The following is a 99,516-nucleotide window of genomic DNA, read 5'->3' as shown; positions in this document are numbered from 1 at the left end:
CTGATGGTCGTTTCCTTTCAGGTGGCCATCAGTATCGGTGCGGTTTTCGGCGGCTATATCGTGGATTCCTACGGTGCAACTGCTCCGCTGGCTCTGACCGCGATCCTGGCTGCATCCACGGTCGCTCTGGCCTTGCTGCAGCGTCCTGATTGATTGTTGCCTTTTCCTCCTCGCACCCTTTGGAGGCAAGGCACCTGATTACGCGCAATTGTGCTGGCGTTGCCTGACGCCAGCACGCATGTTTTTAACGCTCCCGGTCCCCCGCTCTCGGTATCGCACTGTCGTTCCTGCGCATCTGCATGCCGCCACACCGGAAATGTTTCTTGGCCGGCGACGCTGGTTTGCTGTCGCAAGCGGCAAAACGATGAAGAATGCGTCGCGGAAAGGCTGATCTAGCCACAGGCTTGATGGGCACATTCCCTGCTACGATCTGATACATAAATGCGGGTTTCATGAAACATGCCGGATACCTCCGGCGCAGATCATTGCCTGATCTTTTTCGGATCAGGCAGGATGTTTCATGAAGAGCCAGATTTTCTTTGCCGTCGTTCTCTCGGTTGCGGGAGCAGGTTTTGGGGCCGCTTATTCGAGCTTTGCGGACACGCCGCCGGAAAACGCCTCTCCCATCTATGGCGTCACTCTTCCCGAAGGATATCGTGACTGGAAGTTCATCGCGCCCGCGCAGGAAGCGCCGCCGCTGGACGAGCTTCGCGCTGTTCTGGCAAACGATATCGCCGTCAACGCCTACAAGAGCGGAACCCTGCCCTTTCCCGATGGCTCGATACTGGTGAAGCTTGCCTATAAGCGGCAGCAATCCACCGAGTTTCCTCCGGCCACGGTGCCGGGAGCGGCAACCACCGTGCAGGTGATGGTGAAAGATTCCAAGAAATATGCCGGCAGCCACGGCTGGGGCTTCGGGCGGTTTGTCAACGGCAAGCCGGTGGATGCCGCACAGCATGAGACCTGTCTCTCCTGCCACGAAGGCAACGTCAAGGACCATGATTTCGTCTTCACGCGCTATGCGCAGTGACGAATGACAGGCTTCGCTTTCGCGGCCGTGCGCCGCTGGCGGCTTTTACACTCGAATACAAATTCACCGAAGCCCCGACACATCAGGGATACGTGAGACCGGGAAATTGGCGCCATCACCGGGTCGCCTTCGCCGCCCGGAGCCGCAAATTCCTGCCTGAAAGGACAAGATGATGACGTTTCTGGTCATTGCCTATCTCGGAGGGGCGCTGACAATTCTCAGCCCCTGTATCCTGCCCATCCTTCCCTTCGTTTTTGCGCGGGCCGGGCAACCGTTCCTGCGCAGCACGCTGCCCCTGCTTACGGGAATGGCGGCAACCTTTTGCGCCGTCGCGACGCTGGCCGCGGTGGGCGGCAGCTGGGCAATCAGCGCCAATGAATATGGCCGGCTCGCGGCTCTTGCGCTGCTTGCGGTCTTCGGCGTCGGGCTGGTCTCGCCCCGTGCGGCCAGCATCATCACCCGCCCGGTCGTCGAACTCGGTAACCGGCTCGCCAATGCCGCCGGCAAGCCCGGGTCAGTACCGACGATTGCGGGCTCGCTGATACTCGGCATCGCCACCGGCCTTTTATGGGCGCCCTGCGCCGGACCGATCCTCGGGCTCGTGCTGACGGGGGCGGCCCTGAAGGGGGCCAATCTGGAAACGAGCCTGCTGCTTGCCGCCTATGCCGCCGGGGCAGCGACATCCCTTGCCGTCGCCATCCTCATCGGCGGCCGGGTATTTGCGGTTATGAAGCGGTCTCTGGGTTTCAGCGAGCGGATTCGGCAGGCGCTTGGCGCGGCGGTGCTTGCCGGCGTCACGGTCATCGCACTCGGGCTGGATACGGGTGTCCTGTCGCAGATTTCCTATGCGAGCACGGCATCCTTCGAACAGCGGGTGCTCGATCGGCTCCAAACCGCCAAAGCGCCTGAAGTGACGACGGCGGCAGGCGGCAGCGCAGCCGCGGCCCGGTCGGAGCTGCCGGTTGAGGGCAAGGCCCCATCCCTCGATGGCGCCGTCCAGTGGCTCAACTCCCCGCCGCTCACGCGGGAGCAATTGCGTGGCAAGGTGGTGCTCATCGACTTCTGGACCTATTCCTGCATCAACTGCATCCGCACCATTCCCTATGTGCGTGCCTGGGCGGACAAATACCGGGATCAGGGCCTCGTCGTCATCGGCGTTCACGCCCCCGAATTCGCCTTTGAAAAGAAGATCGACAATGTCAGACAGGCCGTCGCCGGCTTCAAGATCGATTACCCGGTGGCAATCGACAATGACTACAGGATCTGGCGCGCCTTTGATAACAGCTATTGGCCGGCGCATTACCTGATCGATGCCAGGGGCCAGATCCGTTACCACCATTTCGGCGAGGGCAATTACCGGCAGACCGAAGAGGCGATCCAGGACCTGCTGCGCGAGGCCGGCAGCAGCGCCTCCGCCAGCGCGCCGGTGAGCCCGGAGGCGAAAGGAGCCGAAGCCGGTGCGGATATCGGGCACATGCGCTCGGGCGAAACCTATATAGGCTACCGGCAGGCTCGCAGCTTCGCATCCAACGAGGCGATGCGTGCAGACACGCCGCGCGACTACTCCGTCAAGACGCCTTCCCTCAACGAATGGGGACTTTCCGGTACCTGGACGGTTGGCGCGGAAGCGGCCACACTTGATGCGGCTGATGGCGGCATAACCTACCGCTTCAGCGCCCGTGACCTGCATCTGGTCCTTGGGCCGGCAAACGCCGGAAAACCGGTTCGTTTCCAGGTCACCGTCGACGGGCATCCGCCGGGTGCGGATCATGGCGCCGACACGGATGCCGAGGGCAATGGCGTCGTCACCTCAACCCGTCTTTACCAGCTCGTCCGCCAGACCGGCGCCGTCGAAGCGAGAACCTTTGCCATCCGCTTCCTCGACCCCGGCGCGCAGGCCTATGCCTTCACTTTCGGCTGACCCGGATTTTCCTCCCGTTCCCATCAAAACCAAAGGAGAAATATGATGCACCATCGTCTCATGCCAAAATTCGCGCTTGCCGTCGCAACCGCGCTGATCGCCTTTGCCGCACAAGCGGCAGAGGTGAAGAATATCGTCATCGTCCATGGCGCGCTGGCCGATGGTTCGGCCTGGCGCAGGGCGACAGACATCCTTGAGAGCCGTGGTTTCAACGTCACGATCGTGCAGGAGCCCATCACCTCTCTTGCCGATGACGTGGCGGCCACCAACCGTGTTCTCGATCTCCAGCAGGGGCCGAGCCTGCTTGTCGGGCACAGCTACAGCGGGATGGTGATCTCGGAAGCCGGCAACCGGCCGGATGTGGCCGGGCTGGTCTATGTCGCCGCCTTCCAGCCGGAGAAAGGAGAGAGCCTTCTCGACCTCGCCGGCTCCAAACCGCCGGCCGGCAACGGCATCAAGCCGACGAAGGATGGCACGTTCCTTTATCTCGATCCCGCCGTCTTTGGACAAGATTTCGCCGGCGATCTGCCGCGTGAGGACGCGGCCTTCATGGCAAGAAGTCAGGTCTTCGCCGCCAAGGCCGCCTTTGCCGCCAAGGCCGGCGAACCCGCCTGGAAAACCAAAAAAAGCTGGTCGATTGTCGCAACGCAGGACCGGTCAATCAACCCCGATCTCGAACGTGACATGGCCAAGCGCGCCGGCAGTGCGGTGACCGAGATTGCTGCAAGCCATGCGGTTTTTGCCTCCCAGCCCGATAAGGTTGCAGACGTCATCGAACAGGCCGCCCGGCAATCTGCGAAATAAACCGCGCCCGCCTCGAAGTCCAACACAGCCGCCCCAGACACCGGGGCGGCTGATTGCGTCCAGAGGGCTGACCGAATGTATCAGTCTGTATCCGGAATGCCCCCTGCTACAAAACCATTCACATTCGTCCCCCTTGGGACACATCGAGGATACACGCACCGCGTTACCTGCCCGCATCCAACATGGACAGGAGAGACAGCAATGAATTCCGAGATCAATTTCCAGCGCCGCCGCTTCTTCGGCATTGCCGCAATGACGGTTGCCGCCGTCGAATTCGGGGCCGCAGGCCTTGCTCATGCCAAGGGCGAAGCGCCTTCGCCTCAGCCGTCAACCGGACACGAGGGAGCCACCTCCTTTGGCGCCCTGAAGCAGGTTGAAGCGGGTGTACTCAGCGTCGGTTATGCAGAAGCCGGCCCCGCAGACGGCCCAGTCGTGCTGCTGCTGCACGGATGGCCTTATGACATCTACAGCTATGTCGATGTCGCACCCATCCTTGCATCGGCTGGATATCGGGTACTCATCCCCTATCTGCGCGGATATGGCACGACCCGTTTTCTCTCGGACGACACGGCACGCAACGGACAGCAGGCGGCGCTTGCGGTCGACATGATCGCCTTTCTCGACGCACTCGGCGTCAAACAGGCCGTCGTGGCCGGTTATGACTGGGGCGCTCGCACCGCCGACATCATGGCCGCACTCTGGCCCGAGCGTTGCACCGGGCTCGTGTCGGTCAGCGGCTATCTCATCGGCAGTCAGGAAATCAATAGAAAGCCACTTCCGCCCAAGGCGGAACTTTCGTGGTGGTATCAGTTCTATTTCGCGACGGAACGCGGCCGTGCGGGTTACGCAGCGAACACCCGCGACTTCGTGCGCCTGATCTGGCAGACGGCATCTCCGACCTGGAAATTCAGTGACGAGACCTTCAATCGTTCGGCCCCCGCATTCGACAATCCCGACCATGTGGCCATCACCATCCATAACTACCGCTGGCGGTTGGCACTGGCAGACGGGGAAGCCAAGTACGATAATTACGAGCGTAAGCTTGCGAAACTTCCCGTCATCACCGTGCCGACGATAACGCTGGAAGGCGACGCGAACGGCGCTCCGCATCCGGACCCTTCCGCCTATGCATCGAAGTTTTCCGGCAAATACCAGCACCGCAACATCATCGGCGGCATAGGCCACAACCTTCCGCAGGAAGCGCCAGAAGCTTTTGCCAGGGCTGTTCTGGACGTCGCAAAGCTTTAAACTTGCCGAAGCCCGCGAACCGTTGTCTTACTGCATGTGACAGCGGGGCGCGCGGTAGCGGGCCACTCGAACCGTCCGGACGACGAAGGCATCCAATGGACCATATCGACCATATTCTCGTCGTGGACGACGACAGGGAAATCCGGGAGCTGGTCTCCAGCTACCTGAAGAAGAACGGCCTGCGCACGCGCGTGGCGGCCGATGGACGGCAGATGAGAAGTTTTCTCGACGGCAATACCGTCGATCTCATCGTGCTCGACGTGATGATGCCTGGCGATGACGGGCTAGTTTTATGCCGAGAGCTGCGGGCGGGGAAACACAAAGCCACGCCGGTGCTGATGCTGACGGCCCGCGATGACGAGATGGATCGCATTATCGGGCTCGAAATGGGCGCCGACGACTATCTGTCGAAGCCCTTCGCTGCCCGTGAGCTTCTTGCGCGGATCAAAGCCATACTGCGCCGGACGCGGATGCTGCCTCCCAATCTGCAGATCAGCGAGGCCGGGCAGCTCCTGACCTTTGGTGAGTGGCGCCTCGACACGGTGGGCCGTCACCTGCTCGACAGGGAGGGCACGACCGTGGCCTTGAGCGGCGCCGAATACCGGCTCCTCAGGGTCTTCATCGATCATCCCCAGCGCGTCCTCAACCGGGACCAGCTGTTAAATCTCACGCAGGGCCGCGATGCCGAACTTTTTGACCGGTCGATCGATCTTCTCGTGAGCCGCGTTCGCCAAAGGCTGGGGGATGACGCGCGCGAACCCGTCTACATCAAGACCGTGCGGGCGGAGGGCTATGTCTTTGCGGTGCCCGTGGAGATTTCGGAGCCGAGGATATGAACGGCCCACGCCTGCTCGCCGGCTGGTGGCCGCGCTCGTTGCGGTCCAGACTTTTCATCATCCTGCTTGCGGGCCTCGCCATTGCCTACGGTCTGTCGTTCAGCATCCTCTTTGCCGAACGATATATGTCGGCAAAGGCGATCATGCTCGGCACTCTTGAGCAGGATCTGGCTGTATCGATCGCCATAATCGACCGCCTGCCTGCGGAAGAGCGGGCGCAATGGGTCCATCGCCTGAGCCGCAGCAATTATCAACTCGTCCTCGGCCCGGGTGTTCCAGGTGTTTCCGACATGTCCGGCCGCGGCGCTGAAATTGCGCAGAGGATCGAGGAGGCCGCAGGACACCGTTTCCCCGTCAAGGTCGAGTCCATTCCCGGCGACGGCAAGCGGCTTCAGGCGCATCTGACGCTATCGGACGGCTCGCCCCTGACAATTGACGTGACACCGCGCGGCGTGATGCCGCTGGCGGAATGGCTGCCTTATGTCTTCGCCGCGCAGATGGCGCTTCTTCTTCTGTGCACCTGGTTTGCAGTGCGACAGACGACCAGACCGCTCAGCGCGCTGGCTGCGGCAGCCGAAGCGTTGGATCCGGGCGAAAAGGGGTTGCCGATGAGTGAGAGCGGCCCAAGCGAAGTTGTCCACGCCGCCCGCGCCTTCAACGCGATGCGCGATCGCGTCGCCCAATACCTCGAGGAGCGGGTCCAGATTCTCGCGGCGATTTCGCACGACCTGCAGACGCCCATCACCCGGATGCGGTTGCGGGCCGACATGGCAGACGATACGCCGGAAAAGGAAAAGCTGGTCAGTGACCTGCGTGAAATCGAACGTCTAGTACAGGATGGTATCGCTTATGCACGCAGCGCTCATGGCAATGGCGAGAAATCCTCACGTATCGATCTGGCCTCTTTCATCGACAGCCTAGCCTACGACTATCAGGATACCGGAAAAGCAGTCACGGTTGACGGTATGGTGCGCGGCACAGTATCGACAAAGCCACATGCCCTGCGAAGAATCCTGACGAACTTGATAGATAACGCACTCAAATTCGGGGGCAGTGCGGAAATCAAGGTCGACCGGCGCACTGAAGGCACCGTCGTCATCACGGTGCTCGATCGTGGGCCGGGCATCCCCGACGAGATGCTGCAAAATGCCATGCAGCCCTTTTTCCGGATTGAAACCTCGAGAAACCGCGACACCGGCGGAACAGGACTCGGACTTGCGATCGCGCAGCAGCTCGCCGGAACAATCGGCGGCTCGGTGCGCCTCTATAACAGGCAAGGCGGCGGGCTTGCAGCCGAGGTGGCTTTTGCCTGAGAGGGACGCAGGTCAACGATAACCAGTAACAACGATACTTTTCGATACAGTTTTGCAGTTTCCGGAAACATGCCGGATACGCCGATCCGTCACAAAGCTCCTATCACGAAACGCCGCAACAGCGGCAAAATGAAAGGAACCTCCCGTGACCAAGATCGAGACTGTTCTTTATACCGGCAAGACCCACACGACCGGTGGGCGTGACGGATCGGCGCAAAGTGACGATGGCGCGCTTGGCATCAAGCTTTCCCCTCCGGGCAGCGGAAAGCCGGGCACGAATCCCGAGCAGCTCTTTGCGGCAGGTTGGTCGGCATGTTTCATCGGCGCCATGACAAAGGCGGCGGCAAAACACCAGCTCCGGCTTCCAGCCGACACCACTGTCGATGCGGAGGTCGACCTCGGCACAACGGGTGGCGAATTCTTTCTGCAGGCTCGCCTGACTGTCAGCCTGCCCGGTATCGATCGTCCCATCGCGCAGACGATAATAGAGGATGCCCACCAGATCTGCCCCTATTCGAAGGCAACCAGGGGGAACATCGATGTTACGCTCAAGCTCGCTTAAGCCGATTGTTTCCGCCCGTGCGTTTGTCGTCGCCATCGTGTTTGCGGCGATATTCGCAGCACCGTGCGTATATGATGCTACATCCGACGAGCCCTCGCCGCTTGCAGGACTTCTGGGCGCAGTTTCATCGATGTGACCACAAGGGAACGGCTCGGCGCCCGCCGCAGCCGTTTTCGCGTTTCAACTTCTTCCTGCCATCCCTCTGATCAACTCAAGGAAGCCTGCCTGCTCCCCATGCGGCGCGCCTCCAGCGCGTTCCGCGGCGGCCAGACGAGCCGGATTTCCAACCATCTTAAACGAGGCCAGATCAATGCGATCAATTGAACACATCTATGTCGACGGTAAATTTGTGGTGCCAGACGGCAATGAACGGCTGGACCTTTTCAATCCGGCAACGGAAGAAAAAATCGGCGATGTCCGGCTTGGCAACGCCGATGATGCAAGGGCCGCAGTGGAAGCCGCGAAACGCGCTTTTCCCGCCATGGCAACATCCACCAAGGCGCAGCGTATCGATATGCTGCGCAGCCTGCGCGATACGATCGCAGAGCGACCGGATGAGCTCACGCAGGTCATGACCGAAGAATACGGCGCGCCCGCTTATTTCACGGCTTTCTCCGTTCAAAACGCAGCGTCGATTTTTGATGTTATGGCTGAGACCGTGGCGAACTACGACTTTGACCGGGTCGTGGGCAAAAGCACGGTCACGATGCTGCCGCGCGGCGTTCTCACCGCCATCACGCCCTGGAACAGCAATTTCGGTTTTATCGCCACCAAGCTTGCGCATGCAATCGGTTCAGGCTCGTCCCTCGTCATCAAACCGGCCGAACAGAGTGCGTTTCAGACGGATATTCTGGTGAGAAGGCTGCATCGGGCCGGCCTGCCGGCAGGGGTTTTCAACATTGTCAACGGCACGGGTCCGGTGGTCGGTGCGGCGCTGACGCAGGATCCCGACGTTGCGACCATCAGTTTCACCGGTTCCACCCAGGCTGCAAAGATCATTCAACGCGCGGCTATCGACGGCATGAAAAGAGTGGTTCTGGAGCTGGGAGGAAAAGCACCCACCATTATCCTGCCGGATGCCGACCTCGACAAGGCCATACCTGTCGCCCTGATGTCGGGCTTTGCAAACAGCGGCCAGGCCTGCGTCGCGGGTACCCGCATCCTGGCTCCGCGGTCCCGTCTCCCCGAGATTGCCGAGCGGTTGAGGATGGCGGCTGAAAAATTCAAAGTTGGCGATCCCCGTGATCCGGAGGTTCGGGTAGGCCCTCTCGCCAGCCTTGCCCAGTGGGAGAGGATTCAGACTTACATCCGGCTTGGTGTCGAAGAAGGAGCAACCCTGCTGACAGGCGGAACCGGACGACCGGCCGGGATTGAAAAAGGATGGTTCGCCCGCCCGACAATTTTCGCAGATGTCACGAACGAAATGCGCATCGCCCGCGAAGAAATCTTTGGTCCCGTCCTGTGTCTTCTCGCCTATGAGGACGAAGATGAGGCCGTCGAGATCGCCAATGATAGCGATTACGGATTGCAGGCCTATGTGCTTGGATCCGACCTCAGACGTGCCGAACACATAGCCGCAAGGCTGATGGCCGGCCGCGTCGTCATCAACGGCGCACCGCACGATCCTCGCGCCCCCTTCGGCGGTTTCAGGCAATCCGGTATCGGCAGGGAGATCGGCGCCTTCGGTCTCGACGGCATGCTCGAACCGCGAGCCGTTCTCACCCCGTAACGCGAGAAGTCTGCAGCGCCGGTCACGGCGCACTCTCCGTTCTGCTTCAGGCCGACTTTGTATCCAGAAGTGTCAGCCGTGCGAAAACCGACGTTTGGTGACGCAACAGCAGGTCGAAAGAAACAGCCGGGATACGATCAACATCTACCTGTTTCGGACGCGAAATGGTCGCGGAACACACCGATATGGAGAGAAATATGACCGACGTCCTTCACCCGGAAAAAGGCGGGCACGGCACCGCGATTGTCCTTGGGTCTGCAATGGCCGTGTTGATGGCCTTCACCCCTGCCTTGGCAGTTGAGACTGTCAAACCACCCCAATCCGAAACCGCCTCTGCCGACGACAGCATCCGGCCGTTCCAGGTTCATGTCGATCAGTCACAGATTGACGACCTCAAGGCCAGGATCAGGAATGCGCGCTGGCCGGATAAGGAAACCGTTGGCGATATCTCCCAGGGCATCCAGCTGGCGCGGGTTCAGGATCTCGTTCGATACTGGGGCAGCGACTATGACTGGCGAAATGCAGAGAAAGAACTCAACGCCTTGCCGCAGTTCATCACCACGATCGACGGCGTCGACATCCACTTCATTCATGTCCGCTCACGCCATCCCAACGCCTTGCCTGTCATCCTCACCCACGGCTGGCCGGGTTCAATCTTCGAGTTCACAAAAGTTATCGGCCCGTTGACGGACCCGACCGCTTATGGCGGCAAAGCCGAAGACGCGTTCGACGTGATCATTCCCTCCATCCCCGGCTATGGTTTTTCAGGCCATCCGACCGATCTGGGCTGGGGACCGGACCGTGTTGCGCGCGCCTGGGACACCCTTGTGAAGCGCCTCGGCTACACGCGCTATGTTTCCCAGGGCGGCGATCATGGTTCGGTCATTTCCGATGCGCTTGCCCGGCAGGCGCCAAAGGGTCTGCTCGGCATCCATCTCAATATGCCGGCCACCGTTCCCGCTACGCTCATGAAAGCCATCAACAGCGGTGATCCGGCCCCTGCGGACCTGTCTGCGCAGGAACGAAATGCCTATGACTCGCTCAAAGAGTTTTTCGGCAGGAACGCTGCCTATGGCGCAATGATGGTCACAAGACCGCAGACGATCGGCTATTCCCTGTCGGATTCACCTGTCGGTCTTGCATCCTTCATCTACGAGAAATTCGCGCAATGGAGCGACAGCAATGGCGAGCCCGAAAGCGTGCTTTCCAGGGATGAAATGCTCAACGATATCACGCTCTACTGGTTGACCAACAGCGGCGCGTCCGGCGCGCGTTTCTATTGGGAAAACAACAACAACAACTTCAGCGCGGACGCCCAGAAGACAAGGGACATCAAGATCCCCGTCGGCATCACCGTTTTCCCGAAGGAAATCTATCAGGCGCCGGAGAGCTGGAGCAGGCAGGCCTATCCATCGCTGACCTATTATCATCAGGTCGATCATGGCGGACATTTCGCCGCCTGGGAGCAGCCCGGGATCTTCTCAAGAGAGCTTCGTGACGCTTTCAGAAAGCTGCGCTGAGAGACGTCATTCTGGAAGCGCGGTTCCCGGACCGCGCTTCACCACATCCTCGTGTTGCTGTCCGATTTAACGCTTGGGCGTTTCTGCACCAAAAAAGCCGTCGCTCGACACCAGTCGAGGAACGGCTTTTTCCGTATCTGAGGCCAGGAGATTTCAGGCCGCAACCGCGACACGTTCCGCCATCCACTGATCCAGCGCAGATCGCAGCATTGATCCGGACACGGCGTCCGTGGAGGCGATCCTGATCAGGTATTTTGCGGCGTCAACGGCTATCGAGCAGCCGATCGGCAGGCGGTTCTCTGCGCAGAACTCATTCAAAACCCTGCGGATCGACAGAAGCGACACTGCGTTGGTCATCTCGGATCTCCATCATGAATAACGATATTGCGTCACTTGATGGAGAAGCGTTGTGTCGAGAGTTTTCCACCGAAACCGAAAACGGTACCTCGATGTAGTCAGACTGGTTGCTGATACAATAAGCTACCGTCGAGGACGGCGATCGCATCGATCAGTCCTGAAATTTCGTTTCGTCGCTCGACGGCTCCGGGTTCGCGTCGATCCGGTTTTCCGCCTCGGCCTGCGGGGACAGAGGAAGCTCCAGCTGAATATCCTCCATCTCGGGCAGGCTTGCGATGCCGTCACGAAGGGCAAGGTCTTCATAAGATGGTTTGAACGGCATCGGAATCTCCTTCCGCGCGAGAAATTGGCCGCCATCCGCTTTTTCCGGCGGCGGCCGTTTCCGGTGATCAGCTCTTCACAAAGGCCAGCAGATCCGGATTGATGACATCGGCATGGGTGGTCAGCATGCCGTGCGGATACCCCTTATACACCTTCAGCGTACCATTCTTCAGCAGTTTGACCGACAATTCGGCAGAATCTGCGATCGGCACGACCTGGTCGTCATCGCCGTGGAGAACGAGCGTCGGCACCGTGATCGCCTTCAGGTCTTCCGTCTGATCGGTTTCCGAGAAGGCTTTTACACCGTCATTATGGGCCTTGGCGCTACCCATCATGCCCTGACGCCACCAGTTCTGGATGACACCGGGATAGACTTTGGCATCCGGACGGTTGAAGCCATAGAACGGACCGGTCGGCACGTCGAGGAAGAACTGGGCGCGGTTTTCGGCTACGCCCTTGCGGAAACTGTCGAAGACCTCGATCGGCAGGCCGCCGGGATTGGAAGGCGTCTTCAACATCAGCGGCGGAACGGCGGAGACGAGCACGGCCTTGGCAACGCGGCCCTGCGGCTCGCCGAATTTGGCGACGTAACGCGCAACCTCTCCGCCGCCGGTCGAGTGGCCAATGTGAACCGCATTCCTGAGATCGAGATGTTCGGCAACGGCGGATGCATCGGCGGCATAATGATCCATGTCGTGGCCGTCGCTCACCTGCTGGGAACGGCCGTGGCCGCGACGATCATGGGCCACGACGCGGTAACCGTTCTGGGCGAAGAACAGCATCTGCGCGTCCCAGTCGTCGGAGGACAAAGGCCAGCCGTGATGGAAGACGATCGGCTGGGCATCCTTCGGACCCCAGTCCTTGAAATAGATATCGACGCCGTCCTTGGTCTTTACGAATGATCCGGTCATTGGAAATGCTCCTTCGTTGCGGGATGGGATGGATTTTGAAAAGGCTGTTGATGGCATGGCCATCGCGGTGGAAAGAGCGGCGCCGGCCAGCAGAACATACCGTCTGGAAATTGCGAGCTCGATAGGATTGTCGGTCATTTCGGTTTCCTGCCTGGTTTCAGCGGGCGCGGCGGGTGGTTTCAAACAGGAACCAGGTGCGGCGCTCGGTCTCGTCGATCCAGTTTTCGATCAGGCTGGTGGTGGCGTGGTCGTTGAGGTCGGAGGTGAGGCTGTGCGTTTGCCGCAGGATGGCGGTAAGCTGCTTGTTGTCCTCACGCAGTTCGGCAAGCATATCCTCCGGCGTGACGAAGTCGGCGTCATTATCAAGGAGACGCTGGAGGCGGCCGATATGGCCGATGGAGCGGATGGTCGTGCCGCCGATCTTGCGCGCCCTTTCGGCAATGTCGTCGGTCATCGCAAAGATCTGGGCGCCCTGTTCGTCCAGCAGCGTGTGATAATCACGGAAATGCGGACCGGAAACATGCCAGTGGAAATTCTTGGTCTTGATGTAGAGCGTGAAGACATCCGCCAGCAGCGCGGTCAGCGCAGCGGAGATGTCGCGGCTCGCTTCAGCGCCAAGGTCGGTCGGCGTTGCGAGTGGAAGCTTGCGGTTTTTGGCGGCTGTGGTCGTGTCCATGATCGTTCTCCTTTTGCAATCGACCGCCCGTTGTTGAGCGCCCCTGTTGCGGCTGTCTGATCGGCACCGAGGATAGAAAGAAGGATGGCTCGGGAGAAATCGGCTGCTGGTACAGTCCACCCGATACCTAAGTGTAGTTTCGGCAATTTCGAACCCGGGATAGTTTTCGCCTGTCGCCCCGCCCCAGGGCGATTGGCTCGCAGAAGCCATCGTCTCCGGTGTCCCCCTCCCCCGGAGCTGCGGATCTCCTCCCGATCCGCCAAGGCCGCCCCCGCCGCAGGAGGCGGCCTTTTTTTCGTTTCGGCCTCGGACCTGCAGGCAACCTATGCCTGAGTATTATGTTTACTCTTTCGCCGTTGCGTTAGCCTCAGCGGGCACGACAATCGTCAATCTGCAAAATCGAAGGAATTCCAACATGGCGGAAGAACGGCCCGAAGGTATTGAAAAATACGATCACCCAGCCGGCGGCTGGGATGCATTGAAAGCCGTTGCGAAAACGCTCGCGCACCAGCAGATCGTCGCGCAGGGCACGATGACGCTGCTCAAGGCCAATCAGCCCGAAGGTTTCGACTGTCCCGGCTGCGCCTGGCCCGACCCCAAACACACCTCATCCTTTGAGTTCTGCGAAAACGGCGCCAAGGCCATCACCTGGGAATCGACGGCGAAACGATCCGGACCCGAATTTTTCGCCCAGCATACGGTTTCCGAACTGTGGCAATGGACGGATCACAAGCTGGAGGATGCCGGCCGGCTGACCCTTCCCCTGCATTACAATGCCGAAAGCGATCGCTATGAGCCAATCGCGTGGGACGACGCCTTCAATCTGATCGCGCAGGAACTCAACAAGCTCGACGACCCCGACAAGGCGGAATTCTATACATCCGGCCGGGCGTCCAACGAGGCCGCCTTTCTCTATCAGCTTTTCGTGCGCGCCTATGGGACGAACAATTTCCCTGATTGTTCCAACATGTGCCACGAGGCCACCAGCGTCGGCCTTCCGAAATCCATCGGCGTCGGCAAAGGCACGGTGACGCTAGAGGATTTCGATCATGCCGATGCGATCTTCAGCTTCGGCCACAATCCCGGCACCAACCATCCGCGCATGATGACGACGCTGCATAATGCCGCAAAACGCGGCGTGCCGATCGTGGTCTTCAATCCGCTGAAGGAACGGGCGCTGGAACGCTTCGCCGCGCCACAGGACCCGATCGAAATGGCGACACTCTCTTCGACGCCCATCGCCTCCGCCTACCATCAACTGCGCACCGGCGGCGATCTCGCAGCCCTCAAGGGCATCATGAAAGCGGTGTTCGAACTGGATGCAGAAAACCAGAAGGCGGGTGGTGCCGGTGTGCTCGACCGAACCTTCATCGAAGAACACACCGACGGTCTCGACGCACTGTGCGCCGACATCGACGCTACCTCCTGGGACACCATCTGCTCCGTCAGTGGGCTGACGAAGGAGGCGCTTGAAAGCGCTGCCCGGATTTATGTGAACGCCTCCAATGTCATCATCTGTTACGGCATGGGCATCACGCAGCACGCCAAAGGCACGGGCAACGTGCAGCAGATCGCAAATCTCCTGCTGCTGCGCGGCAATATGGGCCGCCCGGGTGCGGGAATAGCGCCCATTCGCGGCCATTCCAACGTACAGGGCGACCGCACCGTCGGCATCACCGAAATCCCGAACAAGGCGCTGCTGGACGGCATGGAGCGCGCTTTCGGTTTTCGTCCCCCTGCGGAAAAAGGCCACAATGCCATAGAGGCCGTCGAGGCGATCATTGCCGGCGAGTCCCGGGTGCTAATCTGTCTTGGTGGAAACCTCGCCGTCGCCATGTCGGATACCGGCGCGACCTTCAAGGGCATGCGCAACCTCGATCTCGCCGTTCACATCGCAACAAAACTCAACCGCTCGCACCTTCTGACAGCGAAGATATCGCTGATCCTGCCCTGCCTTGGACGCACCGATCTGGATACCCAGTCCTTGGGCCCGCAGGCCGTGACAGTCGAGGACTCGATGTCGATGGTGCATGCCTCTCGCGGTTTCCTGAACCCGCCCGGGGAGCTGGTCAGGTCGGAGCCGGCCATCATCGCGGGCATCGCCAAAGCGACAATCGGCAGCCGCCATGGAATAGACTGGGATTGGCTGATTGCCGATTACGACCGGATCCGTGACAAGATCGAAGAGGTCTTTCCCGATTTCAGGGATTTCAACAGCCGGGTTCGGATAAAAGGCGGCTTTCGCCTTGATGTCGCGGCCTCCTTCCGCCGCTGGAACACGCAGAGCGGCAAGGCCAATTTCCTTGTCGCCACAGGACTTGAGGAAGACCCGCTCATCTCCAATCCGGAAGCCCTCGTGCTGACCACGATCCGCAGTCACGATCAGTACAATACGACGATCTATGGCATGGATGACCGTTATCGCGGCGTCTTCGGCCGAAGGGACATCATCTTCATGAACCGGCACGACCTTGCGGAGCGCGGCCTGAAGGATGGTGATCGCATCGATATTCACGGCATCGGCCCAGAAAATAAAGACCGACACCTCGTTCAGGGTTTCACCGCCGTCGAATACAATATCCCGAAGGGGTCGGCCGCAGGCTATTATCCGGAAATGAATGCGGTGGTGGCGCTCGGCCATTATGACCGCCTTTCCGGAACGCCTTCCTACAAGGGTGTCCCGATCACGGTGAGCCCGGCAGCCGCCTGACGACCGAAGGCCCGGCGCGCAACGCAGCGGTCGTTGCGCGCTCTTCTCCCCACCGTTTGGGTTGGACCTCACCTCGGGCCATCAGGCATGGCCTGTGGATGACCGGCCATATATGCGGATTTTTCGATATAGCGCCGTGCCGTTTTACCGCTATCCTGATGTTTCGACGACGGTGGCAACCAAGACCTATGTATAGGTCAGGTTGTGCTGAAAAAACCGTATTGTCGGCAAAAATCGCATCGGGGGAACAATGTCGATTGCGTCAAGGATGTTTCGCGCGCGCGAGCCGGAAGGCCGAGCCCACCATCTGGCCTTTGGCCTTGGGGCGCTGGCGCTGGCGGCCGCGGTATTTTACGTCGATACCTATACCGACATAGAAGGCGCGATCGCGGTGCTTTATGTCATCACGGTCCTTTTGGCTGCGCAGACTGTAAGCTGGTCGGGACTGATCGCGATCTCCTGCGCCTGCGCCATTCTTTCCCTCCTGTCCTATGCAGCGACCCACGCGCAGGATGCGGATTTCCAGTCGGCGCTTCGGTTGGTCGTCGCCCTTGCGGCACTTGCCGTCACAACCATGCTGCTTTTGAAAACGGAGACCGCCCGGCTGGCAATGCTATCCGTCAATGCGGCGCTGAAGGAAAGCGAGGAGCGTTATCGTTCCATTTTCGACCGTACGCGCGTCGCACTCTGGGAACGCGACTATTCGAAGCTTCACGCCCTGCTGATGGGCCTCAAGCAACGGGGCATCACCGACATGCGGGCCCATGCGCGCGCCAATCCGGGTTTTACGCAGCAATGCATCGATCTCATCACGGTCGTTGCATCGAATGAAGCCGGAAAGGAAATGCTGGGTTACGATTCCTCTATCCGCGGCACCCTCCAGCAATCGGTCGTTTCTTCGTCCGGCAAGTTCGTCGATGTCCTGCAGGCGATCATCGACAACCGGCGTGTTTTCGAAGACAAGGTGGTGGTGCGCACCGACGTCGGCGAAGACAAGCTGGTGCTTCTTTCAATCAGTTTCCCCGCGGAGGCGGCCTCCTTCAACCGTGTGGTGGTCAGCATGGTGGATATCACCCAGCGCGAAATGGCGCTGAAGGCGCTGGCCGAGGCACAGGCGGAGCTGACAAAGGCCTCGAAGGCGGCAGCCGTCGGCGCCATGTCCGCATCGCTCTCCCACGAACTGAACCAGCCGCTTGGCGCCATCATCGTCAATGCGCAGACATTGCTGCGCTGGCTCGATCGCGATCCGCCGGATATTGCCGCCGCCCGCCGCTCGGCCGAACGCATGATCCGCGACGGGCAGCGCGCCAGTGAAATCATCCAGAACACGCGCAGCCTGCTCGCCCATACGAGCGGCAAGCTGGAAACCTTCGACCTCGATGAGTTCATCGACGAAACGCTAAGCCTTCTCGAACATGAGCTGGAACGCAGTGGAACCACGGTGCATGTGGAAAAAGCGGCCACGCCGCCGATAACGGCCGTCAGGATCGAATTGCAGCAGGTCCTCATCAACCTTCTCACCAATGCCATTCAGGCCATGGACGAGGCGGGCACCGGCAATCGCACCATCACGGTGCGGAAGGAGCGCGAAGACAGGGACAATATTCATATTGCGGTTCACGACAATGGACCGGGTTTCCCGGTGCAGATGAAGGAAAAGCTGTTTTCGCCGTTTTTCACGACCAAGGAGACGGGAATGGGCATGGGGCTGTCCATCTGCCGCACGACACTGGAAGCACGGGGCGGCAGGCTTACCGGTGACAATCATCCTCTCGGCGGGGCGGTCTTTACCATTTCCATGCCGATCAGCCAGGAGATGGAACATGCCTGAGCCACGCAAGACGACAAAGGAGCCGCCGTCACCCATCGTGTTCATCGTCGACGACGATGTGTCGATGCGCGAGGCGCTCACCGATCTTTTCCGCTCCATGAAGTTCGATGCCGAAGCTTTCGACAGCGCCGCCGCCTTTCTTGAAAAAGCCAATCTGAACCGGCCCGGCTGCCTGCTGCTTGATGTGCGGCTTCCGGGCATAAGCGGTCTTGATTTCCAGATGCAGCTGGAACGCGTCGGCAACCGGATGCCGATCATTTTCATGACCGGCTTCGGCGATATCCCGATGAGCGTGCGGGCGATGAAGGCCGGCGCTGTCGATTTTCTGACCAAGCCCTTCAAGGAACAGGACATTCTGGACGCCGTCGCGGCCGCGATGGAGCGGGATGCGTCGCGCCGCCGCGAAAGCGCCCAGAACGAGGCAGTCACCTCCCTTGCCGAACAGCTGACGCCAAGGGAACGCGAGGTCATGGGCGCCGTTGTCCGCGGCCTGATGAACAAGCAGATCGCCTATGAGCTCGGCATCAGCGAAGTCACCGTGAAACTGCACCGAGGCAATGTCATGCGCAAAATGGAAGCGAGATCGGTTGCCGACCTCGTGCGGAAAGCGGAGCTGATCGGCGAGAAGTTCAGGCCACCTGTATCTTAGTATGGTATCTTTGAGAGCGGCATGGGCGCATAGAGAAAGAAAGAAAAACAGAAAAGGTCGCTTTCATTGCCCCCCGTTCCCGTCATTGCCGTCGTCGACGACGATCCCGCCATTCGCGAAGCCATGGATGATCTCATCATGTCCTTCGGTTACGAATGCCGCCTGTTTGTTTCTGCCGAACAATTCCTGGAATCGAAGCAGCAGGCGGACATCGACTGCATCGTCGTGGATGTCAAAATGCCCGGTCTTTCCGGCATCGAGTTGCAGAGCGAGCTGAACAGGCGCGGCAACCACCCGCCGATGATCTTCGTCACCTCCTATCAGGATGAGCGCACCCGGAATGCGGCCTTGAACGGCGGCGCTTTGGCCTTTCTCGGCAAGCCGGTCAATATCGTCAGTCTGATCGGATGCCTGGAATCCGTTCTCGCCCGGCCGTCCTGACGGTTGACGCTTCGCCACCGAGCGGGCGAGCCAGCCTATATCCGCTCGCAGACAAGCCTTCCATCGCTCTGCTTGCATCTCTTCCAAGTGAAATCCGTCGCTATTTCATGCTCCGACGCCTGGCGTCCGGGCAGGCATTGCCATTGAGCGGATGCCTCTGGGCGCTTATCCCGCCGCCAACACCTTCCGCTATACGAACTAGACCTCTGTATAGATGCCGGCTCCGCTTCTCCGCCGTAGCCTTTGCTCCAGTCAAGCGCTTCCCCTCCGAACGTTCCTGACGACACCATCACCCTTTTTAGGAGCAGGGCATGACCTCCATCAGCAAGAATGCGGACGAGCAGAGACCCCGTCGTCTCAAAGTCGCAGCGGTGTTGGCACTGGGTACGGTTGCCGTGCTCGGTGGCAATGCTTTCCTGATCAGGAATGGCGAACCGGCGCTTGCGGCCTCCGAAGACGTCGCATCAGCCAGCGCCTTCCGCACCCTCACACCACAGGCGATCGACAGGCTGGGCGGACTTTCCGCTCCCGCGCCGACGCTCAGTGAAACGTCCAAAGGCGCACAGGCTGTTCCGGCACTGGACAAGACATCCTGCGTCGCCACCCGCGCCGCCCAGAAAACGGACCGGCACGACGCGCTCGATCCCAAGGCCTTCTGCCAGCTGCAGCACCGCCTCTTCAATGCCGAGCTGATCGACCGCATCGCCGTGCTCCAGCTCGCATCACAGACCCGCTCTATCGACACCTCGTCCCAACTCGCCATGAACAAGGAGTTCTGAAATGGAAACATTGACCAGACGCGCAGTCCTCGCAATCGGCGCCGTCGGCGGCACCGCCCTTGCCGCCAGCACGGCCGGGGCAGCCTCTTTCGGCAATCCCGACCAGCCCGCCGAGGGAGCAATCAACGCCAATGCCGCGGGTCTCAGCGATCCCGGCCCGAAGAACCCTGCGATCAACGATCAGTTTCCATCCTTCCAGAGCCCGCCGGCGACCGATGTGGGCGACATGCAGCTCTTCTGGGGCTCGTTCAACAACGCCGCCAAGCGTATCCAGAACGGCGGATGGGCACGTCAGGTGACCAAATCGGACTTCGCGATTTCGGATGCCGTGTCCGGCGTCAACATGCGGCTCGGACCGGGCGGCGTTCGTGAGATGCACTGGCACCGTGCCGCAGAATGGGCGATCATGACCAATGGCCGTTGCCGCATCACGGTGCTCGATACGCAGGGCCGCGCCTATGTGCAGGATGTCGAGGCCGGTGATCTCTGGTATTTTCCGGCCGGCTACCCCCATTCGCTGCAGGGACTTGGCCCTGAAGGGTGCGAATTCGTCATCGTGTTCGACGAAGGCGACCAGTCCGAATATGGCACCCTGCTTCTGACGGACTGGCTGGCGCATACCTCACCCGAACTGCTGGCCAAGAATTTCGGCGTCGCGCAGGACGTGTTCCGGAACATTCCGCTGCAGAACCTCTGGATTTTCCAGGGCAAGGAGCCGGGACCGCTCTCCAGGGATCAGGAAGCCGTTGCCGGCGCGGGACTTCCCCCATTCCCTTTCACCTACAAACTCGCTGCATCAAAACCACTGAAGGAAAATGCTGCCGGGGTCATTCGCCTTGCGGATAGCAGCGCCTTTACCGTGTCCAAAACCATCGCCGCCGCCATCGAAACGATCAAGCCCGGCGGTGTGCGCGAAATGCACTGGCATCCCAATGCGGACGAATGGCAATACTGGATCAAGGGTGAAGGCCGGATGACCGTGTTCGACGCGGGCCCGCGCAGCCAGACCGCCGATTTCCGCGCCGGCGATATCGGTTACGTGAAAAGAAGTCAGGGACACATCATCGAAAATACCGGGAAGACCGACCTGCAATTCGTCGCGGTCTTCAAGACCGCCGAATACCAGGAGGTCAGCCTGTCCTTCTGGCTGACGCATACCCCACCGGCGCTGGTGGCCCAGCACCTCAACGTCAGCGTCGAAGACGTGGCGAAATTTCCCGCAAACCAGCCGGCGATCATGCCGGGCTGAACATCCTGTCCGCCCATTGACCGGCGTTTCGGCATGTCCGATCCGCCGGTCTTTTCTCACCGAGACAAGGCGCGACGCCGCAAAACCAATATCGAAAGACAGGAACGGCCATGAAACCATTGACAATCCGCATCGCCGGCGGCTCGCTTGCCGGTCTTTTCACGGCGATATTGCTGCAGCAGGACGGGCACGATGTGAAAGTCTACGAACGCTCGTCGTCCGGCCTCGGCGGGCGTGGTGCAGGACTGGTGCCGCAGCAGGACCTGTTCGAGGTTCTGGACCAGATCGGCTGCGAAGACGTCACCCATGTCGGTGTGGTTGCGAAGGAGCGCATCTACCTCGATGCTGGCGGCCGCGTGGCCCAGCGCCAGAAGACGCCGCAGATGCAGATTTCATGGGACTACCTCTTTGAGCGCGTGTCCTCCCGCCTCCTCGCCGATACCTATCTCCTGGGACACCATGTCGACGCGGTTCGGGAAGGCCCTGATGGAGTGATGCTGTCCTTCGCCGACGGCAGGCAAGAGCGCGCTGATCTCGTAATAGGCGCGGATGGCTTGGGTTCGGCCATCCGCAAGGCGGTCAATCGCCATTCGGAAAACGCCTTTGCGGGTTATGTCGCCTGGCGCGGGCTGATACCCGAAACCAGATTACCGGCCGATGCGTCCCTGCTGCTCGACCGCTTCGCTTTTTACATCACACCCGGAATTCATGTTCTGGGTTACCTCGTGCCGGGGCCACTTGGTGAGACACAACATGGACAGCGCCGTTACAACTGGGTGTGGTATCGTCCTACACCGGCCGATGAGCTTGGCCGAACCTTCACCGGCCGCGACGGCAGGCATTTCGAATATTCGCTGCCCCGTGGCGAACTGACTGAGCAGCGCCGCGAGCAACTGCGCAGGGACGCGTCCTCCCTTCTGCCGCCGCAATTGGCGCTTGCGGTGGAAGCGGAGGAAAACCCATCGATCCAAGGCATTTTTGACTATGAGGCTGAACAGATGGTGTCGCCGCGCATGGCGCTGGTCGGAGATGCCGCCTTTGTGGTTCGCCCTCACACCGCGATGGGCGTTTCCAAGGCCGCGGGAGACGCAATGGCGCTGCGCGACGCCCTGCGGCAAACGGACGACCTGCCCACCGCCCTTTCACGATATCAGAGAAGCCGCCTGCCGGTGGGCAAGGCAATTGCAGCCTTTGGGCGGCGACTTGCCGAAACCGCCATCTGAACACGGGTCAAAAATCAGGGACGGTCCTGTCTTGCTTCACCCCATCTTTGCGCTACGCTTGCGATCAGGGATTTCTCAATGGAGGGACTGAGGAATGTGCAACCACTGCGTGATCGAGAACGTGAAAAAGAACATGCTGTCACGACGCCTGCTGTTCAAGGGCGCCGTGGCCGGTGTAACGGCGGTGGCGGCAGGCAGCCTCGCGGCTCCGGTGCTTGCGCAAACACCCGGACGGGTCATCGATCTCACCCACACCTATGATTCCGCATTTCCCACCTTCGACGGCAAACCGGGCATCGAATACGAATGGGCAGCTGATATCACCAAGGATGGTTATCAGCTCCACAAGCTCACCATCTACGAACATACCGGCACACATATCGATGCACCGTTCCACTTCAGCGCCGACGGCGCGAGCGTCGATCAGCTGGAGCCGCAGAAACTTGTCGCGCCGCTGGTCATCATCGACATCACCGACCGCGCAAAAGAGGATGCCAATTCCACCATCGAGGCTGAAGACATCGAGCGCTGGATATCTGCAAATGGCGATATCCCGGCAGGTGCGATCGTCGCCCTGCGCTCCGGCTGGGCAACCAGAGTGAAGAGCCCCTCATTCCGCACCGACGACGCCGGAAAATTCGCCTTTCCCGGTTTCGGCAAGTCGGCAACCGACCTTCTGCTCAAGCGCGACACGGTCGCGATCGGCGTCGACACGCTTTCGCTGGATCCGGGCAACTCTGCCGATTTCGCCGTTCACAATTCCTGGCTTCCGGCCGGGCGCTACGGTATCGAAGGCCTCAACAACCTCGAGGCTTTGCCGGTCAAGGGCGCAACCGTCGTCGTCGGCGCGCCGGCACATCGTGGCGGAACAGGCGGTCCGGCCCGGATTCTGGCCCTGGTCTGAAAGCAGCATTGCGGGCGGCCCGGATGCACCAGCGGCTCACCTGCTGCATCAGATAAAGCCGCTCCGAATCCGCCGCGGTTGTTCGGGAAAAGGCGGGGCGAAACATCGCCCCGCGCCTGACAGGAAGAACGCCGGGCGGCGGCATCGCTGAGAACATATCCCCTTGCCGCAAAAACCTCCGCACGGGAGAATTTCAAGAGATAATCAACGCCCGGATTGCCGGTTAGAGAGTGCTCAGCCGCACCACCGTCATTTTCCCAGTTCGACCAGTGGTCGTCACGTCAAGGCCCTTCCCCATCCCAGCCAGTTCAAGGCTAAGCAGAAATGTTTTCCGGCTCTCCGTGGCGCGACGCAGGCACCCCGCATGTATGGCGGCCTGCCCCGGTCGGGCCGACACGATCTGCATTGGCTGGCCTTTGCATCAGGTGCCGTGCTGCATGGTCGTTACCGGCGAATGAAGATCGAAACAAAGTATGATCCACTATATGGACCTTGCAGATGCGCAAATAAACTGCACAAATCCGTCTATTTACTGTTGATTTCACAAATATTCCTGTGTATCCCGGATACATGGTTTTGTAGTGGTCCATATTGTGGAGGCAATATACCGATACATTCAGACTTTTGGAGGGGTCTGGCCAGTCTGGCAACAACAGCTATCCTGATGTCGCGGTCGTGGCATGGACATCCTGTTTTGCTGACATCTTATTGCGAAGGTTGTTCTGTGGGAGAGGAGGCCCCGATGACCATGACCGCAGACGCGAATGACGACGTATTTGTACTCGATGGCGAACTGTTGCACACCGGACCGGTAACGGGCTCGTGGTTCATGCGCCCCATCGAGGCCGTGGCGGCCGTGCTGCTGGCGGTGATGATCGGCCTGCTTCTGCTGGGCGTGACGTCACGTTATGCCCTGCATCTACCGATTGTCTGGATCGATGAAACGGCGTCCTTGTGCTTCCTGTGGTTTGCCATGCTGGGTGCGGCGATTGCCATCGATCGCAGTGAACATCTGCGCCTGACGCTGTTTCTCAACATGTTCCCGCAACGTGTTCTGGGCTATATCAATTCGCTGGCGCTGGTGCTGGTGGCGACATTTCTTGCAGCAATCATCAAGCCCGCCATGGAATACGCCATCGAGGAATGGGTGGTCACGTCAGCAGCGCTGAATATTCCGATGTCGTTTCGCGCTGCGGCGCTGCCGGTCGGCGCCTGTCTCATGCTGCTTCTGGTGCTCAACAATCTTTTCCGGCGGGAAAAGCTGCGCGATATCATCACGGCCCTTGTAACCGTCGCCGTTGCCTCCGGCCTGCTCTATCTGGCATCGCCGATGCTGGAATCCCTCGGCAATTTTAATCTGGCGATCTTCCTCGGCCTGTTCGTTGCGGTATTTCTGGTGCTGGGCGTGCCGATTGCCTTCTGCTTCGGCCTTGGAACCCTCGCCTATCTGACCTTCACCACCTGGGTTCCGACCATTGTGATGATCGGGCGCATGGACGAGGGCATGTCCGGCATCATTCTGCTGTCAGTGCCGGTCTTCGTGCTGCTGGGCTGCGTGCTCGATGCCACCGGCATGGGCAGGGCGATTGTCGAGCTTCTGTCCTCGATGTTCGGCCATATCAGGGCGGGCATGTCCTATGTGCTGCTCGGTTCGCTGTTTCTCGTCTCCGGCATTTCCGGCTCCAAGGTTTCCGATATGGCAACCGTCGCACCGGCGCTTTTTCCGGAAATGAAGCGCCGTGGCCACAAGCCCAAGGAAATGATCGCGCTTCTGGCCACCGGTGCCGCCATGGCCGATACGGTTCCGCCCTCCATCGTGCTGATCGTCCTGGGGTCGGCGGCCGGTGTGTCGATTGCCGGCCTCTTCACCTCCGGTTTCATGATTGCCATGGTGCTGCTTCTGGTGCTGGCCGTTCTGGCCCGCTGGAAGGCGCGGCATGAAAACATGGAAGGTGCAAAGCGCACCCCCTGGCCGCTGGTGGGCAAGGCAGCCCTGATTGCCGCCCCGGCGCTCGTTTTGCCCTTCCTCATCCGCAGCCTGGTGGGCGGCGGTGTCGCCACGGCAACCGAAGTGTCCACTATCGCCGTGCTCTACGCGATGATCATCGGCGCGGTGCTTTATGGCGGCATCAGCCTCAAAAAGCTCTATTCCATGCTGGTCGAGACGGCAGCCCTTTCCGGGGCGATCCTGCTGATCCTCGGCTGCGCATCGGCCATGGCCTGGGGGCTGACGCAGAGCGGCTTTGCCTTCCAGCTGACCGCGATGATCACCGATCTGCCGGGCGGCTGGATGACCTATATGGTCGTGTCGATCCTGATCTTCATGATCCTCGGCTGCGTTCTGGAGGGTCTGCCGGCGATCGTTCTGCTCGCGCCGATCATGTTCCCGATCGCCCGTACACTTGGCATCAACGACATCCATTATTCGATGGTCGTGGTGGTTGCCATGAATATCGGCCTGATGGCGCCGCCCATCGGCATCGGCTTCTACATCGCCTGCAAGATCGGCAACGTCTCGCCGGATGAAGCCATGGGCGCCATCTGGCCCTATCTCGCGGCCATGGTCATCGGCCTGCTGCTGATCGCCGCAATCCCCGGCTTTTCGACCATTCTGCTCTAAGACCGTGGCGGGTCCACCCGCCACGCCGATGAATGATGCATGCTTTATTTTGGGAGGAGAAAGCAATGAATATCAACAGACGTACCATGCTCGCCGGCGCCGGTTCCGCCGTTCTGGCCACAGCCTTCGTGTCGCGCGCCCGCGCTGCCCAGTACAATTATAAATATGCCAACAATCTGCCTGCCGCGCACCCGATGAACATTCGCGCCAAGGAGGCCGCTGACCGGATTGCCAAGGAAACCGACGGTCAGGTGATGATCAATATCTTCCCCAGCAGCCAGTTGGGCGCGGATACGGACGTGCTGAGCCAGGTGCGCTCGGGAGGCGTTGAATTCTTCACGCTTTCGCCGCTGATCCTGTCGACGCTGGTGCCGAACGCCTCCATCAGCGGCATCGGTTTCGCCTTCCCGAACTATGATTCCGTATGGGCGGCCATGGATGGCGATCTCGGAAAATATGTGCGCGGCGAAATTGCCAAGCAGAACCTCGTTGCCATGGACACGATCTGGGATAACGGCTTCCGCCAGATCACCAGCGCGTCCAAGCCCATCGCCACGCCGGCCGATCTCGAAAGCTTCAAGATCCGCGTGCCGGTGAGCCCGCTCTGGACCTCTATGTTCAAGGCTTTCAAGTCGGCCCCTGCCTCGATCAATTTCGCCGAGGTCTATACCGCGCTGCAGACCGGTGTGGTCGATGGCCAGGAGAATCCGCTGGCGATCATTTCCACCGCAAAGCTGTTCGAAGTGCAGAAATTCTGCTCGGTTACCAACCACATGTGGGACGGTTTCTGGTTCCTGGCCAATAAGCGCGCCTGGGAGCGTCTGCCGGATGACCTGCGCGCTATCGTCGCCAAAAATCTCAACCAGTCCGGCAAGGATGAACGCGCCGATGTGGCGAAGCTCAATGCCTCGGTCAAGGAAGATCTGATTTCCAAGGGCATGACCTTCAACGACACGGATGCGACGCTCTTCCGCGCCGCGTTGAAAGACGCAGGTTTCTATTCCGAGTGGAAAGGCAAATACGGCGATGAAGCCTGGGCCATTCTTGAAAAGGCCGTTGGCGCAAGCCTGACCTGATCGGTCCATTGTATAACTGGCCCCGCCCGTAGCGGGGCCAACCCGACTATGTCTGACGATTGGAATGGAGACTGCTTTGACAGGTCGCCTGACGGGAAAACGCGCGCTTGTGTTTGGCGCAGGATCATCGGGTCCGGGCTTTGGCAATGGCAAGGCTGCGGCCGTGCAATTTGCCCGCGAAGGCGCGCGCGTAGCCTGTGTCGATCTCTCCGCTGACGCGGCTGAAGAAACGGCTGAGATCATTCGCGGCGAAGGTTTGGAGGCGATTGCGGTTGCTGCCGATGTCACTGATCTACAGTCCGTATCGGTCACCGTTGACCGCGCCTGCGAGGCCTTTGGCGGCATCGATATTCTGCACAATAATGTCGGCGTGACCCATATGGGCGGGCCGGTCGAGCTGGATGAGGAACGTTTCCGCGCCTCGGTCGATCTCAATATCGGCTCCGTTTATCGCACCGCCAAGGCCGTGTTGCCGGTAATGCTGGCGCAGGGCGGCGGGGCCATCGTCAACATCTCGTCGCTCGCCTCCATTCGCTGGACCGGCTATCCCTATTTTGCCTATTACGCCATGAAGGCCGCCGTAAACCAGGCGACCGTGGCGCTGGCCATGCAATATGCTCGGGAGGGTATTCGCGCCAATTGCATTCTGCCGGGCATGATCGACACGCCGCTGATCTACAAGCAGATCAGCAGTCAGTATGCCTCTGTCGAGGACATGGTGGCGGCGCGCAATGCCGCCGTCCCGGTGGGCCGCATGGGCGATGCCTTCGATATCGCCCGCGCCGCCGTTTTTCTCGCATCTGATGAGGCCAAGTTCATCACCGGCGTCTGTTTGCCGGTCGATGGTGGGCAAAGCTGTGCGGTGGGGGCGTTTTCCTGATATGGCCACGACAACGATCCCGGTAGAAAACGATCTGACAGGCGCGCGCGCGGTGGACCGGGCTCTGGCGCTACTCTCCATGGTCGGGAGGCACGCGGAACGCGGCGTGGCGCTTTCGGTCATCGTGACAGAAAGCGGACTGAACAAACCCACGGCCCGCCGCCTGCTGCTTGCTCTGATCCGCGCCGGGCTTGTGGAGCAGGATGAGGAAACGCGGCGTTATTACCTCGGCGAAGAAACCTATGTGCTGGGCAGCCTGTCATCGCGCCGGTTTGGCCTTCTTCAAATGGCGCAGGACGGCCTGACGCGCATTTCCCGCCGCTCGGAGGATTCGAGCTTCCTTTCCGTACGCCGTGATACATTTGCCCTGTGCCTTTACCGCGAAGAAGGCACCTGGCCGGTGCGCACCCATGCGCTTCAGGCCGGTTTCGAACACCCCTTGGGTATTGGTGCGGGTTCGCTCGCCATGCTGGCGGCGCTGCCGGACGCCGAGGTGGAAAGTATCATTGCGGCCAATAGCGGGCTGATTGCCGCTAATTATCCCGGCATCACGCTTGAGGGCTTGCGCCGTGATGTCGAGTTGACGAGAGCCAATGGCTATTCGCTAAATCCCGGCCTGATCCTTTCTAATTCCTGGGGTATTGGCGTTGCCATCCGCGCGCCTGATGGCGCGGTAGCGGGAGCGTTGAGCATTGCCGCTGTGGACAGCCGCATGCGACCGGAGCGCCAGCCGGAACTCGCAGCGCTGCTGCGCGATGAAGTAACCCGCATCGAGACACGCATCGCAGAAATGATGGCCAGCCGCGCCCGCACGCGCGGTGAAGGCGAGATGAAACGGCAAACGAGGAGAACGAGCAAATGAGCAAAGCGCAGATCGTCGGCTGGGCGCATTCGCCTTTCGGCAAGTCGGCCCTTGAAAATACCGAGCAACTGATGGCTTCGGTCGTGGCGCCGGCCATAGACCATGCGGGCGTCGATGTCAGCGATATCGACGGCATTTTCGTCGGCGTGATGAACAATGGCTTCTCGAAACAGGATTTTCAGGGCGCCCTGGTAGCGATGGGCGATGAGCGCCTCGCCTATACGCCGGCAGTGCGTTTCGAAAATGCCTGCTCAACAGGATCGGCCGCCCTCTATAGCGCCATGGACTTCATCGAAGCCGGGCGCGGCCGCATCGCACTCGTTGTCGGCGCCGAAAAAATGACGGCGCTGCCGACCGCAGAGGTGGGCGAAATCCTGCTCTCCGCCTGTTACCGTGCGGAGGAGGCCAATATTCCCGGCGGGTTTGCCGGCCAGTTCGGCCGCATCGCACAGGCATATTTTCAACGTTATGGCGACCGCTCGGAAGAGCTGGCGATGATTGCCGCAAAGAACCACGCCAATGGCGCGGTCAATCCCTATGCCCATATGCGCAAGGATTTCGGCTTCGATTTCTGCAATACGGTTTCGGACAAGAACCCCTACGTCGCAGGCCCGCTGCGCCGCACCGACTGCTCGCTGATTTCGGATGGCGCTGCCGCGATCATTTTGGCCGACGAGGAAACGGCAGCCACACTCAACCGCGCCATCGGCTTCCGGGGCCGCAAGCATGTCAACGACATCATGGCATTGAGCCGTCGCGATCCGTTGGCCTTCGAAGGCGCGCGCCGCGCCTGGGCCGGCTCGCTGGAACTTGCCGGCGCAACGCTCGAAGACCTCTCTTTCGTTGAAACGCACGACTGCTTCACCATTGCCGAACTTATCGAATATGAGGCCATGGGGCTTGCGAAGCCCGGTGAAGGATATCGCGTTGTCCAGGATGGAACGGCGCTCAAGACCGGACGCCTGCCAATCAACCCATCGGGTGGATTGAAATCGAAAGGTCATCCCGTCGGGGCGACCGGCGTTTCCATGCATGTCATGGCGGCGATGCAATTGATGGGCGAGGCAGGCGACATGCAAATTCCCAATGCCTCGCTGGCTGGCGTGTTCAACATGGGGGGCACGGCGGTTGCCAATTACGTCTCGATCATGGAGCGTGTGAAATGACGATGCAAAGTGCCGTGCAGCATCCCGCGGGCGGGGTTGCGCCCTCCACCACGCGGGTGATGAACCTCTCGCATTTCCTGACGCAGGCGGCACGCCGCAACCCGGATCATATCGGTTTCGTCTGGGGTGAAAAGACTTGGAGCTGGGCTCAAATGGAAGCCCGCGTCGACGCAATGGCCCATGCGCTGGAGTCTGAATTCGGCGCCAGAAAGGGGGACCGCATTCTGGTGCAGTCCTCCAACAACAACCAGATGTTCGAATCCATGTTCGCATGCTTTCGCGTGGGTGCGGTGTGGGTGCCGACCAATTACCGTCAATCGCCCGATGAAGTTGCCTATCTGGCGAAGGCCAGCGGTGCACGCGGCATGATTTGCGCCAGTGCTTTTCCCGATCATGCAAAAGCCAGCCATGAGGCGGGCACGATCGATTTCAGCATCGCCATCGGTACGGCTGAGTTCGGTGAGGATTACGATGCCATCGTGGCCCGTCATATGGGGCACAAAGTCAAAAGCCAGGCAGTGGATCGGGATGACCCGTGTTGGTTCTTCTTCACCTCGGGCACCACCGGCCGGCCCAAGGCTGCAGTGCTTACCCATGGCCAGATGGCGTTCGTCATCACCAACCATCTCTGCGATCTGATGCCCGGCACCGGACCGGACGACGCCTCCATCGTCGTTGCCCCGCTTTCACACGGTGCGGGCATTCACCAGCTGGTGCAGGTGGCGCATGGCGCGAAAACCGTGCTTCCGTCGGCGGAAAAGCTCGATGTGCCCGCCGTCTGGGCGCTGATCGAAAAATGGCGTATCACCAACGCCTTCACTGTACCGACGATCCTTAAAATGCTCGTCGAAGACCCCTCTGTGGATCGTTTCGATCACTCCTCGCTGCGCTATGTCATCTATGCCGGCGCGCCGATGTATCGCGCGGACCAGAAACGGGCGCTTGCAAAGCTCGGCCCGGTGCTGGTGCAATATTTCGGCCTGGGTGAAGTCACCGGTAACATCACCGTGCTGCCGCCTTCGTTTCATAACGCCGAGGACGGTCCGGAAACGCGGATCGGCACCTGCGGCTTCGACCGCACCGGCATGGAAGTGCAGATCCAGAACGATGCGGGCGAGGAAGTTGACGCCGGTGAAACCGGCGAAATTTGTGTGATCGGTCCCGCCGTTTTCGCCGGCTACTACGATAATCCCGAGGCCAATGCCAAAGCCTTCCGCAGTGGCTGGTTCCGCACGGGCGACCTTGGTCATCGCGATGAGAACGGCTTCCTCTACATCACCGGGCGCGCCTCCGACATGTATATTTCCGGCGGCTCGAACATCTATCCGCGTGAAATCGAAGAAAAAATCCTCATGCATCCTGACATCAGCGAGACTGCGGTTCTGGGTGTGCCGGACGCGGTGTGGGGCGAGGTCGGTGTGGCCGTGTGCGTGGCACGCGAGGGCGCGGATATCGCCGCCATCGATCTGAAGGCCTATCTGGAAGGCAAGATGGCCCGCTACAAGCTGCCGAAATCAGTGGTGTTCTGGGATGCAATGCCGAAATCCGCCTACGGCAAGATCACCAAGAAAATGATCCGCGAGGAACTGGAGAAACGCGGTCAGATGCCGGCTTCCGAAGAAAAGCGGACAGGCTGACAGGCGTGACATTCAATCGGGAGGAGACGGCATGACACAAGAGAAGACAGGGACAAAAGGGGTTGTCGCGATCACCGGCGGTGCATCCGGCATCGGTTTCTCCACTGCGCAGCTCCTGATGGCGCGCGGCTGGCAACCATGGTTGCTGGATCTCAAGCGCGAGGCGCTGGATATAGCCTGCGAAAAGCTCGGTATCGACCTCTCGCGCGGCATCGTCTGCAATGTTGCGGACGAGGCATCGATAGAGACGGCATTCGCCGCCCTGACGGCTAACGGTGCCGATCATGCGGTTGATCTGGTCGCCGTCGTCAACAGCGCCGGCATCGGTATCGACAAGCTGTCCGTCGACACAAGCGTCGAAGAATTTCGCCGCATCGTTGATGTCAATCTCGTCGGCAGCTTCGCGGTAGCGCGCACTGCCGCACGTTACTGGCTGGAGCGCGATATTGCTGGCTCGATCGTGAATATCAGCTCTGTTTCCGGCATGTGTGGAAATCGTGGCCGCAGCGCCTATGGCGCTTCGAAAGGCGGCGTCAATCTTCTGACGATGGTAATGGCAAACGAGCTGGGGCAATCGGGCATTCGTGTCAACGCAATTGCTCCCGGTCCGGTAGATACCCCCCTCACCCAGGCAGTTCATACGGAAAATGTTCGCGACCAATGGCATAGCCGCGTTCCGATGCATCGCTATGGCAGGACGGACGAGATCGCCTCTGCCGTGGCTTTCCTCGTGTCGGATGACGCAAGCTACATCAACGGACAGGTACTCGCCGTGGATGGGGGCTTCATTACCGCGGGGCTTGCGGTATGACGGAGACAGGCACGCAAGAGCTTCCCCGCCACATCGTCCATCCCGGACCGATAACGCCTGAACGCTTTCGTGCCGTCGGCTGCCATGCCTATCCTGTTACTCTGACGGTCCGGCCCGGCGTAAGCGCCAACCAAGCGATTGCCGATGCCTTTGCGGAGTTGGGGTTCGAAGGCGGTTACGTAAGACTTAAGAACGTACCGATGAAACGGCTGCATTATGTCATGCCGGCGGCCGCACCGGATGACGCACATGCCGCATGGTATAGCGAAACCTTTTCCGTGCCGGGTGGCACAATCATCGATGCCGGCCTGCATATGGGCCGGCGTGATAGCGCGCCGTTTCTGCATTGCCATGGGTCATGGAAGAGTGCCGACGGCGTTGTCTCCATGGGGCATCTGCTGCCTTTCGAGACCGAATTTGCTGTAGAAACACCGCTAGAAGCTCTGGCACTGGATGGAGCGATCCTCGATGTGCAAAAGGATGAGGAAACCAACTTCCCCCTTTTTACACCCATCGCGCAACAGCGCCACCAAAAGCGTTCGGGTCTTCGGGCACTTTTATGCACAGTGCGCCCCAATACCGATATATGCACGGCACTCGAAGAGGTCTCTACCCAGTTTGGCCTGCGAGAAGCCGAAGTCAATGGAATTGGCAGCCTGGTCGGTGCGGATTATGAAGACGGAACAAGCCTCACTGCCTACGCGAGCGAAATCCTCATAAACAAGGGCCGTATCGGCCAAGCCGTTCCCGGAGGCCGCAAAGCAATGCTGGATATTGCGATGGTGGACCTCACCACACATATCAGCGGCGGGCGGCTGGTGCGCGGCAAAAACCCGGTCTGCGTTACTTTCGAACTACTTCTGACCGAAAGACAGAGGCACGCAGTATGAGTTGCGCTCAGCAACTCACCGGCCCGCCTTACTACAACTCACGCCGCCTGCGGCTTTTCCGCAGGCAACCACTCTTCCAGCGTCACTTCAAAAGTCATGCAAACCGGGTTAGCTCCGGCGATGAAGGGACCGCCATAAACCGAACCTTCGGTATCGGCGACGACACCGGTCAGCGAGGCGCGCAGCGAGCCGTCCGGCTGGGCACGCACTTCGCCGGCAATGGAGACGATTTCCACGGCGGGACCGCGTATTTGCAAGAACGCGCCGCTGCGGGTGCCGAGACAGGCATCGACCAGACTGCCCAGCGCGCCGCGCACAAAGGCATTTCTGAAACCTTCGGCAAGGCACAGTTTTTCGACACCGAGAACGAGGTCTTCATTGGGTGCGATGCGGGCATAGGCCACACGCCCCATGGATCCGGTTTCGACAGTGTTATGCGTGTTCATCGGCGCGCTCCGTACGGTTCCTGGGTTGAAGAAGGGGAATGTTGGTTTCAGGGTCGAAGGACTGCTGCAGCACGAAACTGTCGAGTGACGTCACCAGGGCGGAAACGCCGCCCTCGCCAACAATACAGGATTCAGTCAGCAGATGGCCGCCCTTGACCACACCCGCCGCGGTGCGCATGGCGGCATGGCAATGAACAATCGGCTCGCCCTTCATGCTGCGCCCGAGCGTAGCATTGCCGAAGACAAGCCAGGCAGCACCCGCGTCGATGGGCTTCGTATAGGCAATGACCGCTCTGCCGGAAGGGTCGGGCGGGGCCACGCAATAGGACAATATGTCAAAATAACCGCCGAGAATGGTGAGCGAGGCATTCTCAATGCCGTTTTCGAAAAGCGGCCGCACGATGCCATCGTAAAGGCTACGCCCCGGCGCGACGAACAGCCGCACATGGCGCGCAGATGGCGAGCGAAGGCTGTTGATGCGCACTGGCGCGGAAATGCCGGGATGGATGAGCGTTCTCGGCCTTGGAAAATGTTGCTGCTCTATCGATGCCACGCCTGCTCCTCCCTGCTGCCTGTACCTTGCAGTACGGTACTCAAAGATCAGCCGAAGGTGCTTTCGAATGACACCACCAAACGGCGCGTCGGAAAACACTTCTTTCGCAGGCTGCCGCAGCGACGGCAGATTTTTTTGCAACGTATTTTGGGGAGGCCGGCATGACGAAGCCGCTAGACAGAATTGACCGCAAAATATTGCGCACCCTCCTGGAGAACGGCAGGTTGAGCAATTCGGAGCTTTCGGAAAAGGTGGGGCTCTCGCCCAGCCCCTGCTGGCAGCGCGTCAAGCGGCTGGAAGACGAAGGGGTCATTCGCGGCTACACCGCCATTCTCGATCAAGCCAAGCTCGGACTGACCGAAACCGTTATCATCGAGGTGATGCTGGAGCGCCACGACGACGAGGTTCTGGAGCGTTTCGGGGAAGCGATGGCCGCTCTTCCAGAGGTGTTGGAAGCCTATCTGACAACAGGTGAATATGATTATCTCATCAAGGTGGCAGTGGCGGGAACCGCAGGCTACGAGCAGTTTCTGAGGCGGAAACTCTATAAGATAGAGGGTGTGCGCCACTCCCGATCCTGTTTCGCGCTCAAATGTCTCAAACACACATTATCAGTCGTGCCCGATCCCGAACCTCCAATAACCGAAGCGGCAGGCATTGCCCGCGTGCCGGCAAGATAGCGGAATGCATTCCCATTCTTTTGCATGGTCTGTCCCTTGAGTTCGCAAAGGCTTCCATCTCGGCCATGGCTGACGCCAATGGATGTTACCCCGCCCCTGCCACGCAAATCCATCCCGGCCAATGCCGACGCCATAGCGCATGGCGGCGCATCGGGCTCGACAGTTTATCCACCTCCTGGCATCCGGCCTGCGGCTCTTACGATCGTTGTGGTGCTTGGCGTCTCCCTCGGCAAGCGCTGCAAGAACTCGTCCGATGATCATCACCTGGCAGCGTGATATTATCCCTATTTACCAATATCCTCGGGGTATGTTTTAATCTCGCCATGTTGGAGAAACCAAGGTGTTTCGGGGTATCCACCCTTAAGGCGTTATGCCTTTTGCTGAGTGTTTCTGTATGTCTTTTCCTGGCCTCGTGTGCGCGGCCAGGCCAGGCGAGTTTGCAGGTCGTGCAGCCGGCAAGGGGCGCGACACAGCAGACAATTCTGGTCGTGACAACGCGCGAACCGGATAAATTGGGCAATAACGGCTTCTCCAGCGAAAGAGCCCAATATCCGACCTATCTCCGCATGGTCGTTTCGGTTCCACCGGGACACAGACCGGGGACGATCGAATGGCCACGCGGAACACCAAATGCCGCGTCTTCCTTTGCGGTCATCGAAAGCAAAGTTATCTCTCACGAGAAATTCGTCGATATGGCTGCAGCCGGGCGCTCGGCTTTGGTCTTCGTGCACGGTTACAACAACAATTTCCAGGAAAGCCTGTTCCGGCTCGTCCAGATATCGGCCGACGCTGACGCCAGAAGCACACCGATATTGTTTGCGTGGCCGTCTCGGGGAAATTTCTCGAGCTATCTCGCCGACAGGGATTCCAGCAATTTCTCCCGTGACGAACTCGTGCAAACCCTTGATGATCTCGGCACCAGAAAAGTCGAGACGAAAATTCTGGCACATAGCATGGGCAGTTGGCTGACCGTCGAGACATTGCGGCAATTGCGCCTTCAGTCGAAAAGTCTTTCCCTTGGCCAGATCGACCAGGTGATACTTGCCGCGCCTGATATCGACATCGATATCTTCCGGAAGCAACTGAAAGTCGTCGGCAACCTGAAAAAACCGATCATCGTACTGTCCACAAAGGACGATCTCGCTCTCGCGACATCACGATGGCTCTCAGGTGCATCAGCCAAAGCCGGGGCGCTCGATATCGATGATCCCCGCACCATCGCATTGGCCGAAGAACGCAATCTCCAGATCATCGATATTAGCGATGTGAGGGCGCCGACGAGGATCAGACACGACAGATTCGTCACGCTGGCGACCATGCTGCCCCGGATTCCCTTGAGGGCCCTGACGGCGGGAACGGTGGGAACGGGCACGCTTTCCGTCTCGCCGGCCAACTCCGAGGATGAACGTATTCTCAGGGAGGCCGCCGAATTGCTGGACGAAGACAACCATCCGGCATTGCCACGTCGATCCGCCGGTTCAATGTAATAACGCGAGAGGTGAGTGAAATGGAAAGACATCGCAGATTGTTTCTTCAGCTCATTGGAGCCTTGATACTGGTACCAGGGGCAGCATCCTCGGAAACGGTGGGGCCCCGTGCTCCCGTGGGCAGACGCCCGCCGCCGCCGCCGAAACGGAAAGAACACACTCCTCCTCCACGAAAGGGCTATCGATGGATTGAGGGACGATGGGTATGGAATATCCGGCGAAGCCGATATGTCTGGGTGGCCGGGCGGTTTCAACGCCATCGGTCATAGGACGAGATCAGGCTATAGCCGCGAAGGATCAGGTCGTCCTGCGCTTTCACAACGACATTCTGCTCCGCCAAAAATGGTGCCCCCGGAGCAGATTGCATCATCTATGGCCGATGGACATTGCTACGCTTTATCTTGGCTTCAGCGTCGCGACGAGCCACCGCACCGAAGAGGGGAAGGAGTTGCCAGAGAGCGGAAACCCCGATCAACGCATAGATGATACGCGCAAGGATGGCGCCCGGGCCTCCCAACAAAAGCCCTATGGGATCGAACTGGAACAGGCCGATGAGAAGCCAGTCAAGCCCGCCGATGACGATAAGAAGCAATGTAATCGTGTTGAGTATACGCATCTCGCCGCTCCTACCCATCTGAATTTGCAGTTTCGCTGTCTGAAAGGACGGTGGCGAGCCACGTCGTGGAGGCGACCATCGAACAGAAGACGATGAATGTGATCAATATCGGAACCCCTATGAAGGCTCCGGCCAGCCCCCACATGAAACTCCAGAAGAACACCGAAAAGATGACCGCAAAAGGCGATATGGCCAGCGATGCACCCGCCAGCCTCGGTTCGAGGTAACTGCCGATAACGAACTGTATGAGGTTGAGGCTCACAAAGATAAGCAGTGCTGGCTGCCAGGTATCAAACTGGGCAATGGCGAAGAGGGTCGGCAGGGTCGTCGCCACCAATGGCCCCAGAAACGGAATGTAGTTGAAGGCAAATGCGATGACGCCCCAGGCCGCAGCCAGTTCCAATCCCGCCCCGATGGACAGGAGCCATACGAGCAATCCCGTGAGAATGCTGGCGAAGGTACGCACAAGCATGAAACGGCGAAATTTCATTGCAATGATGCGGCTCGCTGCAAGGATGATCTGGCCGTGAGGCTGCGTAGCCGGCAGCCCCAAGCGAACGGCGAAATCCTCGACCTCCAGAAGCCCCAGCATGACGAAGATCAGCACCAGCAGCGTAAACCCGCCGAAGCTGTTCAGGCGCCCCGCCGTGCTCTGCAGAACCGACAGCAGTCTGGTGACATCGAACCAGTCCCCGATCGGCCCGGCTATCGCTATGCCATGCTGTTCCAGCCAATCCACGACAGCCGAATAAGTGGCTTGCAGGCGGTCGGCATTCATGAACAGCCACTGGCCCAGCCTGCCCAATCCCCAGGCGAGCGAGGAACCGATCGCGACGATGAAGCCGATCGTGATGATCAACGTGATCAGCAGCGCCAGAAGACGCGGAAGCCTTGTCTGCAAGGCAAGCTGGCAAGGCCACACGATGGCGATGATGAAGAGAGCGAAAAATAGGGGCGCAAAAACCGCTTGCGCTGCGAACAGGAGAGCTAAAACGAGAATGCCGGAAACGAGCATGCCTGTCATCGGTTTGCGAGGTGCTTCCGGCATTTTCCGCTCCTGACAGCTACCAAATCGGGTATGCTCGCTTGTCTCGTGGCCCAAAGCGCTAAAGCTGGCCTTCGGCGGCCGCCATAGAACCCGGATGGATTGATTTCAAAGAATGTTTTTATGGATGCGGCCATCCTTCATGATGACGGAAAGGTATTTCTGAGGATTTTCCATGAGGCTGATGTCATCGAGCGGATTCCCGTCAACGACGATAAGATCTGCCAGTGCATCGATTTCGATCACACCGAGCTTGCCGGGATAGGGATTGCGGAAACTGGAAAGTGCCAGCAATTCCGCATTGCCTGATGTCGCCATCTGCAGGATTTCTGCACTTGTGTACCAGTGACGCAGATGCGTGAGCATGAAATTCTGACGCGGACCGAGTTGTGGCGAAAACAGAACATCCGACCCCCAGGCCGTCTTGATCCCGTATTTCCGGGCAAACTCATAGATTCTGGGCGTGCCGGCGAATAGTTGCTGGATACGCTCCAGACCCGGTCCACTCTGCGATGCCGCGTCCTCCATCGTCAGGAAGGGCTGCATGCTGAGCCATGCTCCCTTGTCGGCGATCATTCCCGCCGTTTCCTCATCGATCAGATGGGCGTGCTCGATACAGGCGACACCCGCTGCCAGCGCCCGTTGCACCGCGCGAGGCGTATAGGCGTGGGTCGTAACATAGGTGTTCCAGTCCCGCGCCACCTCGACGGCTGCCCTCAGCTCTTCCTCGCTGAATGTCGTCATGTCGAGCGGACTTCGCGGAGACGACACACCCCCGCTTCCGACGATCTTGATCTGCGATGCTCCCTGGAGCAATTGCTCCCGAACACGCAATCTCATCTCGCCTATGTCGTCGACAATTGCCGATGCCCCCATCAGCTCGCTTGAGCTTAGCCGCCCTCCATCCCTTGGGATTTCCGTCGACAAACGTAAATCGCCGTGACCACCTGACGTCGTTATCATCGCCCCGCACGGGAATATGCGTGGCCCGGGTATCATCCCTGCGTCCACGGCCTGCTTGAATGAAAATACAGGTCCTCCAAGATCGCGCACCGTTGTGAAGCCGCGCATGAGCGTCCGCTCGGCTTCGGCAGTCGAGGCCGCAAAAATGATACCGGGGTCTCCAGCCAAGAGGATATTAAGGGGAACCGCCGCAAAAATCGTATGCCAGTGAGCATCGATCAAACCCGGCAGCAGAACACCATTGCGGCAATTTATGACAGTCGCGTCTGCAGGTACCGGATTGTTGGCCGGGTCAACAGCGATGATTTTCCCGTTTTCTACAAGAACCTGCACACCCGTTTGCACCGTGCCTGATTTACCGTCGAAAAGACGCACCTCGCGGAATACGGTTTTTGACTGGGCTTCCTGGGCAGTGGAGGACTTCGGCATCCCGGTCGAAAGCGCGGCAGCTGCGAGACCCGCCAGGAATCCCCGTCTCGACAGGGATTCCAGCCGACGCGAGACGGTCTGCAGCGAAGGATTGAAGCAGCCGCAGCCAGCACTGTGGACCAGATGGCTATATTTCCGTCCGAAACTTTGCATGAGGCGTCGTCTCCTCAACAGGGGCTGCCTGGATGACGGCATCCCATTACGGCAAGACAGGAAGCGCGCGTGTCAGGTGCGCGCTCCCAGCGGTTTCGTGAAATGCTTCAATAGTCAACGGCATCGCGGACAATCGGGCACGTCATGCAATGGCCGCCGCCGCGACCGCGCCCAAGCTCGGCGCCCGTGATCGTAATGACCTCGATGCCCTCCTTGCGAAGCAGGGTATTGGTGTAGGTGTTTCGGTCATAGGCATAGACGACGCCAGGTGAAGCACATACGAGGTTCGCGCCGCTGTCCCATTGGGTTCGCTCGCGCATATAGTCGTTGCCGCCGGTCTCCACGACGCGCATCTTTTTCAGGCCGAGGGAATCCCTGACAGTCTCAACAAAGCTGCCCTTGTCCTTGTGCAGCTCGACCCCTCCATTGCCGTCCGGGCGGAAAGAAAAGGCCTCGATACCGTTGACGATATCCGGATAGAGCAGGACGCAGTCGCGGTCGGCGAAGGTGAAGACCGTATCGAGATGCATGGCTGCGCGCAGCTTGGGCATGGCGGCGACAATCACACGTTCCGCCGCTCCCTTCTCGAACAAGGCGGCCGCGACCTGGCTGATGGCCTGGCGGGACGTTCGTTCGCTCATGCCGATCAGGACATTGCCTTTGCCGATCGGCATCACGTCACCGCCTTCCAGCGTGGCAAGGCCCCAGTCCTTGGTCGGATCGCCCCACCAGACATTGACCTTGCCCGCAAAGTCCGGATGAAACTTGTAGATAGCCGTGGTGAGGATCGTCTCCTCATGACGCGCCGGCCAATAAAGCGAGTTGAGGGTAACGCCGCCATAGATCCAGCATGTCGTGTCCCGTGTGTAGAGGGTATTCGGCAGAGGTGGCAGGAGATATTCGTTGACCCCCGCAGCATCGCGTATCAGAGCGAGCTGCTCTCCCCCGACACTGTCCGGAAACTCAAAGGTCGACAATCCGCCGATCAGCGTTTCGGCGAGTTCCCGATCTCCCAGTCCTTCGAGATAGGACCTGACCTCATTGAGAAGACCCAGCCCGATCTGGTTGGGCACGACCTGTTGATCGAGAATCCAGGTTCTGGCTTCCGGTATGGCCACGGTTTGCGCCAGGAGATTGTGCATCTCCAAGACCTCGATTCCGCGATCCCGCATTTTCGTCATGAAGTCGAAATGATCACGCTTGGCGTTTTCCACCCACAGGACATCGTCAAAGAGAAGCGCGTCACAATTGGTTGGTGTCAGCCGCTGGTGCGCTCGCCCGGGTGCGCAGACCATGACCTTGCGCAGTTGCCCAACTTCGGAATGAACGCCAAAAGGTGTCGTTTGTGTCATGACCTTCGCCTCTCAGTTTAGGGTGTGATGATACCTGTAAGCAATCCGTAGGCCCCAACCAGGCCTCCGATAATCGTCACTGCGAACACGATGAGTTCGGCCGGTGTGAACAATGTGAGTTTCTGTTCGCGTCGCGCCCAGAAGTAGAGAATGGTGCCCGGCACGAACAGCACTGCGACAAGCAGGACATATTTCAAACCGGCGGCGGCAAACATGAAGAGCGTGTAGACGACCGCAACCCAGGCGAAGAATTGATCGCGCCCCCGTTGTTCCGGTGTGGTCTCATAACCCTCACCCCGACGAGCCACCAGCACGCCGTAACCAGCAACGAGAAGATAGGGCAAGAGCGCCGTCACGCTTGTCATGTCCAGCATGAAGTTGAATGCATCTCGCGACCAGTAGGTCGAAATGACGAAAAGCGAGACAACGATATTGGTCAGCCAAAGCGCATTTGCGGGCACCCTGTTGCCATTCTGCTCTGCAAACATTTTCGGCATGTCCTGCGACTTGGCTGCGGCAAAAAGCACTTCCGCGCAAATGAGAGACCACGCCAGATATGCGCCGAGAACAGAAATCAGGACGCCGATGGATATGAACACAGCACCCCAATGCCCAACGACCGCTTCGAGAACGCTGGCTATGGATGGCTGTTGAACCGCTGCAATGGCCGATTGGGGCAAGACCGCATAGGGCAGCAACGTTACGGCGACCATGAGGCCTGTCACACCGACGAAGCCGAGGATCGTGGCAGAGCCGACGTCAGATCGCTTCTGGGCGAAGCGGGAGTAAACGCTTGCCCCTTCGATGCCGAGGAACACGAAAACGGTAATGAGCATCGTATCCCGCACTTGTGAGACAAGCGACTTCACGGGCATGTCGGCGCCACCGAAAAAGTTCTCGGAAAACTGTGTGTAGTTAAAGAATATGATCAACGCCACAATGAAGACCAGGATCGGAACGATCTTGGCAATGGTGACGATCGTATTGACAAAAGCCGCCTGCTCCACGCCGCGCAAAATCATGAAATGAAACGCCCATATGCCGACAAGCGATACGATGATTGCCGTCGCGCTGCTTCCATCTCCGAAGATTGACGGAAAAAAGCGACCGAGAGTCGAGCCGATCAAAACCCAGTAAAAAACGTTGCCAAGGCAACTGCCGAGCCAATAACCGAAGGCGGAAAGGAAACCCATGTAGTTTCCAAAACCTTCCTTGGCGTAGGCGAAAACACCTGAATCTATGTCCGGCTTCTTCTCCGCGAGCGCCTGAAAGACGCGCGCGAGCATATACATGCCCGTCCCCGCGATAACCCAGGCGATGATCGCGCCAAAGGGTCCCGTGGCAGATCCGAAGCGGCCCGGAAGGTTGAAAATACCCGCCCCCACCATGGAGCCGACAACCATTGCCGTCAGTGAGAATAACGTGAGTTTCTGTTGCGACGTTGCCATAAACATACCTCTCCCATTAAAGTATAAATTCAGCACCAAGCTCGCAAAAGCGAGCAAACACCTCTTCGACAATCGCAAAAACTAAATAACCAGATAACCGTTCATAATACTGAAAATGACCATACAAAATCCGGCGCCCAGAATTGTAAAGACAATCCACTCCAGACGGTTAAATATATTCATACTTTGCTCAGTTCTAGCCATGAAGAAAAGCAAAGTACCTGGAGCATATATCAAGGTTGTAAGAAGGAGATACTTCACTCCGGCCGCATAGATAAGTCCGGCGGTGTAGATCAGCGCGAGGAACGACTGTATCGTTTCAGTCCGATTGAGCTCGCCTTTGATCAGCGCGCCATTGCGCTGCAAGTTCGTTTTCACGCCGAATGCCGCGACAAGCAGATACGGCACAAGGATCATGGAGCTTGTCATCGCGACGGCGAGCATGAACGCATAGTTCGAAAACATCGATACGATCAAAAACAACTGGACTATGATGTTCGTCAGCCAGAGCGCATTGGCCGGAACGCCAGACCTGTTTTCCCTGGCCAGAAACTTTGGCATGGTCTTGTTTGTCGCGGCGGAATAGAGGATTTCCGCCGCCAGAAGCACCCAGGCGATATAAGCGCCGGCGACAGATATGACCAGGCCGATACTGACGAAGACCGCTCCCCACGGTCCCGTAGCCGCTGCCAGCACCCCTGCCATTGACGGGTTGCGCAACTGTGCAAGCTCTTCCTTGGGCATGATCCCATAGGAGAGCAGTGTGACGGCCAGCATCAGAGCAAGAACAAACAGAAAGCCGGCAACCGTGGCGGTTCCAACATCGGCGCGCTTTCGAGCGTATCTCGAATAAACGCTCGCACCCTCTATCCCGACAAATACGAAAACGGTGACCAGCATCGTATTTCTGACCTGGCTCGCAAGTGGCCCCAATCCGGCCTCGCTGGCGCCCCAGAAATTCTCACGAAAAGTCTCCCACTCAAACGCCATCAGGACCAGCAGGAGAAACGCGAAGATCGGCAGAAGCTTGGCAATTGTCACAACGGTATTGAGCGCTGCCGCCTGCCGGATACCTCTCAGGATCAGACTGTGAAACACCCACAGCAATACGGACGATGTCGCAACCGCAATCAACGTGTTGCCATCACCAAAGGCTGGAAAAAACAGACCAAGCGTCGATTTTACCAGAATGAAATAAGTCACGTTTCCGAGAAGAGCCGCTGCCCAGTAACCAAGCGCCGAGAGAAAGCCGAGATAATCTCCAAAGCCTTCCTTCGCATACATGAAGATGCCCGCATCCAGGTCCGGGCGCCGCTGCGCCAGGGCTTGGAAAACGAACGCCACCATGAGCATGCCAATTCCGGCGATGGTCCAGGCGATAATCGCACCAAGCGGTCCGGTCGCCTTTCCGAATGCCTGCGGCAGCGAAAATATCCCGGCGCCGACCATTGAGCCGACGACCATGCCCGTCAACGTTGCCAGCGACAGCTTTGCGTCATCTTTTCCGGACATGGTTCATTCCCCCTCGCCTGCCATCGGTTGCCGGAGTTGCGCGTGCCTGCCAAACCAGGACGACTTGATCCTTTCCCGCGTGGTCTGAACAAGGACGTATAGAAGTGGAATGATCAGAATGCCGACCAAAGTGCCGACCAGCAGGCCGCCGAAGATCGAGACGCCGATCGCCTGTCGGCTTGCCGCTCCGGCCCCCGTCGCAAAAACCAGTGGAAGCACGCCGAGAACGGACGCCATCGCCGTCATGAAGACGGGCCGGAAACGCTGGAATGTGGCCAACCGTGCAGCCTCGGTAATCTCGAGGCCCGCCTCCCGCCGGTCCTTGGCAAATTCGACAATCAGAATTGCATTCTTGGCCGCAAGTCCTATCAGGAGAACCAGTCCGATCTGTGCGTAGACATTCAGATCCAGACCCGCAATCAGGAGGCTGCACAGCGCGCCGGCCGCAGCAGCAACTACGGAAAATATGACGGCTAACGGCACCGACCAGCTCTCATACTGGGCGACGAGGAACAGGTAGGTGAAGACAACGCCCATGATGAGCAGCACGGCGGTTTGCGCGCCAGCCTGCCGTTCCTGCAACGCCAGCCCGGTCCATTCGAAACCAAATCCCGCAGGAAGCGCCTCAGCGGCGACATTCTCCATCGCGACAAGCGCTTCTCCCGTGCTCACGCCAGGACCCGGCTGGCCGTTGATCGCGGCAGCGGGAAAAAGATTGTAACGGTTGATCGAGCTTGGGCCGTATATCGTGGAAACAGACGCCACGGCCTGTATCGGCACGAGCGCACCGTTTGAAGACCGCACTCTGAGACGCTGGATGTCCTCGACACGAGAGCGGAATTGACCGTCGTTTTGCAACCGCACCTGAAAGACGCGGGAGGAAAGATTGAAATCATCGATATAGGCAGAACCAAGCTGCGCCTGCGCGGCGCTGAAAATGGCCGCCGGCGATACGCCATATAGTTCCGCCCGGTTTCGGTCGATATCCATGAATAATTGCGGCGAATCCGCCGAGAATGTGCTGAACACCCCAGCAAGATCGGGGCTCTGATTTGCTTTGCCTATGAGGCCGCGCATAACCTGACCAAGCTCGTCCGGCTGCTGCCCATCGCGCGCCTGCAGCCGGAAATCGAAACCGCCCGTGGTGCCCAGTCCAGGTATCGCGGGTGGATTGAAAGCAACGACGGAGGCGTTGGAAAATACGGTAAAATCGCCTCTGAGTTTCCGCAGGATAGCATCGGCGCTTTCGTCCGGGCCACGCTCGCTCCACGGCTTCAAGGCAGCAATCACCATCCCGGCGTTCGACCCGCCTCCTCCAATGAGGCTCATGCCTGAAATGCCGATGACGTTTTCAACGCCGGGCGTGTTGCGCAGAATTGTCTGGACCTGCGCCACGGCCTGTTCCGTCCGCCCGATCGCTGCGGCATTCGGGAGCTGGACATTTGTGAAAAGATAGCCCTGATCCTCCGAAGGGATGAAACCCGTCGGCAGCACGCGCACCAGTGCATAGGTCCCGGCGAAAATCCCAAGGATGACCAGGATCGACACGGCAAAACGCGTCGACAGCGCAAGGAACATCCGGATGTAGAAATCCCTGATCCAGCCCAATGAAGAATTGAACCTTTCAAAGACCTTCGCCCGTTTCGCCGGCGGCGGCTTCAGCAGCATGGCACACAGCGCCGGGCTGAGAGTGAGGGCATTGATCGTCGAAAAGCTGATCGTCACCAATATCGTGACTGCAAACTGCCGATAGAGCTGTCCGGTTATTCCCGGCAGAAAGGATACGGGAACAAACAATGCCGCAAGCACAAGCGTTGTTGCGATGATCGGGCCCGTAACCTGTTCCATTGTCCTGAGCGTCGCGTCGGTAATCGACAGCCCTTCTTCCTGCATGACGCGCTGCGCATTTTCCGCCACGATGATCGCGTCATCCACGACAAGGCTGATCGCCAGAACCATTGCGAACAATGTGATCGTGTTTGCAGAGTAGCCAATGAAATAAAGAACGGTAAAAGCGCCGATCAACGAAACCGGAATCGTGAGCGTCGGGAGGATTGTGGCCCGCCAATCCTGCAGGAAGACATAGACAACCGCGACCACCAGAACGAATGTTATGGCAAGGGTTATGATGATTTCCTGAATCGTCGCATTGAGAAAGCTCGTTGTGTCGAAGACAACGGTATAAGCGATGTCTTCAGGGAACTGCTGCTGCAAGCGCTCCAGTTCGGCTCTTGCGGCCTGAGATACCGACAAGGCATTTGCATCGGCCGATTGATAAAGAACAATCGTCGCGCTCGGCCTTCCGTTGAAAGTCGACACGGTGTCATAGGACTGAGCGCCAAGCTCGACCCTCGCCACGTCACGCAATCTCACGATCGCCCCGTCGCTGTTGGTGCGGACAACGATGTTGCCGAATTCCGAGGGATCGCTCAGCCTGCCCTTTGCAAGTATGGTGAGCTGTAATTGTTGTCCGTCCGAGATCGGCGGCGAGCCAATCTGGCCAGCGGACGCCTGGGCGTTCTGGGCCTGGATTGCGGCACCAAGATCAGCCGCGGTGACACCCAGCGCCTCCATGCGATCGGGGTTCATCCAGATGCGCATGCTGTAGGCGGGACCAAAGACGCCGGCATCGCCAACACCCGAAATGCGGGCCAACGCATCTCTGATGTTGATCGAGGCGTAATTGCTGACAAAGAGCGCATCCTTCGTGCCCTTCGGCGAATAAACCGCGACCCCCATCAACATGCTTGACGATCGGCTTCTGACCGTAACGCCCGTCTGCGAAACCACTGCCGGCAAACGCGGCGTGGCCGTCGCCACCCTGTTTTGCACGTTGATCTGCGCAATTTCGGGATCCGTCCCGACGGCAAATGTAACGGTGAGCGAATAGGTGCCGTTGTTGGTGCTGGATGAAGACATGTAGAGCATGCCTTCAACACCATTCACCTGCTCCTCGATCAGAGCCCCCACGCTTTCCGCCATGACATTGGCGTTGGCGCCGGGATAACTCGCAGAAACCTGTATTTCGGGAGGTGTGATCGGCGGAAATTGCGTGACCGGGATCTGCGTCATCGCAAGGGCGCCGGCAATCACCATGACGATCGCGATAACCATCGCAAAGCGGGGAAGCCGGATGAAGCTTCCGGGGCCTATCATGGTTTCGTTCCCGCGCCGCCGGTATCCCCGGGCATCACTTTGAGCGGCATACCCTCGGCAACACTCTGGAGGTTTCCCGTAATAAGCCGCTCGCCACCGGCGAGACCTTCCTCCACGATCCAGTTGCCGGATATTTCGTTATCAGCCTTGATGCGGCGCAATTCTGCACGATCGCCTGCACCGGCGACGAGCACATATTTCCCCTCTTGATCCTGCTGTACGACCTCCTGCGGAACCACCGGTTTCATCACGGGCGCTCCCTCAGTCACGACAACAGTCACGAACTGGTTGGGCACGAGCAAAGCATCCGGGTTGGCAAACAACGCCCGTACGGCCAGCGTCCCGGTCTGCATATCAACCTGATTGTCGAGGAACTCGATCTCGCCCGTCTGAATGTAAATCTGGCCATTGGACAAACGCAGGCTGGTCTTGAAGTGCCTCGCAAGCTCTTCCTTGGAAACTCCGCCGGCGGCGGCGCGCAGGTCGAGGATAGAGCGATCACTTATCGAAAAAACCACCCGAATTGGATCCATCTGGACCACGCGAGCAAGCACAGTCGTGGCGTTGGCCACAAAGCCGCCAACGGAAACGTGCGAGACACCTATCCTCCCCTGGATCGGCGAGGAAATTTTTGTGTAGCTGAGGTTCAGCCTGGCTTGGCTGACCTTCACATCGGCAGAACGAAGACTGGCGGCTGCGGAATCGCGTGCGGCCTGACTTTGCTCGAGAACCGCCTGGGAAACGCTGCCTCTGGCGAGTGAAAGGTTCCGGCTGAGGCTTTGTTCGGCGTTCACGAGGCTGGATTGCGCGGCGTCACGCGTAGCCTGCGCATCGTCCAGCGCCAGCTGATAGCCGTCCTGCTCGATTACATACAAGGGCTGGCCAATAGTGACCATCTGCCCTTCCTGAAACGTTCGTTGCTGGATAAATCCCGGCACCCTCGCGAGGATGTCCACCGAATTCGCCGCCTCTACCCGGCCAACGAATTCGTATTTCGGAGAGACATTCATCAATAGTACTGGAACAACCTCTACGCTCTGAAGTGGCTGCGCGTTGAGATCGAAAGAAACCGCCGAGAATAACAGGGCTGCACACAGCCATCTCAATCTTGGGATAGTGATGAAGTTACATTGGCGCATTCAACTCACACTCCATCTTTAGCTGACAGGAAACTGCCGACTATCGATCTTGGCTACAGAGTTATTGCGGTAAGCCGCAGATGCACGTTTAAAACTAAAGAATGCAGGTACTTAGAACTGCATCCACTCACAATTTCATCTACCGGATACTAGCTGTAACGCAAAAAAAATATGACACAACTACAAGAAGTAGTGAGTTAGTCGTCTCCCGCAGAAGAACGGTTGACGTCGCTGGTCTCCGCAACATGGCGCGACGAACCGTGTGTCGTCGCGATGATCTTCATGGCAGCCGCGAGGAGAAGGATGGAAACCGGTAACACCAATGCATTCCAATCGGGCATCTCCTCCAATTCCGCGACCAGCGTCACGAAATGCACGACGAGATAGAGAATGATCATCTGAAAGAAGAGATTCTTGAGTTCGGCGACGCCTTCTATCAGCATCCAGGGAGGGAGTTGCGCTCTCCAGTTTGCGGTTGAACTGACAACGAAACCGACCGTAATTGCACAGCCGAAAATCACAAGAACAACAGCGAAGAGCAATTTGTCGACGCCCTGCAACACCGCTGCGACAATTACCTGATCGGGGTTCGTCCGAACCTGGACGAAGGCTTTGCCGATGGCCGACAAACCTTCCCAGAACATAAGCGACGAGGCTGCAATCACGCCGACAGACGCAAGGGCCATGACGTATCGAAGGCTTAGCAGAAGTGTCAACATGCCCCATCTCCCCGCAAGTGCGCCGGACTTCCAACTTCCTGCATGCTTTTGCAGACACTGTGCCTCAACTATGATCGGCACTGCAAGAATGCTGCAGCACCCAATATAATTCATGAAATCTTGGGGTCGACTTCATCAGTTTCATAAGTGTTTCTATGCTGGACGCATTCGGAAAATCTGGAGTTTAGACTTGTAGCGCGTGTAAAAATCGGCGGGTGGCGCACTTGATCAATGACCTCATCCCTTGGCTCCATGACACGTTATCCATTTCGGTTCGCTTGATTGCGGCCGTCGTATTCGGAACGATAATCGGCCTCGAGCGACAATGGCGACAAGGCATGACCGGGCTGACGACGCATGCGCTTGTCGCCTTTGGCGCCGCAGCCTATTGCGCGCTGCCTGCAATACTCAACGTCAACGAAGACATCAGAATGGGTGGCCAGGTCGTCACGGGAATAGGTTTTCTTGGCGCCGGCTTGATCATGCGCGACGGCCATAACATCCGTGGGCTCAGCACGTCAGCAACTGTCTGGGCGACCGGAGCGATCGGCGTTTTGGCCGGCTACGGAGAACTGTTCGAAGCGGCCGAAGCCACGCTCCTGATCTTGCTGATCAACATAACGTCTCCCAAATTGGTCCGGCTGGTTGCAAGGGTCGTTCCGCATGGTCCAATCACCGCACAACAACATACGATCGAGGTTCGCACGGCCGCCGAAAACGAAGCCGAGGTCCGGGCGTGCCTGATGGCGCAGATCGGAGATCACCAGCTATCGGTCAAATCGCTTGCACGGCGCAGTAACTCGCTTGATCAGACGATTACCATCGAGATCGTTATTTCAGGCGAAGTGATCGATACCGAAGTCGTCAGCGCGCTTGTTCAATCACTCAGTCTTTCCCCAACAGTCCTCTATTGCGCTTACAGATAATGCATTCAATCCGCATGTGGAGAGAACCTACCGCAACTGCGGCGTCGGTTGGATGCCTTCAAACCGTTGGCATGGCCCTCACTGGCCTCGAAAACGGCATCCGTTGCATACCGCCAGTCATTGCGCTATTTTGGCCCCGTCGGAAAAGGCAGACTTGGTTTGGTAAGCCCAAGTCCTTCTGGTAACGGAAGCTCTGGTCTTTGGCCTCTGGTCGGAGATCCCCGCGACGAACGAAGGATGCATTGTGCATCCATCTGTTCGTCCGTGTGGGTCTCGGGTTGGAGAAACGCTCCGGTCGAACATCGACTGAAGGAGTCCGACCGTGCATATACCCTCTATTTGTTTTCATGACGTCCTGATCGTCGGCGCTGGCCCGGTCGGCCTGTTTCTCGCCTGCGAGTTAAGGCAGGCCGGTTGCTCGGTGCTGGTTCTCGAAGCATCGCCATATCCGGATTCACCCCTGAAACGGCCTCCCTTCGGCCTGCGCGGCCTGACGGTGCCGACGATCGAAAGCCTTGATCGACGCGGTCTGCTCGAGGCGATCAAAGAGCGGGAGGCAGGCCGTGACACACCTGGGACGGCGCACTGGATGAAAGGGCAGCGGCGGCCCGCCGGGCATTTCGCGGGCATCCAGTTTTTTCACGACCAGATCGACGCGCAACGCTGGCCTTATCGCCTTGCCGGTTCGGCTAGCAACCTTGCCACCGATATGGCGGGTATAGAGACCGTTCTGGCGGCGCGGGCCGAAGCTCTGGGCGTCGAGATACGGCGTGGGTTTGCCGTGGAAGGCTTCAAGCAATCCGAGGAGGATATCGCCGTTCAGGCGGGCGGCGCGGTGTTTCGGGGCCGCTGGCTTGTCGGCGCCGATGGCGCTCGCAGCATAGTGCGTAAGGTGGCAGGGATCGCTTTTGCCGGCACTGAACCCGAATTCACCGGCTATTCCGCGCAGGTCGAACTGGCCGATGCCGGGGCGCTGAAGCCCGGCCGCCACTATACCACTGCTGGCATGTACATGTTCACGCCAACAGGTACGATCGCCATGGCCGATTTCGACGGTGGCGCCTTTCATCGTTCCGCACCGATCACGCGTGAACATGTCGAAGCGGTGCTGCGCAGGGTCTCGGGCACGGATGTTTCGGTAACAAGGCTTGATCTGGCCACCACATGGACCGACCGCGCCTTCATGGCGGTGGAATATCGCCGGAAACGCGTGCTGCTGGCGGGCGATGCCGCCCACATTCACTCGCCACTGGGCGGCCAGGGGCTCAATCTCGGCCTTGGTGACGCGATGAACCTTGGCTGGAAACTCGCTGCGGTCATCCGCGGCGACGCATCGCCGGACCTGCTCGACAGCTATGCCAGCGAGCGCCAACCCATAGCCTCGCAGGTTCTGGACTGGTCGCGTGCGCAGGTGGCGCTGATGCGGCCCAGCCGAAGCTCGCGGGCGCTGGAAGGCATCATCCGCGATCTCGCCGCCACGCGCGATGGCGCAACCTATTTCGCCGAGCGCGTCTGGGGCATCGGTATCCGCTACGATCTTGGCTCTCCCCAAGCCCTTGTCGGCCGCAGCGCGCCGGATTTCGCGCTCCTTGACGGCACAAGACTGAATGAGCACCTGCGGAGCTGCCATGCGGTGCTACTCGATTTCGATGCGCGCCCAATGCTCGGCAATGTCGCGGAACGCTGGTCTGATCGGCTAGACTACGTTGCGGTGGATGCCGAAGATCGAATGGGACTGAGTGCCTTGCTGGTACGCCCCGATGGCATTGTCGCATGGGCCTGTGACGCCACCCCCGACGAGGCGGAACTTGAAGAGAGTATCGTTCGCTGGCTGGGCGTCTCGGTTCTGGAACTGGAGCGCCCCGATTGTGGATAGGACGGCGTGATGGGATCAAGCGGATTTTGAGATCAGCGAGCGAAACCGTTCGGTCATTTCGGGATTGGCGGGATTATAGACCATCATGTTGAGATCCGAGCGTCCCTCCACCGCAAAGCTTGAAAACTCCAGTTCGATCGTTCCGAGAACCGGGTGGTGGAGGCGCTTGAGGCCCTCATGCATGCTTGTGACCTCATTGTCATCCCACATGGCCTTGAATTCGGGGCTGGCGGCAGAGAGCTCATCGACCAGTTGCTGGATGCCGGCCCCCGCGCCGGCGCGCGCAGCATCCGCCCGGAACGCGCCGACGACATAGCGGGCGACATTGCGCCAGTCCTCCTGGGCGGTGCGCACCCGTTCATCGGAGAAGATCAGACGCAGAATGTTGCGGTTCTCCCTCCCCAGTTTGCTGTAATCCGTCAGGATGAGGGCGGCGGCCCGGTTCCATGCCAGAACATCCCATGTCGCCGTCCTGATGATGGCGGGGCTGAAGGGCATGGCGTCTAGCACGCCCTGTAGCCGGGGCGTTATGGTCTCGGGTTGACGGTAACGCTGCTCGGGCGGATGTCCGAAGGCCAGTATATGCAGGTGATCGCGCTCGGGATCGGTCAGCATCAATCCCTTGGCGATGCGATCCAGCACATCCGCCGAGGGCGAACCGCCACGACCCTGTTCCAGCCAGGTATACCAGGTCGGACTTATGTTGGCGCGCTGGGCAACCTCTTCCCGGCGCAGGCCCGGTGTGCGGCGGCGGCCGATGGGAAAACCGAAGGTTCCGGGATCAAGCCGCAGGCGACGATCGCGCAGGAAGGTGCTGAGTGCATTGTCCGTCATTGCATTTCCCCGCCGCAGCCTGTTGAGAATTATACCATGATAAGGTCACTACTTTAACAGGACAATTCTTCATGAGATCACCTCTCCCGTCAACGCGGGAGATTTATATGCGTGTTTTTCTGACAGGTGCCACCGGGTTCATCGGCTCCCGGATTCTTCGCGAACTGCTGGCGAGTGGCCATGAGGTGATCGGTCTCACCCGCTCGGAGGCCGGCGCAAGAGCGCTGCAGGCCGCAGGCGCTTCCGCCCATATCGCCACGCTGGAAGATGCAGCAGGGCTTGCCGCGGGTGCGGAAACTGCCGATGCCGTCATCCATACGGCTTTCGATCATGATTTTGCGAATTTTGCCGCCAATTGCGAAAAGGATCGCCGGGTGATCGCGGCGCTGGGCTCTGTATTGGCTGGCTCCGAACGGCCGATGCTCATCACCTCAGGGGTTGGCATGGGTGATCCCGGCAATGGCGAACCTGCACGGGAGAATGTGTTCGACACGCATCATTTCAACCCGCGCATCGCCTCCGAACTGGCGGGCCAGGAGCTATTGCAGGCGGGCGTCAATCTCGGCGTCATCAGGCTTCCGCAGGTGCATGACACGGTGAAGCAGGGTCTTATCTCGCCCTATATCGAGATGTCGCGCGACAAAGGCGTCGTCGCTTATGTCGAAGACGGTGGCAATCGCTGGTCCGCCGGTCATGTGGACGATGTGGCAAAGCTATACGTGATGGCGCTCGTTCGGGGTGAACGGGGTGCTCGATATAATGCCGTGGCGGAAGAAGGCGTTGTCGTGCGCGATATTGCCGGGATCGTTGCCGAGGGGCTGGGGCTGCCACTCGTTTCCATAGGCAAAGATGAGGCCGCCGGCCATTTCGGCTGGTTTGCCCTGTTCGCTTCGATGGATCTCAGGGCCTCCAGCGCCCTGACACGGAAGAAGCTCGGCTGGGAGCCGAAAGGGCCGAACCTGCTCGATGATCTCAGAGCCATGGACTACTAATCTGGAGGCAGGCGTCCGCTGAGGCGGACGCCTGCCTCCAGCATCAGTTGCGGCGCAGACGGGCCACGACGACGTAAAAGACGGGAACGAAGAGCACCGCCAGCACGGTCGCCGAAATCATGCCGCCGAAAAGGCCGGTGCCGATGGCGTTCTGCGTCTCCGAACTCGCGCCCTTGGCGATGACAAGCGGCACGATGCCGAGCGTGAAGGCGAGCGATGTCATCACGATCGGCCGCAGACGCAGGCGTGATGCCGCAATGACGGCATCAGTAAGCGTCTGCCCCTCCTGCTGGCGTTTTCGGGCAAATTCCACGATCAGCACGGCATTTTTTGCCGAAAGCCCGATGAGCGTGATCAGGCCGACCTTGAAGAACACGTCGTTCTCCAGCCCGCGCAGATGCACCGCAATGACAGCGCCGATAATGCCGAGCGGCACGACGAGCATGACGGAAAGCGGCACCGTCCAGCTTTCGTAAAGTGCTGCAAGAACAAGGAAAACGATGAGGAACGAAAACGCCATCAGCATGGGCGCCTGCGCACCGGACTGGCGTTCCTGCAACGATTGACCGGTCCACTCAACCGCAAAGCCCTTGGGCAATTTGGCTGCGAGCCGTTCCATTTCTTCCATCGCCTTACCGCTGGATACGCCCAATGCGGCGGAGCCGGAAATGCTGGTCGAGGGATAGCCGTTATAGCGGGTGAACTGCAGCGGCATTGTCGACCATTGCGGCGTGACGATTTCCGAAAGGCGAACCATCTTGCCGGCATCGTTGCGGACGTGGAGGTTGAGCACGTCATCCACCTGCATGCGGCTTGCGGCCCTGGCCTGCACGATCACCTGCTGCAGGCGTCCATCGCGCGGGAAATCATTGACATAGGTCGAACCAATGGCCCCGCCGAGCGTATCGGCGATGGTCGAATAGGACACGCCGAGCGCGCTCGCTTTCTGCCGGTCCACGTTCACGGTGACGCTCGGGCCGCTGGGAAGACCATCGATGCGGACATCGGTCACGAGCTTGCTCTCCGCCGCAAGCCGGGTCAGTTGGGCCGCAGCCTCGCCGAGCGCATTCGCCCCGTGGTTGGCGCGGTCCTGCAGCCGCAACGCAAAGCCCGATGTCGTGCCGAGCTCATCGATTGCGGGCGGCTTGAGGCTGAATATCTGCCCCTCGTCGGCGGCCGCCATCGCGCTCGTCGCAGCGCCGACTTCGTCGTCCACGCCTGTCTTGCGCTCGCCCCATTCCTTGAGCGTGGTGAAGGACATCGCCGTGTTCGGGCCTGAGCCCGAGAAACCAAAACCCATCACCGTCAGATTATTGGCGATGTCAGGCCGGGTCTTGACGTGATTTTCGAAGAGGTCGACGACGACGCGGGTGCGCTCGGCCGTGGCCTCCGCCGGCAGGGTGAAGGATGTCATGAAGGAACCCTGGTCCTCATCCGGCACAAAGGCCGTCGAGAGCGTGCCATATCCATAGGCAACCGCGCCGATGATAGCGAGGTAAACCACCATGGTACGCCCGATCTTGCGCACAAGGATGGCGACCCAGCCGGCATAACGCGCGGTCAGGCGCTCAAAGGCGCGGTTGAACCAGCCGAAGAAACCTTTCTTCTGATGGTGATCGTGACCGACCGGCTTCAGCAGGGTCGCGCACAGAGCGGGCGTGAGGCTGAGGGCCAGAAATGCCGAGAACAGGATCGATACGGCCATAGAGACGGTAAATTGCCGGTAGATCGCTCCAACCGAACCGGAGGCCATGCCCATCGGCAGGAAGACGGCGGTCAGGACCAGCGTGATGCCGATGACCGCGCCGGATATTTCCGTCATCGCCTTGCGCGTCGCTTCAAGCGGCGACAGGCCCTCCTGAGCCATCAGGCGCTCGACATTTTCAACGACCACGATGGCGTCATCGACAATGATGCCGATTGCCAGAACCATGCCGAACATGGTCAGGGCATTGATCGAATAGCCGATCGCCAGCATGACCGCGAATGTGCCGAGAAGCGCGATCGGCGCAACGATGGCGGGAATAAGCGTGTAACGCAGGTTCTGGAGAAACAGCAGCATGATCAGGAAAACCAGGACCATGGCCTCGGCGAGCGTCTGGACTACCTTCTCTATCGAAACCTTCACGAAGGGTGCCGTATCATAGGAGATGGCGAACTCCATTTCCTCCGGCATGGTCGTGGAAAGCTCCGCCAGACGCTCCCTCACACCGGTCGAGGTGCTCACCGCATTGGCGCCGGGCGTCATCTGAATGGCAGCGGCCGTCGCAGGTTTGCCGCCATCGAGGATGGAGAAGCTCGATGTCTGTGATCCGACTTCGATTGTCGCTACGTCTCCCAGTGTCAGCCTGGAGCCGTCTGGGTTAGAACGCAGAATGATCTGCGCGAATTCATCGGGCGTCTGCAATTGACCGCTTACGCTGAGCGGCACGCTGACCTTCTGGCCCGGCACGGTTGGCGTTTCACCCAGACGGCCGGGGGCGACCTGAATATTCTGCGACTGTATGGCCTGTGTCGCCTCGGCCATCGAGATGGAATGGGCCACAAGGCGGACGGGATCGAGCCAGATACGCATCGCCGCTTCGGACCCGAAGGATTGCACGCGACCGACACCGCCGACACGTTTCAGTTCCGGCGCAATGTTGCGGACGAGATAATCATCGAGAGCGAGAGCGTCGAGCGAGCCGTCCCTCGATTTCAGCGAAACGATCATCAGAAATCCTGACGATGCCGATTCCACCGTCAGTCCGGCGCGGCGGACCTGTTCCGGCAGGCGCGGTTCCACGGCCTTCAGCCGGTTTTGAACATCCACCTGCGCAAGCTCGGGATTGGTGCCCGGCTTGAAGGTGACGGTAATGGTGGCCGAACCCGAGGAGTCGGCGGATGAATCGAAATAGAGGATGTTTTTCGCGCTCGAAAGTTCGCGTTCGATCAGGCTCGTCACGCTGTCATTGATCGTCTGCGGCGTGGCGCCGGTATAGGTGGCGTAGATCGAAACGCTGGGCGGAGCGATGACGGGAAACCGTGAGACGGGCAGTTGCGGGATGGACATCACCCCCGCGATCACGATCAGAATGGCGATGACCCAGGCGAAAACAGGCCTGTTGATGAAAAACTGCGGCATGATCTGTCCGCTCCTTAGGTTCGGGTCTCTGGGGCGGCAGGGGAAAAGGGCGAGATTTCGAGCGGCTGTCCGCCCTGGACGCGATCCTGCCCCAGAACGACGATGGTTTCTCCGGCGGCAAGGCCTCCCGTGACGATGTATCGACCGTCGGCCAGCGGCCCCAGTTCCACCGCGCGGCGCGCACCGGTCTTGTCTGCGCCGACAACAACGATCTGCGGCCGTCCGGCCGGATCGCGGATGATTGCTTCCTGCGGCACGCGGATCGCAGCGCCGTATATGGCGCGCGGAACCATCGCGCGGATATACATGCCCGGAAGCAGCTGTTCCTCCGGGTTTGGAACGAGGATGCGAATGCCGAGGCTGCCCGTGGCGCTGTCGACGGAGATGTCGGAGAACAGGACCTTTCCATCGTGGCCGAACGGCTTGCCGGCGATGGTGATGATCTTCACCGGCAACTCGTCCGGATTTTCGGTGCCCGCCCCGGAAGCCGTGTCACGCAGGGCCTCCAGGCTCATCGCTGACTGGCGAACATCCACATAGACCTGATCGATCTGCTGAATGACCGCCAATGGTGCAGTTGCCGAGGATGAGGCAAGTCCGCCTTCGCTCATGAAGGACTGGCCAATGACCCCGCTGATCGGGCTGCGCAGCGTCGCATAGGAAAGCTCCAGCTTTCGCCGGGCGAGAATGGCGCCCGCTTCCGCGACATTCGCCTTCGCCTGCGCAAGGGCGGCGGTGGCGTTATTGAAGGATTCCGCACTGGTGATCTCGCGCGAAGACAGCGATCTGGCGCGCTCGTATTTAACCTGTGCGTTCAGAAGTTCCGCCTCCGCCCGCGCCAGCACGGCGGTTGCAGCGTCTACATCGGCTGAAAAAGGTGCGGGATCGATCTGGAAAAGCGGTGTGCCGGCTTCCACGAAGGCACCTTCCGTGAAGAGCTTCTTCTGGATGATGCCACTCACCTGCGCCCGGATCTCCGCCGTGCGGTAGGCCGACACCCTGCCGGGCAGTTCGTCGTAGACCGTCACGGGTTCCGGCTGAACGGTCATGACGCTGACGCGTGCGGGCGGCGTCGTTTCGGCGGCACCACCGGCACCCGTTCCGTTATCGCTGCAGGCACAGAGAAGAAAGATCGGCAGGCACAGCGCGCCAAGTTTCCAGAAGTATGATCCGCGTCGCATGAGTATCCACCATCCATTTTAAACAACGAGCTCGATGGCGGCTATCTAGGCTCTGTGCATTTGCGCTTTGTGGAGGTTTTGTTGCGGCTTTGTGGAGGCCGGCACCCAATACTCGACGGCGTGGCCGTTCGGTGGCATGGATGTATCAAGGAGTTTGAAGACGATGGCAGAACTAGTTTTGATCGCTGAAGACGACATGAAGATCGCCGGCATTCTCGAAGCCTATTTTACCCGCGAAGGTTTCCGCACCGTGCATGCCCGTGACGGCAAGGTGGCGCTGGAACTTCATCGCGCCCTGAAACCAGATATCGTGCTGGCGGATGTCTCCATGCCGCGGCTGGATGGCTGGGAGGTTCTGGCGGAGATACAAAGGCGCGGCCATACGCCCGTCATCATGGTCACAGCACTGGACAAGGATGTTGATCGTCTTCAGGGGCTGCGCATCGGGGCGGATGACTACATCGTCAAGCCGTTCAATCCCATCGAAGTTGTCGCACGGGCAAAGGCGGTGCTGCGGCGCGCGGGGCTCAGGCAGGCGGGCGCCGTCGTTCGGGTCGGCAACCTGACCATCGATCTCGACAGCTACGAGGCAAAGATCGAAAAAGACGATGCCACCATTCGCCTGTCGCTGACATTGACCGAATTCAGGCTGCTGGCGCATCTTGCGCGCACGCCGACCAAGGCCTTTACACGCGGCGAGCTGGTCGATGCCTGCCTGCCCGGTTCGGATGCGCTGGACCGCACGATAGACAGCCACTTGAGCAAACTGCGCAAGAAACTCGAGCAGGCCGGTGGCGAAGGCATGCTGGCCAGCATTCGAGGTGTCGGTTATCGTCTGGCGGTCGAGCCATGATGCTGAAAAAAGGCCTCAGCCGCCAAATATTGCTGGCCATGTCATCAATGACGGTGATTGCCGGCCTGGTGGTCTTTTTCGGCACCTACATCGCCTTCAGCATCATCTTCTATTTTTATCCCTGGTCTGAAAGCGAGGACAACTGGCTGACGGGCGTTGATTTCATCATCCTCTCCGCCCTGATCTTCATCGCCCTCATCGTTGCCGCCATCGCCTCCGTCCGCTTGACCCGGCGCATTCTGCAGCCGCTCGAATCCCTCGCCCACAGCGCGAGACGCATCAAGGACGGCGATCTTTCGGCGCGCGCCCTGCCGGGTGATCATTCTTTGGGAGAGACAGCCCATCTCGTCGAGGACTTCAACGCCATGGCCCAGCGTCTGGAGGATATGGCGGCGGATATGAAGCTCTGGAATGCAACCATTGCCCACGAGTTGCGCACGCCGCTCACTATCCTCAAAGGTCAACTGCGCGGCATGATCGACGGTGTGTTCGAACCGGATGAGACGTCGCTTCAGGGTCTCGTGCTGCAGGTGGATTCCCTTGCCCGGCTTGTCGAGGATCTGCGCACCGTCACACTTGCCGATAGCGGCCATCTCGAGCTGCGTATCGAACCCGTGCGGCTGAAGGAAGAAATAGAGCAGCTTGCCGCCGTGCTGGAACAGGAATTGAGGCAGGAAGGTTTCGAGCTTCGGCTTCACCTCTCCGATATGGTGGTGCGGGCCGATACCATGCGCATTCGACAGGCCCTCCTTGCGCTCATCACCAATGCGCGCCGTTACGCCCTGGGCGGCGCGATCGACATAAGCCTTGGCGTTGAAAACCGTGTCACGGTCTTGCGGGTCACGGACGAAGGGCCCGGGCTTGACGGTGATATCGCTCCTTGCGCCTTCGAACCGTTTCGAAGGGGTAGCCAGACCGGCTTGACGGAAGAGAGCGGCAACGGGCTCGGCCTTTCCGTCGTTCGCGCAATCGTGGAGGCTCACGGCGGCAAGATACGTTATGCGCCATCTGAAAAAGGCGGCGCCATGTTCGAAATTTCGCTCGGTCAGCCAGTGTCCTGACCGCAACCAGCGCCCGCTGCCGGTTGCCGCCCATCTCCACACATTCTCCACACTTCCTCCATGAAACCACAAAGCGCAGCCGGTAGCGTTCAGGCTGCGGAAGTAGTCGCCGCCGCAACAGCGACGTCTCACTGCCGCGATCTGGCATTTTGATGGTGAAAACAATGACGGTGTCTTTCGACCCGAACCACGTCCCCCCGCCCTCGCCGCTTCATGCGCACCGGTGGATCATTCTCATTGCGGTCATGCTGGCATTTCTGCCTGTCGTTCTCGACATGACGATCCTGCATATCGCCGTGCCGTCGCTGACGCTTGCGCTGCAGGCATCGACCACACAGGTCCTGTGGATCATCGATATCTATTCGCTGCTCATGGCCGGTTTGCTGGTGCCGATGGGCACCCTCGCCGACAGGATCGGCCACAGGAAAATGCTGCTGACGGGCCTGTTCGTTTTTGGCCTCGCCTCCGTCGTGGCGGCGTTTTCGCTTACGCCGTCGATGTTGATCGCCGGACGCATCCTGCTTGCATTTGGCGCGTCGATGATCATGCCCTGCGTGCTCGGCATCATCAGGCGCACATTCGAAGATCCGGGCGAGCGCGCCATGGCGCTCGGCCTTTGGGGAACGGTCGGCGCAGCGGGTGCGGCGGTCGGCCCGCTGGTGGGCGGCGCCCTTCTCGAGCATTTCTGGTGGGGATCGGTCTTCCTCATCAATGTTCCCGTGGTGCTTGTGATCATGCCGATCATCGCCTTCATCCTCCCGGAAAAGGAAATCCTCTCTCCGGGCAAATGGCAGATAAGCCAGGCCCTGCTTTTGATCGTGGGGATCATCGGACTGGTCTTTGCCGCCAAAACCGGTTTCAGCGGTAAAGAGCCGTTCGCAATCGTCGGACTGGCCCTTCTGATCGGCGCGACTGCCCTTGCAATCTTCGTTCGCAACCAGCTCTCCGTCGCAGAACCCATGCTTGACGTGACGCTCTTTTCCCGCCCGGCCATCGTCACGGGTGTCGGCATGGCCGTCGTCACCGCCGGAGCGCTTGCGGGCGTCGAGCTTACGCTTGCGCAGGAGCTGCAGTTCGTCCTCGGCAAGTCGCCGCTGCAGGCCGGCCTCTTCATGCTGCCCATCATGGTCGCGGCGGCCGTTGGCGGCCCGGTTGCCGGCTTCCTGTCGAACCGTCTCGGCCTTCGGGCGGTTGCGAGCGCCTCGCTTCTTGTTGCAGCCGCCTGCCTTGTGACGCTGGCGCAGTCCGATTTCCATGATCCGGGCCTCGCCGTGCCGGCATGCCTGACATTGCTCGGCCTATCCCTCAGCATCGGCCTGACCGCCTCGTCGATTGCCATCATGGGCGCAGTTGAGGCTGAAAAGGCGGGCGCTGCCGGCTCCCTGGAGGCAACGGGTTACGAACTCGGCGCGGGCCTCGGCATCACTTTCTTTGGCGTGGCGCTATCGGCGATCTACATGGGGGCGCTGGTGCTGCCGGCCGGCATTCCGCCACAACTGGCCGACGCGGCAAGCCACTCGATCGGCGATACCTACGTGTTGGCGGGAAAATTGCCGCAAGACCTCGCGGCAGCTCTGGTAACCGCCGGCAAGAGCGCCTTTTCACAGGCGCATGCGGTTCTGCTGACCGCGGCGGGAACCTTGATCGGTCTGCTTTCGGCAGCGGTCTTCTTTGCCCTGAAAAATGTGAAGGCGGGCCACTGAGCCCGTCTTTTCATCATTCGCCAAAATCAATCGGGCCGAATGGACCTCGATCAAGGAGATATTGCGATGTCACACATCATCAATGAGAGCCGAGCCGTAAAATATCCCCTGCCGATACGCTGTCTGCATTGGGTAAGGGCGGCGCTCATCATCGGGCTTATCGCATCCGGCTGGTACATGACGCGATTGCCGGAAAGCGACATGGCCACCGCCTCGATCTTTTATCCCAACCATAAACAGTTCGGTGTTCTGGTCTGGCTGCTTGCCCTCGTTCATCTGGCGCTTCGCTGGCGCTACAGGCAGATCATGCCTTCAGCGCCAGCGGCTCTGGCGCCATGGGAGAGAATTCTCTCCCATGCGGTACACAAGCTCCTGATCCTGTTGACTTTCCTTGTGCCGCTGCTCGGATATTCGCTGTCCAGCAGTTTTTCTGAGAGCGACGGGGTACCGTTTTTCGTAATTTCACATCTGCCGGAGCTGCTTCCCAAAAACGACAGCGCCTTCGTGATTTTCCAAACGCTGCATCGATACGGCGCTTACGCAATTCTGATCCTGATCGGCCTTCATGTGCTGGGTGCTCTCAAACACAGGCTCATGGACAGGCGCGGCCCGACCGATGTGCTTCCGCGCATGTTGTGACGGGGCTTGACCGATAAATTCCGGCAGCATCGGAAAACCGATGCTGCCTCTTTAGATGGTGGATGTTCAGGCGGCAGGCAATCACTTGTCCGACGCCGGCCTGCCAAGGCCCAGCAGGTGGTAAAAGGCAATCGCCCCAATTGTTGCCGTGCCGATACCATCAAGCGTGAAGCCGGCGACATTAAGCTTGAAGTTGCCCGCGCCCAATACCAGCGCAATACCCACGGTGATGAGGTTGCGGGGTTCGGAAAAATCGACCTTGTTTTCAACCCAGATCCGTCCGGCGGTCGCCGCGATGAGGCCGAAGACCACGACGGAAAGGCCGCCGATGACCGGCCCCGGTATAGTCTGAATGAGCGCACCGAATTTCGGAGAGAAGCCGAGAATGATGGCAACCAGTGCGGCAACGATGAAGACGAGCGTCGAGAAAATGCGGGTTATCGCCATGACGCCCATGTTTTCGGCATAGGTCGTCATGCCGGTTCCGCCGAAGGCGCCTGAAAACATCGTCGCAATGCCGTCGCCGATAAAGGCGCGGCCGAGATAACGATCAAGGTTCTGCCCGGTCATCGCGCCTATCGCCTTGATATGTCCGAGATTTTCCGCCACCAGAATGACGACGACCGGTGCGATCAGCGCAATCGCGGATCCTGAAAACACCGGTGCGGTGAATGTCGGCAATCCGAACCACGGTGCAGCCGCCACGCCCGAGAAGTCGACAGACTTGCCAAAGCCGAAGCCGTTGGCGAGCACGAGATAAGCGAGATAGGCAATCGCGCCGCCGAGAAGAATGGGCAAACGGCGCGCCATGCCGGGGGCATAGACAGCAATCGCACCGACCGATGTGACAGTCAGGATCGCAATCCAGCGCGACAGCTGGTCGCCATCGGGGTTGCCGGGGCCGGAGCCGGAAGCGCTTGCGATCGCAATGGGGGCGAGAACGAGACCGATTGCCGCAACGATCGCGCCGGTCAGAACCGGCGGCATCAGCTTTTCGATCCAGTTATGGCCAGCGATCATGACGATGACGCCGATCAGCGCATAGAGCACACCGGCGGCGATGATGCCGCCGAGTGCCAGCGCGATATCAGGACTTGCCGCACCCGCGGCTGCACCCGTTGCCACAAGCACGGGCCCGATGAAGGCAAAGGAGGAGCCGAGATAGCTCGGCACACGACCGCCGACGGCAATGAAGAAAATGAGCGTCGAGATACCCGAAAACAGGATCGAGACATTCGGATCGAACCCCATGATCAGCGGCGCAAGAACCGTGGAACCGAACATCGCCACGACATGCTGAAGACCGAGCACCGCTGTCTGTCCCGCAGGCAGCCGCTCATCGGGCAGGATGCGCCCTTCGGTTTTCAGTCGCCAGCGCGGAAAATAACCACCGGTATCGCTCATGTCGTCCCCCCAGGAAACAGCCGGCACGCGCTTCCCGGGTTTTCCCGTTTCAGTCCGTAGCCGCGCAGAGATTTGCTTTTATGATTTGCGCGTGTAACCGAGATCGAATCGGCAGCCGGCGCATCTTTTCTCCGTTAGCGCGATTGCCTGCCTCTGTCATCGGCAACGGCGTGTTACCCACTGTTACGCATTCCGGCGCGGAAAAATCGGCTCCCGCGCCAGTAAAAAGCACCAGATCGACGGACGGTCTTATTGCGCTTTTTCAAGCGCCGTCATGATCTCATAGGCAGCGGAAACCCGCTCCTCGTTGGGATAGTTTTTATTGGCCAGAATGACGATGCCCAATTTCTGGCTGGGGATGAACGCCACATAGGCGCCGAAACCATTGGTGGAGCCGGTCTTGTTGATGAAGACATCCTGACGCGGCTTCATGGGCGGCGAGATTTCGGAGACCGGAACGGTCTTGAGCAAGGCGCCGGAGTTCAGCTCTCGCAGCGTCTTCAGCGGCGTTGGATGGGCATATTGCTCCCAGACCATATCCTGCGTCATGGCGTCGACGCTGAAATATCCCGTATGGGTGTTGGTGAGCGCCTGCTGGATTTTTCCATCCAGCTTTTCCAGACCCATATTGGCGTTGACGAAGCGGATCATGTCCTGCGCTGTCGATCTGACGCCGTAGGCCTCGGATGAAAGAATGGCGGGCGTCATGCGGGCCGGTTCGCCGGTTCGCTTATAACCTTGTGCGTAGTCGACCATCTTTGCCTTGGGCACTACGGTGAAGGTGTTCTTCAGACCGAGCGCGGGGAACAACGTGTCCTGCATGACGACATCAAAGCTCTGGCCCATGGCTTTTGCGGTAATGTATCCCAGCATTCCGATGCTGGGATTGGCGTAGGTTCGGTGCGTTCCAGGCTTGTAGGAGGGTTTCCAGGCCTTCAGATAGGCCAGCAACTGCTGTTCCGTCTTGATGTTGTCGGGCACCTGAATCGGAAAGCCGCCGGCGGTGTGGGTGCCGAGATGCATCAGCCCGACATTGCCGAAAGGCTTGCCCTTCATGGAGGGAAGATAATCTTCAACCTTGCCGGAAAGCGAGAGCTGGCCGTTTATCTCGGCATAGGTGCTGAGCGTGACGGTGAATGTCTTGGAGATGGAGCCGAGTTCGAACAGCGTCTGCGGGGTCACGGGCTCATTCGTGCTTTCGGACATGACGCCATAGGTGAAGATGTGGCTCTGACCATCAATGCTGATACCAACGGCAAGACCGGGGATGCCGTTCTTCTCCATGACCGGCTTGATCGCGGCATCCGCTATCGCTTTCAGCCTCGTTTCATCGGCGGCAAAGGCCTGCGTGAACAGGCTCGTCGAGAGCAACGCAGCCAGTGCGATATGTCTGCGATTAAGTTTCATCTTTCGCATTCTCCAAAACCTTGAGTGGATTTTCGGCTTGTTCGCCATCCCCAGCGAAAAACGTTTAACCGCCCTACATTGCACGAACAAATCATGATATCTCGGAAGAGACACAAGAAAATCTAGGTCTTGAATGGTTCGGCAATTTCTTCCCCTGAACGGCTTGCGGGCCTTTGAAGCATCCGCCCGGCACCTGAGCTTCACCCGCGCGGCCATCGAACTGTGCGTGACGCAGGCGGCTGTGAGCCAGCAGGTGAAGGGGCTGGAAAAGCGGCTGGGGGTTGCGCTGTTTCAGCGGCTTCCACGCGGGCTGAAAATTACCGCCGAAGGTGAGGCCCTGCTGCCGACGGTGACCAGCTCCTTCGACCAGATGGCGACGACGCTCGACCGGATTGAGGCCGGACAGGTGCGCGAGCTGCTGTTTCTGGGTGTCGTGGGAACCTTTGCCGTGGGCTGGCTGCTGCCACGGCTGCAGGCGTTTCAAAAGCAGCATCCCTTCATCGATGTGCGGGTTTCCACCAATAACAACCGCGTCGATATGGCGGCTGAAGGGCTGGATTTCGCCATCCGTTTCGGCCAGGGCTCCTGGCACGGCACGGATGCCTTTCGACTATTCGAGGCGCCTCTTTCCCCACTCTGCACCCCGAAACTGGCGGAGACGCTGAAAACGCCCGCCGATCTGATGGAAACGACGCTGCTGCGCAGCTACAGGGCCGATGAATGGAGCAACTGGTTTGCGGCCGCCGGCATAACGCCTGCAGCACAGGTGAATGCAGGCATTGTTTTCGACACGTCTCTGGGCATGATGGAAGCCGCCCTGCAGGGGCTCGGCGTGGCGCTGGCGCCGCCATCGATGTTTTCGCGGCATCTCGCCTCCGGTGCAATCATCCAGCCTTTTCCGGTTACCATTTCGCTCGGAAGCTATTGGCTGACCCGGCTGCAGTCGAAACCGCCCACACCCGCCATGCAGGCCTTTTCCGGCTGGATGTTCGAGACCATGGGCACCGCAGTATGACGACTATATCAAGGCAAGTAGAACGCCGCCGGCCGCGCAGAGGACCACCACGGCCCATGGCGGTGTTTTCCAGATCGTCAACAGGATGAAGCCTGTCAGCGCCAGGGCGAAATCCTTCGGGGTGAAGATGGCGCTTGTCCAGACCGGATCATAAAGCGCCGCGCCAAGAATGCCGACGACGGCGGCATTTGCGCCACGCATGGCAGCCTGCGCCAGAAGGTGCTTGCGGAACCCTTCCCAGAAGGGCAGCGCGCCGACGAGCAGCAGCATGCCGGGAAGGAAGATCGCAACAAGGGCGATCGCCGCGCCCGCAACACCGTTGGGCTGCGGCCCCACCACCGCACCGAGATAGGCGGCGAAGGTGAAGAGCGGACCGGGCACGGCCTGGGTTGCGCCATAACCCGCGATAAAGGCATCTTCCGTGACCCAGCCTGTGGCGACGACTTCCGATTGCAGCAGCGGCAGCACCACGTGGCCGCCGCCGAAAACCAGCGCACCGGCGCGATAAAAGGCGTCGAACAAGGAGAGGCCCTGTGAAGCTGCCGCAGCCGCAAGCAGCGGCAGGAGGGCGAGAAGCAGGGCGAAGGCGGCAAGCGCTACGTATCCGACGCTTTTGGGCACCCGGAAGGCGAGATGGGTGGCCTGCCCCGCGGCATCGGAACGACAGAAGACCAGCCCGGCAACGGCCCCAATGGCAAGCGCCAGAACCTGCCCGAAGGCGCCGGCGACAAACACCACGCAGACGATGCCGGCCAGCGCGATGCTGGCGCGTTCACGATCCGGCGCGAGGCTTTTCGCCATACCCCAGACCGCCTGCGCCACGACGGCGACGGCGACGATTTTCAGCCCATGCAGGAGGCCGGTGCCGACCGGCCCATCAATGGAGGCGGCAACCATGGCGAAGAGAAGGAGGAGAATGGCGGATGGTAATGTGAATGCCGTCCAGGCCGCCAGCGCGCCGAGCGGACCTGCGCGCAACAGCCCAAGCGCAAACCCCACCTGGCTGGAGGCCGGGCCGGGCAGAAACTGGCACAGCGCCACGAGATCGGCGTAACCGGCCTCATCGATCCATTTGCGCCGCACAACCAGTTCATCGCGAAAATAACCAAGATGGGCGATGGGGCCGCCGAAAGAGGTGACGCCGAGCTTCAGGAAGGCCGCAAAAACCTCGCCGGGCGTGCCGTGTCTCTGGCTGCGCACTTCGGTCTCTATGGTTCGTGTTGACGATTTCACGAAAGAACTCCCTGCGTGCAACGGCTATTCGTCAACACATATCGGCCTCAAGACGGTTTTGGTATCAGACACCATTATGACAGGGATATGAAGGGGCTGGCGGCAGGGACGCCGGAAAGTTGCGAGAAGTTTCCGGCGTCGTCTGGCGATTATTCGACGAAGGGCCTATCGCTCGGTCGGCAATAAGTCGGTGAAGTGCGAAATCCAGCCATTTTCATCCGTGCCGCCGGAAAAACCCGTTGCCTCCCAGATGATGTGATGCCTGTTGCTGCCGTTGTGGATGGTCACCGCGGCGGCGATGGGGGTCGGCGACCGCCACGAAAAGTTGCGGTTCGGACCGGGCTCGAGATGGCTGAGGGATTCAAGCTGGACATCATCGAGGAACAGCACCGTGCTCATCTGGGTCTCATAGAGGTTCTCCCATCGCGCCTGCGCCAGCGCATTGGCTGCCGCAACGAGAAGATTGCTCTCGCCGACGGGATCGGCCAGGGCCGCCAGACGCCATGCCGCGAAGATATTGGTGATATCCCCCGTGCTGAGGCCGAGGCTTGAGAGGAATTCGATGGTCTGCGCATTGCCGAAAGCATCATAGCCCGCTTCACCAAAGGGCCGGATATGCTTGACCACGAAATTGCTGAGAATTGGCATGTTTGTCTCCTTTTTTGGGACATGAGCCACCTGTTTCCGGACGTTGACGTGCGGGATCGCATGGTGGGATTCTGTGTTGATTGGGTGCCGGGATATCTCCGGCAATCGATGGGAATGCGGTTAGTGTTCGGCTTGCCGGCCTAACCGAAGGTGATGGCGACGCGGGCCGGCATGCCCAAAAACTCCTGCAGGCCGAGGCGCGTTCTGGCGCCGCCCCTCCCGGCCGGCCATGGGTCGAGAATATGCAGTTCGAGATCCTTGCCGTTCACGGTGTAGCCGTAGACGAGGTAATAGTGGTATTCGGTTCCGATCACGAAGACGCGGTTGTTATCGATCTCGCTCCTGACGATATCGGCCGTCAGACCGTTGACGAAATGGCCGCCGGTCGTGGTGTGATCGAAGGCGTTCCACTGGCTGGACACCAGCTTGACGATATTGCTGTTCGGATTTGCCCCGCCCAGTTCAAGGATGCCGGCGGATTGATCCAGAACCTGCGCCAGCTCCCAGCGTTCCTGAACCTGTGGATCGACGGTCGCGAGCGCTGCGGTATTGCGTCTCGCAATGTCGTATTGGGTGGCCGCAGGAAGCCCGCGATAGGCCCGCACCATCTGCTCGACGGCGGCAAAGCACCAGGCGGGGGTGTCCTGAGGCACCAAAACGGGAGGGTTGTTGACTGTCGGCATGGTCTTCTCCTTTCTGAAAATGACGCGGCATGGCGCGCTTCGATGGCGGCCCGGTGCCCGTCGTTGATTTGGTGAATGTCGAAGTTCCGGCGGCCGTCCTGCCGGCATATGCGCCGGCAGGACATGCCCATGATCCATGCCAAGGGGGACGATTCCGGCTGAGACCATGGATGCGCTTCCTGCCGGGCCGGAAAGGGAACGGCAGGGTCTCAGGGGATCAGGCGGTCTTGCTCAGATCCTGACGATAGGCCTGCAGCGACGCGATTTTTGCGTCCGCAGCGGCCTCGCGTTCGGCGACGATGGCCGAGAGCTTCTCCGCGACACCTGCCAGATAGGCCGGCAGATTGGCACTGTCGATATATCCGCCCTGCAACTTGTTCAGCTTCGACCATCCTTCGGCAAAGCTGCGGTTGAAGCGGTCGGAGACGATCACCACCGCGTGCCACTGGGCGGTTTGCCTGACGAAGAACTCGTCGACAGAACGGATGAGCTGCGCGAAGCGGTTCTTTCGCAGCGTCTCCTGCCCGGCGACATTTTCAATGCCGGTGATCTGATGCTGGGCATCATCTGCAACCGCTTGCATGAAATCGGCGAAGCCCTTGAAGAAGAAGGCTATTTCTTCAACGATTTCCTTCATGCGTTTCAGCGCCGAAATGCTGACATTGAGCGATTGCACCGCAAGCTTGATCTTGTCATCCTCTGCCTGCTTTCCCTTCAGGAGGGCGTTGATCCTGATGAGCTCGGCCGCCTGGGTACGGCGCTCCTTCTCATAGGCCTCCGCCTTGTCGATCATCTGCATCTGGATTTCGCGCAGGCTGGCCGCCTGCTGCTGCTGCTCTTCGGAAAGCTTGCCCAGCCCCTTGTCCAAAGCATCGAGCGAGGCCTGCAGGCTGGAAATAACCGTTTGCTGAGCGGCGATCTTTTCTTCCTGCGCCTTGAGTTCCGCGGCGCGTGCAGCCAGACGTTTATCGAGTTCGGCAAGCTCGATGGCCTTGCTCGATTTGGGGTCGGCGCTTTCCGCGTCGTCCGCAAGCTTTGCCTTGGCGTCCTCGAGCGACTTGACATCTCCCTTCAGAGCGTCGCGTTTTTCCTCGCTCTTGCGAAGCTCGGCTTTCTTTTCGGAAAGCTCGCTCTGCTTGGCGGCCGCATCGGCCTTGCTTCCGCCGCCTGACGGGGTGCGGGAGCCGCCGCCCTGCCCCTGCCCGTCCGTATCCTGTCCGGCCTTGGATTGTCCTGAAAGTGCGCCGCCAACCGACGAGGCCAGCATGGAGGCGGGACCGCCTGCCACCATGGCAATGGCGGGAATCGCGCTTGAAATCATCTGCGCGCCGACCCGGACGATCGACATGACAAAAGCACGCTGCTCGGCCGTATTGGCCCGCTGCTCATATTCCCGAGCCTTCTTTTCGAATGCCGCAACCTGTTCCTTGAGATCGTTGACAAGCGATTCAAGCTGTTCCCGTCGTGCGTCCGCCTCCCGGATTTCCCGTTCCATCACCGCTTTATCGGCGAGGCGTTTGCTCAAGGCTGTTTCGCTCATATCCGTGGTTTGGGCCGTGTCCCTGATGATGGCGTCATAGGTCGCAGCAAGGGCAAGAAGCTCGTCTCGAACGCTGAGCGCCCTATCCCGGATGCCCGTTGCGAGCTTTATCAGATCGTTGGAGACGAATGCCTTTATTTCGGCCTGATCGTTTTCTTCCCTGACATCGAGCCAGTCCGGGAAAAGATCGGCGATAGACAGACCGATGCGGGTCGCCGCCTCCATCGCATTCTTCATGACTATTTCGCTTTTCTGCTGCGACGTGATCAGCCTGTTCATGATAGCGCTGATGCGGACGCGAATATCGCCGTTTTCCTGCGGTGTTGTGTTGTAGGCGATGTAAAGCAGATCAATCGCATTGTCGGTGTCGCGCTTGGCGCGCTCGACATCATAGGTTCCCTGGACCTTATCGACATAGGACCGGACAAGCGCCGTATCCGACTTGGGAAGGCTGAAATTCGGTTGCGAAACGATCGCATCGACGCCGGCGTCGATTGCGCTGTTGATCTGGGCGGTCCGGCTTTCGAAAGTCACGACATTGTTCATTTTCATGCTCCTGTTGATGGGTGGTTACGGAGAGTCATGGGATTGATCGTTCACGATCCGCACTGCTTCTTCGCGTCGTCCGGCAGTCCGGCCTCGGTGGAGGAAATGAACTGCGGCACGTCTTTGGTCAGGCCGTCGATCTCGGTGGAGAGCCGCGTAACCTGACGTATTTTCGCGTCGTCAGGATTGACCTCGCTCGCTTCCTTCAGAGCGCTGGTGAAGTTGCCGACCTGAATGTTGAAGTCCTGAACCTTGACGTTGATGGTGGAGATCGTCGCTTTGAGCTTGGTGATCTGCTCCTCCAGAGTTTTCACCGCTTTCTCGTTCTCCGAGTGGCTCTGCTGTGCCGCCGCAAGCTGGCGGCGATTGTTTTCGAGCTGGTTGCGAACGCCTTCAAGAGCCGCCCGGGCATTGTCCAGACGCGGCTGCGCGGTGCGGTATTCCCTCTCCGCATCATTCATCCAGCCCAGCGCCTTGACCGCCGCGTCACCCGCCTGGCAAATTCCCGGCAGGAAGAAGAGGACGCCGCTGCATATTTTTACTCGCTTGGCCTGCTCGTCCATTTCCTTCCGGGCTTTTTCGAAGGTGGCCTGACGCGCCCTGACGTTCTCGCTCTCGGACTGAACCAGCTCCTCATAGCCCTTCACGCTGGTTTCGGACTGCACCACCTGCCGCTCCAACTCGATCTGCAGGTACATGGCCTGCCCCAGCGCCTTCTCGCGGTCGGCGCTGAGTTGCTGTTGCGCCGTCAGATGCTCCATCAGGCACACGGATCGGCGGCCGAGCAGTTCGCGGCTCGCTTCCGCCTGTTCCAGTTTCGACTGGAAAGCCGCCGTCTGCTCGGCGGTGAGGGTTGCCGCGTTCGCAAGGGCCGGCTGGCCCATGGACGGGATATCGAATTGCATCGCGATGGCCGCAAGGCCAACAAAAACAACATGTTTAAGTTGAATCATTTCAACCTCCTCTGAAGAATCGGGGATGAATAAAAGGCATGACGGGCTCTACGCGCCGCCCGGCATCGCTGCCGACCGCGTTCGAGACATGGCAGTAACATTCCGGTGTCATGTGGTTTCGGATGCATCTTTCGCGATGTCGTCAATGCCTAAAAAGCAACCATCAAAGATTGTATTCACGGCAAATGGACTAAAGATTTCGCATCCACGGCTTCATTAAATTATGCAATAAAAACAGTAGATAACTTCTTTGTCAGCGCCACCCTCGCAAACCGTCTCAAAAGGGAACACATTTTAACGCGCCCCTTAACATTCAATTTATGAGAGTATTTTTTAATACCGCGCAACAGAGCCTCGGGGGAGTGCAACAAAATGCACGCATCTTCCGGAGCGGAACCTTTCGGCTGTCACGCCTGCCCCAAGCAGCCGTCGTCAGCGAGCAGAACTCACGTTTTCGAATTCGCCATAAAGTAGCGAAGAGCAAAAAACCACGGGAGAAAGGTATCCGGAAAAGCAGGCGCTCCAGTTTCAAAGACGCACCCCAAAAGGGACTTCGTCCGGTCTCAGCCGGACGTGCTTCGAGAGAGGCTGGGCTTACTTGCGAACCGCATCCTGAACGATGACGCCTTTGGTGATGCTGTCACCCATCTTTGCACCCACATATCGGCCGTCTTCAAACAGGAGCAGCGCCTCGTCCGCGCGTTCGGAGACTTCGGCGCTTTCGCCACCGTCATGTGCGCCGTCGGCCTCGGATCTGTTCATGGCGGGCAATTTACGCTGGCGGCGGTTCAGGCAGTTGTCGTTCCACCTGGCTGGGCATCCAGCCGCAGGACACGCGCATTGATCGACTGGCTGGAACTGGAAGATACAGCGCAGCGGCACCCGCCAGGCGGCGATAATCGCGAGCGGCCGTGGAGCCTGAATGGCTGGCTCATTGCGGCAATCGAGACGCTCGCCACGGCCTATCTCACCGCGGCTTCGCCATGGGGAATCTCCCCGGCAATGGAGGCATCAGACGAAGAGGCTATCGGAACAGACGCCGTTATCGACGGTGTGAGCTGGTCACTGCGGCACGCGCAGGACTTGTCTTTTCTTTCGGAGGAGATGCGGATGTTCCTTGGGCATGCGCCCGGTTTCCCCATCCTGTTGGACTTGCTGTCGGCCGCGAAAACAGGCGCTTGCGATGCGACGGGTTGCGCGTTCTCCCGCAAGGCGGCCGCCCGTGCGTACGGGATCAGCCGCGCTCACGTTACGGCCATGCTTGCCAGGGCCGAGCGGTTCAACATGCTGATGAGAAACGGATCAAGAATAGTTCTGAGCGATCCGGCATTGCAGAATGTCCAGCGCGATCTGGCCTATCAGCTCGCCTTCGTCGTTTTATGGACGGAGGCGGCGAAAACGTCTCCGCCGTCTGCCGATGGCCCGGAGAGCCTGTCCGGCCGAAATGCCTCCAGCAATCCGCGATAGGGCTTGGTGAGCGGCGTGGCATAAGCGCCGCGCTTGGCGGTTGATAACCCCATCGACACCAGCGATTCCGCCTGTTTGACGGCCGCCGCGACGCCATCGACAACCGGTACACCGAATTCATCGCGCAGTTCGGCGGCAAGGTCGGCCATGCCGGCGCAACCGAGCACGATCGCCTCCGCCCTGTCCTCTTTCAGCGCCAGCGAGATTTCCTCCCGCAGCCTTTCGCGGGCGTTCGAGCCGGGATCTTCCAGCGACAGGACAGGAATATCGGCAGCGCGCACGTTGCAGCGGGCGGACATGCCGTAACGGTGGACGAGATGTTCCAGAGGCAGCCGTGAGCGTTCCATCGTTGTGACGATGGTGAATTTCTGCGCGATGAAGGCGGTGGCGGAGACCGCCGCCTCGCAGATGCCGATAACGGGAATATCGGCGAGCGCGCGGGCCGCATCGAGCCCGGTATCGTCGAAACAGGCGATGATCGCCGCGTCGGCTCCAAGCGCCGGCGCCTTTGCCAGCTCCAGCAGCAGGCCGGGCACGGCGAAAACCTCGTCGTAATAACCTTCGATGGAGACAGGCCCCATGGACGAGGTGACGGCCAGTATGTCCGTATCGCGGCCGGCTATCCGCGTCGCGGCGTCGGCAATGGTCGCGGTCATGGATTGCGTGGTGTTGGGATTGATGACGAGAATGCGCATTTTACGTTTCTTTATCCGCGCGAATGGCGGCGATTGAGCGTGACGATCAGGCCGAGCGTGGCCGCAATCACCAGGAAGGAAAACAGGGTTGTAACAGCACCGAGCGCATAAAGCACCGGCGTCGTGACATTGGTGGTCATGCCGTAGATTTCCAGCGGCAGCGTGTTGTAGGTGCCTGACGTCATCAATGTGCGGGCGAACTCGTCATAAGAAAGCGTGAAGCCGAAGAGGCCGACGCCGATCAGGCTCGGCGCGATCATCGGCAGCACCACATGGGCGAAGGTCTGCCAGGAGGATGCCCCGAGATCGCGGGCCGCTTCCTCATAGGACGGCGAAAACCGGTTGAAGACGGCCAGCATGATGAGCACGCCGAAGGGCAGCGTCCAGGTGAGATGCGCGCCGAAGGCGGACGTATACCATGACGGCTCCAGCCCGAGCTGCTGGAACAGAACGCCGATGCCGAGCGAAATGATGATCGACGGCACCACCAGGCTTGCGACCGACAGATAGAACAACGGCGTCGCACCGATGAATTTGCGCCGGAAGGCAAGGCCCGCCAGCAGCGAGACCAGCACGGTAACGGCCATGACCATCAGCCCGAGAGCGAAGGAACGGCGGAAGGAGCCGCCGAAATCGCCGACGGCCTGCTGTTCGAAAAGATTGCCGAACCAGTGCAGCGAAACGCCGTTCAGCGGGAAAGTCAGGCCGCCATTCGGCCCCTGAAAGGCGAGGATGAGGATGGCCGACAGCGGACCGTAAAGAAACAGCACGAAGAGGGCGAAAAAGAAGGCGAGGATATAGAATTCGCGGCCGCGTTTTTCCTGATGCATGGGATCAAAGCTCCTTGCGGATATCGACGATGCGCAGGATGCCCGCGACCATCAGAAGAACGAGGATGAGCAGGATGACGGCGTTCGCAGCGGCGGCCGGATATTGCAGCAGCGACATCTGGTTCTTCATCATCAGCGCCACCGAGGCGCTCTGACCGCCGGACATCACCTGAACCGTGGAGAAATCGGCCATGACCAGCGTGACGACGAAGATGCTGCCGATGGCCATGCCGGGCTTGGCAAGCGGAATGATGACGTTGCTGAGCGTCTGCCAGCCCGTCGCGCCGGCATCCCGCGCCGCCTCGATCAGCGATTTGTCGATACGCATCAGTGTGTTGAAGATCGGCGTGACCATGAACAGCGTATAAAGATGCACCATGGCGAGCACCACGGCGAAATCCGAATAAAGCAGCCATTCGATCGGTTCGGGAATGATACCGGTTCCGACCAGGGCGCTGTTGACGAGGCCGTTTCGCCCAAGCACCGGAATCCAGGAAATCATGCGGATGATGTTCGACGTCAGGAAGGGCACGGTGCAGACGAGGAAGAGCACCATCTGCATGGTGGTGGTGCGGATGTGGAAGGCGAGGAAATAGGCGACCCAGAAACCGCAGAACAGCGTGATGGCCCAGACCACGGCGGCATATTTCAGGGTGTTGAGATAGGTCTGCCAGGTGACCCAGGAGCCGAGCGTTTCCAGATAGTTGAACGTCACGAAATCCGGATACATCTGGGCGAAATCGTAATCCCAGAAGCTGACGACGGCGATCATGAGGATCGGCAGAGCCAGGAAAAAGCCGAGGATCAGCAAAAGCGGAGCGGCCTGAACATAGGACACGAGCTTTTGCGGCAGCGCGAAGCTGCGGGGCGGCCTGTCCTTTTTGTCGCTGACGCCGATGAGTCTGACCGTCACCATCATGAAGCCTTTCGCTGTTTATGGGCAGGCACCGGCGGCATTGACCGCCGGCGCCGTCTTTTCAGGACATCAGGCCGCGATGAATTCGTTCCAGCGGCGGACCATGTAGCGGTCTTCATCCATGACGGAGTTCCAGCACGCGACCTTGCCCATGCGTTCCTCGAAGGAGCCGCCATCGCGCACCGCGCCGGCCTTTTCCATGACCTTGCCGTCGGGCGCGATGATATCGCCCTGCGCCGGCTTGCCTTCGACCCAGTAGCCCCACTCGTCGGCGGTCATGTGCTCCTTGGCCGTTTCCATGGCGGCGGAATAATAACCCTGACGGTTGAGGTAAGCGCCGACCCAGCCCGAGGTGTACCAGTTGATATATTCATAGGCCGCATCGAGTTTCGCGCCCGAAAGGTGCTTCGCAAGGCCAAGACCGCCGCCCCAGGAGCGATAACCTTCCTTCAGCGGCTGGTATTTGCAGGCGATGCCCTTGGAACGGACCGCCGCGACGGCGGGCGACCACATGGACTGGATGATGACTTCGCCCGACGCCATGAGGTTGACGCTTTCGTCGAAGCTCTTCCAGAAGGCGCGGAACTGGCCGTCCTTCTTCGCCTTGATGAGGAAGTCGATGGTCTTGTCGATCTCCTCCTTGGTCATGTTGCCCTTGTCGGCATATTTGATGTTGCCCATGGCTTCCATGATCATCGCCGCATCCATGATGCCGATGGAGGGGATGTTGAGAATGGAGGTCTTGCCCTTGAACTTCGGGTCCATGATATCGGCCCAGCTGGAGATATCGCGGCCGACGAGATCGGGGCGGATGCCGAGCGTATCGGCATTGTAGATGGTCGGGACCATGGTGAAATAATCGGTCTCGCCCTTCGCAAATGTCTTGTCGCCGGGCTTTTCGACGAAACCGACGGTGTGCGGGGCCGTGCCCTGCGCCACGACGCTGTCTGGCTTCAGCTTGCCGTTTTTGAACAGCGGCACGATCTTGTCGTAATATTTCAGCTTCTTGATTTCCATCGGCTGGATGACGCCGGCCGGATAGACCTTCTTCAGGATCCAGTATTCGATATCGGCGATATCGTAGGAATTCGGCTGGGTGACGGCGCGCTGGGCGGCGGCATCCGAATCCGTCGCCGTCATTTCGAGCGTGATGCCGAGATCGGCCTTGCACTTTTCGGCAATGGCGTTGAGGTTCGACACACCGGTGCCGAACTGGCGAATGGTGATCGGGTTCTGCGCCCAGATGGTCGGGAAGCCGGTAATGAGGCCGGAGCCGATTGCGGCACCCGTGGCGGCTGCGCCCGCCTTCAGGAGGCCGCGGCGGGACAGGCCCTTTTTGCTGTTGGTGGTATCGGTCATTTCAAAGTTCTCCTCTGGTTATTTTTGGGGTCACTTCTCTACCCGGCCGAGCACGATGGCATCGGCCGCATTCCATGAAAGCGGTATGGCGTCTCCGGTCCTGACCGGATTTTCGAAGAAGGCGGCATCGCTGAGGATGACGTTGAAATCCTCGATGCCCGCGCCGGTTACGGCGATCTTCACGCTTGCGCCGCGATATTCGACATTCGAGACGATGCCGGTGAAACCGAGGCCCGGATGGTCTGCTTCGCCGACGCGGACGCGGTCGGTGCGCACGGCGATGTCGACTGCGCCGTCATCGGGGGCGACGCCGCTTGCTGTGAAAGTGCCGCCGCCCACCACTTCGAGCGTGACGAGATCATCTGATTTTTCCCGATAACGCCCGGAAATAACGTTGTGGTCGCCCATGAAACGGGCAACGAAGGCGGTGGCGGGACGCTCGAACACCTCGCGCGGGGTGGCTGACTGTTCGATACGGCCGTCATTCATGACGACGATGATATCGGCCAGCGCCATGGCCTCTTCCTGGCTGTGGGTGACGTGGACGAAGGTGATGCCGAGCGAGGTCTGCAGCTTCTTCAATTCGGCGCGCATGCGGATTTTGAGGAACGGATCGAGCGCCGAAAGCGGCTCGTCCAGCAGCAGCGCCTCGGGATCGGTGATCAGCGCACGCGCCAGCGCCACGCGCTGCTGCTGCCCACCGGAAAGCTGGGCCGGACGCCTGTTGGCATAGGGCTCAAGCTGCATCAGCTGCAGCATCTCAAGCGCCTTCGCCCGGCGAGCTTCCTTGTCCACACCCTTCATCTTGAGGCTGAAGGCGACATTGTCGACGAGATCGAGATGTGGAAACAGCGCGTAGGACTGGAACATCATCGCCGTGCCGCGTCTGGCGGGCGGCAGATCAGTGACGACCGTATTGCCGAGCCTGATATCACCGCTGGAGATGCTCTCGTGGCCGGCGATCATCCTGAGCGTCGAGGTCTTGCCGCAGCCCGACGGGCCGAGCAGGCAGCAATAGCTCCCGGCCGGTATCTTGAGGCTTATCGCATGCACGGCGGTGGTGTTGCCGTAAATCTTGGATACGGAAGCGATGTCGATTGCTGCGGCTTTGCTCATAAACACTCTCCTGCGACGTCTTTGTCATGCAGGAGGCGTGCCAATCGGCTTAGCCATTGATGTAAAATGATATTTTTCTGCGCACCCGAAACCCGTGTGCGGACCTGCTCAATTTTACATCGATTGTTTTCGATTCATTGCAGAAATTGTATGCAATCTGAAGCCCAAAATATCTCGCGTTTCAGCCGGCCTTGAACCTGTCGAAAGCGGTGAGATATTTGACTGTCGGGTCGGCATCCCAGCGGTAGATTTCGGTCCGCAGGAAATGCAGTTCCTCATCGAGCTTTTCTTCAGGCAGTTCCACCCACCAGGATTTCGGCCGGCCATCGGAACCGTCGGACCAGCGATAGCCCCGCTTTTTTAGATGATCCTTCATGTCGAAGGGGCTGTTTTCCGCGTAGAGGCGCACCCTTGACCGCTGGCTCGCCTCACGGAGTTCGGCAAAGGGCGTGCTGCTTTGGCCGGGGCGCGTCTGCTCCAGCACTTCCAGCAGGGCGAAACAATCGTCCACCGCCCTATGGCCGTCGTGGAAATAACCTGACTGTCCGATCAGATAGCCAAGCTTGTTGCCCTCAAAACCACGCACCCGCCAGTCTATTTCCGAAACGGAACAGGCCCAGGCCTTGTCGCGGAAGATGGGTGAGAAGGTCTCGCAAAAGGGGCGGTCGAAACCCGCATTGTGAGCGACGATCAAATCGGCATCGGCAATGAGGGAAGTCAGCCGCGCCATGTCGATCGACTGTCCCGCGACCATCTCGTCGGTAATCCCCGTCAGGCGGGTGATCTCTTCGGGAATGGCAATAGCAGGCTGCCGCAACCCGCCATAGATGCCGGTGACATCGCCGATCGCACCGTTATCGTCGAATGTGAAGGTGATGACGCCGATTTCGATGATCTCGTCCGTGCGATGGTCGAGGCCCGTCGTTTCCGTATCGAGGATGACGCCTTGGCGGGGAAATTCCGGCCTTGGCCGATCAACGACCGTGCGCGGCTGCAGCCGGCGCAGGACACGATAATTGCCGGTGGATTCAAGGTATCCGGCAAGGGTCTCATCGTCCGTAGCGGTCTTTTGGGTCGTTTCGCGACCACCCGCTTTTCGCCCTCTTTCAGCCTGAGGAAGCCGCGCTGACGCGGGTGCGAAAAAATCCAACTGGGAGGTCATTATGCGCCTGTCCGCCTTGCCCGCAAATCAAGATTAAGTACTCCAACATATGCGCACAGGCTCACAGTAACAACAGCGGTCACTCTCATCCACAGGAACGGGATATATCACGGGGTACAGTTAAGGGTTGCGGCTTCAATTTACGATGGTAAAAAAACACACCGTTCCCGTGTTTCAGGAGAGAAGAAGAATGCCGCTTCCATCACCTTCCAACCCGAAAACGCTTGCCGACCAGGGCCAGTTGAAGCTCTTTCCGCTACAAAGCGGCCCGCACTTTGCCAATGTCGGCCTGACCAACGGGGCGAGCGGCATTGTTTTTACGGGCTATACGCGCGATGCGAGTCGGGACAATGAAGCCTTCTCCTGCTGCGGCAGTTACACCCTGCGCAATTCCGTCCACGCCGCGATTGCCGGCACGACCAGCGACAATTGCACGGTCTTTGCCCTGAAGAGCATCATCAACCAGCGCCCCTGCCTGGCGGTTGGGAAATTCGACCCCGATGGTAAGCCGCTGGAATTGTCGAAGTCGGAGTTCGATCAGGTCACCAAACCCCTGTTCCAGTTCGCGGACAAGGTTTCCCCGATCCTCGGCAGCGAGCCGGCGCCCGGCATCCAGATCCGCAGCGGCGACGCCTCCTATAATTATCAGGTGGATGCGCGCAGCGGCCGCTTCCGCTTCACCTATAAGGACGCGATGAACGGCGGGCGTTTCGGATCTTCGGCCGACGGCAATCTCTCTCTCGAGCACGACGGTCATCGCCTCGCCAGAATAAGTGCTGGCGGCAGCTATAGCAGTTCGGACAATTCGATTGCCGCCTCGGCCTATCGGGATATCGATTCCCGCGGCTTCGAGACGACGGTGCGCAGCGGCCAGGCTTCCGCCATGTTCGGAAGAACCTACACGGAAAACGCCATTACACGCAAAATGGGCGTCGGTTACGGCAACACCTCGTTCCGGCGCGAAGACACGCCGGGCGGAACGATCAAGGAAAGCCTCGGGCACAAACTGGACAAGGTCACACTTGAAGTATCCCGCACGCGCGACCGGGCAAAGGGCACCGAATATATGCTGACCATCAAGATGGAGCTCTGAGGCACTCGGGAACCGGAGCGGCTGCGACGGACCTTCTCAGGAGGCTGGACGATTGAGAAGCGTCTCGCAGTTGGCGGGATTGCCGATGATCTCACTCGTCTTGATGGTTGAGGCGGCATTCGCGGTGATCTTGATGATGCAGTCGCGACGATGTTCCTTGATCTTCATGCCTTCGGTTTCCGAGACCCTCGCCTGCCCGTCCACGGTCTTGACTTCGCGCCTATTGCTGAGGCCGGCATAGGTCTCCACATCGACCTTCAGCCAATAGGACTCGGTTTCGCCGTTTTCGATGATAACCTTGTTCGGGCGGCCAAGCCGGGCGATTGCGGCGTCACGCGGTTGCCCCACGAAACTTGCGACCGTGCGGGAGACCTGCGTCTCGTCGGTGCTGGTGCACGCTGCAACGACGACCAGAACGGCCGCCAGACATCAGGTTTCAAACCATTTCATTTCCAGATCATTCCCCACATGCAGCCGACCCCTGTCGGCCAGCATTCGCGGCAAATCTATGCACGATCATTCCCCCCTGAAAGATGGGACGGCCTTCAAGCCGATCAACTTGTTATGATCAGCCTTGTCGCGGGAGGAAGACTTATCGGTCCGACGCGGCCGTTTTTATCGGTTGCGAAACACGGTGCAGGGAACACCCGCCCGCCGGATATCGCCACAAAGGGTGTTGGCTTCGGCTCTGGTTTCGCGGCCGATGCGGGCGGCATAACGCGGCCGCGACCCGAAGTTTCCACCCCTCTGCCGCACGATCAGAGCCCGTTCGGCATTCAGCGGTTCCGAAAGCTGCAGGATCGCCCGGGTGAACAGCCGGTTCGCTACAGCAGGGTTATAATGCGCCGCAAGCTGCACGCCCCAGGGCGCCCAGTCGGCTGATGCAATGAGGACGGGATCGTTCATGGTGCGGGTGTCGGCGAGGCGCACGCAAGCATCGAGGAAAGGGCGGCTGTCATCCAGTGCCGGCGCCGCCTTTTCCGGCGGGTTGTCCTTCCAGGTCTCCACCGGATAACCGGTGATCGCAAACACATAATCCCGGGTCTCGGTCGGCAGGCGGCCGTTGGCGATGAAGTTCCGCAAGCCCGCCTCGCCCGCATTATAAGCTGCGGCGGCAAGGCCGAAATTGCCGAACTGCACATTCAATTCGGAGAGATAACGGGAAGATGCCTCAAGGGCGGCGATGATGTTGAAACTGTCGTCAAGACCGCGAAGCCGCGCCGTTCCCGGCATGAACTGGGCGATGCCTTCCGCCCCCTTCGGGCTGACCGCACTCGCCCGGAACAGGCTTTCCCGCCAGATCAGCCGTGCGAAATAATCAGGCGGAACGGCATGGCGGGCGGCCAGAACCTCCATGGCGTGGCAAAGATCATTATTGTAACTGCCGGCATTGATGCATAATTCCGGCGCGACATCATGGGTGTAGGCGCAGGAAGTCTTTCCCTTGGCGGGCTCTTCTGCTTGCGCCGCGCCGCAGGCTGCGGCCAGCAGACACAGGGCAAGAGCCACGCGGCTTGTCGATATCCCTGCCAAGCGAAAGTCCCCGAAAACTCCAAACGCGATGTGCCGATTATCGGCCAATCCGGAAGATATGCCCAGCTTTCCGGCTTGTCATCACGTATCGAACACCGAATGGACTGGCGTGATCGGATGGGGCGCGGACGGCGGGCAGCGCCTTTCAAGTCAGTAATGGAGGATCAACATTCTGTCGACGTCATCCTCGGCCCTGTGCCGAGGATCTAATCACGTCGAATAAAATCAATACGTTGCAGATCCTCGGGACAAGCCCGAGGATGACGTTGGCGTGATTGGCTCGGCTTGCTGAGGCCTCACCCTAAAAGTCCTGCCACTCCTCATGCTTGACGGCAACCGCAGCGGAACCGCGCGCCGTAAGCGGGCGGGATGCGCTGCGATGCGAGCTCACCGGCGCGGATTGCTGCTCGAAGCCGCTGCGCGCTGAGGCGGAGGATCGGGCCATTTCCTCGAACCGGAATTGCCCGAGAAGCTCGAACAGCGCGGTCGCTTCCCGCGCAAGGCTGTGGCTTGCGGCGGTCTGCTCCTCCACCATGGCGGCATTCTGCTGGGTGCCCTGATCGACGGTGTTGACCGCCTGATTGATTTCCGCAAGCGCCGTGGACTGTTCGCGCGCTGCATCGACAATCGCCACGACATTGGTGTTGATGTCCCGCACCTGCTCGGCGATTTCCTGCAGCGCCGAGCCAGCCCTGGTGACAAGACCGACGCCGTTTTCCACCTGCGTGCCGGAGGCATTGATCAGGCTCTTGATTTCCTTGGCCGCCGTTGCGGAGCGTTGCGCGAGTTCGCGAACCTCCTGCGCAACCACGGCAAAACCCTTGCCCGCCTCACCCGCACGGGCGGCTTCCACGCCGGCATTCAGCGCCAGAAGATTGGTCTGGAACGCGATCTCATCGATCACGCCGATAATGTTGGAGATCTCACGCGATGATTTTTCGATCTGGTCCATGGCGCCGATCGCATCGCGCACCACCTGGCCCGAATGTTCCGCATGATCACGGGCGCGGGCGACAATCTTGCCCGCCTCTTCCGCGCGGCGGCTTGAATCGTTGACGGCAGTGGTAATTTCTTCCAGCGCGGCTGCCGTTTCCTCGATGGAAGCGGCCTGCTGCTCCGTACGGCGAGCGAGATCATCGGCAGCGGACCTGATCTCGTTGGAGCCGGAAGAAATCGCGCCGGCATTTTCAGACACCAGCGTCATTGCCCTCTTGAGCTTTTCCGACGCTGCGTTGAAATCCGTGCGCAATCTTTCAAGCGAAGGGATGAAAGGCTTGTCGATGCTCTGGGCAAGATCGCCCTCGGCCAGATCGGTGAGGCATTGTGCGAGTTTTTCGACATTTTCGACGCGGCCGGTCACATCGGTCGCGAATTTGACGACCTTGAACACCTTGCCGTTGAGATCGAAGATCGGGTTATAGGACGCCTGAATGAAGACCTTGCGGCCGCCCTTGCCAAGCCGCATGAACTCGTCCGCAACGAGATCGCCGCCGGCCAGCCTTTCCCAGAACTGTTTATATTGCGGCGACTGCGTATAGGCCGGTTCGCAGAACATGGAATGATGCCTGCCCTGCACTTCCGCCAGCGAATACCCCAGCGCCGCCAGAAAATTCTCGTTGGCGGTCAGCACCTCTCCATCAGGGGAGAATTCGATGATGGCCTGCGCCCGTGACAGGGCGTCGATCTTGCCCGCATCTTCCGCCGCCTTCAGCTTGCGATCGGTGATATCGGTGGCGATCTTGACCACTTTCACCGGCTTGCCGCGACGAAACACCGGATTGTAGGATGCCTCGATCCAGACTTCGCGGCCGCCCTTGCCGATGCGCTTATATTGCCGCTGATCGAACTGGCCGGCCGAAAGCTTGGACCAGAAGGCCTTGTAATCCTGCGAAGACACGACGGAGGGCTCCACGAACATGCTGTGGTGCCTGCCGACGATTTCCGAAAGCTCATAACCGAGCGCCCGACAAAAATTCTCATTGGCGGTAAGAATCTTTCCCGAAAGGTCGAATTCTATAATGGCCTGGGATTTGGAAAGCGCGGCGAGAACCGCAAAAGCATTGGCACCACGATCAAGAATACTCACGCACAATCCTCCGATTAAAATAGAATGTTTCCATCCAAAATTATTCACGAATATTACGATTACATTATTAAATTACATTTAAGGACAATATTGATTTTTGTCATATGTATTTAAATGGCCCATAAAAATGTCCATTCTCCGGTTTTCCTTTAAAAATTTCAGGCGTGTTCCCGTGGTTGAAGTCACGACGGTGTAACAGTTCTATCGTTACTTTGGCTCCGGGTCCGTAGCTTGCTTTCCGTCTAGATCGCAGGGCTCGGCAATGCATTGGGAAAACATGGCTGATTTGATGGTCGTGTTTGCGGTGTGGGCCTATGTCGGCGGATTTTTTTGGCTGACGGCCCTATTGGCGCTGGCTTAACGGTGGTCGACGCAGCGTTTTCGGAACGTTTGCGCCGCGGCTGCATTTTATGCCTGATGGGGAGCCGGCAATAGGCAAGCAAGTTGCCCGGCGACAGGGGGACGATTTCAACTAGGGAGGATTATGCACGTGGAAAAGAACACGATCTGTATCTGGTACGACAAGGATGCGGAGGCAGCCGCCAGATTTTATGCCGAGACCTTTCCAGACAGCGCGGTAACCGCCGTCCACCATGCGCCGAGCGATTATCCGTCCGGCAAGAAGGGAGACGTGCTGACGGTGCAGTTCACCGTTGCAGGCGTATCCTGCATCGGCCTCAATGGCGGACCGGCCTTCAAACAGAGCGAAGCTTTTTCGTTCCAGATATCGACCGAAGACCAGGAAGAGACGGACCGCTACTGGAACGCCATCGTCGGCAATGGCGGTGAAGAAAGCGCCTGCGGCTGGTGCAAGGACAGATGGGGCGTCTCCTGGCAGATCACGCCGCGTGTGCTGATGGACGCCATGGCCGCCGGCGGCGCGGAAGCCAAGCGCGCCTTCGACGCGATGATGGATATGAAGAAAATCGACGTTGCTACCATCGAAGCCGCACGCCAAGGTTGACTTGCGAGAGATGTTCAGCAGCAAGTAGTGAAACGGGCCAAAAACGCAAACCGCTTGATAAATAAGGATAAATAAAGGTTTTCCGGCTTTTCCGCCGCGCAGATTTGGCTGCGCGGCCAGTCATCATAAAATGTTCAACAAAATGTAAGCGATCCGTCAAAGACGGCTGTTAGCAGAGCCCGTGGCTACGTGCCTGGGACATGAGGTCCTTGCCGAGCAGGCCATCATTCCATCAACGGGGCTAACTCATGAAATCTTCCGCTCTGACTTCCTTCGTGGCCGGCGTCGCCATCGCCGCCGCCTTCGGCGCCACGGCCGCCCAGGCAGAAAAGACCAAGTTCGAATTCTGGTACGGCCTTTCCGGCGATCTTGGTGACCGCGTGCAGGAGACCTGCAAGAAGTTCAACGATTCCCAGGCCCAGTTCGAGATCGTCTGCACCTCGCAGAACGATTACGAATCCACCCTGCAGAACACGATTGCGGCCTACCGCGCCAAGAAGCAGCCCGCCATCACCCAGATTTATGACGCCGGTACGCTGGACATGATGCTGTCCAAGGCTTTCGTCCCCGCCAAGAAGCTGATGGCCGACAATGGCTACAAGATTGACTGGAACAATTATTTCCCCGGCATCGCCAATTATTACGCCACGGCCGCCGGTGAGTTGAACTCGTTCCCTTACAACTCCTCCACGGCCGTCTTCTATTACAATGTCGACGCTTTCGAAAAAGCCGGCATCACCTTCAAGCCCGACACCTGGGAGCAGGTTGAAGAAGCTTCCAAGAAGCTGAAGTCCGCCGGTTTCGAATGCCCGCTCGCCTTCAACTTCGACACCTGGATGCTGATGGAGCAGTTCTCCGCCATCCACAACCAGCCGATCGCCACCAAGGGCAATGGCTATCAGGGTCTCGACGCCGAACTGACGATCAACAAGACCAAGTTTGTCGATCAGGTCAAGTTCTTCAAGAAGATGCAGGACGAGAAGCTGTTCGTCGTCAAGACCAAGCAGCTCGGCATGGACATCCTGCCCGCCTTCACCTCGCAGACCTGCCAGATGTTCATGTCCTCGATCGCCAGCCACGGCACCGTCGGCAAGGCCATGCCTGAAGGCGTGAAGTGGGACGTCGCCATGCTGCCGATCTGGAAGGGCGCGGAGCGTCACAACTCGCTCGTCGGCGGCGCTTCGCTGTGGGTCATGGCCGGTCGTCCGGACGCCGAATACAAGGGTGCAGCCGCATTCCTCAACTTCATCGCCCAGCCTGATATGGTTGAGTGGTGGTCGACCGTTACCGGCTACATCCCGGTTACCAAGACCGGCTTCGACGCCATGAAGGCCAATGGTTTCTACGACAAGGCTCCCTACAAGGGCCGCGAAAAGGCGATCGAGAGCCTGACCTTCACCCCGCCTTCCGAATATACCCGCGGTATCCGCCTCGGCGGTTTCACGCAGATCCGCAAGGAAGTCGCCACTTCGCTCGAAGCCATCTTCATGCAGAACGCCGATATCCAGGCTGAACTCGACAAGGCCGTCGAGCGCTCCAACACCGGTCTGCGCCGCTTCGAAAAGACCTATGAAGGCGCCAAGCTGAACTAAGCACTCTTTCATCGCTGCCAGAAGCCTGTCCGGACAATCTCCGGGCAGGCCCGCCGAAATCTCGAACATTGCCGGACTCCAATGGAAAAGCGTACCGTCTTCAAAAGCACGTGGCTGCCTGTGCTCTTCGCCCTGCCGCAGTTCCTGCTCATCCTTCTGTTCTTCTATTGGCCGGTTGCGGCGGTGCTGAACTGGGCATTCACCCTGGAACCGCCCTTCGGCGGCCAGGCGGAATTTGTCGGCCTGGCCAATTTCGTGGAAACCTTCGGTGATCCGCTTTATTGGCAATCGATCCTCACGAGCCTGATCTTCGCGATCGCCGGTCCATTTTTCGCGATCCTCATCGGCCTCGTGCTCGCCCTTGCGGTCGACCGCCAGCTTCCCGGCTCCGGCTTTTTCCGGGTGCTTTATATCCTGCCCTATGCGATTGCCGGTCCCGCCGCCGGCATGGCCTTCCGCTTCATCCTGTCGCCGGAACGCGGTCTCGCCGCATCGCTGAATTCCTGGTGGCCGGATATCTGGAACCCGGCCAAATACGGCGAACACGCGCTCATCCTCGTCATCGTCATCTTCATCTGGAAATGGGCGGGTTACACCTTCATCTTCCTGTTCGCCGGCCTGCAATCCGTGCCGCGTTCGCTGACGGAGGCCGCCGCCATGGACGGCTCCGGGCCCATTCGCCGCGCCATCGACATTCAGGTGCCGCTGCTCGCGCCAACCCTGTTCTTCCTGACAGTCATCATGATGACCGAGGGTTTCGTCGGCGCCGATACGTTCGGCATCGTTGCCTCCACCACCGAGGGCGGCCCCAACCATGCTACCGAAGTGATGGTCTACCGCATCGTCAGCGAAGCCTTCGAGGGGCTGAACTATTCCGGCGCCTCGGCGCAGAGCCTCGTCCTCATCGGCCTCATCATGGTCTTCACCTTCATCCAGTTCCGCTTTGTCGAGCGGCAAGTCCATTACAAGTGAGACGGCCATGATCCAGCGCACCCCTTACGCCGACGCCCTGACCTATGCGATCATGGCGGCCGGCCTCCTCCTGCTTATCGGCCCCTTCATCGTCGTTATTTCCGGCGCCAGCCAGACGGTCCAGCAGGTCAACAGCGTCCCCTTCAGCTTCATGCCGCAGGGCGAATTCTTCACCAATGCGCAGGCTGCCTGGCAACGCGCCAATCTCGGCAACGCCCTCTTCAACAGCATCATCATGGCGACGCTGGTCACCATCGGAAAGGTCGCCCTTTCGGCCTTCACCGCCTTTGCCATCGTGTTCTTCCGCTCGCCGCTCAAACACCTGTTCTTCTGGACGGTGTTTATCACCCTGATGCTGCCGCTCGAAGTGCGCGTGGTGCCGACCTATTCGGTCGCCGCCGATCTTTTCCAGCCGTTCCGCTCGATTCTCGGCCTGTTCGGCATCGAGGTCACGCTGGAATGGAACCTCCTCAACTCCTATGCCGGCCTCACTTTGCCACTGATCGCCACCGCCACCGGCACGTTTCTCTACCGGCAGTTCTTCATGACAATCCCGGACGAGCTGGCGGAGGCCGCGCGCATGGACGGTTCGGGTGCCGCGCGTTTCTTCGTGGACATGCTGCTGCCGCTGTCGCGCACCAACATGCTGGCGCTCACCACCATCATGTTCGTTTATGCCTGGAACCAGTATCTGTGGCCGCTGCTGATGGTCACCGACCCGTCCTACAAGACGGTGATGATGTCGCTCCGCGCACTTCTGCCCGCCGATGACGGTACGCCGGACTGGAACGTCACGCTGGCCGGTTCCCTCATCATCATCCTGCCGCCGCTTCTCGTCGTAGCCTTCCTGCAACGCTGGTTCGTCCGCGGCCTCGTCTCGTCCGACAAGTAACAGCGCGGCTTTCAACAACAAGGTTTTCCCATCATGGCTCAGATCGATATCCGTCAGGTCCGCAAATCCTATGGCAAGACGCCCACCCTGCACGGCGTGGACCTCACTTTCGACTCCGGCGAATTCGTCGTCATCCTCGGCCCATCGGGCTGCGGCAAATCCACGCTTCTGCGCATGATCGCCGGTCTGGAGGACATCACCTCCGGCGAGATCGCCATTGGCGGGCGGGTGGTCAACACGCTGGAGCCGCGCGAGCGCGGCTGCGCCATGGTGTTCCAGAACTACGCGCTTTACCCGCATATGTCGGTGGCCGGCAATATCGGCTATGCGCTGAAGGTCGCCGGTGTTCCCAAGGCCGAACGCCAGCGCCGCATCGAGGAAACCGCAAAGATCGTCGGCCTCTCCGATTATCTGGAGCGCAAACCGGCCGCCCTTTCCGGCGGCCAGCGCCAGCGCGTCGCCATGGCCCGCGCCATCATCCGCGAACCTGCGGTGTTTCTTTTCGATGAGCCGCTCTCCAACCTCGACGCCAAGCTGCGTGTGACCATGCGCGCGGAAATCCGCAAGCTGCACCAGCGTCTCTCCGCCACATCGATCTTCGTCACCCATGATCAGGTGGAAGCCATGACGCTGGCCGACCGGCTGGTGGTGATGAACAAGGGCAATGTCGAGCAGGTCGGCCATCCGCTGGATATCTATCATCGCCCGGCCAGCACCTTCGTGGCGTCCTTCATCGGCTCGCCTGCCATGAACCTTTTCGCCACAAGGGTGGAGGTGGAATCCCCCGCCGTGATGCTGGATGGCACACCGGTGAAACTCTTCCCCGAAACCGCACTGGAACTGCGGGGCCGCGACGTGACAGTGGGCATCCGCCCGGAACAATGCGTCGTGAGCACGGACGGCGCGGGCGTACCGGCTATCGTGGATTTCGTCGAAGAACTGGGCTCGGGCCGCATCGTCCATGCCAATATCGCCGGCGAGACCTTCTCCGCCGCCATTGGTGAAGACCTCTCGGTAAAACCCGGGCAGCGCATCCACCTCGATCTCCCCACCGCCCACCTCCACTTCTTCGATCCCGCCACGGGCAAGCGTATCGAAACGGAGGGCGCCATCGAAACCACCCGTATCGGCAACGAGAAACTGCTGGCGGTTTAAGCACCGCGCAAGATGCCTCCGGTGCGGCTTCGGATATGGTCCGTCCGCACCGGCTCCTGCAGAGATGCAATCTTGGTGCCTTGCGACTGATGACACCAGAGATATTACATCAGGAAATTCAATCAAAATTTTGATTTCCATACATTAATTAAAATCTGCATGCCAGATAAATGCTTGCCGCCACCCATCTTAGTGCGGCCACTCCGCTGTTACACTTCGAAGATGACCGAGCGGCTGCCGCCACGGGATCACCGCCAAATGCAGAATTTCAGCAAAAATCTTTCGGTTCGGAAATCATAATCGGAATAGCCTTCGCCGCGTCGATCGTCCGGCAGGGATATCGTCGCGACAAGCAAAGGCCTGCCTGCAGTTAAAGCCATCAGCAACGCGCCGCGCGAGCCGAAAACATCAACGAAAGCGAAGCCCATGGCAAATGATCGCAAACTGCATCTCGGCGCCTTCATGCGGCCCGTCAGTCTCCACACGGGTGCATGGCGTTATCCCGGCGCCTTCCCGGATGCGAATTTCAATTTCGCCCATCTCGCGCGTTTCGCACAACAGCTCGAGGCCGCGAAATTCGATGCATTCTTCATGGCCGATCACCTGGCGGTGCTGAACATGCCCACGGAGGCGTTGCGCCGCAGCCATACCGTCACCTCCTTCGAGCCCTTCACCCTGCTTTCGGCGCTCGCCGCCGTCACCTCCCGTATCGGGCTGGTCGCCACCGCCTCCACCACTTTCGATGAGCCCTATCACGTCGCCAGGCGTTTCGCCTCGCTCGATCACCTCAGCAATGGCCGCGCCGGCTGGAACATCGTCACCACGTCAAATCCCGACGCAGCCCGGAACTTCGGCCGCGAGGAACAGCCTGACCATGCGGAGCGCTATGGCCGTGCGCGAGAATTTTACGATGTCGTCACCGGCCTCTGGGATTCCTTTTCGGACGACGCCTTTATCCGGGATGTCGATAGCGGGCTGTTCTTCGATCCCGATAAGATGCATGTGCTGGACCACAAGGGCCCCGAATTTTCCGTGCGCGGACCGCTCAACATCGCGCGCCCGGTGCAGGGTTGGCCCGTCATCGTGCAGGCCGGCGCATCGGAGCCGGGACGCCAGCTTGCCGCAGAAACCGCGGAGGTCGTTTTTGCCGCAACACCCACGCTTGCGGCAGGAAAGGCCTTCTATAAGGACGTCAAGGACAGGACCGTCGCGGCGGGTCGTTCCCGCGACGGAATTGTCATCCTGCCCGGCGCTTTCGTTCTCGTGGGTGACAGTGTGGAAGAGGCAAAGGCCAAACGCGCCAGGCTCGACAGCCTTGTCCATTATGACAGCGCAATCGCCTCGCTTTCCATTGCGCTCGGCCACGATGTTTCGGGTTTCGATCCCGATAGCCCCCTGCCTGATATTCCCGAGACCAATGCCAGCAAATCCAGCCGCGAAAGGGTCATCGAGCTTGCCCGAAGCGAAGCCCTGACGGTGCGCCAGCTCGCCCAACGGCTGGGCGGCTATGCGGGTCTTGCCTTTGTCGGCACGCCAAAGACCATCGCCGACGAAATGGAGCAATGGCTCCACGAAGAGGGCTCGGACGGTTTCAATGTCACCTTCCCCTTCCTGCCAGCCGGCCTTGACGACTTCACGACGCAGGTGGTGCCGGAGTTGCAAAAGCGCGGGCTGTTCCGCAAGGACTATGAGGGGCCGACATTGCGCGACCATCTTGGCCTGCAACGGCCAGCCAATCGTTTTTTTCCTGAATAACGCGCCATCGCGCCAATCGCACTCGCGGTAGGGAGATTTTCCACGCCGCTCGCAAAGTTTGGCATGGGGTTCCAGAACGGCGGATTGACCTTAAAAACACCCGCCCATACCCTTTAAGTACACAAATTACATAAATTAGGTGAATTAATATGAAGGCCGAACATTCCCGCCGCCAGATCCTCAAATTCGGCATTGCCGGCGCGCTCGCAGCACCACTTGTCACGGGCAATGCCCTGGCCCAGAGTTCTCCGGAATTTCCTGCGGAGCTGAAGCTGGACTGGGGGTTTTACTCCTCCCACACGCTGTTGATAAAGAACAAGGGCTGGCTTGAGGAGGCTTTCAAGGATGTCGGCACCAAGATCACCTGGGTGCAATCCCGCGGCAGCAACAATTCGCTCGAATTCCTGAAAGTCGGCTCGACGGATTTTGCCGGCTCGGCCGCACTGTCAGCCTTTCTCGCCCGCGCCAACGGCGTGCCGCTGAAGGTGATCTATGTGGCGAGCTGGGGCGGTTCCTCCATCATTCAGGTGCGCCCGGACTCGCCGGTCAAGACCGTCGCCGATCTCAAGGGCAAGACCATTGCGGTGACCAAGGGCACCGCGCCCTATTTCACCCTCGTCCGCGCGCTAGACCAGAACAAGCTGTCCATCGATGACCTCAAGGTCGTGAACCTGCAGCATCCGGAAGGTTTCAACGCTCTTCAGCAGGGTCAGGTGGATGCCTGGGTCGGTATCGATCCGCATACATCCCAGGCCGAGCTTGCGGGCGACCGGGCGATTTTCGATGAGCGCAGCTGGCGCGACGGCAGCGTCTTCAGCGTTTCCGAGGAGTTTCTGGCGAAGCACCCGAAAGCGGTCGACAGGCTTCTTGGCGTCTGGGTGCAGACGCAGAAATGGATCCGTGAAAACAAGGGCGAATTCATCGATTTCGTCACACAGGTCACCGGCAACGATCCCAAGATCACCAAGCTGACGATCGAGAAGCGCGACTGGAAGGATCCCGTTCCCGGTGAGGAATTGCTGAACTCGATCCGCATCGTCACGCCGCTCTTGGGCGACGACGTCCTGCGCCCGGGCGTCAATGTCGACACTGTCCTGTCATCGCTGATCGATCCGGCACCGGCGAAAAAGGCACTTGGCGCATGAATTCCCATCCGCGCGAATTCCAGCGCGTGAAACAGACTGCGAAACAATTCCCTTCCCGGTTGCCACTTGCGCAAAGGGTGGGGAATTTCCTTGGCCGCTTTGATCTGCGCGGCGCAATCGTGCCCGTCGGGTCGCTGCTGCTGCTCGAACTTTTCGTTCGCCTCGGCTGGGTCAGCCCTTATGTGCTGCCGCCGCCCTCCGAACTTTACGACACCTTCCTGCGGCTTGCGGAAGGTCCCCTGTGGACGAATGTTGCGGCCAGTACCGCGCGCGTCTTCGTCGGCTTCGTCATCGGCTCCCTGCTCGCCATCGTGGTCGGTTCGCTGGTGGGGCTGGTGATCGCCGCCGAGCGTTATCTCGAGCCGACATTTCAGGCGCTGCGGGCGGTCCCAAGCCTTGCATGGGTGCCGCTGCTGATGATCTGGTTCGGCATCGGCGAGACCTCGAAAATCGTGCTGATCGCCAAAAGCGCTTTTTTTCCCGTCTACCTCAATCTTTTTTCCGGCATCCGAAATGTTGACCGCAAGCTGGTGGAGGTTGGCGAGATGTATCGTCAGCCGCTGCCCGTGCTGGTTTGGCGGATTTTCATTCCCGCCTCCCTGCCGCATCTCTTCACGGGCCTGCGTTACGGGCTGTCGCTTGCCTGGCTAAGTGTCGTTGCGGCCGAGCTTCTGGCCGCGTCCGAAGGTATCGGCTACATGCTTTCCGACGGGCGGGAGCTTTCCCGGCTTGATCTCGTCATGATCGCCATCGTCTGCCTTGCGGTGCTGGGCAAGATTTCCGACAGCATCTTCAAGATTGTCGAAGACCGCTGCCTGCGCTGGCGCGACAGCTATCCCCTTCAGCAGGAAGGACGCCTGCGATGAGTTTGCTCAATGTCGATGTGCGCGAAAAGGCTTTCGGCGACACGGTGATCCTTCAGGATATCCAGCTCACGCTGGGTGATGGCGAAGCGGCGGTTCTCCTTGGCCCCAGCGGTTGCGGAAAGAGCACGCTGCTGCGCATCGCCGCCGGCCTCGACCGGCGTTTTTCAGGCGCTGTCAGAGTTCAGCAAGACGAGGAGAAGGCATCGGACTTACCGCCCATCGCCTTTGTCTTTCAGGAACCCCGCCTGATGCCGTGGCTGACGGTTGCCGAAAACATCGGTTATGCGGCCGGCAGGAAATATGATGTCGAGCGCGTGAAGGGGCTGATTGACGATGTCGGTTTGAGCGGCCACGGCGGCGCGCTACCGAAGGCCCTTTCGGGCGGCATGGCGCAACGCGTGGCGATCGCAAGGGCGCTCTATACCGAGCCGCACATTCTGCTGCTCGATGAACCTTTCAGTGCGGTCGATGCCTTCACCCGTATGAAGTTGCAGGACCTTGTGCTGAAGCTCATCGAACAGCGCGGCATCTCCTTCCTGCTCGTCACCCACGATATCGACGAGGCGCTCTATCTCGGCGACCGGATCTACATGATGGGCGCCCATGATGGCCGTATCCAGCAGCGGATAGAGGTGGATGTGTCGCGCCCGCGCGACCGGCGGTCTCCTGAACTCGCACACCTCAAGAACGAGGTGCTGACCGCCCTGCACAATGCCCACGTCATCTGAGCAGCGCCGCCCTCACCCCTTCACGCCGGACGAGATCATGATCGCTTCCGTCACGCGCCTCTGGAAGATGACGTAGGCGATGATGACCGGCAGCGCCGCCAGCATGGCGATGGCCATCAGGCGCGCATAAACAATGCCGAAAGTGTCGTTGACCTGGGTGATGCCGACGGGGATCGTCATCATGTTTTCAGAGGTGACGACCAGGAAGGGCCAGAAGAAGGCGTTCCACACCGTGATGAAGGTCACGATCGCCATGGCGGTGGTGATCCCCCAGTTCAGCGGCAGATAGACCTTGAACAGGATGGTATATTCGCCGCCGCCATCCAGAACCACCGCTTCGCGCATCTCCTTCGGCACGCTGTCGAAGAACTGCTTATAAACGATGATGACGATGGGCGTGATGAGCTGCGGCAGGATGATGCCCGCCCAGGTGTTGATGAGGTTGAGGTTCTTCATCAGGATGAACTGGGTGACGACGAGTGTCTGCGCCGGCACCATGAAACTCGCAAGCACGATGCCATAAAGCAGACGCCGTCCCGGAAAGCGGATCTGCGACAGGGCATAGGCGCACAGCATCGAAATCAGCAGCACGGAGACAGTGACGATTGCGGCGGTGCCGATGGAATTTACGTACCAGGTCAACAGCCGCGTGTTGAAGAGGGCGTTCACATAAGCCCCCAGCTGAAACTCATCTGGCAGCAGCGACATGTTGCCGGCAACATTATTGTCCGAACGTAACGACGTCACGAAACCCCAATAGAGCGGAAAGATCCACACGAGCGCCGCTGAGAACGTCAGCAGGGTCAGAACGACGTTTTCTAGTCTTTTCGTGAAGCTCATGAGTTCCTCCGGATGCGCAGCAACTGGAACTGGAGAATGGAAACGGTGACGATCAGCAGGAAGAGCACGGTGGCGACGGCGGAAGCGTAACCGCCATTGTTCAGCTGGAACGCCTCGCGATAGACCTTGAGCAGAAGCACGAAGCTGGAATTGAAGGGCCCGCCGCCGCTCAGGAGATAGATCTGGTCGAATATCTTCAGCTGCAGGATCAGTTGCAGTGTGAGAATGAGCGCGGTGACGGGCCAGAGAAGCGGCCATGTCACCCGCCAGAAGCGCTGCCACGTCGTTGCGCCGTCAAGTGAGGCCGCCTCATAAAGCTCCGTCGGAATATTGCGCAAACCGGCGATGAACAGCAGCACGTTGAAACCGTTCGTCCACCAGATGGTGACGACGGCAACCATCGGCATGACCCAGTAGGGGTTCTTGAAAACCGCGACCGGCTTGCCGGCAATCAGCGAAATCACCGGCTGGAGAATGCCGAACTGCAGATCGAGCATCCACGCCCAGATTTCCGTGACGACCGAAACCGGCAGCACATAGGGAAGGAAAAACAGGCTCATGGCAATCGTCTGCTTGACGCCCGAAAGGCGGCTGACGGCGAGAGCGATCATCAGGGCGATGACGGTCGTCGGCACGACGGTCAGAAGCACGAAATAGCCGTTGTTTTTCAGCGACGTGACGAAAAGGCGGTCGCTCAGCAGCTTTGCGTAATTCGCGAACCCCACCCAGTCACCGTCGCCGATCAGCGGCGCATCGGTGAAACTGATGCGGACCATCTCGATCAGCGGGTAAAGGAAGAAGGTGACGAAGACCACGATGAACGGCGTCACCATCGACAGCGCGATCAGCGATTTCTTGCGCCGGTTTTCAATCATAGCCATGGAATGTCTCCGGAACCTTGCATTGCGTGCTGCCCTCCGGCCAGAAACCGGAGGGCAGGTTTCCTGTTACTTCAGCTTGCTTTGCAGCTCTTCCCTGATCTGCTCCACAGCATCCGTGCCGCTCATGAAGCCCTGAATGGCCGGGGCGATGACGTTGAGAGCCGCATCATAGGCGGGCGAAGCGACACCGGTGATCGTCGTCTTCGGATCGAACACCGCCGCTTCCGCCAGCGATGCATAGGTGGCGTTCGGCTGCATCGCCTTGTATTCGCTGCTTTCGGTGATCGATTTATAGGCCGGAATATGGCCGGCATCGGCCCAGCTGATGGCGTGTTTTTCCATCCAGCCGATCACCTTCATCACGGCGGCGCGCTTCTCGCCGGAAACGGTCTTGTCGCCCTGATTGGGGATGGCGAAAGCGTGCGAATCCGCCCAGGTGGCGCGTTTGCCCATGAAGGGCGGAACCTCGACCGCGCTCCACTTGAAGCCCAGCTTGCCGTTTTTCTCCAGGTCCTTGTAGGTCGGCACTTCCCAGACACCGTTCAGCTGGAAGGCGGATTTTCCGGCGGAGAAGAGCGCGACGGAGGCAGGATACTCAGCCTGTTCCGGCGCCCAGCCGTTTTCGCGCCATTTCGACATGGTGTCGATTGCCTTGGCGGCCTTTTCGGCATTGTCGCCGGCCAGAACCTCACCATTGGTGACGAGTTCGCCACCCTGTTGCGAGAACAAAGTGTAAAAGACGCGCCAGACACCGGCTTCGCCGCCGGACTGATAGGTGACCGGCGTTTGGACACCCTTTTCCTTCGCCCAGGCCAGCGCCTTTTCGAAATCATCCATCGTCTGGATGCCGGTCAACTTGCCTTCGGCATCGAGGTAGGGCGAGCCTTTCAGGAGATCGGCATTGTAATAAAGAACAAGCGCGTGAATATCGAACGGCACGGCATAAAGCTTGCCGTCATGGGTGGCCGCTTCAAGCGGTGCGCTGAAGAAATCGTCTTTCTTTAGTCCGGCCTCCTCAAGATCCTTGTCGGTAATCTCGCTCAGCACCTTTTCCTGCAGGGCGAGCGGCGCACGCGACAGGTGGTAGGTCATGACATCAGGCCCCTCCCCGACGGCAGAGGCGGTCCGCACCTTGGTATAGAAGGGAACGCCCCATTCCAGCGTCGTCCCCTTGACCTGGATATCCGGGTGCTCCTTGTTGAAGGCATCGATCAGCGCCTTCATGCGCACGCCGTCACCGCCGGACAGAAAGTCCCACCAGACGATATCCTGTTTGGCCAGCGCCGGCAGGGCGGTCAAACCCAGAACCGTGCCAACAAGCAATGTCTTGATCAATCGCATCGTTTACTCCTCCCGTTTATGTGGAAACACCCCTTGAAGAGGCGGTCTGCTGCATCGAAAGACGCCTCCTCGCGCCTATCGCAACCTTTTGCCATCCGTGTCGAAAACCAGAATATGGTCGGGCGAGGCGCTCAGCGACACGGACCGGCCGTCCAGACTTTCGCGCGAACCCTGCCGCTGCACGATGATTTCCTTGCCTGACGACGCGCGGGTATAGAGGTAGGAGACATCACCCAGCTCCTCCGCCACCTCGACATTGACAGGCAGGGCGCCGTCCTGCGAAATCATCAGATGTTCGGGCCGAACGCCTATTTCGACCCGCTGGCCGGCGGAAACAGGCTGCGAAAGCCGCGCTTCGAGATGTCTCTGGCCGCCATCGAGCGAAAGCGTCACCACGCCGTTTGCCTGCTCGACAATTTCCGCCTGCAGGAAGTTCATCGCCGGCGAGCCGATGAAACCCGCCACGAAACGGTTATCCGGATCGTCATAAAGGGTAAGCGGTGCACCGGCCTGCTGCACCACACCGCCCTTCAGCACGAAAATCTTGTCCGCAAGCGTCATGGCTTCCACCTGGTCATGCGTGACATAGATCATCGTCGCGCCGAGCTTGCGGTGAAGCCGGGTCAGCTCCAGACGCATCTGGACACGCAGTTCCGCATCGAGGTTCGACAGCGGCTCATCGAAGAGGAAGACCTTCGGCTGCCGCACGATCGCGCGGCCTATCGCCACACGCTGCCGCTGGCCGCCGGAAAGCTGCGAAGGCTTTTTATGCAAGTGGTCTTCAAGCTGCAGGATGCGGGCAGCCTCGCCCACTCTCTCATTCACCTCCGCTTTCGGGCGGCGCGCGAGACGCAGGCTGAAGGCCATGTTCTCGAACACGCTGAGATGCGGATAAAGCGCATAGTTCTGGAACACCATCGCGACACCGCGATCGGCCGGTTCGACGGCCGTGACATCACGGTCGTCGATGGCGATATGGCCGCCGCTGGTCTCCTCAAGACCAGCGATCATGCGCAGCAATGTGGATTTGCCGCAGCCGGAAGGCCCGACGAAGACCGCAAAACTGCCGGTCGGGATTTCCATCGAGACATCCCGGATCGCAGCGAAGGAGCCGAAGGACTTGGCGATATTGTTGAGACGGACACCCATGGCCGCCTCACTGAACCTTCAGCCGCAGCACATGGTATGACAGCGCCGGCACGGAACCTTTCAGCGCCCCGTCCTCGACGCCGACGCCGCTGCCCGGCACCGGCACGACGCGATCCGGCTGATCCGGACCGTTGCCGACACGCAGGTCATAGCCCGCCATGGCCAGATGCAGATCGAGCGTCGCCGAGGAGAACCCGGTGAGGCTGACATTGATCTCTGCCGCCTCGGTCAGATGACGATTGAGCACGAACAGCGTCACCATGCCTTCCGCCTCGTCATAGACACCGGCGACATCGAGATATTTGACGTCATCGGCCGCGTTGCAATCATAAGTCGGGCAATCGACCGCAACGTTCAGCGCAACGCCACGGCCATAAAGCGAGGCGAACTGATAGGGATAATAGATCGTCTGACGCCAGGCCGGCCCGTTCTTTTCCGCGCGGATGGGGGCGATGACGTTGACGAGCTGGGCGATGCAGGCGATGCGCACGCGGTCCGAACGGCGAATGAATTCATTGAGCAGGCCGGCGACAAACAGCGCATCTTCGAAGTTGTATGTCTCTTCCAGAAGTGCCGGCGCTTCCGGCCAGTCCCAGCTCTTGATGCGTTTGCCGTCTTCTTCGCGGATGTGATACCAGACGTTCCATTCATCGAAGCAGATGGAAACATCGTTCTTGGCGCGCTTCTTCGCCTTCACATAATCGATGACACCGGCGATGGTCTGGATGTAACGCCCGGTTTCCTCGATCTTGCCGAAATAATTCAGCGTGTCGCGGCTGTTATTGCCGAAATATTTGTGCAGCGAGATGTGATCGACATTCTCGTAGCATTCCTCCAGCACCTCGCGTTCCCATTCGGGATAGGTCGGCATGCCGTCATTGGAACTACCGCAGACGATGGCTTCAATCGTCGGATCGAAGCCCTTGAAAGCCTTGGCGGTTTCGTTCGCCAGACGGCCATATTCCACCGCGGTCTTGTGGCCGATCTGCCAGGGGCCGTCCATCTCGTTGCCAAGGCACCACATTTTCACGCCGTGGGGTTTTTCCGTGCCGTGGCTGCGGCGCAGATCGCTAAGCGCAGTGCCGCCCGGAAAATTCACATATTCGAGGAAGTTGCGGGCGTCATCCAGACCACGGGAGCCGAGATTGACGGCAAGCATCATCTCGATACCGGCCATCTGCGCCCAGTCGGCGAACTCGTTAATGCCGATCTGGTTGCTTTCCTTGGAGCGCCATGCGAGGTCGAGGCGGATGGGGCGCTGGTCGCGCGGCCCGATGCCGTCTTCCCAGCGATAGGCCGAAACGAAGTTGCCGCCGGGATAACGGATGGCCGGAATTTTCAGGTCCTGAACAAATTTCAGGACGTCCTTGCGGAAGCCGTTCGCGTCCGCCTGCGGATGGCCGGGCTCATAAATCCCGCCATAGATCGCACGCCCCATATGCTCGATGAAGGCGGAATACAGACGATCGTCGATACGCCCAATCCGGAAGTCCCGGTGGACTGAAACCCGCGCTTTCATAGGCTCTCCTCCCTGCGCATTTATATCTTAAAATATGATATGAACCATATTTAATAATATAGTTGCCGAGGGAATCCGCGCCTGTCAACCGCGAAAATCATACTTTTAAAAATTGACTGGATCAGTCAGCGGTGCGCAGGCGCAGGACGATGTCCTGATCGTAATTTCCGAAGCCGCGGCCAAAGATA

At 59.5% G+C, this 99,516-nt stretch carries 89 protein-coding genes and 2 pseudogenes (1 of these 91 running past the window's edge); 48 read left to right on the top strand and 43 right to left on the bottom strand.

What is annotated here, in order from left to right:
- The 10 genes and pseudogenes from V6R85_RS21245 to V6R85_RS21200 form a co-directional block, all read left to right on the top strand.
- Nucleotides 1-153, top strand: a pseudogene (locus V6R85_RS21245) (MFS transporter); the annotation flags it as partial.
- A gap of 367 nt (nucleotides 154-520) precedes the next feature.
- The gene (locus tag V6R85_RS21240) at nucleotides 521-1,030 is read left to right on the top strand and encodes a cytochrome P460 family protein (RefSeq protein WP_003508332.1); all 510 of its coding nucleotides are present in this window, start codon (nucleotides 521-523) and stop codon (nucleotides 1,028-1,030) included.
- A gap of 172 nt (nucleotides 1,031-1,202) precedes the next feature.
- The gene (locus tag V6R85_RS21235) at nucleotides 1,203-2,951 is read left to right on the top strand and encodes a cytochrome c biogenesis protein DipZ (RefSeq protein ID WP_212318630.1); all 1,749 of its coding nucleotides are present in this window, start codon (nucleotides 1,203-1,205) and stop codon (nucleotides 2,949-2,951) included.
- A gap of 45 nt (nucleotides 2,952-2,996) precedes the next feature.
- The gene (locus V6R85_RS21230) at nucleotides 2,997-3,755 is read left to right on the top strand and encodes an alpha/beta hydrolase (protein WP_112958801.1); all 759 of its coding nucleotides are present in this window, start codon (nucleotides 2,997-2,999) and stop codon (nucleotides 3,753-3,755) included.
- A gap of 201 nt (nucleotides 3,756-3,956) precedes the next feature.
- On the top strand, nucleotides 3,957-5,003 hold the full coding sequence (locus V6R85_RS21225) for an alpha/beta fold hydrolase (protein WP_112958800.1): 1,047 nt from the start codon (nucleotides 3,957-3,959) through the stop codon (nucleotides 5,001-5,003).
- 95 nt (nucleotides 5,004-5,098) lie between these two features.
- Nucleotides 5,099-5,839: a response regulator gene (locus V6R85_RS21220; RefSeq protein WP_112958799.1), complete on the top strand. Its 741-nt coding sequence runs from the start codon at nucleotides 5,099-5,101 to the stop codon at nucleotides 5,837-5,839.
- On the top strand, nucleotides 5,836-7,152 hold the full coding sequence (locus V6R85_RS21215; protein ID WP_112958798.1) for an ATP-binding protein: 1,317 nt from the start codon (nucleotides 5,836-5,838) through the stop codon (nucleotides 7,150-7,152). Before V6R85_RS21220 ends, V6R85_RS21215 begins: the two co-directional genes overlap by 4 nt.
- Nucleotides 7,153-7,297: 145 nt before the next feature.
- Nucleotides 7,298-7,714, top strand: a complete 417-nt coding sequence (locus V6R85_RS21210) for an Ohr family peroxiredoxin (RefSeq protein WP_112958797.1) — start codon at nucleotides 7,298-7,300, stop codon at nucleotides 7,712-7,714.
- Nucleotides 7,715-8,024: 310 nt separating this feature from the next.
- Entirely contained in the window at nucleotides 8,025-9,443 is a 1,419-nt protein-coding gene (locus V6R85_RS21205; protein ID WP_112958796.1) for an aldehyde dehydrogenase family protein, read from the top strand.
- A 197-nt stretch (nucleotides 9,444-9,640) separates the two neighbouring features.
- Complete coding sequence (locus V6R85_RS21200; RefSeq protein WP_112958795.1) at nucleotides 9,641-10,963, top strand: epoxide hydrolase family protein; 1,323 nt, start codon at nucleotides 9,641-9,643, stop codon at nucleotides 10,961-10,963.
- Nucleotides 10,964-11,116: 153 nt separating this feature from the next.
- Here the strand turns inward: V6R85_RS21200 and V6R85_RS21195 are convergent, their stop codons facing one another.
- The 4 genes from V6R85_RS21195 to V6R85_RS21180 all read right to left on the bottom strand — a co-directional run bounded on the left by V6R85_RS21195 (nucleotide 11,117) and on the right by V6R85_RS21180 (nucleotide 13,228).
- On the bottom strand, nucleotides 11,117-11,320 hold the full coding sequence (locus tag V6R85_RS21195; RefSeq protein ID WP_003508314.1) for a hypothetical protein: 204 nt from the start codon (nucleotides 11,318-11,320) through the stop codon (nucleotides 11,117-11,119).
- Between the two features lie 151 nt (nucleotides 11,321-11,471).
- Complete coding sequence (locus tag V6R85_RS21190) at nucleotides 11,472-11,642, bottom strand: hypothetical protein (RefSeq protein ID WP_003508313.1); 171 nt, start codon at nucleotides 11,640-11,642, stop codon at nucleotides 11,472-11,474.
- Nucleotides 11,643-11,709: 67 nt separating this feature from the next.
- Entirely contained in the window at nucleotides 11,710-12,690 is a 981-nt protein-coding gene (locus tag V6R85_RS21185) for an alpha/beta fold hydrolase (protein WP_112958794.1), read from the bottom strand.
- 19 nt (nucleotides 12,691-12,709) lie between these two features.
- Nucleotides 12,710-13,228 carry a Dps family protein gene (locus tag V6R85_RS21180; protein ID WP_003508311.1) on the bottom strand — a complete coding sequence of 173 codons (519 nt, stop codon included), beginning with the start codon at nucleotides 13,226-13,228 and terminating at the stop codon, nucleotides 12,710-12,712.
- 415 nt (nucleotides 13,229-13,643) lie between these two features.
- Between V6R85_RS21180 and V6R85_RS21175 the strand changes: the two genes are divergently transcribed.
- From V6R85_RS21175 to V6R85_RS21100, 16 genes are all read left to right on the top strand, one after another.
- The gene (locus tag V6R85_RS21175) at nucleotides 13,644-15,938 is read left to right on the top strand and encodes an FdhF/YdeP family oxidoreductase (protein ID WP_112958793.1); all 2,295 of its coding nucleotides are present in this window, start codon (nucleotides 13,644-13,646) and stop codon (nucleotides 15,936-15,938) included.
- Nucleotides 15,939-16,188: 250 nt separating this feature from the next.
- Nucleotides 16,189-17,769, top strand: a complete 1,581-nt coding sequence (locus V6R85_RS21170; RefSeq protein ID WP_112958792.1) for a PAS domain-containing sensor histidine kinase — start codon at nucleotides 16,189-16,191, stop codon at nucleotides 17,767-17,769.
- Complete coding sequence (locus tag V6R85_RS21165; RefSeq protein WP_060723814.1) at nucleotides 17,762-18,418, top strand: response regulator transcription factor; 657 nt, start codon at nucleotides 17,762-17,764, stop codon at nucleotides 18,416-18,418. The genes V6R85_RS21170 and V6R85_RS21165 overlap by 8 nt, the downstream gene beginning before the upstream one ends.
- A 66-nt stretch (nucleotides 18,419-18,484) precedes the next feature.
- Nucleotides 18,485-18,859, top strand: a complete 375-nt coding sequence (locus V6R85_RS21160; protein ID WP_003508307.1) for a response regulator transcription factor — start codon at nucleotides 18,485-18,487, stop codon at nucleotides 18,857-18,859.
- A gap of 311 nt (nucleotides 18,860-19,170) precedes the next feature.
- Nucleotides 19,171-19,638 (top strand): hypothetical protein, encoded by a 468-nt coding sequence (locus V6R85_RS21155; RefSeq protein WP_087745436.1) that lies wholly within the window; start codon nucleotides 19,171-19,173, stop codon nucleotides 19,636-19,638.
- A gap of 1 nt (nucleotide 19,639) precedes the next feature.
- Nucleotides 19,640-20,887, top strand: coding sequence for an oxalate decarboxylase family bicupin (locus tag V6R85_RS21150; protein WP_112958791.1), 1,248 nt, complete (start codon nucleotides 19,640-19,642; stop codon nucleotides 20,885-20,887).
- 110 nt (nucleotides 20,888-20,997) lie between these two features.
- Nucleotides 20,998-22,110 carry an FAD binding domain-containing protein gene (locus tag V6R85_RS21145; protein ID WP_112958790.1) on the top strand — a complete coding sequence of 371 codons (1,113 nt, stop codon included), beginning with the start codon at nucleotides 20,998-21,000 and terminating at the stop codon, nucleotides 22,108-22,110.
- Between the two features lie 94 nt (nucleotides 22,111-22,204).
- Nucleotides 22,205-23,014, top strand: a complete 810-nt coding sequence (locus V6R85_RS21140) for a cyclase family protein (RefSeq protein ID WP_003508279.1) — start codon at nucleotides 22,205-22,207, stop codon at nucleotides 23,012-23,014.
- Nucleotides 23,015-23,756: 742 nt separating this feature from the next.
- Nucleotides 23,757-25,634, top strand: a complete 1,878-nt coding sequence (locus V6R85_RS21135; protein WP_003508278.1) for a TRAP transporter large permease — start codon at nucleotides 23,757-23,759, stop codon at nucleotides 25,632-25,634.
- A 65-nt stretch (nucleotides 25,635-25,699) separates the two neighbouring features.
- Complete coding sequence (locus V6R85_RS21130; RefSeq protein ID WP_026372383.1) at nucleotides 25,700-26,710, top strand: TRAP transporter substrate-binding protein; 1,011 nt, start codon at nucleotides 25,700-25,702, stop codon at nucleotides 26,708-26,710.
- A gap of 76 nt (nucleotides 26,711-26,786) precedes the next feature.
- Complete coding sequence (locus V6R85_RS21125) at nucleotides 26,787-27,590, top strand: SDR family NAD(P)-dependent oxidoreductase (protein ID WP_162724199.1); 804 nt, start codon at nucleotides 26,787-26,789, stop codon at nucleotides 27,588-27,590.
- 1 nt (nucleotide 27,591) lies between these two features.
- Nucleotides 27,592-28,452, top strand: coding sequence for an IclR family transcriptional regulator (locus V6R85_RS21120; RefSeq protein ID WP_112958788.1), 861 nt, complete (start codon nucleotides 27,592-27,594; stop codon nucleotides 28,450-28,452).
- A complete protein-coding gene (locus tag V6R85_RS21115; protein ID WP_112958787.1) occupies nucleotides 28,449-29,618 on the top strand; it encodes an acetyl-CoA acetyltransferase in 1,170 nt (389 codons plus the stop codon). The genes V6R85_RS21120 and V6R85_RS21115 overlap by 4 nt, the downstream gene beginning before the upstream one ends.
- Nucleotides 29,615-31,255: an acyl-CoA synthetase gene (locus V6R85_RS21110; protein WP_112958786.1), complete on the top strand. Its 1,641-nt coding sequence runs from the start codon at nucleotides 29,615-29,617 to the stop codon at nucleotides 31,253-31,255. The genes V6R85_RS21115 and V6R85_RS21110 overlap by 4 nt, the downstream gene beginning before the upstream one ends.
- A gap of 31 nt (nucleotides 31,256-31,286) precedes the next feature.
- Entirely contained in the window at nucleotides 31,287-32,066 is a 780-nt protein-coding gene (locus tag V6R85_RS21105; RefSeq protein ID WP_112958785.1) for an SDR family NAD(P)-dependent oxidoreductase, read from the top strand.
- Nucleotides 32,063-32,956, top strand: a complete 894-nt coding sequence (locus tag V6R85_RS21100; protein WP_112958784.1) for a DUF296 domain-containing protein — start codon at nucleotides 32,063-32,065, stop codon at nucleotides 32,954-32,956. Before V6R85_RS21105 ends, V6R85_RS21100 begins: the two co-directional genes overlap by 4 nt.
- Nucleotides 32,957-32,994: 38 nt before the next feature.
- On the opposite strand, the gene V6R85_RS21095 is transcribed toward V6R85_RS21100, so the two are convergent.
- Nucleotides 32,995-33,402 carry a PPC domain-containing DNA-binding protein gene (locus V6R85_RS21095; RefSeq protein ID WP_162633726.1) on the bottom strand — a complete coding sequence of 136 codons (408 nt, stop codon included), beginning with the start codon at nucleotides 33,400-33,402 and terminating at the stop codon, nucleotides 32,995-32,997.
- Entirely contained in the window at nucleotides 33,389-33,955 is a 567-nt protein-coding gene (locus tag V6R85_RS21090; protein ID WP_003508264.1) for a hypothetical protein, read from the bottom strand. Before V6R85_RS21090 ends, V6R85_RS21095 begins: the two co-directional genes overlap by 14 nt.
- 161 nt (nucleotides 33,956-34,116) lie before the next feature.
- Here V6R85_RS21090 and V6R85_RS21085 point away from each other — a divergent pair, with 161 nt between their 5' ends.
- On the top strand, nucleotides 34,117-34,635 hold the full coding sequence (locus tag V6R85_RS21085; RefSeq protein WP_035213215.1) for an Lrp/AsnC family transcriptional regulator: 519 nt from the start codon (nucleotides 34,117-34,119) through the stop codon (nucleotides 34,633-34,635).
- A 48-nt stretch (nucleotides 34,636-34,683) separates the two neighbouring features.
- On the opposite strand, the pseudogene V6R85_RS21080 reads toward V6R85_RS21085, so the two are convergent.
- Nucleotides 34,684-34,779 (bottom strand): annotated as a pseudogene (locus tag V6R85_RS21080) (L,D-transpeptidase); the annotation flags it as partial.
- A 344-nt stretch (nucleotides 34,780-35,123) separates the two neighbouring features.
- On the opposite strand from V6R85_RS21080, the gene V6R85_RS21075 reads away from it, so the two are divergent.
- Nucleotides 35,124-36,122 carry an alpha/beta hydrolase gene (locus tag V6R85_RS21075; RefSeq protein ID WP_162724197.1) on the top strand — a complete coding sequence of 333 codons (999 nt, stop codon included), beginning with the start codon at nucleotides 35,124-35,126 and terminating at the stop codon, nucleotides 36,120-36,122.
- Between the two features lie 20 nt (nucleotides 36,123-36,142).
- On the top strand, nucleotides 36,143-36,391 hold the full coding sequence (locus V6R85_RS26070; protein WP_080570356.1) for a YXWGXW repeat-containing protein: 249 nt from the start codon (nucleotides 36,143-36,145) through the stop codon (nucleotides 36,389-36,391).
- A gap of 101 nt (nucleotides 36,392-36,492) precedes the next feature.
- Here the strand turns inward: V6R85_RS26070 and V6R85_RS21070 are convergent, their stop codons facing one another.
- The 9 genes from V6R85_RS21070 to V6R85_RS21030 form a co-directional block, all read right to left on the bottom strand.
- The gene (locus V6R85_RS21070; RefSeq protein ID WP_162724196.1) at nucleotides 36,493-36,738 is read right to left on the bottom strand and encodes a DUF378 domain-containing protein; all 246 of its coding nucleotides are present in this window, start codon (nucleotides 36,736-36,738) and stop codon (nucleotides 36,493-36,495) included.
- Between the two features lie 10 nt (nucleotides 36,739-36,748).
- Entirely contained in the window at nucleotides 36,749-37,786 is a 1,038-nt protein-coding gene (locus V6R85_RS21065) for an AI-2E family transporter (RefSeq protein ID WP_112958780.1), read from the bottom strand.
- Between the two features lie 105 nt (nucleotides 37,787-37,891).
- Nucleotides 37,892-39,328: a metal-dependent hydrolase family protein gene (locus V6R85_RS21060; RefSeq protein ID WP_112958779.1), complete on the bottom strand. Its 1,437-nt coding sequence runs from the start codon at nucleotides 39,326-39,328 to the stop codon at nucleotides 37,892-37,894.
- A gap of 107 nt (nucleotides 39,329-39,435) precedes the next feature.
- Nucleotides 39,436-40,680, bottom strand: a complete 1,245-nt coding sequence (locus tag V6R85_RS21055) for an arginine deiminase (protein ID WP_112958778.1) — start codon at nucleotides 40,678-40,680, stop codon at nucleotides 39,436-39,438.
- 17 nt (nucleotides 40,681-40,697) lie between these two features.
- The gene (locus V6R85_RS21050; protein WP_099086982.1) at nucleotides 40,698-42,128 is read right to left on the bottom strand and encodes a basic amino acid/polyamine antiporter; all 1,431 of its coding nucleotides are present in this window, start codon (nucleotides 42,126-42,128) and stop codon (nucleotides 40,698-40,700) included.
- 81 nt (nucleotides 42,129-42,209) lie between these two features.
- Nucleotides 42,210-43,640, bottom strand: a complete 1,431-nt coding sequence (locus V6R85_RS21045; RefSeq protein WP_149622507.1) for a basic amino acid/polyamine antiporter — start codon at nucleotides 43,638-43,640, stop codon at nucleotides 42,210-42,212.
- 3 nt (nucleotides 43,641-43,643) lie between these two features.
- The gene (locus tag V6R85_RS21040) at nucleotides 43,644-46,796 is read right to left on the bottom strand and encodes an efflux RND transporter permease subunit (protein ID WP_112958776.1); all 3,153 of its coding nucleotides are present in this window, start codon (nucleotides 46,794-46,796) and stop codon (nucleotides 43,644-43,646) included.
- Nucleotides 46,793-47,935, bottom strand: a complete 1,143-nt coding sequence (locus tag V6R85_RS21035) for an efflux RND transporter periplasmic adaptor subunit (RefSeq protein WP_060723470.1) — start codon at nucleotides 47,933-47,935, stop codon at nucleotides 46,793-46,795. Before V6R85_RS21035 ends, V6R85_RS21040 begins: the two co-directional genes overlap by 4 nt.
- 197 nt (nucleotides 47,936-48,132) lie before the next feature.
- Nucleotides 48,133-48,654, bottom strand: coding sequence for a YqhA family protein (locus tag V6R85_RS21030; protein WP_003508248.1), 522 nt, complete (start codon nucleotides 48,652-48,654; stop codon nucleotides 48,133-48,135).
- A 224-nt stretch (nucleotides 48,655-48,878) separates the two neighbouring features.
- On the opposite strand from V6R85_RS21030, the gene V6R85_RS21025 reads away from it, so the two are divergent.
- Nucleotides 48,879-49,580 carry an MgtC/SapB family protein gene (locus tag V6R85_RS21025; protein WP_236760043.1) on the top strand — a complete coding sequence of 234 codons (702 nt, stop codon included), beginning with the start codon at nucleotides 48,879-48,881 and terminating at the stop codon, nucleotides 49,578-49,580.
- Nucleotides 49,581-49,902: 322 nt separating this feature from the next.
- Nucleotides 49,903-51,456 carry an FAD-dependent monooxygenase gene (locus V6R85_RS21020; RefSeq protein WP_112958775.1) on the top strand — a complete coding sequence of 518 codons (1,554 nt, stop codon included), beginning with the start codon at nucleotides 49,903-49,905 and terminating at the stop codon, nucleotides 51,454-51,456.
- 15 nt (nucleotides 51,457-51,471) lie between these two features.
- On the opposite strand, the gene V6R85_RS21015 is transcribed toward V6R85_RS21020, so the two are convergent.
- Nucleotides 51,472-52,290, bottom strand: a complete 819-nt coding sequence (locus V6R85_RS21015) for a helix-turn-helix transcriptional regulator (protein ID WP_112488830.1) — start codon at nucleotides 52,288-52,290, stop codon at nucleotides 51,472-51,474.
- 107 nt (nucleotides 52,291-52,397) lie between these two features.
- Between V6R85_RS21015 and V6R85_RS21010 the strand changes: the two genes are divergently transcribed.
- The gene (locus V6R85_RS21010) at nucleotides 52,398-53,282 is read left to right on the top strand and encodes an SDR family oxidoreductase (RefSeq protein ID WP_111794088.1); all 885 of its coding nucleotides are present in this window, start codon (nucleotides 52,398-52,400) and stop codon (nucleotides 53,280-53,282) included.
- Between the two features lie 43 nt (nucleotides 53,283-53,325).
- Here V6R85_RS21010 and V6R85_RS21005 read toward each other — a convergent pair whose 3' ends face one another.
- Both V6R85_RS21005 and V6R85_RS21000 read right to left on the bottom strand, forming a co-directional pair.
- Nucleotides 53,326-56,406, bottom strand: coding sequence for a multidrug efflux RND transporter permease subunit (locus V6R85_RS21005; protein WP_174055154.1), 3,081 nt, complete (start codon nucleotides 56,404-56,406; stop codon nucleotides 53,326-53,328).
- A 14-nt stretch (nucleotides 56,407-56,420) separates the two neighbouring features.
- Complete coding sequence (locus V6R85_RS21000; protein ID WP_087745456.1) at nucleotides 56,421-57,587, bottom strand: efflux RND transporter periplasmic adaptor subunit; 1,167 nt, start codon at nucleotides 57,585-57,587, stop codon at nucleotides 56,421-56,423.
- 163 nt (nucleotides 57,588-57,750) lie between these two features.
- Here V6R85_RS21000 and V6R85_RS20995 point away from each other — a divergent pair, with 163 nt between their 5' ends.
- The 4 genes from V6R85_RS20995 to V6R85_RS20980 all read left to right on the top strand — a co-directional run bounded on the left by V6R85_RS20995 (nucleotide 57,751) and on the right by V6R85_RS20980 (nucleotide 61,843).
- The gene (locus V6R85_RS20995; protein WP_003508238.1) at nucleotides 57,751-58,440 is read left to right on the top strand and encodes a response regulator; all 690 of its coding nucleotides are present in this window, start codon (nucleotides 57,751-57,753) and stop codon (nucleotides 58,438-58,440) included.
- Entirely contained in the window at nucleotides 58,437-59,501 is a 1,065-nt protein-coding gene (locus V6R85_RS20990) for an ATP-binding protein (protein WP_060723477.1), read from the top strand. Before V6R85_RS20995 ends, V6R85_RS20990 begins: the two co-directional genes overlap by 4 nt.
- A 164-nt stretch (nucleotides 59,502-59,665) precedes the next feature.
- Nucleotides 59,666-61,204, top strand: a complete 1,539-nt coding sequence (locus V6R85_RS20985; protein WP_060723478.1) for an MFS transporter — start codon at nucleotides 59,666-59,668, stop codon at nucleotides 61,202-61,204.
- Between the two features lie 66 nt (nucleotides 61,205-61,270).
- A complete protein-coding gene (locus V6R85_RS20980) occupies nucleotides 61,271-61,843 on the top strand; it encodes a cytochrome b (RefSeq protein ID WP_080864989.1) in 573 nt (190 codons plus the stop codon).
- Between the two features lie 81 nt (nucleotides 61,844-61,924).
- Here the strand turns inward: V6R85_RS20980 and V6R85_RS20975 are convergent, their stop codons facing one another.
- Together V6R85_RS20975 and ampC are read right to left on the bottom strand one after the other, a co-directional pair.
- Nucleotides 61,925-63,247 (bottom strand): solute carrier family 23 protein, encoded by a 1,323-nt coding sequence (locus tag V6R85_RS20975; protein ID WP_111785143.1) that lies wholly within the window; start codon nucleotides 63,245-63,247, stop codon nucleotides 61,925-61,927.
- Between the two features lie 249 nt (nucleotides 63,248-63,496).
- Nucleotides 63,497-64,654, bottom strand: coding sequence for a class C beta-lactamase (gene ampC / locus V6R85_RS20970; protein WP_112958710.1), 1,158 nt, complete (start codon nucleotides 64,652-64,654; stop codon nucleotides 63,497-63,499).
- Nucleotides 64,655-64,787: 133 nt separating this feature from the next.
- On the opposite strand from ampC, the gene V6R85_RS20965 reads away from it, so the two are divergent.
- A complete protein-coding gene (locus tag V6R85_RS20965) occupies nucleotides 64,788-65,669 on the top strand; it encodes a LysR substrate-binding domain-containing protein (protein WP_099086931.1) in 882 nt (293 codons plus the stop codon).
- A 3-nt stretch (nucleotides 65,670-65,672) separates the two neighbouring features.
- Here the strand turns inward: V6R85_RS20965 and chrA are convergent, their stop codons facing one another.
- The 6 genes from chrA to V6R85_RS20935 form a co-directional block, all read right to left on the bottom strand.
- On the bottom strand, nucleotides 65,673-66,902 hold the full coding sequence (gene chrA, locus V6R85_RS20960; protein WP_111798448.1) for a chromate efflux transporter: 1,230 nt from the start codon (nucleotides 66,900-66,902) through the stop codon (nucleotides 65,673-65,675).
- Between the two features lie 165 nt (nucleotides 66,903-67,067).
- Nucleotides 67,068-67,550, bottom strand: a complete 483-nt coding sequence (locus V6R85_RS20955) for a hypothetical protein (RefSeq protein WP_087745469.1) — start codon at nucleotides 67,548-67,550, stop codon at nucleotides 67,068-67,070.
- A 140-nt stretch (nucleotides 67,551-67,690) separates the two neighbouring features.
- Nucleotides 67,691-68,233 (bottom strand): hypothetical protein, encoded by a 543-nt coding sequence (locus V6R85_RS20950; protein ID WP_111781190.1) that lies wholly within the window; start codon nucleotides 68,231-68,233, stop codon nucleotides 67,691-67,693.
- 217 nt (nucleotides 68,234-68,450) lie between these two features.
- Nucleotides 68,451-70,319 carry a tyrosyl-tRNA deacylase gene (locus V6R85_RS20945; RefSeq protein ID WP_112958711.1) on the bottom strand — a complete coding sequence of 623 codons (1,869 nt, stop codon included), beginning with the start codon at nucleotides 70,317-70,319 and terminating at the stop codon, nucleotides 68,451-68,453.
- Between the two features lie 50 nt (nucleotides 70,320-70,369).
- Nucleotides 70,370-71,272 (bottom strand): hypothetical protein, encoded by a 903-nt coding sequence (locus V6R85_RS20940; RefSeq protein ID WP_112958712.1) that lies wholly within the window; start codon nucleotides 71,270-71,272, stop codon nucleotides 70,370-70,372.
- A 594-nt stretch (nucleotides 71,273-71,866) separates the two neighbouring features.
- Nucleotides 71,867-72,034 carry a hypothetical protein gene (locus V6R85_RS20935; RefSeq protein ID WP_155272865.1) on the bottom strand — a complete coding sequence of 56 codons (168 nt, stop codon included), beginning with the start codon at nucleotides 72,032-72,034 and terminating at the stop codon, nucleotides 71,867-71,869.
- Nucleotides 72,035-72,112: 78 nt separating this feature from the next.
- Between V6R85_RS20935 and V6R85_RS20930 the strand changes: the two genes are divergently transcribed.
- Nucleotides 72,113-72,739, top strand: a complete 627-nt coding sequence (locus V6R85_RS20930; RefSeq protein WP_112958713.1) for a hypothetical protein — start codon at nucleotides 72,113-72,115, stop codon at nucleotides 72,737-72,739.
- Here V6R85_RS20930 and V6R85_RS20925 read toward each other — a convergent pair.
- From V6R85_RS20925 to V6R85_RS20900, 6 genes are all read right to left on the bottom strand, one after another.
- Nucleotides 72,631-73,434: an aspartate/glutamate racemase family protein gene (locus tag V6R85_RS20925; protein WP_112958714.1), complete on the bottom strand. Its 804-nt coding sequence runs from the start codon at nucleotides 73,432-73,434 to the stop codon at nucleotides 72,631-72,633. The genes V6R85_RS20930 and V6R85_RS20925 overlap by 109 nt on opposite strands.
- Before the next feature lie 11 nt (nucleotides 73,435-73,445).
- Nucleotides 73,446-74,264, bottom strand: a complete 819-nt coding sequence (locus V6R85_RS20920) for an ABC transporter permease (protein WP_004432890.1) — start codon at nucleotides 74,262-74,264, stop codon at nucleotides 73,446-73,448.
- 4 nt (nucleotides 74,265-74,268) lie between these two features.
- Complete coding sequence (locus V6R85_RS20915; RefSeq protein ID WP_003508215.1) at nucleotides 74,269-75,180, bottom strand: ABC transporter permease; 912 nt, start codon at nucleotides 75,178-75,180, stop codon at nucleotides 74,269-74,271.
- Between the two features lie 69 nt (nucleotides 75,181-75,249).
- Nucleotides 75,250-76,539 carry an ABC transporter substrate-binding protein gene (locus tag V6R85_RS20910; protein WP_059758747.1) on the bottom strand — a complete coding sequence of 430 codons (1,290 nt, stop codon included), beginning with the start codon at nucleotides 76,537-76,539 and terminating at the stop codon, nucleotides 75,250-75,252.
- Nucleotides 76,540-76,569: 30 nt separating this feature from the next.
- Nucleotides 76,570-77,655: an ABC transporter ATP-binding protein gene (locus V6R85_RS20905; RefSeq protein ID WP_112958715.1), complete on the bottom strand. Its 1,086-nt coding sequence runs from the start codon at nucleotides 77,653-77,655 to the stop codon at nucleotides 76,570-76,572.
- 181 nt (nucleotides 77,656-77,836) lie between these two features.
- Nucleotides 77,837-78,817: a 3'-5' exonuclease gene (locus V6R85_RS20900; protein ID WP_112958716.1), complete on the bottom strand. Its 981-nt coding sequence runs from the start codon at nucleotides 78,815-78,817 to the stop codon at nucleotides 77,837-77,839.
- A gap of 190 nt (nucleotides 78,818-79,007) precedes the next feature.
- On the opposite strand from V6R85_RS20900, the gene V6R85_RS20895 reads away from it, so the two are divergent.
- The gene (locus tag V6R85_RS20895; RefSeq protein WP_112958717.1) at nucleotides 79,008-79,910 is read left to right on the top strand and encodes a hypothetical protein; all 903 of its coding nucleotides are present in this window, start codon (nucleotides 79,008-79,010) and stop codon (nucleotides 79,908-79,910) included.
- A 36-nt stretch (nucleotides 79,911-79,946) separates the two neighbouring features.
- Here the strand turns inward: V6R85_RS20895 and V6R85_RS20890 are convergent, their stop codons facing one another.
- The 3 genes from V6R85_RS20890 to V6R85_RS20880 form a co-directional block, all read right to left on the bottom strand.
- Nucleotides 79,947-80,258: a hypothetical protein gene (locus tag V6R85_RS20890; protein WP_236775591.1), complete on the bottom strand. Its 312-nt coding sequence runs from the start codon at nucleotides 80,256-80,258 to the stop codon at nucleotides 79,947-79,949.
- 267 nt (nucleotides 80,259-80,525) lie between these two features.
- Entirely contained in the window at nucleotides 80,526-81,419 is an 894-nt protein-coding gene (locus tag V6R85_RS20885; RefSeq protein ID WP_112958718.1) for a lytic transglycosylase domain-containing protein, read from the bottom strand.
- A 325-nt stretch (nucleotides 81,420-81,744) separates the two neighbouring features.
- Nucleotides 81,745-83,529, bottom strand: a complete 1,785-nt coding sequence (locus V6R85_RS20880) for a methyl-accepting chemotaxis protein (RefSeq protein WP_112958719.1) — start codon at nucleotides 83,527-83,529, stop codon at nucleotides 81,745-81,747.
- A gap of 490 nt (nucleotides 83,530-84,019) precedes the next feature.
- On the opposite strand from V6R85_RS20880, the gene V6R85_RS20875 reads away from it, so the two are divergent.
- From V6R85_RS20875 to V6R85_RS20855, 5 genes are all read left to right on the top strand, one after another.
- A complete protein-coding gene (locus V6R85_RS20875) occupies nucleotides 84,020-84,493 on the top strand; it encodes a VOC family protein (RefSeq protein WP_112954108.1) in 474 nt (157 codons plus the stop codon).
- 248 nt (nucleotides 84,494-84,741) lie between these two features.
- Complete coding sequence (locus V6R85_RS20870; RefSeq protein WP_003508201.1) at nucleotides 84,742-86,085, top strand: extracellular solute-binding protein; 1,344 nt, start codon at nucleotides 84,742-84,744, stop codon at nucleotides 86,083-86,085.
- 81 nt (nucleotides 86,086-86,166) lie between these two features.
- Entirely contained in the window at nucleotides 86,167-87,057 is an 891-nt protein-coding gene (locus V6R85_RS20865; RefSeq protein ID WP_003508200.1) for a carbohydrate ABC transporter permease, read from the top strand.
- A gap of 7 nt (nucleotides 87,058-87,064) precedes the next feature.
- Entirely contained in the window at nucleotides 87,065-87,949 is an 885-nt protein-coding gene (locus tag V6R85_RS20860) for an ABC transporter permease subunit (protein WP_003508199.1), read from the top strand.
- Nucleotides 87,950-87,982: 33 nt separating this feature from the next.
- Nucleotides 87,983-89,104 (top strand): sn-glycerol-3-phosphate import ATP-binding protein UgpC, encoded by a 1,122-nt coding sequence (locus tag V6R85_RS20855; protein WP_112958720.1) that lies wholly within the window; start codon nucleotides 87,983-87,985, stop codon nucleotides 89,102-89,104.
- Nucleotides 89,105-89,352: 248 nt separating this feature from the next.
- On the opposite strand, the gene V6R85_RS20850 is transcribed toward V6R85_RS20855, so the two are convergent.
- A complete protein-coding gene (locus V6R85_RS20850) occupies nucleotides 89,353-89,532 on the bottom strand; it encodes a hypothetical protein (RefSeq protein WP_107677469.1) in 180 nt (59 codons plus the stop codon).
- Here V6R85_RS20850 and V6R85_RS20845 point away from each other — a divergent pair.
- The 4 genes from V6R85_RS20845 to V6R85_RS20830 all read left to right on the top strand — a co-directional run bounded on the left by V6R85_RS20845 (nucleotide 89,531) and on the right by V6R85_RS20830 (nucleotide 93,598).
- Nucleotides 89,531-90,859 carry an LLM class flavin-dependent oxidoreductase gene (locus V6R85_RS20845; RefSeq protein WP_111821041.1) on the top strand — a complete coding sequence of 443 codons (1,329 nt, stop codon included), beginning with the start codon at nucleotides 89,531-89,533 and terminating at the stop codon, nucleotides 90,857-90,859. The two genes, V6R85_RS20850 and V6R85_RS20845, sit on opposite strands and share 2 nt — an antisense overlap.
- Before the next feature lie 149 nt (nucleotides 90,860-91,008).
- Entirely contained in the window at nucleotides 91,009-92,004 is a 996-nt protein-coding gene (locus tag V6R85_RS20840) for an aliphatic sulfonate ABC transporter substrate-binding protein (protein WP_020812836.1), read from the top strand.
- Nucleotides 92,001-92,870: an ABC transporter permease gene (locus tag V6R85_RS20835; RefSeq protein WP_112958721.1), complete on the top strand. Its 870-nt coding sequence runs from the start codon at nucleotides 92,001-92,003 to the stop codon at nucleotides 92,868-92,870. The genes V6R85_RS20840 and V6R85_RS20835 overlap by 4 nt, the downstream gene beginning before the upstream one ends.
- Nucleotides 92,867-93,598 (top strand): ABC transporter ATP-binding protein, encoded by a 732-nt coding sequence (locus V6R85_RS20830; RefSeq protein ID WP_112958722.1) that lies wholly within the window; start codon nucleotides 92,867-92,869, stop codon nucleotides 93,596-93,598. Before V6R85_RS20835 ends, V6R85_RS20830 begins: the two co-directional genes overlap by 4 nt.
- A gap of 12 nt (nucleotides 93,599-93,610) precedes the next feature.
- On the opposite strand, the gene V6R85_RS20825 is transcribed toward V6R85_RS20830, so the two are convergent.
- The 6 genes from V6R85_RS20825 to V6R85_RS20800 form a co-directional block, all read right to left on the bottom strand.
- A complete protein-coding gene (locus V6R85_RS20825; RefSeq protein WP_003508186.1) occupies nucleotides 93,611-94,438 on the bottom strand; it encodes a carbohydrate ABC transporter permease in 828 nt (275 codons plus the stop codon).
- The gene (locus V6R85_RS20820; protein ID WP_162687303.1) at nucleotides 94,435-95,319 is read right to left on the bottom strand and encodes a carbohydrate ABC transporter permease; all 885 of its coding nucleotides are present in this window, start codon (nucleotides 95,317-95,319) and stop codon (nucleotides 94,435-94,437) included. Before V6R85_RS20820 ends, V6R85_RS20825 begins: the two co-directional genes overlap by 4 nt.
- A 66-nt stretch (nucleotides 95,320-95,385) precedes the next feature.
- On the bottom strand, nucleotides 95,386-96,660 hold the full coding sequence (locus V6R85_RS20815; protein ID WP_087745481.1) for an extracellular solute-binding protein: 1,275 nt from the start codon (nucleotides 96,658-96,660) through the stop codon (nucleotides 95,386-95,388).
- 75 nt (nucleotides 96,661-96,735) lie between these two features.
- Entirely contained in the window at nucleotides 96,736-97,809 is a 1,074-nt protein-coding gene (locus tag V6R85_RS20810; RefSeq protein WP_107677465.1) for an ABC transporter ATP-binding protein, read from the bottom strand.
- Between the two features lie 7 nt (nucleotides 97,810-97,816).
- On the bottom strand, nucleotides 97,817-99,328 hold the full coding sequence (gene arfA / locus V6R85_RS20805) for an arabinosylfuranosidase ArfA (protein WP_112295832.1): 1,512 nt from the start codon (nucleotides 99,326-99,328) through the stop codon (nucleotides 97,817-97,819).
- A gap of 121 nt (nucleotides 99,329-99,449) precedes the next feature.
- On the bottom strand, nucleotides 99,450-99,516 hold the end of the coding sequence (locus V6R85_RS20800; RefSeq protein WP_020812829.1) for an ArsR/SmtB family transcription factor. The gene runs 863 nt beyond the window's last position; the window shows 67 of its 930 coding nt (coding positions 864-930); the start codon falls outside the window, past its right edge — the gene reads right to left on this strand; the stop codon is at nucleotides 99,450-99,452.

This window comes from Agrobacterium sp. CCNWLW32, assembly GCF_037083425.1.
Classification (GTDB): domain Bacteria; phylum Pseudomonadota; class Alphaproteobacteria; order Rhizobiales; family Rhizobiaceae; genus Agrobacterium; species Agrobacterium radiobacter.
This window is presented reverse-complemented; position numbering and strand designations above follow the sequence as displayed.

Coding starts and splice junctions, on each gene's coding strand:
- V6R85_RS21240 (WP_003508332.1), top strand. CDS start 521: ATGAAGAGCCAGATTTTCTTTGCCGTCGTTCTCTCGGTTGCGGGAGCA.
- V6R85_RS21235 (WP_212318630.1), top strand. CDS start 1,203: ATGACGTTTCTGGTCATTGCCTATCTCGGAGGGGCGCTGACAATTCTC.
- V6R85_RS21230 (WP_112958801.1), top strand. CDS start 2,997: ATGCACCATCGTCTCATGCCAAAATTCGCGCTTGCCGTCGCAACCGCG.
- V6R85_RS21225 (WP_112958800.1), top strand. CDS start 3,957: ATGAATTCCGAGATCAATTTCCAGCGCCGCCGCTTCTTCGGCATTGCC.
- V6R85_RS21220 (WP_112958799.1), top strand. CDS start 5,099: ATGGACCATATCGACCATATTCTCGTCGTGGACGACGACAGGGAAATC.
- V6R85_RS21215 (WP_112958798.1), top strand. CDS start 5,836: ATGAACGGCCCACGCCTGCTCGCCGGCTGGTGGCCGCGCTCGTTGCGG.
- V6R85_RS21205 (WP_112958796.1), top strand. CDS start 8,025: ATGCGATCAATTGAACACATCTATGTCGACGGTAAATTTGTGGTGCCA.
- V6R85_RS21200 (WP_112958795.1), top strand. CDS start 9,641: ATGACCGACGTCCTTCACCCGGAAAAAGGCGGGCACGGCACCGCGATT.
- V6R85_RS21195 (WP_003508314.1), bottom strand. CDS start 11,320: ATGACCAACGCAGTGTCGCTTCTGTCGATCCGCAGGGTTTTGAATGAG.
- V6R85_RS21190 (WP_003508313.1), bottom strand. CDS start 11,642: ATGCCGTTCAAACCATCTTATGAAGACCTTGCCCTTCGTGACGGCATC.
- V6R85_RS21185 (WP_112958794.1), bottom strand. CDS start 12,690: ATGACCGACAATCCTATCGAGCTCGCAATTTCCAGACGGTATGTTCTG.
- V6R85_RS21180 (WP_003508311.1), bottom strand. CDS start 13,228: ATGGACACGACCACAGCCGCCAAAAACCGCAAGCTTCCACTCGCAACG.
- V6R85_RS21175 (WP_112958793.1), top strand. CDS start 13,644: ATGGCGGAAGAACGGCCCGAAGGTATTGAAAAATACGATCACCCAGCC.
- V6R85_RS21170 (WP_112958792.1), top strand. CDS start 16,189: ATGTCGATTGCGTCAAGGATGTTTCGCGCGCGCGAGCCGGAAGGCCGA.
- V6R85_RS21165 (WP_060723814.1), top strand. CDS start 17,762: ATGCCTGAGCCACGCAAGACGACAAAGGAGCCGCCGTCACCCATCGTG.
- V6R85_RS21155 (WP_087745436.1), top strand. CDS start 19,171: ATGACCTCCATCAGCAAGAATGCGGACGAGCAGAGACCCCGTCGTCTC.
- V6R85_RS21150 (WP_112958791.1), top strand. CDS start 19,640: ATGGAAACATTGACCAGACGCGCAGTCCTCGCAATCGGCGCCGTCGGC.
- V6R85_RS21145 (WP_112958790.1), top strand. CDS start 20,998: ATGAAACCATTGACAATCCGCATCGCCGGCGGCTCGCTTGCCGGTCTT.
- V6R85_RS21140 (WP_003508279.1), top strand. CDS start 22,205: ATGTGCAACCACTGCGTGATCGAGAACGTGAAAAAGAACATGCTGTCA.
- V6R85_RS21135 (WP_003508278.1), top strand. CDS start 23,757: ATGACCATGACCGCAGACGCGAATGACGACGTATTTGTACTCGATGGC.
- V6R85_RS21130 (WP_026372383.1), top strand. CDS start 25,700: ATGAATATCAACAGACGTACCATGCTCGCCGGCGCCGGTTCCGCCGTT.
- V6R85_RS21120 (WP_112958788.1), top strand. CDS start 27,592: ATGGCCACGACAACGATCCCGGTAGAAAACGATCTGACAGGCGCGCGC.
- V6R85_RS21115 (WP_112958787.1), top strand. CDS start 28,449: ATGAGCAAAGCGCAGATCGTCGGCTGGGCGCATTCGCCTTTCGGCAAG.
- V6R85_RS21110 (WP_112958786.1), top strand. CDS start 29,615: ATGACGATGCAAAGTGCCGTGCAGCATCCCGCGGGCGGGGTTGCGCCC.
- V6R85_RS21105 (WP_112958785.1), top strand. CDS start 31,287: ATGACACAAGAGAAGACAGGGACAAAAGGGGTTGTCGCGATCACCGGC.
- V6R85_RS21100 (WP_112958784.1), top strand. CDS start 32,063: ATGACGGAGACAGGCACGCAAGAGCTTCCCCGCCACATCGTCCATCCC.
- V6R85_RS21095 (WP_162633726.1), bottom strand. CDS start 33,402: ATGAACACGCATAACACTGTCGAAACCGGATCCATGGGGCGTGTGGCC.
- V6R85_RS21085 (WP_035213215.1), top strand. CDS start 34,117: ATGACGAAGCCGCTAGACAGAATTGACCGCAAAATATTGCGCACCCTC.
- V6R85_RS26070 (WP_080570356.1), top strand. CDS start 36,143: ATGGAAAGACATCGCAGATTGTTTCTTCAGCTCATTGGAGCCTTGATA.
- V6R85_RS21070 (WP_162724196.1), bottom strand. CDS start 36,738: ATGCGTATACTCAACACGATTACATTGCTTCTTATCGTCATCGGCGGG.
- V6R85_RS21065 (WP_112958780.1), bottom strand. CDS start 37,786: ATGCCGGAAGCACCTCGCAAACCGATGACAGGCATGCTCGTTTCCGGC.
- V6R85_RS21060 (WP_112958779.1), bottom strand. CDS start 39,328: ATGCAAAGTTTCGGACGGAAATATAGCCATCTGGTCCACAGTGCTGGC.
- V6R85_RS21055 (WP_112958778.1), bottom strand. CDS start 40,680: ATGACACAAACGACACCTTTTGGCGTTCATTCCGAAGTTGGGCAACTG.
- V6R85_RS21050 (WP_099086982.1), bottom strand. CDS start 42,128: ATGGCAACGTCGCAACAGAAACTCACGTTATTCTCACTGACGGCAATG.
- V6R85_RS21045 (WP_149622507.1), bottom strand. CDS start 43,640: ATGTCCGGAAAAGATGACGCAAAGCTGTCGCTGGCAACGTTGACGGGC.
- V6R85_RS21040 (WP_112958776.1), bottom strand. CDS start 46,796: ATGATAGGCCCCGGAAGCTTCATCCGGCTTCCCCGCTTTGCGATGGTT.
- V6R85_RS21035 (WP_060723470.1), bottom strand. CDS start 47,935: ATGCGCCAATGTAACTTCATCACTATCCCAAGATTGAGATGGCTGTGT.
- V6R85_RS21030 (WP_003508248.1), bottom strand. CDS start 48,654: ATGTTGACACTTCTGCTAAGCCTTCGATACGTCATGGCCCTTGCGTCT.
- V6R85_RS21015 (WP_112488830.1), bottom strand. CDS start 52,290: ATGACGGACAATGCACTCAGCACCTTCCTGCGCGATCGTCGCCTGCGG.
- V6R85_RS21010 (WP_111794088.1), top strand. CDS start 52,398: ATGCGTGTTTTTCTGACAGGTGCCACCGGGTTCATCGGCTCCCGGATT.
- V6R85_RS21005 (WP_174055154.1), bottom strand. CDS start 56,406: ATGCCGCAGTTTTTCATCAACAGGCCTGTTTTCGCCTGGGTCATCGCC.
- V6R85_RS21000 (WP_087745456.1), bottom strand. CDS start 57,587: ATGCGACGCGGATCATACTTCTGGAAACTTGGCGCGCTGTGCCTGCCG.
- V6R85_RS20995 (WP_003508238.1), top strand. CDS start 57,751: ATGGCAGAACTAGTTTTGATCGCTGAAGACGACATGAAGATCGCCGGC.
- V6R85_RS20990 (WP_060723477.1), top strand. CDS start 58,437: ATGATGCTGAAAAAAGGCCTCAGCCGCCAAATATTGCTGGCCATGTCA.
- V6R85_RS20985 (WP_060723478.1), top strand. CDS start 59,666: ATGACGGTGTCTTTCGACCCGAACCACGTCCCCCCGCCCTCGCCGCTT.
- V6R85_RS20980 (WP_080864989.1), top strand. CDS start 61,271: ATGTCACACATCATCAATGAGAGCCGAGCCGTAAAATATCCCCTGCCG.
- V6R85_RS20975 (WP_111785143.1), bottom strand. CDS start 63,247: ATGAGCGATACCGGTGGTTATTTTCCGCGCTGGCGACTGAAAACCGAA.
- ampC (WP_112958710.1), bottom strand. CDS start 64,654: ATGAAACTTAATCGCAGACATATCGCACTGGCTGCGTTGCTCTCGACG.
- V6R85_RS20965 (WP_099086931.1), top strand. CDS start 64,788: ATGGTTCGGCAATTTCTTCCCCTGAACGGCTTGCGGGCCTTTGAAGCA.
- V6R85_RS20955 (WP_087745469.1), bottom strand. CDS start 67,550: ATGCCAATTCTCAGCAATTTCGTGGTCAAGCATATCCGGCCCTTTGGT.
- V6R85_RS20950 (WP_111781190.1), bottom strand. CDS start 68,233: ATGCCGACAGTCAACAACCCTCCCGTTTTGGTGCCTCAGGACACCCCC.
- V6R85_RS20945 (WP_112958711.1), bottom strand. CDS start 70,319: ATGAACAATGTCGTGACTTTCGAAAGCCGGACCGCCCAGATCAACAGC.
- V6R85_RS20940 (WP_112958712.1), bottom strand. CDS start 71,272: ATGATTCAACTTAAACATGTTGTTTTTGTTGGCCTTGCGGCCATCGCG.
- V6R85_RS20935 (WP_155272865.1), bottom strand. CDS start 72,034: ATGAACAGATCCGAGGCCGACGGCGCACATGACGGTGGCGAAAGCGCC.
- V6R85_RS20925 (WP_112958714.1), bottom strand. CDS start 73,434: ATGCGCATTCTCGTCATCAATCCCAACACCACGCAATCCATGACCGCG.
- V6R85_RS20920 (WP_004432890.1), bottom strand. CDS start 74,264: ATGCATCAGGAAAAACGCGGCCGCGAATTCTATATCCTCGCCTTCTTT.
- V6R85_RS20915 (WP_003508215.1), bottom strand. CDS start 75,180: ATGGTGACGGTCAGACTCATCGGCGTCAGCGACAAAAAGGACAGGCCG.
- V6R85_RS20910 (WP_059758747.1), bottom strand. CDS start 76,539: ATGACCGATACCACCAACAGCAAAAAGGGCCTGTCCCGCCGCGGCCTC.
- V6R85_RS20905 (WP_112958715.1), bottom strand. CDS start 77,655: ATGAGCAAAGCCGCAGCAATCGACATCGCTTCCGTATCCAAGATTTAC.
- V6R85_RS20900 (WP_112958716.1), bottom strand. CDS start 78,817: ATGACCTCCCAGTTGGATTTTTTCGCACCCGCGTCAGCGCGGCTTCCT.
- V6R85_RS20895 (WP_112958717.1), top strand. CDS start 79,008: ATGCCGCTTCCATCACCTTCCAACCCGAAAACGCTTGCCGACCAGGGC.
- V6R85_RS20870 (WP_003508201.1), top strand. CDS start 84,742: ATGAAATCTTCCGCTCTGACTTCCTTCGTGGCCGGCGTCGCCATCGCC.
- V6R85_RS20865 (WP_003508200.1), top strand. CDS start 86,167: ATGGAAAAGCGTACCGTCTTCAAAAGCACGTGGCTGCCTGTGCTCTTC.
- V6R85_RS20860 (WP_003508199.1), top strand. CDS start 87,065: ATGATCCAGCGCACCCCTTACGCCGACGCCCTGACCTATGCGATCATG.
- V6R85_RS20855 (WP_112958720.1), top strand. CDS start 87,983: ATGGCTCAGATCGATATCCGTCAGGTCCGCAAATCCTATGGCAAGACG.
- V6R85_RS20845 (WP_111821041.1), top strand. CDS start 89,531: ATGGCAAATGATCGCAAACTGCATCTCGGCGCCTTCATGCGGCCCGTC.
- V6R85_RS20850 (WP_107677469.1), bottom strand. CDS start 89,532: ATGGGCTTCGCTTTCGTTGATGTTTTCGGCTCGCGCGGCGCGTTGCTG.
- V6R85_RS20840 (WP_020812836.1), top strand. CDS start 91,009: ATGAAGGCCGAACATTCCCGCCGCCAGATCCTCAAATTCGGCATTGCC.
- V6R85_RS20835 (WP_112958721.1), top strand. CDS start 92,001: ATGAATTCCCATCCGCGCGAATTCCAGCGCGTGAAACAGACTGCGAAA.
- V6R85_RS20830 (WP_112958722.1), top strand. CDS start 92,867: ATGAGTTTGCTCAATGTCGATGTGCGCGAAAAGGCTTTCGGCGACACG.
- V6R85_RS20825 (WP_003508186.1), bottom strand. CDS start 94,438: ATGAGCTTCACGAAAAGACTAGAAAACGTCGTTCTGACCCTGCTGACG.
- V6R85_RS20820 (WP_162687303.1), bottom strand. CDS start 95,319: ATGGCTATGATTGAAAACCGGCGCAAGAAATCGCTGATCGCGCTGTCG.
- V6R85_RS20815 (WP_087745481.1), bottom strand. CDS start 96,660: ATGCGATTGATCAAGACATTGCTTGTTGGCACGGTTCTGGGTTTGACC.
- V6R85_RS20810 (WP_107677465.1), bottom strand. CDS start 97,809: ATGGGTGTCCGTCTCAACAATATCGCCAAGTCCTTCGGCTCCTTCGCT.
- arfA (WP_112295832.1), bottom strand. CDS start 99,328: ATGAAAGCGCGGGTTTCAGTCCACCGGGACTTCCGGATTGGGCGTATC.